General features: G+C 36.1%; 104 protein-coding genes, 2 tRNA genes and 1 riboswitch (2 of these 107 cut by a window edge). Of the genes, 58 read left to right on the top strand and 48 right to left on the bottom strand.

Annotated features, from left to right (window positions below; genetic code table 11):
• From A1704_RS14465 to A1704_RS14440, 6 genes are all read left to right on the top strand, one after another.
• On the top strand, positions 1–1,918 hold the 3' portion of the coding sequence (locus A1704_RS14465; RefSeq protein ID WP_062674535.1) for an RHS repeat protein. It extends 1,508 nt beyond the left edge of the window; the window shows 1,918 of its 3,426 coding nt (coding positions 1,509–3,426); its start codon lies beyond the left edge, outside the window; the stop codon is at positions 1,916–1,918.
• A gap of 7 nt (positions 1,919–1,925) precedes the next feature.
• Positions 1,926–5,390 (top strand): DUF6443 domain-containing protein, encoded by a 3,465-nt coding sequence (locus A1704_RS14460; protein ID WP_082798792.1) that lies wholly within the window; start codon positions 1,926–1,928, stop codon positions 5,388–5,390.
• 5 nt (positions 5,391–5,395) lie between these two features.
• Positions 5,396–5,749 (top strand): hypothetical protein, encoded by a 354-nt coding sequence (locus A1704_RS14455; protein ID WP_062674531.1) that lies wholly within the window; start codon positions 5,396–5,398, stop codon positions 5,747–5,749.
• Between the two features lie 597 nt (positions 5,750–6,346).
• Positions 6,347–6,649, top strand: a complete 303-nt coding sequence (locus A1704_RS14450) for an NTF2 fold immunity protein (RefSeq protein WP_062674529.1) — start codon at positions 6,347–6,349, stop codon at positions 6,647–6,649.
• Positions 6,639–6,947, top strand: a complete 309-nt coding sequence (locus A1704_RS24650) for a hypothetical protein (RefSeq protein WP_062674527.1) — start codon at positions 6,639–6,641, stop codon at positions 6,945–6,947. The genes A1704_RS14450 and A1704_RS24650 overlap by 11 nt, the downstream gene beginning before the upstream one ends.
• 15 nt (positions 6,948–6,962) lie before the next feature.
• On the top strand, positions 6,963–7,331 hold the full coding sequence (locus tag A1704_RS14440; protein WP_455580129.1) for an immunity protein Imm33 domain-containing protein: 369 nt from the start codon (positions 6,963–6,965) through the stop codon (positions 7,329–7,331).
• Between the two features lie 290 nt (positions 7,332–7,621).
• Here the strand turns inward: A1704_RS14440 and A1704_RS14435 are convergent, their stop codons facing one another.
• Positions 7,622–8,011: a hypothetical protein gene (locus A1704_RS14435; protein WP_034699917.1), complete on the bottom strand. Its 390-nt coding sequence runs from the start codon at positions 8,009–8,011 to the stop codon at positions 7,622–7,624.
• Between the two features lie 35 nt (positions 8,012–8,046).
• Here A1704_RS14435 and A1704_RS14430 point away from each other — a divergent pair, with 35 nt between their 5' ends.
• Positions 8,047–8,658: an NUDIX hydrolase gene (locus tag A1704_RS14430; protein ID WP_062674523.1), complete on the top strand. Its 612-nt coding sequence runs from the start codon at positions 8,047–8,049 to the stop codon at positions 8,656–8,658.
• Positions 8,659–8,816: 158 nt separating this feature from the next.
• Here A1704_RS14430 and A1704_RS14425 read toward each other — a convergent pair whose 3' ends face one another.
• Entirely contained in the window at positions 8,817–10,088 is a 1,272-nt protein-coding gene (locus tag A1704_RS14425) for a UDP-N-acetylmuramoyl-tripeptide--D-alanyl-D-alanine ligase (protein WP_062674521.1), read from the bottom strand.
• A 151-nt stretch (positions 10,089–10,239) separates the two neighbouring features.
• Entirely contained in the window at positions 10,240–11,841 is a 1,602-nt protein-coding gene (gene gldJ, locus A1704_RS14420; RefSeq protein ID WP_062674519.1) for a gliding motility lipoprotein GldJ, read from the bottom strand.
• A 164-nt stretch (positions 11,842–12,005) separates the two neighbouring features.
• On the opposite strand from gldJ, the gene porU reads away from it, so the two are divergent.
• Together porU and porV are read left to right on the top strand one after the other, a co-directional pair.
• On the top strand, positions 12,006–15,908 hold the full coding sequence (porU, locus tag A1704_RS14415; protein ID WP_062674517.1) for a type IX secretion system sortase PorU: 3,903 nt from the start codon (positions 12,006–12,008) through the stop codon (positions 15,906–15,908).
• Between the two features lie 60 nt (positions 15,909–15,968).
• Positions 15,969–17,132 (top strand): type IX secretion system outer membrane channel protein PorV, encoded by a 1,164-nt coding sequence (gene porV, locus A1704_RS14410; RefSeq protein WP_062674515.1) that lies wholly within the window; start codon positions 15,969–15,971, stop codon positions 17,130–17,132.
• A gap of 433 nt (positions 17,133–17,565) precedes the next feature.
• Here porV and blaCHM read toward each other — a convergent pair whose 3' ends face one another.
• Positions 17,566–18,327, bottom strand: coding sequence for a CHM family subclass B1 metallo-beta-lactamase (blaCHM, locus tag A1704_RS14405; protein ID WP_062674513.1), 762 nt, complete (start codon positions 18,325–18,327; stop codon positions 17,566–17,568).
• A 230-nt stretch (positions 18,328–18,557) separates the two neighbouring features.
• Between blaCHM and A1704_RS14400 the strand changes: the two genes are divergently transcribed.
• Positions 18,558–20,822, top strand: a complete 2,265-nt coding sequence (locus A1704_RS14400; RefSeq protein WP_062674511.1) for an FUSC family protein — start codon at positions 18,558–18,560, stop codon at positions 20,820–20,822.
• On the opposite strand, the gene A1704_RS14395 is transcribed toward A1704_RS14400, so the two are convergent.
• Both A1704_RS14395 and A1704_RS14390 read right to left on the bottom strand, forming a co-directional pair.
• Entirely contained in the window at positions 20,803–21,417 is a 615-nt protein-coding gene (locus A1704_RS14395; protein ID WP_034699899.1) for a 4'-phosphopantetheinyl transferase family protein, read from the bottom strand. The two genes, A1704_RS14400 and A1704_RS14395, sit on opposite strands and share 20 nt — an antisense overlap.
• 185 nt (positions 21,418–21,602) lie before the next feature.
• The gene (locus A1704_RS14390) at positions 21,603–22,121 is read right to left on the bottom strand and encodes a pyridoxamine 5'-phosphate oxidase family protein (protein WP_062674509.1); all 519 of its coding nucleotides are present in this window, start codon (positions 22,119–22,121) and stop codon (positions 21,603–21,605) included.
• A gap of 167 nt (positions 22,122–22,288) precedes the next feature.
• Between A1704_RS14390 and ahcY the strand changes: the two genes are divergently transcribed.
• From ahcY to A1704_RS14355, 7 genes are all read left to right on the top strand, one after another.
• On the top strand, positions 22,289–23,602 hold the full coding sequence (gene ahcY, locus A1704_RS14385; RefSeq protein ID WP_047433999.1) for an adenosylhomocysteinase: 1,314 nt from the start codon (positions 22,289–22,291) through the stop codon (positions 23,600–23,602).
• A 102-nt stretch (positions 23,603–23,704) separates the two neighbouring features.
• Entirely contained in the window at positions 23,705–24,502 is a 798-nt protein-coding gene (locus A1704_RS14380) for a hypothetical protein (protein WP_062674507.1), read from the top strand.
• 120 nt (positions 24,503–24,622) lie between these two features.
• Entirely contained in the window at positions 24,623–25,420 is a 798-nt protein-coding gene (locus A1704_RS14375) for a hypothetical protein (RefSeq protein WP_062674505.1), read from the top strand.
• A 362-nt stretch (positions 25,421–25,782) separates the two neighbouring features.
• Positions 25,783–26,175, top strand: a complete 393-nt coding sequence (gene yiaA / locus A1704_RS14370) for an inner membrane protein YiaA (RefSeq protein ID WP_034699887.1) — start codon at positions 25,783–25,785, stop codon at positions 26,173–26,175.
• A 139-nt stretch (positions 26,176–26,314) separates the two neighbouring features.
• Positions 26,315–27,637 (top strand): BspA family leucine-rich repeat surface protein, encoded by a 1,323-nt coding sequence (locus A1704_RS14365; RefSeq protein ID WP_062674503.1) that lies wholly within the window; start codon positions 26,315–26,317, stop codon positions 27,635–27,637.
• 21 nt (positions 27,638–27,658) lie between these two features.
• On the top strand, positions 27,659–29,218 hold the full coding sequence (locus tag A1704_RS14360; protein WP_082798791.1) for a BspA family leucine-rich repeat surface protein: 1,560 nt from the start codon (positions 27,659–27,661) through the stop codon (positions 29,216–29,218).
• Between the two features lie 15 nt (positions 29,219–29,233).
• Positions 29,234–30,793: a BspA family leucine-rich repeat surface protein gene (locus tag A1704_RS14355; RefSeq protein WP_062674499.1), complete on the top strand. Its 1,560-nt coding sequence runs from the start codon at positions 29,234–29,236 to the stop codon at positions 30,791–30,793.
• A 52-nt stretch (positions 30,794–30,845) separates the two neighbouring features.
• On the opposite strand, the gene purE is transcribed toward A1704_RS14355, so the two are convergent.
• Positions 30,846–31,349: a 5-(carboxyamino)imidazole ribonucleotide mutase gene (gene purE / locus A1704_RS14350; RefSeq protein WP_062674497.1), complete on the bottom strand. Its 504-nt coding sequence runs from the start codon at positions 31,347–31,349 to the stop codon at positions 30,846–30,848.
• 256 nt (positions 31,350–31,605) lie between these two features.
• On the opposite strand from purE, the gene A1704_RS14345 reads away from it, so the two are divergent.
• The 4 genes from A1704_RS14345 to A1704_RS14330 all read left to right on the top strand — a co-directional run bounded on the left by A1704_RS14345 (position 31,606) and on the right by A1704_RS14330 (position 36,412).
• Positions 31,606–32,514: a DMT family transporter gene (locus A1704_RS14345; protein ID WP_062674495.1), complete on the top strand. Its 909-nt coding sequence runs from the start codon at positions 31,606–31,608 to the stop codon at positions 32,512–32,514.
• Positions 32,515–32,655: 141 nt separating this feature from the next.
• Positions 32,656–33,222: a hypothetical protein gene (locus tag A1704_RS14340; RefSeq protein ID WP_062674493.1), complete on the top strand. Its 567-nt coding sequence runs from the start codon at positions 32,656–32,658 to the stop codon at positions 33,220–33,222.
• Between the two features lie 6 nt (positions 33,223–33,228).
• Positions 33,229–35,352, top strand: coding sequence for a cation:proton antiporter (locus A1704_RS14335; RefSeq protein ID WP_062674491.1), 2,124 nt, complete (start codon positions 33,229–33,231; stop codon positions 35,350–35,352).
• Between the two features lie 247 nt (positions 35,353–35,599).
• Positions 35,600–36,412, top strand: coding sequence for a hypothetical protein (locus A1704_RS14330; protein WP_062674489.1), 813 nt, complete (start codon positions 35,600–35,602; stop codon positions 36,410–36,412).
• A 124-nt stretch (positions 36,413–36,536) separates the two neighbouring features.
• Here A1704_RS14330 and A1704_RS14325 read toward each other — a convergent pair whose 3' ends face one another.
• Positions 36,537–37,649 (bottom strand): 5-(carboxyamino)imidazole ribonucleotide synthase, encoded by a 1,113-nt coding sequence (locus A1704_RS14325; RefSeq protein ID WP_062674487.1) that lies wholly within the window; start codon positions 37,647–37,649, stop codon positions 36,537–36,539.
• Between the two features lie 24 nt (positions 37,650–37,673).
• Complete coding sequence (locus A1704_RS14320) at positions 37,674–38,237, bottom strand: DUF1543 domain-containing protein (RefSeq protein ID WP_228432438.1); 564 nt, start codon at positions 38,235–38,237, stop codon at positions 37,674–37,676.
• 85 nt (positions 38,238–38,322) lie between these two features.
• Here A1704_RS14320 and A1704_RS14315 point away from each other — a divergent pair, with 85 nt between their 5' ends.
• Both A1704_RS14315 and A1704_RS14310 read left to right on the top strand, forming a co-directional pair.
• Positions 38,323–39,153, top strand: coding sequence for a sulfite exporter TauE/SafE family protein (locus A1704_RS14315; protein WP_062674485.1), 831 nt, complete (start codon positions 38,323–38,325; stop codon positions 39,151–39,153).
• Positions 39,153–39,536, top strand: a complete 384-nt coding sequence (locus A1704_RS14310; protein ID WP_034699869.1) for a DUF1634 domain-containing protein — start codon at positions 39,153–39,155, stop codon at positions 39,534–39,536. The genes A1704_RS14315 and A1704_RS14310 overlap by 1 nt, the downstream gene beginning before the upstream one ends.
• Before the next feature lie 3 nt (positions 39,537–39,539).
• Here A1704_RS14310 and gloA2 read toward each other — a convergent pair whose 3' ends face one another.
• Together gloA2 and A1704_RS14300 are read right to left on the bottom strand one after the other, a co-directional pair.
• A complete protein-coding gene (gloA2, locus tag A1704_RS14305) occupies positions 39,540–39,917 on the bottom strand; it encodes an SMU1112c/YaeR family gloxylase I-like metalloprotein (protein ID WP_062674483.1) in 378 nt (125 codons plus the stop codon).
• 33 nt (positions 39,918–39,950) lie between these two features.
• Positions 39,951–40,391, bottom strand: a complete 441-nt coding sequence (locus A1704_RS14300; protein WP_062674481.1) for a nuclear transport factor 2 family protein — start codon at positions 40,389–40,391, stop codon at positions 39,951–39,953.
• Positions 40,392–40,501: 110 nt separating this feature from the next.
• Between A1704_RS14300 and A1704_RS14295 the strand changes: the two genes are divergently transcribed.
• Positions 40,502–41,584 (top strand): endonuclease/exonuclease/phosphatase family protein, encoded by a 1,083-nt coding sequence (locus A1704_RS14295; RefSeq protein WP_062674479.1) that lies wholly within the window; start codon positions 40,502–40,504, stop codon positions 41,582–41,584.
• Between the two features lie 43 nt (positions 41,585–41,627).
• Here the strand turns inward: A1704_RS14295 and A1704_RS14290 are convergent, their stop codons facing one another.
• The 10 genes from A1704_RS14290 to A1704_RS14245 all read right to left on the bottom strand — a co-directional run bounded on the left by A1704_RS14290 (position 41,628) and on the right by A1704_RS14245 (position 51,540).
• The gene (locus A1704_RS14290; RefSeq protein ID WP_062674477.1) at positions 41,628–42,686 is read right to left on the bottom strand and encodes a diphosphomevalonate/mevalonate 3,5-bisphosphate decarboxylase family protein; all 1,059 of its coding nucleotides are present in this window, start codon (positions 42,684–42,686) and stop codon (positions 41,628–41,630) included.
• A gap of 126 nt (positions 42,687–42,812) precedes the next feature.
• A complete protein-coding gene (locus A1704_RS14285; RefSeq protein ID WP_062674475.1) occupies positions 42,813–44,579 on the bottom strand; it encodes an AMP-dependent synthetase/ligase in 1,767 nt (588 codons plus the stop codon).
• Positions 44,576–45,589 (bottom strand): NAD-dependent epimerase/dehydratase family protein, encoded by a 1,014-nt coding sequence (locus tag A1704_RS14280; RefSeq protein WP_062674473.1) that lies wholly within the window; start codon positions 45,587–45,589, stop codon positions 44,576–44,578. Before A1704_RS14280 ends, A1704_RS14285 begins: the two co-directional genes overlap by 4 nt.
• A 258-nt stretch (positions 45,590–45,847) precedes the next feature.
• Positions 45,848–46,852 carry an MvdD family ATP-grasp ribosomal peptide maturase gene (locus tag A1704_RS14275; RefSeq protein ID WP_062674471.1) on the bottom strand — a complete coding sequence of 335 codons (1,005 nt, stop codon included), beginning with the start codon at positions 46,850–46,852 and terminating at the stop codon, positions 45,848–45,850.
• Positions 46,815–47,801, bottom strand: a complete 987-nt coding sequence (locus tag A1704_RS14270; protein WP_062674469.1) for an MvdC family ATP-grasp ribosomal peptide maturase — start codon at positions 47,799–47,801, stop codon at positions 46,815–46,817. The genes A1704_RS14275 and A1704_RS14270 overlap by 38 nt, the downstream gene beginning before the upstream one ends.
• Positions 47,802–47,875: 74 nt before the next feature.
• Positions 47,876–48,100 carry a microviridin/marinostatin family tricyclic proteinase inhibitor gene (locus A1704_RS14265; protein WP_062674467.1) on the bottom strand — a complete coding sequence of 75 codons (225 nt, stop codon included), beginning with the start codon at positions 48,098–48,100 and terminating at the stop codon, positions 47,876–47,878.
• Positions 48,101–48,153: 53 nt separating this feature from the next.
• A complete protein-coding gene (locus A1704_RS14260; protein ID WP_062674464.1) occupies positions 48,154–48,393 on the bottom strand; it encodes a microviridin/marinostatin family tricyclic proteinase inhibitor in 240 nt (79 codons plus the stop codon).
• Positions 48,394–48,509: 116 nt separating this feature from the next.
• Complete coding sequence (locus A1704_RS14255) at positions 48,510–49,289, bottom strand: alpha/beta fold hydrolase (RefSeq protein ID WP_062674461.1); 780 nt, start codon at positions 49,287–49,289, stop codon at positions 48,510–48,512.
• A gap of 89 nt (positions 49,290–49,378) precedes the next feature.
• A complete protein-coding gene (locus tag A1704_RS14250) occupies positions 49,379–50,098 on the bottom strand; it encodes a pyridoxine 5'-phosphate synthase (RefSeq protein ID WP_062674459.1) in 720 nt (239 codons plus the stop codon).
• A gap of 173 nt (positions 50,099–50,271) precedes the next feature.
• A complete protein-coding gene (locus tag A1704_RS14245) occupies positions 50,272–51,540 on the bottom strand; it encodes a mechanosensitive ion channel family protein (protein ID WP_062674458.1) in 1,269 nt (422 codons plus the stop codon).
• 271 nt (positions 51,541–51,811) lie between these two features.
• On the opposite strand from A1704_RS14245, the gene A1704_RS14240 reads away from it, so the two are divergent.
• From A1704_RS14240 to A1704_RS14230, 3 genes are all read left to right on the top strand, one after another.
• Positions 51,812–52,996 (top strand): carboxypeptidase-like regulatory domain-containing protein, encoded by a 1,185-nt coding sequence (locus A1704_RS14240; RefSeq protein WP_062674457.1) that lies wholly within the window; start codon positions 51,812–51,814, stop codon positions 52,994–52,996.
• 79 nt (positions 52,997–53,075) lie between these two features.
• Complete coding sequence (locus A1704_RS14235) at positions 53,076–53,567, top strand: DUF456 domain-containing protein (RefSeq protein ID WP_062674452.1); 492 nt, start codon at positions 53,076–53,078, stop codon at positions 53,565–53,567.
• Between the two features lie 16 nt (positions 53,568–53,583).
• Complete coding sequence (locus tag A1704_RS14230; protein ID WP_062674450.1) at positions 53,584–54,093, top strand: hypothetical protein; 510 nt, start codon at positions 53,584–53,586, stop codon at positions 54,091–54,093.
• Here the strand turns inward: A1704_RS14230 and A1704_RS14225 are convergent.
• The 3 genes from A1704_RS14225 to A1704_RS14215 are packed head-to-tail and all read right to left on the bottom strand — an operon-like array spanning position 54,080 to position 56,337.
• Complete coding sequence (locus tag A1704_RS14225; protein WP_062674448.1) at positions 54,080–54,721, bottom strand: uracil-DNA glycosylase; 642 nt, start codon at positions 54,719–54,721, stop codon at positions 54,080–54,082. The two genes, A1704_RS14230 and A1704_RS14225, sit on opposite strands and share 14 nt — an antisense overlap.
• Positions 54,722–54,762: 41 nt before the next feature.
• Positions 54,763–55,767 carry an acyltransferase family protein gene (locus A1704_RS14220; protein WP_062674446.1) on the bottom strand — a complete coding sequence of 335 codons (1,005 nt, stop codon included), beginning with the start codon at positions 55,765–55,767 and terminating at the stop codon, positions 54,763–54,765.
• Positions 55,768–55,815: 48 nt separating this feature from the next.
• Positions 55,816–56,337 (bottom strand): GNAT family N-acetyltransferase, encoded by a 522-nt coding sequence (locus tag A1704_RS14215; protein WP_062674444.1) that lies wholly within the window; start codon positions 56,335–56,337, stop codon positions 55,816–55,818.
• 344 nt (positions 56,338–56,681) lie between these two features.
• On the opposite strand from A1704_RS14215, the gene A1704_RS14210 reads away from it, so the two are divergent.
• From A1704_RS14210 to A1704_RS14200, 4 genes are all read left to right on the top strand, one after another.
• Positions 56,682–58,829: an endonuclease MutS2 gene (locus A1704_RS14210; RefSeq protein ID WP_062674442.1), complete on the top strand. Its 2,148-nt coding sequence runs from the start codon at positions 56,682–56,684 to the stop codon at positions 58,827–58,829.
• Positions 58,830–59,085: 256 nt separating this feature from the next.
• On the top strand, positions 59,086–59,268 hold the full coding sequence (locus tag A1704_RS25125) for a bacteriocin-like protein (protein ID WP_423775171.1): 183 nt from the start codon (positions 59,086–59,088) through the stop codon (positions 59,266–59,268).
• Entirely contained in the window at positions 59,207–60,157 is a 951-nt protein-coding gene (locus A1704_RS14205; protein ID WP_062674441.1) for a hypothetical protein, read from the top strand. Before A1704_RS25125 ends, A1704_RS14205 begins: the two co-directional genes overlap by 62 nt.
• Complete coding sequence (locus tag A1704_RS14200) at positions 60,138–60,977, top strand: GLPGLI family protein (protein WP_131797512.1); 840 nt, start codon at positions 60,138–60,140, stop codon at positions 60,975–60,977. The genes A1704_RS14205 and A1704_RS14200 overlap by 20 nt, the downstream gene beginning before the upstream one ends.
• A gap of 99 nt (positions 60,978–61,076) precedes the next feature.
• Here the strand turns inward: A1704_RS14200 and A1704_RS14195 are convergent, their stop codons facing one another.
• Positions 61,077–62,165, bottom strand: a complete 1,089-nt coding sequence (locus tag A1704_RS14195) for a GEVED domain-containing protein (RefSeq protein ID WP_062674435.1) — start codon at positions 62,163–62,165, stop codon at positions 61,077–61,079.
• Positions 62,166–62,577: 412 nt separating this feature from the next.
• On the opposite strand from A1704_RS14195, the gene A1704_RS14185 reads away from it, so the two are divergent.
• The 4 genes from A1704_RS14185 to A1704_RS14170 all read left to right on the top strand — a co-directional run bounded on the left by A1704_RS14185 (position 62,578) and on the right by A1704_RS14170 (position 66,332).
• A complete protein-coding gene (locus A1704_RS14185; RefSeq protein WP_062674431.1) occupies positions 62,578–63,240 on the top strand; it encodes an ATP-binding cassette domain-containing protein in 663 nt (220 codons plus the stop codon).
• A 30-nt stretch (positions 63,241–63,270) separates the two neighbouring features.
• On the top strand, positions 63,271–64,071 hold the full coding sequence (locus tag A1704_RS14180) for a hypothetical protein (protein WP_062674429.1): 801 nt from the start codon (positions 63,271–63,273) through the stop codon (positions 64,069–64,071).
• A 34-nt stretch (positions 64,072–64,105) separates the two neighbouring features.
• Positions 64,106–64,285: riboswitch (cobalamin riboswitch) on the top strand.
• A 115-nt stretch (positions 64,286–64,400) separates the two neighbouring features.
• Positions 64,401–64,784, top strand: a complete 384-nt coding sequence (locus tag A1704_RS14175) for an acyl-CoA thioesterase (protein ID WP_034699813.1) — start codon at positions 64,401–64,403, stop codon at positions 64,782–64,784.
• Between the two features lie 174 nt (positions 64,785–64,958).
• Positions 64,959–66,332 (top strand): DUF4932 domain-containing protein, encoded by a 1,374-nt coding sequence (locus A1704_RS14170; protein WP_062674427.1) that lies wholly within the window; start codon positions 64,959–64,961, stop codon positions 66,330–66,332.
• A 62-nt stretch (positions 66,333–66,394) separates the two neighbouring features.
• Here the strand turns inward: A1704_RS14170 and A1704_RS14165 are convergent, their stop codons facing one another.
• The gene (locus tag A1704_RS14165; RefSeq protein ID WP_062674425.1) at positions 66,395–66,985 is read right to left on the bottom strand and encodes an HD domain-containing protein; all 591 of its coding nucleotides are present in this window, start codon (positions 66,983–66,985) and stop codon (positions 66,395–66,397) included.
• A 1-nt stretch (position 66,986) separates the two neighbouring features.
• Positions 66,987–67,688 carry an XAC2610-related protein gene (locus tag A1704_RS14160; RefSeq protein ID WP_062674423.1) on the bottom strand — a complete coding sequence of 234 codons (702 nt, stop codon included), beginning with the start codon at positions 67,686–67,688 and terminating at the stop codon, positions 66,987–66,989.
• A gap of 515 nt (positions 67,689–68,203) precedes the next feature.
• Here A1704_RS14160 and A1704_RS14155 point away from each other — a divergent pair.
• From A1704_RS14155 to A1704_RS14135, 5 genes are all read left to right on the top strand, one after another.
• On the top strand, positions 68,204–68,533 hold the full coding sequence (locus A1704_RS14155; RefSeq protein WP_002977573.1) for a PadR family transcriptional regulator: 330 nt from the start codon (positions 68,204–68,206) through the stop codon (positions 68,531–68,533).
• An 11-nt stretch (positions 68,534–68,544) separates the two neighbouring features.
• On the top strand, positions 68,545–70,266 hold the full coding sequence (locus tag A1704_RS14150; RefSeq protein WP_062674422.1) for a PspC domain-containing protein: 1,722 nt from the start codon (positions 68,545–68,547) through the stop codon (positions 70,264–70,266).
• Positions 70,267–70,581: 315 nt separating this feature from the next.
• Positions 70,582–71,178 (top strand): 1-acyl-sn-glycerol-3-phosphate acyltransferase, encoded by a 597-nt coding sequence (locus A1704_RS14145; RefSeq protein WP_062674420.1) that lies wholly within the window; start codon positions 70,582–70,584, stop codon positions 71,176–71,178.
• 83 nt (positions 71,179–71,261) lie between these two features.
• On the top strand, positions 71,262–71,690 hold the full coding sequence (locus A1704_RS14140) for a PaaI family thioesterase (RefSeq protein WP_002977570.1): 429 nt from the start codon (positions 71,262–71,264) through the stop codon (positions 71,688–71,690).
• Positions 71,691–71,849: 159 nt separating this feature from the next.
• Positions 71,850–72,818 (top strand): chorismate-binding protein, encoded by a 969-nt coding sequence (locus A1704_RS14135; protein ID WP_062674418.1) that lies wholly within the window; start codon positions 71,850–71,852, stop codon positions 72,816–72,818.
• 310 nt (positions 72,819–73,128) lie between these two features.
• Here A1704_RS14135 and A1704_RS14130 read toward each other — a convergent pair whose 3' ends face one another.
• The 11 genes from A1704_RS14130 to A1704_RS14080 form a co-directional block, all read right to left on the bottom strand.
• Positions 73,129–73,329 carry a hypothetical protein gene (locus A1704_RS14130; protein ID WP_047378522.1) on the bottom strand — a complete coding sequence of 67 codons (201 nt, stop codon included), beginning with the start codon at positions 73,327–73,329 and terminating at the stop codon, positions 73,129–73,131.
• Positions 73,330–73,334: 5 nt separating this feature from the next.
• On the bottom strand, positions 73,335–73,937 hold the full coding sequence (locus A1704_RS14125) for a MarC family protein (RefSeq protein ID WP_062674416.1): 603 nt from the start codon (positions 73,935–73,937) through the stop codon (positions 73,335–73,337).
• A 44-nt stretch (positions 73,938–73,981) separates the two neighbouring features.
• Entirely contained in the window at positions 73,982–75,721 is a 1,740-nt protein-coding gene (locus tag A1704_RS14120) for a BatD family protein (protein ID WP_062674414.1), read from the bottom strand.
• Positions 75,721–76,464 (bottom strand): tetratricopeptide repeat protein, encoded by a 744-nt coding sequence (locus tag A1704_RS14115; protein WP_062674412.1) that lies wholly within the window; start codon positions 76,462–76,464, stop codon positions 75,721–75,723. Before A1704_RS14115 ends, A1704_RS14120 begins: the two co-directional genes overlap by 1 nt.
• 99 nt (positions 76,465–76,563) lie before the next feature.
• Positions 76,564–77,571, bottom strand: a complete 1,008-nt coding sequence (locus A1704_RS14110; protein WP_062674410.1) for a vWA domain-containing protein — start codon at positions 77,569–77,571, stop codon at positions 76,564–76,566.
• Entirely contained in the window at positions 77,571–78,563 is a 993-nt protein-coding gene (locus A1704_RS14105; RefSeq protein WP_062674408.1) for a VWA domain-containing protein, read from the bottom strand. Before A1704_RS14105 ends, A1704_RS14110 begins: the two co-directional genes overlap by 1 nt.
• Entirely contained in the window at positions 78,556–79,452 is an 897-nt protein-coding gene (locus A1704_RS14100) for a BatD family protein (protein ID WP_062674406.1), read from the bottom strand. Before A1704_RS14100 ends, A1704_RS14105 begins: the two co-directional genes overlap by 8 nt.
• A 58-nt stretch (positions 79,453–79,510) precedes the next feature.
• Complete coding sequence (locus A1704_RS14095) at positions 79,511–80,374, bottom strand: DUF58 domain-containing protein (RefSeq protein WP_062674404.1); 864 nt, start codon at positions 80,372–80,374, stop codon at positions 79,511–79,513.
• 67 nt (positions 80,375–80,441) lie between these two features.
• Positions 80,442–80,900 (bottom strand): GNAT family N-acetyltransferase, encoded by a 459-nt coding sequence (locus tag A1704_RS14090; protein WP_062674402.1) that lies wholly within the window; start codon positions 80,898–80,900, stop codon positions 80,442–80,444.
• On the bottom strand, positions 80,900–81,904 hold the full coding sequence (locus A1704_RS14085; protein ID WP_034695238.1) for an AAA family ATPase: 1,005 nt from the start codon (positions 81,902–81,904) through the stop codon (positions 80,900–80,902). Before A1704_RS14085 ends, A1704_RS14090 begins: the two co-directional genes overlap by 1 nt.
• A gap of 272 nt (positions 81,905–82,176) precedes the next feature.
• On the bottom strand, positions 82,177–83,484 hold the full coding sequence (locus tag A1704_RS14080) for an Ig-like domain-containing protein (protein WP_062674400.1): 1,308 nt from the start codon (positions 83,482–83,484) through the stop codon (positions 82,177–82,179).
• A 235-nt stretch (positions 83,485–83,719) separates the two neighbouring features.
• Here A1704_RS14080 and A1704_RS14075 point away from each other — a divergent pair, with 235 nt between their 5' ends.
• The 8 genes from A1704_RS14075 to A1704_RS14040 all read left to right on the top strand — a co-directional run bounded on the left by A1704_RS14075 (position 83,720) and on the right by A1704_RS14040 (position 93,075).
• Complete coding sequence (locus A1704_RS14075; protein WP_065119632.1) at positions 83,720–85,054, top strand: peptide-N-glycosidase F-related protein; 1,335 nt, start codon at positions 83,720–83,722, stop codon at positions 85,052–85,054.
• 250 nt (positions 85,055–85,304) lie between these two features.
• Positions 85,305–85,778, top strand: coding sequence for a DinB family protein (locus A1704_RS14070; RefSeq protein ID WP_047434092.1), 474 nt, complete (start codon positions 85,305–85,307; stop codon positions 85,776–85,778).
• Between the two features lie 113 nt (positions 85,779–85,891).
• A complete protein-coding gene (gene rlmB / locus A1704_RS14065; protein ID WP_062674398.1) occupies positions 85,892–86,641 on the top strand; it encodes a 23S rRNA (guanosine(2251)-2'-O)-methyltransferase RlmB in 750 nt (249 codons plus the stop codon).
• Between the two features lie 2 nt (positions 86,642–86,643).
• Positions 86,644–87,762 (top strand): serine hydrolase domain-containing protein, encoded by a 1,119-nt coding sequence (locus A1704_RS14060; RefSeq protein ID WP_062674397.1) that lies wholly within the window; start codon positions 86,644–86,646, stop codon positions 87,760–87,762.
• 15 nt (positions 87,763–87,777) lie between these two features.
• The gene (locus A1704_RS14055; RefSeq protein ID WP_062674392.1) at positions 87,778–88,827 is read left to right on the top strand and encodes a DUF6263 family protein; all 1,050 of its coding nucleotides are present in this window, start codon (positions 87,778–87,780) and stop codon (positions 88,825–88,827) included.
• Positions 88,828–88,890: 63 nt separating this feature from the next.
• The gene (locus tag A1704_RS14050; RefSeq protein ID WP_062674391.1) at positions 88,891–89,121 is read left to right on the top strand and encodes a hypothetical protein; all 231 of its coding nucleotides are present in this window, start codon (positions 88,891–88,893) and stop codon (positions 89,119–89,121) included.
• A gap of 31 nt (positions 89,122–89,152) precedes the next feature.
• Positions 89,153–91,693: a YfhO family protein gene (locus tag A1704_RS14045; protein ID WP_062674386.1), complete on the top strand. Its 2,541-nt coding sequence runs from the start codon at positions 89,153–89,155 to the stop codon at positions 91,691–91,693.
• An 80-nt stretch (positions 91,694–91,773) separates the two neighbouring features.
• Entirely contained in the window at positions 91,774–93,075 is a 1,302-nt protein-coding gene (locus A1704_RS14040; RefSeq protein WP_062674384.1) for a glycosyltransferase family protein, read from the top strand.
• A 96-nt stretch (positions 93,076–93,171) separates the two neighbouring features.
• Here the strand turns inward: A1704_RS14040 and A1704_RS14035 are convergent, their stop codons facing one another.
• Positions 93,172–93,813, bottom strand: coding sequence for a hypothetical protein (locus tag A1704_RS14035; RefSeq protein ID WP_062674382.1), 642 nt, complete (start codon positions 93,811–93,813; stop codon positions 93,172–93,174).
• Positions 93,814–93,944: 131 nt separating this feature from the next.
• On the opposite strand from A1704_RS14035, the gene A1704_RS14030 reads away from it, so the two are divergent.
• The gene (locus A1704_RS14030) at positions 93,945–94,916 is read left to right on the top strand and encodes a YpdA family putative bacillithiol disulfide reductase (protein ID WP_062674380.1); all 972 of its coding nucleotides are present in this window, start codon (positions 93,945–93,947) and stop codon (positions 94,914–94,916) included.
• 77 nt (positions 94,917–94,993) lie between these two features.
• On the opposite strand, the gene A1704_RS14025 is transcribed toward A1704_RS14030, so the two are convergent.
• A complete protein-coding gene (locus tag A1704_RS14025; protein WP_082798794.1) occupies positions 94,994–96,175 on the bottom strand; it encodes an MFS transporter in 1,182 nt (393 codons plus the stop codon).
• Between the two features lie 297 nt (positions 96,176–96,472).
• Here A1704_RS14025 and A1704_RS14020 point away from each other — a divergent pair, with 297 nt between their 5' ends.
• The 3 genes from A1704_RS14020 (at position 96,473) to A1704_RS14010 (ending at position 100,277) form a co-directional block, all read left to right on the top strand.
• Entirely contained in the window at positions 96,473–97,351 is an 879-nt protein-coding gene (locus tag A1704_RS14020; protein ID WP_062674376.1) for an AraC family transcriptional regulator, read from the top strand.
• Positions 97,352–97,440: 89 nt separating this feature from the next.
• Positions 97,441–99,369, top strand: coding sequence for an oleate hydratase (locus A1704_RS14015; protein ID WP_062674374.1), 1,929 nt, complete (start codon positions 97,441–97,443; stop codon positions 99,367–99,369).
• An 11-nt stretch (positions 99,370–99,380) separates the two neighbouring features.
• Positions 99,381–100,277, top strand: a complete 897-nt coding sequence (locus A1704_RS14010) for a 3-hydroxyacyl-CoA dehydrogenase (RefSeq protein WP_062674810.1) — start codon at positions 99,381–99,383, stop codon at positions 100,275–100,277.
• 92 nt (positions 100,278–100,369) lie between these two features.
• Here A1704_RS14010 and A1704_RS14005 read toward each other — a convergent pair whose 3' ends face one another.
• The gene (locus A1704_RS14005) at positions 100,370–102,043 is read right to left on the bottom strand and encodes a glutamine--tRNA ligase/YqeY domain fusion protein (protein ID WP_062674372.1); all 1,674 of its coding nucleotides are present in this window, start codon (positions 102,041–102,043) and stop codon (positions 100,370–100,372) included.
• Positions 102,044–102,196: 153 nt separating this feature from the next.
• Between A1704_RS14005 and A1704_RS14000 the strand changes: the two genes are divergently transcribed.
• Positions 102,197–103,327 carry an alpha/beta hydrolase gene (locus A1704_RS14000; RefSeq protein WP_062674371.1) on the top strand — a complete coding sequence of 377 codons (1,131 nt, stop codon included), beginning with the start codon at positions 102,197–102,199 and terminating at the stop codon, positions 103,325–103,327.
• A gap of 447 nt (positions 103,328–103,774) precedes the next feature.
• A complete protein-coding gene (locus A1704_RS24505; protein ID WP_157885773.1) occupies positions 103,775–103,942 on the top strand; it encodes a bacteriocin-like protein in 168 nt (55 codons plus the stop codon).
• Positions 103,943–103,956: 14 nt separating this feature from the next.
• On the opposite strand, the gene A1704_RS13995 is transcribed toward A1704_RS24505, so the two are convergent.
• Together A1704_RS13995 and fbp are read right to left on the bottom strand one after the other, a co-directional pair.
• Positions 103,957–104,961, bottom strand: coding sequence for an o-succinylbenzoate synthase (locus tag A1704_RS13995; protein WP_062674369.1), 1,005 nt, complete (start codon positions 104,959–104,961; stop codon positions 103,957–103,959).
• On the bottom strand, positions 104,962–105,978 hold the full coding sequence (fbp, locus tag A1704_RS13990; RefSeq protein ID WP_034695188.1) for a class 1 fructose-bisphosphatase: 1,017 nt from the start codon (positions 105,976–105,978) through the stop codon (positions 104,962–104,964). It lies immediately after the preceding gene.
• Between the two features lie 323 nt (positions 105,979–106,301).
• Between fbp and A1704_RS13985 the strand changes: the two genes are divergently transcribed.
• The 3 genes from A1704_RS13985 (at position 106,302) to A1704_RS13975 (ending at position 109,586) form a co-directional block, all read left to right on the top strand.
• Positions 106,302–107,540, top strand: coding sequence for an aspartate kinase (locus A1704_RS13985; protein ID WP_062674367.1), 1,239 nt, complete (start codon positions 106,302–106,304; stop codon positions 107,538–107,540).
• 22 nt (positions 107,541–107,562) lie between these two features.
• Positions 107,563–109,404, top strand: coding sequence for a lysophospholipid acyltransferase family protein (locus A1704_RS13980; RefSeq protein ID WP_062674365.1), 1,842 nt, complete (start codon positions 107,563–107,565; stop codon positions 109,402–109,404).
• 109 nt (positions 109,405–109,513) lie between these two features.
• Positions 109,514–109,586, top strand: a tRNA-Phe gene (locus A1704_RS13975).
• A 1,018-nt stretch (positions 109,587–110,604) separates the two neighbouring features.
• Here A1704_RS13975 and tssD read toward each other — a convergent pair.
• Positions 110,605–111,009: a type VI secretion system tube protein TssD gene (tssD, locus tag A1704_RS13970; RefSeq protein ID WP_034695169.1), complete on the bottom strand. Its 405-nt coding sequence runs from the start codon at positions 111,007–111,009 to the stop codon at positions 110,605–110,607.
• A gap of 541 nt (positions 111,010–111,550) precedes the next feature.
• On the opposite strand from tssD, the gene A1704_RS13965 reads away from it, so the two are divergent.
• Positions 111,551–111,623: transfer RNA gene (locus A1704_RS13965), tRNA-Phe, on the top strand.
• A 117-nt stretch (positions 111,624–111,740) separates the two neighbouring features.
• Here the strand turns inward: A1704_RS13965 and A1704_RS13960 are convergent.
• The 4 genes in view from A1704_RS13960 to A1704_RS13945 are tightly spaced (at most 48 nt apart) and all read right to left on the bottom strand, a layout consistent with a single transcriptional unit that may run on beyond the window.
• Positions 111,741–112,793 carry an aldose epimerase family protein gene (locus A1704_RS13960; RefSeq protein WP_062674363.1) on the bottom strand — a complete coding sequence of 351 codons (1,053 nt, stop codon included), beginning with the start codon at positions 112,791–112,793 and terminating at the stop codon, positions 111,741–111,743.
• Between the two features lie 2 nt (positions 112,794–112,795).
• Positions 112,796–114,079, bottom strand: coding sequence for a galactokinase (locus A1704_RS13955; RefSeq protein WP_062674361.1), 1,284 nt, complete (start codon positions 114,077–114,079; stop codon positions 112,796–112,798).
• 48 nt (positions 114,080–114,127) lie between these two features.
• Positions 114,128–115,186 carry a UDP-glucose--hexose-1-phosphate uridylyltransferase gene (locus tag A1704_RS13950; RefSeq protein ID WP_062674359.1) on the bottom strand — a complete coding sequence of 353 codons (1,059 nt, stop codon included), beginning with the start codon at positions 115,184–115,186 and terminating at the stop codon, positions 114,128–114,130.
• Positions 115,187–115,205: 19 nt separating this feature from the next.
• Positions 115,206–115,343 carry the end of a beta-galactosidase gene (locus A1704_RS13945; RefSeq protein WP_062674356.1) on the bottom strand. It continues 1,746 nt past the right edge of the window, so 138 of the gene's 1,884 nt are visible here — the last part of the coding sequence; the start codon falls outside the window, past its right edge — the gene reads right to left on this strand; it ends in the stop codon at positions 115,206–115,208.

Here is a 115,343-nt window from a genome sequence, read left to right as displayed (position 1 = left end):
GAGTGCCCAGTTTAACAATACGTGTGATCCGGCTGAACAAATCACCGGAAAGCACAGAGCTATTGTTAGTCTCTTGAAACCCGATGGACAAGCCGTACCATTGTATTATAAAACTTCAACAGGGGTTGTTACCAATGCAGGTAATTCAGTTACTTTTCCTACCAATAATGGAGGAGGTATTTTTGCCCATGTCCAGAAAGATGAACCTTTAACCCTTAAGCTTTGGACACTATTTGTTTGTACCCGTTCCACAGCATCCGCAAGCTATACCAGTAAAGAGGCCGTTTATGGAGACAGAGAAGTGCCTATTGGAGGTTTAAGAATTGCTAAAATTGTAGATACCTCAGAAAATGGAGTGGCATCAACTAGAAAGTTTGTTTACCGGGATTTGAATGATCAATATACGGAAGCCGTGGTATTAAGAACTCCGGCATTTCAGGAGCAGCTTCTTTATACCAGAACTTGTAGTACAAATAATCCCAATCTGCCAAGTGGATCAGTTCCTACAGGAGTAGAAAGGTTTCCTTATACAATGGTAACATCTTCCAATATTAATCAGCTATTTGCTACCCATCCCAATGTATTTTATAAAACCGTGCAGGAAATTGTAGAAGGAAAATCAAATATTATCCATAATTACTCTATTAGTTCAGATGATTTTGGTAAAGTAATTCACGGAGATAATATCCGAAACTCCGTCTGGACAAACTTTGGGTGGAATAATGGGCGCGAACTTTTGACTAAGTATCTGGATGCCGGAGGTAATCTGGTACGCACTGTAGAGATGAATTATGAAGAGGATAACAGCAGAAAATATCAGGTGGATGGTTTTTCGATCAGAAAAAATTATGACAATCCTGTCACTAAAAATGAGACCAAACTCTGCACAGCAGAAGATGTGGTAAAAACCATTTCGTATAGTTACTGTACTGCCAGCCATTCTCATAAATACAATGCTGTAGATGGGTATAAAAACTGTCAGGCATCAGGGGCTCAAAATGTGACTCAAACGTATAATGATGTTTGTTTTGGTAAACCCGTAGGTCTGATTACCTATGAAGATAAACTGGATAATCTTGATATTGTACAATATAAAAATATCTCTCATTTCGAGTACCTGAAGTCTCAGAAAACAACAGATTATCTGAATGGAAATGCTATGAAAACAGAAACCCAGTATTTCTATGGCAATCCCAAACACCATCAACTGACAAGTGAGAAAACGATTTTCCCTGATCTGTCTTCTACGGACAAAACCTATCAGTATGCCCATGAGAAAAACAACCAGCTGATGATTGATAAAAACATGGTGGGGATTCCATTGGAAACGAAAGCACAACAAACGGTAAATAATATCACCAAAGTGACCTCCCGTGACGAAACGATTTATCCCACAGCTCTGCCTCATGCAGTTACCGGAAACTTAGTACTTCCATTATCTGAATACTCTTACGATACTCTGAGTCCTGCTACTTCCTCTAAGGATGTTATCTATGAAAAATATGATGACAAAGGAAATATTCTCCAATACAGGGAGAAAGACGGTACTCCGGTAAGTATTGTGTGGGGATACAACAAAACAAGACCCATTGCCAAAGTTGTAGGAGCATTGTATAGTCAGGTGGAAGGTTTGATCACTACTATGGTAGCGAAATCCAATGAAGATGCTGCTGATCCTACGAAAGAAGCTGAACTCTTACTGGCTCTTGATGCTTTTCAGCCTGTTGGAATGACCACCAAATATACTTACGACCCTTTAATAGGGGTAACCACTATTACTCCACCTTCGGGAGTTAGAGAACTTTATATCTATGACACAGCTAACCGATTGAAACAGGTTCAGGTAAGGGAAAGAGACAACGCAGGAACCTATAGCTATAAGGTGGTGAAAGAATTCAAGTATAATTATAAACAGTAAACACACCATGAAAAAAATACAACTTTTAGGTCTGCTGTTTACAGCGATGACGGCCTTTGCACAAAGTACAACAGAAAACTATATACACTCCAAAACCTGTTTAAATGGTGACTGCAGCAAGAAAACAGAAACAGTTACTTATTTTGACGGATTGGGAAGACCCAAACAGATCATTAGCGTAAAAGCCACCACTACCGGAAAAGATCTGGTGACGCCCATTACCTATGATGGGTTTGGAAGAAAGGATAAGGATATCCTTCCTGTCCCGGCTAATACCCTCAATTCAGCCATTCATACCGGAATTGTGAATGAAACAGCGGCTAATTCTTATTACGGTGTCACCAATGCGTATACAGAAAGAGACATTGAAAATTCTCCATTGGACAGGGTAAAACAAGTGGCCCAGCCGGGTGAACCATGGAAAATGGCAGCCGGACATACCCAAAAGTTTAAATATGAAGTAAACCAGGGCTCAGAAGTAAAGAAATTTATCACCAATACAACTACCAGTACAACAGGAACAGATAACCAAACGGTTTCTTCTGTATCCATAGTCCCAGGCAGTGAATTTTATGGGGCAGGAACATTATACAAAAATACGGTAACCGATGAGAATGGAACTCCGGTTATCCAGTTTCAGAACGGACGTGGTGAGACTGTTCTTGTACGTAGAACAGATGGAACCCAAAATATTGATACCTATTATGTGTACAATGAATACGGGCAAAAGGCATTTGTAATTCCCCCTCTGGCGGTAAAGAAAATTGAACAAAACAGCAATGTGGTTACCACGGATATTGTAAACAGTCTTTGTTATCAGTACCGATATGATGGATTGGACAGACAGGTGGAAAAAAGACTGCCCGGAAGAGACGATTGGGAATCGGTAGTGTATGATGCTGCCGACCGCCCCGTGCTTACCCAGGATGTGAACCTGAAAAATAAAGGACAGTGGCTGCTGACCAAATATGATGCTTTAGGCCGTATTGCTTATACGGGACTTGTTTCGGGTGGGGACAGAGCTTCAATGCAATCCCAGCTTGCCACACAGGTGGTAAGTGAAACACCTTCTGATACAGGATTCAGTAAAAATGGTATTATGGTATATTATACCAACAATTTCCTGTCAGCTTTTACTACGGTGCTAACGGTTAATTACTATGACTCTTATCCAAGGGATACCAAAGAGTTTCCTCCTGCAAAGATCCTTGAGCAGTACGTTATCAATGAGGACAGAGCTATTAACGGCGGCGTTTCTACAAAAGGTCTTCCCACAGCATCTTATGTAAAAAACATTGAGGACGATAACTGGACCAAAACCTATTTCTATTACAACACCAAAGGGGAAAAAGTAAGTGAAAAAAGCTGGAATCATTTAGGAGGCTATACCAAAAAGGAATTTAAGCTTGATTTTTCCGGCGCGGTAGATGAAAGCTATACCTACCACAAAAAAGGAAGTGCAGATACTGAAGTTTTTATCAAAGAGAGATTTGTATACGATGAACAGAAAAGACTGCTGAAGCACTATCATAAGGTGAACAGCCAGACAGAAGAACTTTTGGTAGAAAACACCTACAATGACCTGGGACAGCTTACTAATAAAAAGACAGGAAATACAACGGGTATCCCTTTACAGTCTATAGACCACACCTACAATATCCGTGGATGGCTTACGAAGGTAAACGAGCCAACGAACCTCAATGGGAAGCTCTTTGCCTATGAAATTAAATACCATAATCCTGTTTATTCTACAGTTTCTACAGGGAAATACAATGGAAATATTGCAGAAATAGATTGGTCAAGTGCGGATAATGGTACATTCAGAAGGTATAATTATCACTACGATGGATTAGACAGATTAAAAAATGGCATTTATTCTGAGCCTAATGCCGCGGTTCCGATGAATAATTTTTATAATGAAGCCCTTACCTATGATGTCAACGGGAATATCCAAAGTCTGAAAAGAAACAGGTTATTGCAGAATTTCGGAGCAGAGCAGATTGATGCCCTCACTTATACCTACAATGGAAACAGGCTTTCCACTGTAAGTGATGCTTCCGGAAATTATGCAGGTTATCCGGGCACTTGGGGAATTCCCTTTACATACGACAGTAATGGGAATATGACCAGCCATGAAGACAGAGGAATATTACAGATAGACTATAATTATCTGAATCTTCCTAACAATATAAAATTTAATAGAATATATAACACTCGTGACCTTGCGAGCATTTTTAATGTCAATACAAAGTATCTGTATAATGCTGCCGGAGCCAAACTGAGAAAAGTATATACCTATGGAACAGGCAGATCACAGCTGGAAACCATCGACAAAACAGATTATCTGGATGGATTTCAGTATACCAATGATATTTTAAGTTTTGTTCCTACTTCAGAAGGATATTATCATTTCGTTCAGAATAAGTATATTTACAATTACACAGATCATCAAGGAAACATCAGATTAGCGTATTACAAAGATGCTTCCGGAAATCTGAAAGTAGACAGAACCACCAATTACTATCCTTTTGGATTGGAGTTTGGGGGGGAATTAGAAACTACTAATTCTATATCTCCCACTTATGCCTATTCATATAATGGTAAAGAAAAACAAAGAGAAACCGGATGGGATGATTATGGAGCTAGGATGTATATGCCAGATCTGGGAAGATGGGGTGTTGTTGACCCGCTGGCGGAAATATCCCGTCGCTGGTCTACTTACGCTTACGCATATAACAATCCCATTAGATTCACTGACCCAGATGGTATGCAGAATAAGGATGTAATAATTTCAGGAGACCTCAAAGATAAAGCATTTGAACAGCTGCAAGCAAAAGTGGGAAATCTTAATCTGCAAATGGATTCAAAAGGAAAAGTTACTGGAAGTATTAAAAACGGTGCAACAGCAACAGCTGCTGAATTAAAATTGCTAGAAGCAACAAATGACTCTTCTGTTATGGTGAATTTAGATGCAACAAGTTCAAATAGTGTTGATAATACTCCGATTTTAGGGGGAGCTTTTGGAGGAAGTGAAATAGACAACAATGGAATTGTTCAAACAAATCAAATTATGAATCCAAATCAAGCAGAGATAATTGAAAATGCTACTGGACGGCCAAAAGGAGGAACAGTATTACATGAAATTCTTGAATCTTATATTGCAGGGAAAAATAATCCAGGTGCACCCGGCTTTGGAATTGGGGGAGATTTAAGTGAAAAGCCATACCTTAACGCACATAATGCAGCAAAACGATTAGATCCTACTCATAATAATTATAGTGTATCTCAATCCATAGATTCTGTGGATGTGACCATTGGGGGAACTAAATTTGGAACAGTAACAACTTATATTAATATTACAAAAACAAAACCGTTAATTAAAAGTAATGGGGAACCACATAAGAGAAAAACCGTGACAAGCGTCACTAAGGTTCCTGTTGCAACTGCAAAAGATATCAGATTAAGAAATTGAAAAAAATGAAAAATTTTATATTAATTCCTGTACTTATTTTAAATTCATTTCTTTATAGCCAACAAAAAGTTGAAATCAAAATAAAGAAAGTCATTGAATTTGAAAAATCGTATGTTTTTAAATTTTTAAATTTAAAAACGAGAAAAGTAGACTATTTTTTTTCTTACAAAAAAAACACTTGTGATAGTGGATCGAAAATTATTAAAGGCAAAAAATATACTATTGTAATGTCTGAATTTACTATTCCTCATCAAAATGATGGAAATAATTATTCAATTGAAATAGGTAATTTTACTTTACCTTCTAAGCATAAATTATATTATTCTGATAATGTCAATGGGTTGTATGTTTGTAAATGACAACAACATTAAGAAATGAATCTATTTATTGATACTTAGTTGAAAAAAGAGCTATTTTATAGATAAGTTCTAAAAATGATAGTAATAAATTAGGGTATTGATTGCAATACCTTAATTTATAAAAAGTAGTTGATTTTGATGAATTATTGGGGGAATAGTGGCTTAAAATCAATAGAAACTAGTAGGTAAAATTAATGGTAGATACCATTGATACATCGAAAGCAATTACTCTTCGCTCCGGCACGAATCCCTTCGTGTGGAACTTATACTACTAATTCAGTATTTATTATTTGTGATGTTGATATATGAATTCAGAATAATAAAGAGCTTCTTTTAAAAATATAAGATCATTAAAAACAAAAGTTTTTAGGAATTCAATCTGGTGCTCTGATCTATAGTTTTAAACTAAATTACACTAAAGGATTTGTGCGTTAGCAAGGGATTTGACAAGCTTATATTATCAAAATATTCTGTCTCCCAATTTTAGAGGTATTTGGTATCCCTTGGGCTATACTTAATTTGTCAAAAGAACTTATTACATAAACCATTGTTCAACTACAGTGGTTTTTTCCTATCTTTTGTTAAATAAATTATTCAATGAAATATTGTATTCTTATAGCATTAATTTCAGTAACAAGTTGTAAAAAGAGTAATACATATAAAGGAGAAAAGACTCTAACAGATAAAGAAATTGCCATTTCCATAGCTGAAAGGAAATGGAAGCAAGTTTATGGTAAATCAGCAATAAATAAACAAAAACCATTTGTTGCAGAAAAGAAAAATGACAGCATTTGGATTGTACAGGGAAATCTTCCATCACCACCGGGAATAGGTGGAGTTGCTTATGCCGAAGTAAATATAAAATCAAAAAAAGTGGTTAAATATACGCATGGAGAATAAAAGCAGTATTCTTTATCACTTTAGGAATATCACAATAAGGTCAGATGATAAGAATTTATGTACTGAAGGGCTTTATTTGATTATCGGGAAAGAATTGAAGTTACAGACAGACAATCAAAAAACTGAAGATTACTTAGAAGTACTCAAATATCTTATTAACTACTGTGTAGATACTAATCTTGTGATTATGGACAGTCAAAATATTGGCTATTATTCATGGCTTTTACAATTCAGGCTGGATGAATATAACTGCTATGATCTATATGAAGCAAACTCAGACGGTAGTGGCTTTAATTAAGGTTGTGATACGGCAATTTCAGTTGTTAGACAACAAAGTAAAATTTGTTGGGAACAAAATCTTATTCCTCTTTTTCCAAACTTCAATCAGTCAGTGGTTATATCAGATGGTGTTTATGAAGGAAAAGATATTGAAGGAATCAGATATGATTCGCGTCAGGGCGAAAGTGGCTGGTATCTTATCACAGACGACTATAATGATGATATTAAATCATTGAAGATGGTTCACTTTTATCATGTTGCTTTTGCCCGACCTGATATTTTACAATATCTGGCAATACCTTTCGGATACAGATTTATTATAAAAAACGGAAATGTTGAAATATGTAGAGATGAGGAAGAGGAATGCTCAAGCATGTTTCAAAAGGTTATTTTCCATTATTAAATGACATTGACAAAGAAAATTATAAATAAATAATTGACTAATCCTTTTAATTAATACTCAAGATTAGTGATTAATAACGGTGTTCTTATTGGGAACCCTTCGACAGGCTCAGGGTGACAGGTTGCAAACCATCCGTAATTTTTAAGCGTTGTCTGGCTGAGCCTGTCGAAGCCGTTATTATTGACAGAGATAGGTTAATAATTTAAAAAACAGGTATTTATTGGTTGCCTGTTTTATTTTCGCCAACTTTCCTGTAAAAATAAAAAAACCTTCAGAAATGAAGGTTTTAATTATTTATAAGCTTCGATTTTATCGGTAAGCGTATTGATAAAGTTCTGTAAAGGTTTTTCTACCATCATTTTGATGAACGGATTGAATTTTCCTTCAAATAACATCTGAACTTCAGTCTGGTTTTCACTGATTGGGTTCAGTGTAGCGGTTAATGAGAAGTCCAGACTTGAACTTGCAGATCTTAAAACAGCTTTCTGATCGTCTACTTCATCAATTTTTAATGCGATTTCAGGCATACCCTGTAATCCAAATTTAAATCCGTTATCTCTTGTTTCAAATTTCTGAAGACCGTCCGGCATAAAATCTTTATAGTTTTCAGGTGATTTCAACAACTCGGTAAGTTCTTTAGATGATTTATTGACAATAATCTTTCGTCCTTCTAAATTCATTTTTTATTTTTGTATTAAATTCTTAACTATTACAAATGTATAAAGTTTTTGTCAACGAAAAAAAATTATTACTATCTAAGCATCCTGAAGAACTTGAAAAAAAGCTTGGGTATGAAAATTATACCACTTTAGAAATCGCTTTGGATCTTCTGGAGAATACTTCTGTGCAGGAACTGAATGTGTATGGAGAGAATTTGGATGAAATCTGGCAGGAGTTTCAAAAGCTGTTCAGAATTATAGAGGCAGCTGGAGGTCTCGTTAATAATCCTGAAGGTAAGATTCTTTTCATCAGAAGACTCGGCAAATGGGACCTTCCTAAGGGTAAGATGGAAAAAGGAGAATCCAGAGAAGAGTCTGCAGTAAGGGAAATAGAAGAAGAAACAGGTTTGAGTGATGTTGAACTTGTACAATTCATCAATACTACTTACCATATCTATGTAGAAAGAAATGGAGAGAAAATCTTAAAATGTACGCATTGGTTTGAAATGAACTTTGACGGCGAAGATACTTCCAAACCGCAAATAGAAGAAGGTATCACCGAAGTTGCATGGAAAACGACCTCAGAAATTGAAAATGAAGTATTCCCAAGTACTTTTAAAAATATCAAACTGATCGTAAAAGAATTCTGGAATTTGAAGAAATCTTAAAAGCCGGAAGCTGGAAGAATGAAGCCGGAAGTTACTATCCGGCCAATTACTTCTTTAAGTGTTATTGATCAATGAAATTTTATAAAGCTGAAGAAATAAGAGAACGGTCTTCAATTTCCTTCATGAGCTCTCCTCCACCAGCGCCCAGCTTCCTTACTTTAAATAAAGTCGATCACTTTCTCCAGCGCAATTCCTCGGGATCCTTTCAACAATATGTTTTCCGACTGAATTATATTCTGTTTTAAATAGTCTGTTAATTCCGCTGTATTTTCAAAAGCAAGGCCTGAAGCATTCACTGCTTTAAAATGTTTTCCAACAGTAATAATCTCATTGAAATGAAGGTCCTGAGCTAATTTTAAGATGTTCTGATGCTCTTTCTCACTTTCATCACCCAATTCCAGCATATCACCGATAATAATGGTTTTACTGCCTTCAAAACTGATGAAATTATTCAGAGAAGCGGTCATAGAACTTGGATTGGCATTATACGTATCCAGAACCAAAGTCCTCCCCTCTTTTTTCACCACCTGAGATCTCATATTCGTTGGAGTGTAGAGTTCCAACGCATGTTTTATTTTTTCAAAGCTGATTCCAAAGTGAAGTCCTAAACTGGCAGCAGCACAAAGATTGGTAAAATTGTACTCTCCTGTCAGTTTTGAAACCGCTTTTACTCCCTGATAGATCAATCCTACAAAATGCTCTTCTGAAAAAGATTCAAAATGATAATTAGAGGTTTCTGCTCCAAAAGTAATTTTAGGAGAATAGTTTTCAGTTTTCTCTACCTGAATAGGATCGTTTTCATTAACAACAATAGTTCTGTTATTGTTTTTAAGATAATCATAGAGCTCAGACTTTCCTTTGATTACTCCCTCAAAGCCTCCGAATCCTTCCAGATGAGCTTTTCCAAAATTGGTAATATATCCGAAATCAGGTTGTGAAATAGTACACAGAAATTCAATTTCTTTCTGATGATTTGCCCCCATTTCAATTACGGCCATTTCATGTTCCGGTTTAATGGAAAGGATAGTCAGGGGAACTCCGATATGGTTATTCAGATTTCCAGCAGTATACTGAACATTAAATTTTTCAGATAGAACAGCGTGAATCAACTCTTTGGTAGTGGTCTTTCCATTACTTCCCGTAAGTCCTATAAAAGGAATAGCAAGCTTACTTCTATGATAGATTGCCAGCTGTTGTAAAAACTCAAGAGTAGATGGAACATAGAAAATATTTTTATCTCTGTTTTCAAATTCCGGAAGTTCAACAATCACTGCCAAAGCTCCGTCATCAATGGCTTTTTCCGCCAGCGTAGCTGCATTGAAATTCTCACCGGAAAAGGCAAAGAAAATATCATTCTCTGCTATTTTTCTACTGTCAATGGTTACTTTTGCCGCCTGCAAAAATAAAGGATAAAACTGTTCTATATTCATGTGGAAAATATATATCTTTTTTTAAATAGCATGCAATCGCCAAATCTATATAAGCGTTTTAAGCTTTTTAGTCCAAGCAATTTCACGAGTCAAAAATAAAAAAACCTTCCGAGAGTTCGGAAGGTTTTTTATAAGTATTTTTTGATAAATATTATCTTCTAGTTCTACTCTTATCGCTGGCTTTAGCATCCTGTGCAACACGGAATCCTACCCAACCATAAGCTCTGTTTTGATTTTTATATCTTCTTTGTCCCGGATCCAGCCAGTAAGCTGTATCCTGCCAAGAACCACCTTTTACCACTCTGACCTCGTTAGAAATTCCGGAAGTTCTTTCTTTAGTATCTTTCTGTAACTTCACTCTACCCGTTGCATCTACCACAAAGCTTTTCTTAGGAGCATTGTACATATCGAATCCTGCAGCAGAATCAGAAGCTCTGTAATATTCTAAAGAAGACTGTCTGTCACCATCTCTGTAGTTTCTGTAGTCAGCGATAGTTTGTCTTTCAAATTGTCCGGGAAGCCCTCTGTAAACTAATCTTCCGTCAGCTAAAGTATCGTATTTGATAGTACCTTCGTCGATCATTTTGTAAGTACCGTCACCGTTTCTTACAATCGCCTGAGGCATATTTCCTCTATAGTAGTTGAAATCGTTGTAATCTTCATCGATAATAGGTCTGTAAACGTCAGCCGTCCATTCAGAAACGTTTCCGTACATTCCATAGATTCCTAAATCGTTAGATGGATATTGTCTTACGTCAGAAGTCTGAGCAGATCCGTCATTCTTCCATCCAGCGATACCAGAATAGTCCCCTTTACCCATTTTGAAGTTTTCAAGGAACATTCCTCTATTTCTTCCTTTAGTACCTCTTAATCTTTCGATTTCAGGTTTTTTACCAAGATATTGGTTATATTCTCTGTTTTTAGCCATACCAAGAGCAGCATATTCCCATTCTACTTCGGTAGGAAGTCTGAACTTCTGTACCATTGCAGAATTTGGAGCTCTGTTAGCAGCCAGCAATCTCTGGTTGGTTGTTTTCATACCAGTTTTTTGCTGCATTCTTTTCTCATTGATGTATCCTTGCATTTCAGGATCATTCGCTTTGAATTTATCCATGTTGAAAGCAGTACCTCCCTGGTTATTGGATTCGTTGATATACAAATCTTTAGCAATAATACCAGCCTGCATTAAAGCTTTTTCGTTCGCTCTGTCTGACAGCCATTCACAGTATCTGTTTGCCTGAGTCCAGGAAACTCCTACTACCGGATAGTAATCAAATTCCGGAGAACGTAAATACGTTTCGTTATAATCGTTTCTTGCTAATTTGTTGTCCCATAATAAGGTATCCGGTAAAGCACCGTTATAGATCTCCTTAAAACTCGGGTCACTTGGTGGGAATACATACTTCAACCATGTAAGGTATTCGCGGTATTCGTAGTTAGTAATTTCAGTTTCACCGATAAAGAATGAACTTACCTGCATTCTGCGAGGTGTGTTATTCCAATCGTGCATAACATCATCTTTCACTAATCCCATTGTAAAAGTTCCACCTTCTACATATACCATCCCAGGCCAACCCTTCTGCTTCTGTTGCTTTCCTGCAAAAAACCAACCCTGTTTTTCGTTTGGTTTCCAACCTGTTTTGCTGACAAATTTTTTGGTACCGCCACCTTTGCTGGTTCCTGATCCGCCACAGCTGGTTAATGCAAGTGTAGAACTTAATGCTATTAATGAAAACAACTTTAGTTTTTTCATAGTCGATATAAATATTTTCAAAGTACAAAGAAAAAATAAATTATTCAATAAATCAAGTAAACATTTGATTTTTTTGAAAAACGTTAACAAATTAATTTTATTGTATCACAATTTAATTCTAAAATTTTCATTTATTTTGTAATTTAGCAATTTCAATAGTAAACATGAAACGAAAAATTACGATTTTATCTTTAATCGCTTTTGCATCAACACTTTACGCTCAAAGAAACACCATTGAATGGAATGGTTCTAAAATTCAGGATTTTGGTGACACAAAATTAAATCTTCCCAATTTTAAAAATGAAGGTTTTTCTTACAGCCAAAATAATGTTTTTATCGTAAGCAAGCAAAAAATTGGAGAAAAGCAATTAAAAATCTCAGACCTTGTTTGGGAAAACGTTTCTAACCAGGAATTGTTTGAACTGGATAAAGGCAGACTTCCTGATTATGATGTAGCAGATGTTTCCTATTATACTTTAGAGGGTGAAAGCTATGCCAGCATTAGTATTGCTTTATTTAAAAATGTAAAAGGACGCGTTCAGAGATTATCTTCATTTAATGTTTCAGAAGCTTCTTCTTTTATCAATACAACAGGAACTGTTAATAAAATAGGAACCACCGGTAATCCTTTATCAAGTGGAAATTTTTACAAGATAAAAGTAGATAAGTCCGGAATATTCAAAATCACTTCCCAGTTTCTAAAAGACAACGGAATCAATCCGAGTTCTGTAAATCCTAAAAATTTCAGAATTTATGGAAACGGGGGAATCATGCTTCCCGAATACAATCAGGATCCAAGATACGGAGCTTTACAGGAAAATTCCATTCAGGTAGTAGGTGAAGATGATGGAGTATGGAATGATAATGACTATGCGCTTTTCTATGCGCAGGGACCTGATGGGTATAACCTCTATGACACGGGCAATGGAAATGGTTTTAAAAGACACGATACCCGATTCAGTGAAAGAAGTAATAATGTCAAAAATATTTATGAAGATTTCTCCTATTATTATATCAACTTTGATAAAGGCGCGGGAAAAAGGGTTGCGACCGTAGACGGAAACCTTCCAGCCCAGCTGATCACAAGATATGACAGTTACCAGGTCATTAACAAGGATCAGAAAAATCTTTTAAAAGTAGGAAGAACATGGGTAGAGGATACTCCTTTTTCCAATGAAAAGACCATAACATTGACTACTAATTCACCCATACAGGCGAATGATGTAGTACGATACAGGACTCAGGTGGTGGCGTATAACTCCCAACAGAATACGGTTGATTTTAAAATCAACAATTTACATCCTCATCCGCTGCAAACTATTCCTACAGATACGCCAACCTATCAGTATACTTTTTATCCTGTAACGTATACCGGTACATTGACGAACCTTACCGGAAACCAGTTTACACTGGTTTATAATCCTGATATTTCCAAAAACCCAAATGGAACATTCTATTTTGATTATCTGGAAGTTCAGTATAAGGAAAACCTTACATTCAATGGTTCACAAATGAACTTCAGGGATTATTCAATTGTAAGTGGAAGCAATACAGACTACGGTTTCAGCATCACGAATGCAGCTAATGTAGAACAGGTATGGGATGTAACGGATATTACCAACGCTAACAGAAGAGTGAATAAAGCAGGAGGCGGTTCTTTCAACTTTGCCTACACTGCTGCTGATCAGAATTTCAATAATGAATTTGTAGCTTTCCGTGCGGATGCTGCTTACACTCCACAATTTGTAGGAAGAATTTCCAATCAGAATCTATCTGCAATACAAAATGTAGATTATCTTATCCTTACCGTACCCGAAATGATGGGGCAGGCACAGAGAATTGCCAGCTACCATCAAACCAAGAATAACTATAAGGTAGAAATTGTTGATATCAATAAAATCTACGAGGAATATGGCAGCGGAAGTAAAGACCTTACCGCGATAAGAGATTTCGTAAGCAAACTCAACACTCCTCTGGGGAGACTTCAATATGTATTTATTCTTGGGGATGCTTCATATGATTATAAAAACAGGGTTCCGAATAATTCAAACGTTGTTGCCAGCTACCAGAGTGAACAATCTTCAGATTACGTATCATCATTTGTGACGGATGATTATATCGTAATGACCAAGCCACAAACCACATTATTAATTGAAAACAATTTGCCGGATGTGCCTGTAGGTAGAATTCCAGCAGCCAATGTAAGTGAAGCAGGGGATATGATCAATAAGACACTGGCATATAACAATTCCCTTCAAGGGCAGTCATCTCCTTTCGGAGACTGGCGTATGCGACTTGACTTTGTAGTGGATGATAATGAGGAAGGAGGAGGTCCTTTTCATAATGTAATGAACAATTCACTGGTGAATATTTTTGAACAGCCAGGCCAGCTGGATCTTAAAGAATATAATGTTAAAAAATTATACATGGATGCTTTTACCGCTCAGAGTACATCCGGAGGGCGAAGATATCCGCAGGTAAATCAGGCCATTTCCAACGCTATAGGAAACAGTTTGTACCTGTTCTATTTCGGACATGGAGGTATCAATGGTTGGGCACAAGAAAGAGTGCTGACCAGCACAGAAGTTCAAAATGCCAACAATTTTTCCAATGTATACAGCAGATTCCCTTTTGTATCTACCATTACTTGTGAATTCACGTTATGGGATGAACCTTCCACCAACTCTGTAGGGGAACAGTTTATTAAAATGAAGCAGGGAGGCGTTTCTACCATGATTACTTCCAGCCGTGCTATTGGGGTAGATTATGGACGTGATTTTACCAATACATTCACTCAGAATATTTTTAAATTAACCAATGACGATTTTAATTCATTAGGGAACGCTCACTTAATTGCTAAAAAGCAAAAAGGGCCAAATAGCAACCATTTAAAAGTAAACTTCCTGGGTGATCCGGCTATGAAATTAAGCAGACCTCAAAGACTTTTGGTTATTGATAATATTGAAACTCCGGTTCCAGGATTGATCAGAGGTTTGGATTTTGTGAAAATTAAAGGACACATCAATAATCCGAACGGAACACTGAACAATACCTTCAACGGAAAAGTCAGCATCAATATTTTTGATAAGAGATTAAACAAAAAAACACTCAATAACAGTGGAATTTTAACTCCGGTTTTAGAATATACTGAAGAAGGAAGTGCGATTGTAAAATCTGCCGGAACTGCGGTAAACGGAGTATTCACTGCCGAATTCTATGTTCCTAAAGATATTAACTATGCTGTAGGACAAGGAAGAATACTAGCCTATGCTGACAACAAAGCAACAGATGTTTTCAACAACCAGGCTGTACAAGTAGGTGATATCAATCCTAATGGAATCAATGATAATCAACCTCCAAAAGTAAAACTGTATATGAACAACACCAACTTTGCAGATGGTGGAATTACCAATCAGAATCCTATGCTTCTTGCCTGTCTTACCGACGATACAGGAATCAACTCAACAGGATCCGGTGTGGGACATGATATAACAGTATATCTTGACGGACAGATTATCAATACTGTTGTTTTAAATGATTTTTATGCTCCGGGAGAAGGAAACGGATGTTTAAATCCTAGTCTTGCTGAATACCAGAAAGGAAATGTAACCTACCCTTTCAGAAATCTTGCAATAGGACAGCATCAATTAACATTTAAAGTTTGGGATATAAACAATAATTCTACAACTGCTACGTTAAATTTTGAAGTTAAAGATGAGTCCGATCAACACCTGACAATCAACCGTCCGTTGAACTGGCCAAATCCATTTACCAATAAAACGTATATTCAGTTTGAACACAACTGTGATGATATTCTGGATGTGAACGTGCAAATTTATACAATAACCGGAAGATTGGTAAGAACTTTATCGCAGCCAGTGGTTGCAGAACCGTTCCTACAGGGCTTTAGAACCCCTCGCCAGGCCATAGAATGGGACGGAAGAGATGATTTTGGAGCTACAGTAGCAAAAGGTACGTATATTTTTAAGATATTTGCAAAAAGTCAAAATCAAGAAAAATGCAAAGGAAGTGCTACAGCTGTAGAAAAAATGGTACTTTTGAAATAATTAAACAGAACAATAGATAATAATATTAATAAAAAACTGATAATATATAAAAGACAACATATGAATTTAACTACTAAACTGCTATTAGGATTTGGTTTGAGTGCTGGTTTTTTAGGCTATTCGCAAGATTTAGGTAAAGTAAACCCAGTTCTTACCGGAGCTCCTTTCTTAAGAATTGCACCTGATGCAAGATCGGGAGGTATGGGAGATCAGGGGGTGGTAACCTCTCCGGATGCATTTTCACAATTCTGGAATGCGGCTAAATACCCTTTCAGCAGGACAAGTTCTTCCGTAGGTCTTAACTATACGCCTTACATGGGAAAACTTACCAATGATGTATTCTTATTATATGCTTCGTTCCATAAGTTTTTAGGACAGGAAGAAAGATCTACAATCTCCGCTAGTATCTATTATTTCAATATGGGACAGGTAGACCTGACTCAATTGGTGGGTACAGAAATTGCTTCTATGGGTACATCAAAACCAAACGAATTCTCCATTGACGTTGCCTACGCTTTGAAACTTTCTGATTCATTCTCCGGAGCTGTTACCGGTAGATTTATCCGTTCAGACTTAGCCGGAGGATTCAACACAGATACAACACTTAAGGCTGCGAACAGTTTTGCAGTAGACGTTTCAGGATACTATACCTCTCCAAGATTCTCCAGTATTGGCGGATATGATGGTAAAATCAATGCAGGTTTAGCTATTCAGAACTTAGGTCCTAAACTGGATTATACAGGAAATGAAGAATCAAGATCTTATCTGCCTACTATGGCAAGATTAGGGGTTGGTTACGATATGTACCTGGATGATATGAACAGAGTTGGAATCTCTGTGGAAGGTTCAAAACTATTAGTTCCTGGATCTGAGTATGCAGGAATAGACCCGAATACAAGACAGCCTATCTACCAGATCCCGAATGTAGGACCAATGGCTGGTATCGGAAAATCTTTCAAAAATAAAAACAGTATCATGTATAGTGGTGCTCTGGAATATTCTTATGACAATGCATTTTCTGTTAGAGGAGGTTACTTCCATGAAAGTGAAGAGCAGGGAGCAAGACAGTTTGCAACTGCAGGGGTTGGGCTAAGATACCGTTCTTTCGGACTTGATCTTTCTTACCTGATCAATATGTCTAAGATCAACAGTGCTTTGGATAACACACTTCGTTTCGGTCTAACCTGGAACATCGGAGAAGAAACATCCAACAACGATCGTTAATAAAAGCAACAGCTCTATAAAAAAAGCCTCATACATTTTTGTATGGAGGCTTTTTTTATGTCAATCGTCAATGGTAAATTCGCTTCGCTTGTCAATTTTTTATATAAGGCAACCCTTCACTATTCACTTTGCGAAGCAAAAATTCACTTTTGATTGGTGAATAGTCAATTGTCAATCCGCTTCGCTTGTCAATTTTTTTTCTACTGCAACCATTCACCATTCACTTTGCAAAGTAAAAGTTCAATTTTGATTCGTGAATAGTCAATTGTCAATCCGCTCCGCTTGTCAATTTTTTTTATGCTGCAACCATTCACCATTCACTGTGCAAAGTAAAAGTTCAATTTTGATTCGTGAATAGTCAATCGTCAATCCGCTCCGCTTGTCAATTTTTTTATGCTGCAAGCATTCACCATTCACTTTGCAAAGCAAAGATTCACTTTTGACCTTTAAATAATGTAATCGTATAGTCAAGAAGTTTTCCATCACCGTAGTCGCCATGGCCGGGAACTACAATTTTCACATCCGGATATTCTTTTTTTACTTTTTCAACGGTATTGGACCAGGCAGAAACATTGGCATCACCCAAATATCCTTTACCTGCCTCCAGCTCTTTTAATAAACAGCCTCCAAATAAAATATTCTCGTTTGGAAAATATCCCACAGCATTATCTTTTGTATGCCCTTCACCAAAAAATTTTGCAATGACATCTTTATTCCCGACTTTTAAAATAACAGAATCATTAAAACTGTTTTCAGGAATAACAAAATTATTTTCTCTGGCCAGCTCAATTGTTTTCACATAGGAATAGGATGAAATATTGTGCTTATGAAAAATCATCAATCCTCCCAAACTGTCATCATGAAAATGGGTTGGAATAATGGCCTTAATTTTCGAATCAAGATTTTCATTAATCCATTGTATCAGCTCTTCCGAACTTTTATCATTGGTAGGTGTATCAAAAACAATAGTTTCGTTACGATCTTTTACAACCAATCCATTACAGGGTACATTCCCGAAATCATTGGTCTGTTTAAAGGAGGTATGAATAAAAGAATTCTCTGAAATCTGAGTAATGATCAGGGTTTTTGATTCATATATTTTCTTTGCTTTAAAACTGTTTTTGCTCTGTGTACTACAGCTTAACATGATCAAAGAAAACAAAATGACCAATATATTTTTACTGATGAAATTCATAAAATGATAATTTACGCTTGAGATAAGCTAAGATAGGAATTCGTGGAACAGGATTTGTTAGCTGTTGTGTTAAAAAATTACGAATTGTAAGTGGCGAATCATCCATATGTTTCATCTGTCAATTTATTTTAAATAATACTACATCTTAATTAAAAAAAATATAATATTTAAGTTAATAAAAGTCTCTTATTTATGGCGATTTTCTTAAATTCAATAGCTATTTTTGTAATATGAACTATTCGGCGGAACTAAAAAAATTTGTAACCAGTCAATATGTATATTCTGCGATCAGAATTACATTAGCTACTGTTCTGCCTTGTTTAGTCCTCGCCCACTTCGGGATTTTGAAAGAATACTTCCTTTTCCCTCTCGGAACCAGCTTTGTAGCTCTTACCGACCAGCCCGGTCCTTTTATCCGAAGAAGAAATGCCCTTACTTTTGCGATCTGCTGTTTTGTCTTTGTAGCACTTATTGCCAGTCTTGTGATGAATATTAAAGTACTGGTCATTCTGGAAGTCATTGTTTTCGGGATGTTTTTCTCCCTGATTGGCGTTTATGGCCAGAGATTGGCTGCAGTAGGCTCATTATCTTTGGTAGTACTGGCCATCTTTATTGACGGGCATCTTACAGGAAGCAATATCTTTAAAAGTCTGCTGATATTTGCTTCAGGCTGTATCTGGTTTCTGTTGATATTCCTTATTGTAACTACCATTCGTCCTTATAAACTGGCAAGCCAGATGATTGGCGAAAATTATCTTCAGCTGGCAGAGTTTTTAAAGATCAAAGCCAATTATTATCAGAAAAATCCGGATTTTAATAAGCTGACCACTCAGGTTATTGCCAAGCAGATTGAAATAAAAAACCTTCAGGAAGATACCAGAGAAACCGTTTTCAAAACAAGAACTATCGTCAATGAATCTACGACCACCAGCCGTCTATTAATGCTGATGTTCCTGAACTCGATGGACCTTCATGAAAAACTGATGACCTCTGAAAGTGACTATCAGAAACTGCAACAGAGTTTTGAAGAAAGTATGATCCTGGTGAATATCCATGATTATCTTAATCTTCTGGCTGAGGAGATCACCAATATCGGAATTGCTCTTCAAAGTGGTACCAGAGCAAAGCCAATGTTTAACCTGGAACAGGAATTAAAAAGCTTAAATTATAATTATTTCGAACTCAGAAATAAACAGCTTTCACCCGACAATCTTGAAAATTTCATGATCCTGCGTCAAATCCTGATGCGTATCTATGAAATTACGAAAGAAATTAATGAGATCTATAAAGTATTTTCACAGGATATCAAACTGGCGAAAAGTTTATCTACAGGGCTAGACCTTAAAAAATTCATGCCTAATGAACCTAAACTTAATGCCAAGGTTCTAAGAAATAATATTTCCTTATCATCTTCCCATTTCCGCCATGCTATTAGAATTACAACAGCTCTTCTATTGGGATACGTTTTCTCTATGTTCGATTTTCTGGGACTGGGACACACGTATTGGATATTAATTACCATTACAGCGATCTTAAAACCCGCTTATTCCATCACTAAACAGAGAAACCTTCTCCGTCTCTATGGAACCATTGCCGGAGCAAGTATTGCTTATGCCATTCTGTATTTTGTACATATTAACGGCGTTTTATTTGCTATTCTGCTCATTAGTATGATCATGTGTTTCAGCTTTTTGAAAGGACGGTATTTCTGGGCGGTATTATTCATGACGATTTATGTTTTCCTCAGCTTTAATTTTTTAAATCCGGGGAAAGTTAATATTATTTTTAAAGACAGAATCCTGGATACTGCTATTGCCGGAATCATTGCCTTTGCAGTGTCTTATATCGTATTGCCTGTTTGGGAACACACCCAAAATCTGGATCTGATGAAAAAGTCTGCCGCAGACAACCTTATTTATTTCCAGAGTGTGATTTCCAAATTCTTAGAGGGAAAGTTTGATCTTGAAGATTATAAGGTAAAGCGAAAAAATGCCATTATTTCACTGGCCAATCTTTCTGATAATTTCCAGAGAATGATTTCCGATCCTAAAAATCAACAGAAAAAGCTGGAAGTTGTACACCAGTTTGTAGCTACATCACATTTGATTACGGCCTATACCGCTTCTCTGTCTCAATATTCCAAAAGTAATGAGCAATATCCTGAAATAGATGCTGAAAGCTGGAGCAGAAAGATTGAGGCAGAAATGCTGCAGACCTCTACCCTTCTCAGCGGAAATGATATCAACGAAACGTTGAAAATGGAAAGCCGCCTTGAGCCAGAAGATTCTTCCATTGAAGATATGCTCCTGAAAAGAAAAACAGAGATTGAAGAAAATGAAATTGTGGACCGAAGAGATCCTGATAAAATTTCACATTTAACCGAGCTTAAAAATATCCACGATATCCTGGAGCTGATCTATGATGTCGCAAAGGAACAGAGAAAAGTGATCGAAAAATATAAAAATGAAACTGAGCCTACTCCTCCACAATCGTAAAGCAGTAGTCATCAAAAAACTCTACCCTCGCTTTGAACTCATCTGAAAACTCATCATCATATACCCGGCAGCTTATTTTATGAAGATGCTTCAGCTCAAAAGGCTTTACTTCATAATTCTTTTTTAAAGACCAGTATTTTGAATGATGGATTTTGTACATACTTTCCTTCACACTCCAAATAATGGTATAGAAAGTATCCGCTTTGTCTTCCGGAATAAATCCACGTTCATTTTCATAGGTGAATTTATCAATCACCCTTAAAATTTTAGGATTGAATTTCTCTACGTCAATTCCTATTTTATTTTTAGAAATAGCAATGGCTGCAAAGGGAAAAGAATGCGTAATGGAAATTTCCGCATCATTGGGAGAAAGAAAAGGTTCTCTTTCTTTATATAAAATTTTAGAATTAGGCTTTAATCCTTTCAGGAGCTTGCGAACCATCAGGACTTCCAGCAATTTTTTAGGATGATAATCTTTTACCTTCTCAGCATTTTCAGGCTCCAGAAGTTGGTTGATATCAAGTTCTTCACTTTCATCGTACTTCCAAACCAGAATTGTGGCATTATCATCTGAAAAATCTCTGTAGAGGGGCATTCTTTTTTTATTAGGCAAAAATAGTGAAAAGATGCGGAAGTTGAAAGGAACGGAAGATGGATGCCGGATGCTACCATTCGTGGTAAAAAAAATTTTCAGACCGAAAAATCTGTTGAGGAAAAAACAAACTCTTTGTTTCCTTAATCTTTATAACTTCCAGCATCATTCTTCCAGCTTCCAGCTAATTATTTAGACTGATGATTCGCATCATTTCTATGCTCTATAATTTCCAGATTGGCATCCACAAAATAAGCACTTCCAAATCCGTTGACATAAGATCCTTTTACAGGTTGAAGGGCAATTAAAATAAAATCTCCCATTTCGGAAATTACCTCTACAACTTTGCCGTGAGTTTCTCTAAGTTTCGCAACAACAGCATTCCATACTTCAGAATCTCTTTCAATCTGAGAAGTAGTTGCATCAATAGTAAGGCGTTCGCGGGCATAGATCTGTTTGGTGGCAGATTCATCTTCAATAAACATAATGGATGTCTTTCTTGCGTCTGCAAGGTTTTTAGTATGTTTTGCCATGAAAGATACCAGAATATAGAATGTCTGATCTACCTGTACAAAAGGTGCATAGCTTGAATTAGGATTTCCTTCGGCATCAATAGTAGCAAGAATTACACTTTTTGAAGCATTGATGAGTTCCTGTACTCTGGGAGCAACAGGTTTGACTCTCTTTTCTGTATGGGTTTGATTCATAATATATTTGTTTATCAGCTAAAATTAGTTATTTATATTAAGACTAAATAATATTAAACTATGTTTAATCTCATAAACCTGAACTTGCTCGGTTGTTTTTATATCTTAATTATAAATCGTAATTTTGCCTTTCGTTATCAATTGAATTTTAAAACTATTCATTACATATGAGTACTACAACACAATACGTTCCTTATAAAGTTAAGGATATCTCCCTTGCAGAATGGGGTAGAAAAGAAATTACCCTTGCAGAAGCAGAAATGCCAGGTCTGATGGCTATCCGTGAAGAATACGGACCGTCTCAGCCACTGAAAGGAGCAAGAATCGCAGGATGTCTTCACATGACCATCCAAACGGCTGTGCTTATCGAGACTCTTGTAGCTTTAGGAGCTGAAGTTACATGGTCATCTTGTAATATTTTCTCTACACAGGATCACGCTGCTGCTGCTATTGCTGCTGCTGGAATTCCAGTGTATGCGTGGAAAGGATTAAATGAAGAGGAATTTGACTGGTGTATTGAGCAGACTTTATTCTTTGGTGAAGACAGAAAGCCATTAAACATGATTTTGGATGATGGTGGAGACTTAACAAACATGGTTTTTGATAAATATCCTGAGTTCACAAAAGATATCAAAGGGCTTTCTGAAGAAACCACTACCGGTGTTCACAGACTTTACGAAAGAATGAAGAACGGAACTTTAGTAATGCCTGCCATCAATGTAAATGATTCGGTTACTAAATCTAAATTCGACAACAAATACGGATGTAAAGAATCTGCTGTAGATGCAGTAAGAAGAGCTACAGACGTAATGCTTGCTGGAAAAAGAGTGGTAGTTTGCGGATACGGAGACGTAGGTAAAGGTACTGCTGCTTCATTCAGAGGAGCCGGTTCTATCGTTACTGTTACTGAAATTGACCCGATCTGTGCACTTCAGGCTGCTATGGACGGTTACGAAGTAAAAAGATTAGACACTGTGGTAGACAATGCTGATATCATCATCACTACAACAGGTAACTTCAATATCGTAAGAGGAGAACATTTCCTTAAAATGAAAGATAAAGCGATCGTTTGTAACATCGGTCACTTCGATAATGAAATCGATATGGCATGGTTGAACAAAAACTACGGTCAGACTAAATCTGAAGTGAAGCCTCAGGTAGATATCTACACTATTGAAGGAAAAGAGGTAATCATCCTTGCAGAAGGTAGATTGGTTAACTTAGGATGTGCTACAGGCCACCCAAGTTTCGTAATGTCTAACTCTTTCTCAAACCAGACGTTGGCACAGATAGAGCTATGGAATAACTCTGCAGCTTACAAAAACGAAGTATATATGCTTCCTAAGCACCTGGATGAAAAAGTAGCTGCTTTACACCTTAAGAAATTAAGCGTAGAGCTTGAAACTCTTTCTCCTGAGCAGGCTGAGTATATCGGAGTAGACGTAAAAGGGCCATTCAAGCCTGAGTACTACAGATACTAGATCTTAACAAAACATGATATGATCCCACTATTTCTAAGATAGTGGGATTTTTTTATGGAGAGAAATAATCCATTCGTTATTTTTGTCCCCTAAAAAAATAACATGAAAAAATTCTTATTTCTGGGACTCATGAGTTCTGTGGTATTCTTTAACAGCTGCAGCAGTAATGATGATAATGAGGGAAACAATACCTCTGCTAAAGTATTGTTAAGCAAAGTCACAATAGTTTATTATGACAACCCATCGCAGCCGCAGACAAGCATACAAACTCTGGAATACAATAATCAGGGTGAGCTTATCAAAACAACATCAGCTTTAGGAACTTCCAAGTTCGAATATAGTAATGGAAAACCAACTAAAACCACATATTATAAACCAGATGGTACGGTAGACTATTACTCAGCATATAGTTACAATGGAGATCTGCTTACGACGGTTAAAGCCATTTATACTACTAATCCGGATTATAACAGAACCATTACTTATAATTATAATACCAACGGACAGGTAATTTCTTCATCTCTTTGCCAGTCACCAGCCTGTTCCAACCCCATCGTGGATACTTATACTTATGATGGAAACAATATTTCAACAGAAATTTCAGAAGGTGGAGGATCCAGCTACAGCACAAAAATTGTTTACTCATATGATGATAAACAGAACCCATACATCAATATCAACAAATATTTAAAAATTATGATGGGAAGAGCCTACGCTGTAAGTCAAAATAATTATCTGACGGAAAAAATCAGCTATAAAAGTAATGGAGTCTGGACACAAAATCAAACCCGAACTTCCACCATTCAATACAACAGCGCTGGTTATCCTACTGAGGTGATTTCAAAAGAAGCCAAAGGAAATCTTTCAGCGAAGTATACTTACGAATATATCACTCAATAATAAGGCTTTAACTCTTCAAAATTTGGAGAGTTTTTTTATCTGATATATTCGTCATCAATTAAGCCTGTTTTTATAAATAATGAATATATTTAATCCTTATTTAATAAAACTTTTAAATACATGAAAAACCAATTATTTATCGGGTTGATGAGCTCATTTTTATTCCTCAACTGCAGTAGCAATAATGACGAAAATAATGAACCCAATCCTTCTGATTCTCAAATATTATTAAGTAAAGTCACTACAGTTTATTATACAAGTCCCTCCGGACCGCACACCAGTATTACAAAATTAGATTATAACAGTCAGAAACAATTACTTAAAATTACATCAGAAACTACAACCTCCGTTCTGGAATATGACGGTGCCGGAAAACCTTCAAAAATTACTTACCATAAAGCAGATGGTACCGTAGCTTATTATAAAACGTTTACTTATAATGGTGATCAGCTTACGATGATTAAGAAAATAGATCCAGATACTCACTATAATACAACAATGACGTATACCAATGGTAAAGTTACTGGAACTTCTACTTGTGAGTCTTCCAGTTGTCCCATTCCGTCTACCATGTCATATACTTATAGTGGTGATAATGTTTCGGAAGAAATTTCGGTTAGTGATGGTATCGGCGGTCCACATACTAATAAAAAAGAATTTTCATATGATAATAAGGTAAATCCCTATTCTTTGATGGGCAAATATTTTAGAATGATTATGGGAGGAGCAGAGTTTTTAAGTCAAAATAATTACACCACAGTAAAAATAAGTGGCAAAGATGGCACTGGAAACTGGAGTCAAATTATGAATTTTACCTATCAGATAGAATATAATAGTAATCAACTGCCAACTCAGGTCATGGTAAAACTGGATAATAATGATTATGCAAAATATACTTACGAATATATCACTCAGTAAAACAAGGCTCTCCATTTTGGAGAGTTTTTTTATGAGCTGATTCCCGCTATCCACTCATACTCCTCGCCCCAACCTACCCCAGCCTCTTACCCACCAACTCTCCCTCTCATGCTCCGGGGTAAACGCTGCTATCGGGGCTAGGAGAAGATGATGAATTATAATTGATAAATGATGAGTGATGAATGATGAATAGATTTATATTATTCAATGGTAACGGGTTATATCCTGAGTTTAGACGAAGGGAGCCTGAAACATACACCTACTTCATCATTCTATCCAGTATTTTTCCCATATTTTCCCTTTGTCAGAGCTCTATTTATAAAAAATGAATATCTTAGCCCTCTTAAACAAAACATTAAACTATGAAAAAACAAAGAGTATCGAATGCATTTGTAGCTGCGTCGTGGGTAGCATTGGGAGCAGGAATGATTGGCTTTATTGTCGGTCTTGCAAGAGCAGAAATGCTGCTGAATGAGAAGGGATATTATTTCACCATCCTTCTTTATGGTTTATTCGCTGTGGTTTCTTTACAGAAAGCAGTACGTGACAGATTAGAAAACATTCAGGTAACAGATATTTATTATGGAATCTGCTGGTTTGCTACATTATCATCCATTGTATTACTGGCCATCGGACTTTGGAATGCCACCATCCTTCCAAGTGAAAAAGGTTTTTATGCCTTTGCCTTTCTACTGGCACTCTTCGGAGCTATTGCAGTTCAGAAAAACACCCGTGATAATATGCTTCAGGAATAAAGCAAACTCTCCAAAACGGAGAGTTTTTTATTTAAATAATTTCATTGAAATTTATAAATTACTATAAACTTTACATTTAAGTTAAAAATATATTAAGTTTTTTGCTATTTTAGCTGTGCTTATTTCACAAACTAATGACATGTACAAAAAACTAATAATTTCTGCTCTGTTTATAGCAGCATTTCAACTTTCAAAAGCACAAAATGAGTTTATAACGATCTGGAAAACGCAAAACTCACAACTCATTAAATTTCCCGGCAGAGGAACCAATTTCAAAGTATATTGGGAAGAAGTAGGATATCCTCAGCATAATGGCACAATGAGTAATGTAACTTCCACGACCGAATTCATAATCAACTTGGGTGTACCTTTTAATCCTGTATCATCTCAAGCAAGTTACAGAATTAAAATCAGTGACGGCACTGGAAGTTTTGATCAGGTAAGATTCTTCGACAATACATTAACTCCCACTTACAATGCTCCAGACCGCTCAAAAATAACCCAGATTGCCCAGTGGGGAAATATAAAATGGAAAAGTTTTGACAATGCTTTTGTATACTGCGACAACATGGATGTTACAGCTACTGATACACCGGACCTCAGCATGGCCACCAGTATGCGTCAGATGTTTTATTTGTGTATGTCACTCATCGGCAATCCTTCTTTTGATACCTGGAACACCTCTACCATCACAGATATGTATTATATGTTTGGTGACAATTATCTCTTCAACCAGCCACTGGGAAACTGGGATACTTCGAATGTTACGGATATGTCATATATGTTTGACTATACCGGATTCAACCAATCTTTGAGTAAGTGGAACACAGCGAAGGTGACCACCATGAGACATATGTTTCATGATTCTGGAAATTTTAACCAGGACCTTCAAAACTGGAATACCTCCAATGTTACTGATATGAGTGAAATGTTCTCTGGCACTGCTTTTAATCAAAATATCGGAAGATGGAATTTAAGTTCATTAACAACAGCCACCGGAATGTTTCTCAATTCTGCCATGAGCTGTGTGAATTATGATAAAACGCTTTTTGGATGGAGCCAGAGTTCATCAACACCCAGTAATATTAACTTATCCAGTGCTTCGCCATTAATCTATTCTCATGCCGATGCCGTAACTGCCAGAAATTATTTAATTAATTCTAAAGGCTGGATTATATCAGGTGATGCTTACAACGGACTCTGCAACCAGACACTTTCAACGTCTGAAAAGGAGATCAGTAATAAACCTGCTATTTACCCAAATCCTGCAAAGGATGTGATTTATCTTAAAAATATTCAGCATCCGGTAAGTTTTATCATCACCGATATGAGCGGAAGAACTGTCGCCAAAGACAATCTTGAACATGAAAAGATTGCTATCGGACTTTTGACTCCAGGAAATTATATTCTACAAATTTTGACAAAGGATACAATTCATTCACTTCCGTTCATCAAACAATAAACTAATCATAAAACGATAACCATGATTCTAAAGAAAATTCCAACACTCATTTTTCTTTTGTTACTATTTCTGGCAAAGGCACAAAATGAATTTATCACTATCTGGAAGCCGGCATCTACAGTATTACCAGCTGTAAATGTAGATGCTCCTTATCAGGCAACTACACAGCAAATATGGTTTCCCGGAATTGGTGATAATTATGATATTTACTGGGAGGAAGTAGGCTATCCGCAACACAATGGTTCTCTTCTCGATGTAACTTCCACAAAACAGGTCCTTATAGACTTCGGAACGTCAATCGCAGAAAAAAATGATGCCAAATACAGGGTAAAAGTTACAAATGGAAATGGAACTTTCAGGCAGATAAAATTCGGAACGCCTCAACTATTTCCTGGTCCTGAGCAAGTTTTTCCTATCTGGCAGATCAATGGAAGTTCAGATAAAATATTAGAAATAGAACAATGGGGTAATATTTCTTGGACCACCATGGAGAGCGCCTTCAGTCTGTGCAGGCTTATGCAGCTTACAGCAACAGATACTCCCAATCTTAATAATGTAGAGGATGCTTCTTTCATGTTTTATGGCACAACCAGCTTTACGGGCGCCAGCTCTATGCAAAACTGGGATACTTCGAAAATTAAGAATTTTAGTTTTATGCTTTCTCTTTTATTTGATGTGAATCCTTCTGCTACATTAATAGAACAGTTCAACTCACCTTATCTGGACAGCTGGAATATGTCTTCAGCCACCAACCTCAGCTATATGTTTGGAAACAGAACAGTTTTTAACCAGACTCTCAATAGCTGGGATGTCTCAAAGGTGACCGATATGAGCTGGATGTTTGGCCAGTGCTTAAGTTTCAATCAGCGACTGGATAACTGGGATACTTCAAGCCTTGAGGACATGCATTTTATGTTTCATATGATTCCTGTTTTCAATCAGCCATTAAACTGGAATACTTCCAAAGTGACCAATATGGCGCATATATTTCATGGCTGTACAACCTTTAATCAGCCTTTAGACCATTGGGATATGACAAAAGTGACCAGAATAGACCAGATCCTTAATTTTGCTTCAGGTTTCAATCAGTCATTAGGAAACTGGAACTTAGTTTCTCTTAACAATGGTAATGCTGCTTTAACAATGTCTGGTCTTAACTGTGAAAATTACAGCAAAACCCTTATGGGATGGGCAGACAATCCCAATACAGCCAACAATGTTTCATTAGGTTCTGTACAAGGATTAAAATATGCGTCCAATGTATCAGACAAAAGGGATATTCTCGTCAATAAAGGCTGGTCAATAGTAGGTGATGTGGTGGGAAGCTGTTTACTATCTTCATCGGATATAAAGCTAAATAAAAAAACTCTGCTTTACCCTAATCCTGCTGTAGATGATATTCATATTGAAGGATTAAGTGATATAAAAAATTACAAGATTTATGATGCGAGCGGAAGACTGGTAAAGGAAGGAAATCCCAATAATGATATCATCAATGTAAGTTTCTTACCTAAAGGGAATTATATGATACAACTGATCATGAAAGAAAAAACAATTTCTTCAAAATTCATTAAGAAATAACTATAAAACCTCAATATGGTATTGAAAAAATTTTCGACAGGACTTTTTATTTTCCTGTTGTGTATAGTAAAAGCCCAGAATGAGTTTATCACGATCTGGAAGCCTGCTTCTACGGTAATACAGCCTGTCACTGTAAGTGCTCCCTACCAGGCAAGTTCTCAGCAAATATGGTTTCCCGGAATTGGTGAAAACTATGATATTTATTGGGAAGAGGTAGACTATCCCCAGCACAACGGTTCTCTTACCAATATAACCTCTACAAAACAGGTTCTTATTGATTTTGGTACATCAATCGCAGAAAAGAATGATGCAAAATATAGGGTAAAAGTGAGTAACGGGAATGGAGTTTTTCAACACATAAAATTTGGAGATGTACAAGAGGTTCAGCTTCAGGATCAGATTTTCCCGGTGTGGCAGATCAACGGAAGTGCAGATAAGATACTGGAAATAGAACAATGGGGAAATATTGCATGGACAACGATGAACAGTGCTTTCAGCCAATGTAAACTTGTTCAGCTTACCGCTACAGATATCCCAAATCTTAGTAATGTTGAAGATGCTTCTTATATGTTTTATGGCGCAAAAACCTTTACAGGTGCAAGCTCCATGCAAAACTGGAATACTTCTAAGATTAAGAATTTCAGATTTATGTTTGCGATTATCTTTGACAGTATCAATAACTCACTTCCTGATCAGTTCAACCCTCCTTATTTTAATAGCTGGAATATGTCGTCAGCAACTGATCTCAGTTTTATGTTTGGAGGAAGAGGGATCTTTAATCAGACCTTAAACAACTGGAACGTTTCTAATGTCACTGATATGAAATGGATGTTTGCTCTTTGTCCAAACTATAATCAGCCTATGGATAACTGGGATACCTCAAGCCTTGAAGACATCCGTTTTATGTTCCATTTTGATTCCAGTTTCAATCAATCCTTAAATAATTGGAATACGTCTAAAATTACCAATATGGCCCATGCTATTCATGGCTGCACGGCCTATAGTCATTCCCTGGAAAACTGGGATATGACCAAGGTTACCAGAATAGACCAGATTCTTAAGGAAACGCCCAACTTTAATCATTCCCTTGCAAGCTGGAATCTTGCCAGCGTTAATAACGGAGCCCAGGCTTTGATGCAGACAGGAATAGATTGTGAAAATTTCAGTAAAACACTTGCAGCATGGGCAGATAATCCTGATACTGCCAATAATGTTGATTTAGATATTGTAACCCCTTTGACTTATGCTTCCAATGCCGCAGATAAAAGAAATATTCTCATCAGCAAAGGATGGACGATGTCGGGTGATACGGTAGGAAACTGTTTACTGTCCTCATCAGAAGTCAGGCTGAATAAAAAAATTTCACTATATCCCAATCCCGCTGTGGATGATATTCATATTGAAGGACTAAGTGACATTAAAAAGTACAGAATTTTTGATGCAAGTGGAAGGCTTGTACTGGAAGGAAATCCTAATAAAGAAATGATCAATGTAGGATCATTACCGAAAGGAAATTATATTTTACAGCTCATTTTGAAAGATCAGACCATCTCTTCAAAATTCATTAAAAAATAAAGTAAAAAGCCTCGCTGAAAAGTGAGGCTTTTATTTTGAGTTGAAAAATAATCTATTGGTCAAAATGATTAGGATGCTGGGCTTTGATATCATCTACCGTTCCCAGTACTTTATCTTTTAAAGAATCCTGATATTTCTGAAGTTTTGCAGCGACTTCTTCATTACCGCTTCCTAAAATTTTTGCAGCTAAAATCCCGGCATTCAAAGCTCCGTTCAAAGCTACGGTAGCTACCGGAATCCCACCGGGCATCTGAAGGATAGATAAAACAGAGTCCCATCCGTCTATAGAATTACTGGACAAAATAGGAACCCCGATTACCGGAAGTGTAGTACAACTCGCCACCATCCCCGGAAGATGTGCTGCTCCACCTGCTCCGGCTACAATGACCTTCAGCCCTCTTTCCTTAGCAGTTTTTGCATAATCGAACATTCTTTCCGGAGTTCTGTGCGCTGAAACTACTGTCAATTCATAAGGGATATCAAGGCTTTTAAGAAAATTTGCAGCCTGTTCCATAATCGGCAGATCACTCTGACTGCCCATAATAATTCCTACCATCTTCAATTTTATTAGATGTTCAAAGATAAAAAATAAAAATGTAAAGAGGAAAGAGTACAAAAAATCCGGGACACGATTTATGATTATAATTCCTAAAATAATTTAATCTTTCAATAGATCTTCCATTTAAAATGTAAAGAATTAATAAAGTTATTTTTGGCTCAAATTTTTCATCTGTACTCCTATAAATTACAGGATCTGTATCCATAAAAATCGCTGGAGAAATAGATATATTTGCTGTTACACCACATTAAAATTGAAAGATTATAAACTTACACTGGCTGTATGTACCGTTGCTATTGTCTGGGGTACTACGTTTTTATCAATAAGGGTTGCGGTAGAAACTATTCCTGCCTGGTTTGTCGCAGGAATACGTCAATTTCTTGCAGCGATTATCATGTTCCTTATTCTTACCTATAGAAAAGAATTCAAATGGATAGGCTGGACAAGCCTGAAATACCAGTTGATCTTCTCTTTATTAATGCTTGTGATTGCAAACGGAATGACTACAGTAGCGGAAGAGGAAGTTACCAGCAGCCTTACTTCACTGATAAGTGCCTGCTCTCCTATCCTGGTATTTTTCGGAAGTATGGCTTTAGGCCTGCAGAAATTCAGCTGGCGGGCTTTTACCGGAGTTATTCTGTGTTTCAGCGGCATTCTTTTTATTTTCTGGGATGGCATTAATGATCTGAAAAACCCGGATTATGCACTGGGAATATTATTTTTATTCATTGCCATTGCGGGATGGGCTTCAGGAACTATTTTCACCAAAAAACTGAACATTCAAAGCGGAAATATCTCACTTAATCTATTTTATCAGTTTGCCTTTGCAGGAATTATCCAGATAATTTTTGCCTTCCTTTTTTCAGAAGACTACAACTTCGGAAACTGGAGTCTGAAAAGTATTTCTGCGATGCTTTATTTATCCTGTTTTGGCTCTGTAGCGGCATTTTTTGCTTTTCATTATGCATTGACCAAAGTTTCTCCGGTTCAGGTATCCATCCTGGCCTATATTAATACGGTAATTTCCATTTTTTTAAGCTGGCTGATTCTTGATGAAAAAATTTCTGCCAAATTCATCATCGCTGCCATACTTATTATTGTTGGGGTCTTTGTGATCAATTACAATCCGGCCATGTTTAAAAAACAAAGAATCGAGTCGTAAATCAGAAAATAATATTCATTATTTCAACCCTAGATCCCGCTGTTTTTTAATGTATTAAATAGAATTAAAAGCAGATCCGTTATATGGGGATTTTCTATTTCCTTCATTTTTTCTTATATTGTATACTCCAACCGATACAATATGCTGAAAAACACATTTTTTTTATTGCTGGCTGCCTCTTTTCTATTGGTAAGCTGTGATTACAAAGAGAAGGAAAAGAACCTGACAGACAGGGAAAAACAACTTTTAGACAAAGAGAAATTATTCGCGAAGAAAGAATCCGAATATCAGTCACTTCTGAAAATGAGAGACAGTATTTTTTCCAAAAAAGATTCTGTAGTAATTGCTGCTGTATGGCCTACGGAAATTTCCGGCCCATGGAATGGTAAAGTAATCTGTACAGAATCCAACTGCAGCGAATATGCTGTAGGCGACCAGCGTACTGACATCTGGGAATTCGATAATGATTCTACCCAGCCCATTACCAAAATCATCAATAACAATAATCTGGTAAGGCTGTATACAGGCAAGTTTGAAAACAATGAAATCAGACTGTCTTTCAAAACCGATTCTACAGCCAAAAAGAATGTAGAAATGAGCGTTCTTCTTAATGATATTTCAGACAACAAGATCAAAGGAACCAGAACCATTACTTCTGATGGCTGTACCGCCAAGTTCTCTGTTGAATTAGTACGTTCCACAAAATAAACACATATGATTTTACTGAGTATACACAACCTGAGTCTTCCCATAGAAGATCCGGTACTGAAATTTCTGTTGGTACTGGTCATCATCCTTGCAGCACCATTGCTGCTTAATAAAATTAAAGTTCCCCACCTTTTGGGACTTATTATTGCCGGAGCGATTATTGGCCCGAACGGATTCAATGTATTGTCCAGAGACAGCAGTATTGTAGTAACCGGAACCACCGGACTTCTTTACATTATGTTTTTGGCCGGGCTTGAGATTGATATGGGCGACTTTAAAAAGAACAAATGGAAAAGTCTCACCTTTGGTATCTATACCTTTACAGTTCCTTTTGTATTAGGATATCTGGGTGGATATTACCTTCTTCACTTTTCAATGCTGACTTCCATTCTGTTTGCCAGTCTTTTTTCATCTCACACGCTTATCGCTTATCCATTGGTGAGTAAGTTGGGAATTGCGAAAAACAAGGCAGTTAATATCACCGTTGGAGGTACAATGATCACAGATATTCTTGCCTTATTGGTACTTGCAGTGATTGTGGGAATGTCTCAAGGTGATGTGGGAACAGAATTCTGGGTTAAATTATCGGTCTCTTTTGTCGTTTTTGCCCTTATTGTACTTATTGTATTCCCTATTATAGGACGATGGTTTTTCAAAAGAGTGGATGATAAAATTTCGCAGTATATTTTTGTACTGGTTATGATTTATCTGGCTGCTATGCTGGCTGAACTGGCTGGTGTAGAAGCTATCATCGGAGCATTCTTTGCCGGACTGGCGTTAAACAGACTTATCCCTCACACTTCTTCTTTGATGAACAGGGTTGAGTTTGTAGGAAATGCCATATTTATCCCGTTCTTTTTGATCAGTGTAGGAATGCTGATTGATTTTAAAGTTTTCTTTAAAAGCTGGGAAACACTTGAAGTTGCCGGAATTATGCTGGTTGCCTCTATCGGAGGGAAATACCTTTCCGCGGTCGCCACTCAGAAAACATTCAGACTAACCAAAGAGGAAGGAAAACTGATCTTCGGATTAAGCTCTGCTTCGGCAGCAGCAACACTGGCTTCCGTAATGGTTGGATATAACATCATCCTTTCTGAAACCGAAACCGGAGAACCTGTAAGATTATTAAACGAACACGTACTGAACGGAAGTATTCTCCTTATCCTGATTTCATGTACCATCTCTTCATTTATTTCCATGGCAAGCGCTCAGAAAATTGCTGAGAGTGATAACGAAGATACTGTTTCCGGAAATACCCATGAAGAAGAAAATATTCTCTTAGCCATCAACCACGAAGCCACTGTTGAGAGAATGGTGAATCTGGGAATTCTGATCAAAGCACATTCGAATACAGAAGATCTTTTTGCTTTGAATGTCATCAACGAAGACAAAAATGAATCTTCGGTAAAGAATGCGGAGAAACTTCTTCACCAGGCAGCAGATGCAGCCGCAGCGGCAGATGTAAAATTGCAGGCTTTAAAAAGATATGACAATGATGTCATCAACGGGGTCAATAATGTGATTAAAGAACAGAAAATTACAGATCTTATCATCGGATTGGAAGACGAAAAAGGATTCTCCCCTTCTTTTGTATATAATCTTTATAACGGTTATCTTCAGAATGATGATGTGAATGTACTGGTTTACCATGCTGCACAACCGCTTTCCACCATTAAGAAATATGCGGTGATGATTCCCGAGAATGCTCATCAGGAAGCGGGATTCTTCCATGCATTGCTGAGGGTATGGAACATTGCCAGAAATTCCGGAGCTACAGTTGTTTTTTATGCTCCTGAAAACATTATTGATATTCTTCAGAAAATCATAAAGAAAGCCAATATAGAAGCTGAATTCATTATCATGAGCACATGGCAGGATGGTGAAAGAACCGCTGCACAGCTGAAAGATGATGAAGCCTTGATTATTCTGATGGCCAAGCGCGGTATGAAGTCATATATTCCAAGAATGAGACTGATTCCGGAACTTCTGAACAGAAATCTGAAAGACAATAATTACCTTCTGATTTTCCCTTTCTCGGAGTATGACAAAAACAGCCCTGAAATACGTTCTGTAGGAAATCACGGGGATTTTGTGGAGATTGGAAATGTGATTCAGAAGATATTTAAATAAAAAGGCTGGAAGAAGGAAGAAGGGTGCGAGAAGTTTCTTCTCTGCGAATAATTAATTTTTCTTTATGATTAAACAATTAAATCTTCAATAGCTTCCGAGCTTTAGCCCGATGTGAACCATAGGAAAAAATTAGCTTTACCGAAACCTAAAATTAAGTTTCGGCTAAAGCCAATTGAGATGATAATTATTTTTAAACGGGCTAAAGCCCGTTCCTATTGAATTTTGTATTTTCGCAAAAAAATAACCTATGAAACAAATTATCGGATTTCTCTTCTTTTTCGTGTCCATCATTCTTTCTGCACAAAACCTTACTCTTTCGGATAAAGAACTGAAACAAAAACTGGATTCTATCAAAACTGAAGGAAATCTACTCTATTCTTACGAAAATGCGTCATGGCATGCAGGAGATCTTGTAGGCAGCAATAAAAGACTTGCTGAAAATACAGGAAGCTATATCACGTACCAGAAAAACGATACCATCAAAACCTCCTTTCTTAATAAAGCAGGTAATATGATTATTGCAGAACTGTCTTTCAAAAATAACCAGACAAAACCTGTCAAAGAAAATTTTAAAGAAAGGGGACTTAATGAAACTGAAAGTATTTTAAAAAATATCCGTTCTGCAATTATTCCACAGTTATCCGATCCAAAGTATTCGGTAACGGTACCACAGGGATATAGTCTTAATATGATTATTATTCCGTTTAATGAAAACTATAAGGTGTATTTGATACCTGGTACTGTCCAGTCTGGTATAATTCCTTTCGGAAATGATTATCTTTTTGTTTCGGATAAAAAAGGGAATATTATTTCCCATAAAAAATTTCACTCAAGACTTATTCCAACCTCTACAGCCTTAGAAAATGGAGGAACGGTAACTATGTCTACCCACAGCCATTTAGTAACCAATCCTTTTATTTCTGCAACGGACATTTGTACGTTTAAACTCTATGCACCGCTTACAACGCTGGAAGAATTTTCTGTTTTATCAACCGCTTTAGGAAGTTATATTAAATACAATTATAAAAAGGATAATATTGAGGTGGTTAAAAATCCTTAATCATGAAAGCATTACATTATCAATAGGATCGGGCTTTAGCCCGTTTCTATTGAATGAGTTCAAAAATAAAAGGGAGCTGTTTTTAAAGTTAAAACAGCTCCCTTTTATCTATCTTAAATCGATATTACTCAGCAATTACTCTTACCATTCCTTTTACCTGTACAAGCTTTTCCATAAGCTCTTCTCTGGAATCTGCAAGAACGTTGATATGTCCCATTTTTCTTCCCGGCTTGGTTTCAGTTTTTCCGTATAAGTGGATGTATGTTTCGGGAAGCTTAAGAACATCTTCCATTCCTTCATAGACTACTTTTCCGGAATATCCTTCTGCTCCTACAAGATTCAGCATTCCGCTGTAAGTGATGGCGTCAGTATCCGCTAATGGTAAATTTTTAACCACGCGGTACATTTGCTCAAATTGGGAATTAGTATTTCCTTCCTGACTCTGATGGCCTGAATTGTGAAGCCTTGGAGCAGTTTCATTTACCCATACTTTTCCTTCTTTATCAAGGAATAATTCGATGGCAAACAACCCCGGAGAGTTCACTGCAGCCAGAAATTTTTCAGTAATGGAATCAATCTGGTTCTGAACATCTTCCGTCAGCAGAACCGGACATACATTGAAATCCAATAGATTCAGTTTTGGATCGGCAACCATTTCCGTTACCGGGAAAATATTGGTTTCTCCTTTTTCGTTTCTTGCTACAATGACAGAAAGTTCTTTTTCAATATCAACAAGACTTTCAATGACAGAAGGTTCAGTCCATAGTTGCTGATAGTCTTCTTCCGTTTTGATCACCTGTACTCCTTTTCCATCATAGCCTCCGATATTCATCTTCTGAACAAACGGCAATGGCATGATGATTTTCTCATCACTGTTCCATACCACCTGAAATTCCGGGCTTGGAATATCATGAGCTTTATAAAATTCTTTCTGAAGGATTTTTTGCTGAATTGTTTTGATGATATTGGCATTAGGAACCACTTTTATTCCCTGCTTTTCAAGTTCTGCCAGTGCATCAGCATTTACGTGTTCTATTTCAATGGTTACAACATCTTTATCTTTTCCGAAATTCAAAACTGTTTCATAGTCATTGAAATTTCCCTGTGTAAAATACGAGATATTATGACATGGTGCATCAGAGGCCGGATCCAGAGTATAAAACTCATCATCATACTTCAGTGCACTTTGTATCAACATTCTTCCCAGCTGTCCGCCTCCCAGAATTCCTATTTTCATTTTTTATTTTTATTAGATTTACTCTTATTGAATTTTATCAATTTTTAAATAGCCTAACCCCATTGGGTTCTCCTGATTTTCTTCATCAGACTTTTGAAGAATGATAGCATATTTTTCTTTCATATACGCAGGAAGAATATCGCTCACATTGAAAATATCATCAATATCCACTCCATGCTTATCATCAATATGGCTTACTGCACCTTCAAATCCCATGGTCTGATAGAATTCGGTAGCTTTTGCTCTTTTCACAATCTCTCCCATAGACTGTCCTACCATTAAGTGCTGCTCATGAAATTCTTCAAAGAAACCTGGCTTATAACCTCCCAGATTCAGAAAAAACAACTGGTTTTCTGATGTCTTCTCTCCCTTTTCTACAATTTTCACCTTGTAACCGTCTGCAAATTTCACTTCCTGGTAACAATCCAGGTGAATTTTTCCTTCTGCTTCCTTCCAAAATTCTTTCATATCAGGAATCAGATCTTTCAGATTCTCCGCAATTCCGAAGAAAACATCGTGCTGCTCTATATTTCTGCCTTTGGGTGTTGCCCCGAGGATGACATAAAATAATTTCAATTCATTTTTCATGCATACAAAAATACGTTAAATTTATCTTTTTCAAATGTTTGGCAGACTACTACAATAATTTTATATTTGTAACATTATTTGTAGTATGTCAGAAATCATCATACTCTTCCTTGGCGCAATTTCCGCGGGTCTTTTAGGTTCACTTACGGGTTTAGGAGGGGGAGTTATCATCATTCCTTTATTAACGCTGGGTTTTGGCGTTCCAATGCATTATGCTATCGGTGCTTCACTCATCTCTGTGATCGGAACCTCTTCCGGTGCGGCTGTAGCTTTCGTAAAAGAAGGTTTTACCAATATGAGAATCGGGATGTTTCTCGAAATAGCAACCACCGCAGGCGCTATTATTGGAGCCCTTGTTTCAGGAATGCTTAACCCAAATACAATCGGAATTATTTTCGCAAGTATCCTTCTTTTAACCGTTATTTTAAATCTTAAGGGAAAACCGGATCACCAGGAACCTTTGGTGAAAGGAAGTCTTGAAGAGAAACTGAAACTGTACGGAACATTCCCTGATAAAGGTATTTTGAAAAGCTATTCTGCGAGAAATACAGTTCCCGGATTTTTGATGATGATGTTTGCAGGGGCCATGTCCGGGCTTTTAGGAATAGGTTCCGGTGCATTGAAAGTATTGGCGATGGACAATATGATGAAGCTTCCTTTCAAAGTATCTACCACTACCAGTAATTTCATGATCGGAGTAACGGCAGTGGCCAGTGCCCTGATCTATTTCCAGAGAGGTGAAATTATTCCTGTGATTGTAGCTCCTGTACTGATCGGAGTTGTGATCGGAAGTTTTATCGGTTCAAAAACACTGATGGTATCGAAGACCAAAAAATTAAAAGTATTTTTTGCCATTGTGATTACCATTCTTTCCATTTACATGATGTATAACGGTATCAACAAAAGCTTCAGATAATGAAAAAGAATTTTACAGATGTAGATCTGAACCGTTCGGTAGGAAATCTTCTGAGACTGGGTGTTATTCTGTCTGTTGCTACGTCATTGATCGGTTTTATCAAGTTATTTTTTGAAGGCTTTAAAATGCCCGAAAAATATACCAGCCTTGTCGTAGGTACTTCTTCTGAAAAGGTCTGGGGACATTTCTGGGACTCTCTATGTAAAGGAGAAGGTACAGCTATTATTCAGCTGGGTATTCTTTTGCTGATCTTCACTCCTCTTATGAGAATCGTTTTCGCTTTAATAGGTTATTTAAAAGAAAAAGACTACGTATATGTAGTCATTTCTTCTATTGTTTTAGCCATTATGGCGGTGAGTTTCTTTGCAGGTTACGCGCACTAATTTTTACATTTCATAAAACTCTAACGGCAGCTGGTCGGGATCCTGGGTAAAGAAAAATTCTTTTCCTGTGAATTCGTCTATGCGAATTTCTTCACAGTTTAATCCTTTTCTGATCAGTTCATTCCTCTTTTCCGTAACATTTTCTACCGAGAAAGCAAGATGCCTTAAACCACATGCTTCGGGACGTGACGGACGTTGGGGAGGATCGGGAAAGGAAAACAGTTCGATCACATAGTGGTCTCCTATAGCAAGATCAAGTTTATAAGACTGTCTTTCTTCGCGGTATACTTCACGGATGATATTCAGATCTAAAATTTCCGTATAAAACTTCTTTGAAACGGCATAATCTGAACAGATGATGGCAATATGGTGAATCTTCATTTTTATTTTAACCTGATTTTCAATTGAACTTTATTATTGTATTTCTTTACAGTTATCCTTTCTTCTCGTATCAATAATATACTGAATCTTCCATTCATTATTCTGTTTTACCAGCTGAAAACTGTTAGCCCCGCAGTGTGATAATTTTCCTTTTAAATAAAAAGAATACGGGGTAAAAACAGTTGCCAGATTGCCATCTGTATGAATGGCTTCTACTATAATTCTTTCATCCAGATCTCCTTTTGTAAATTTGGAAACCGAAGCAATGAAATCCGAAATACCATCACTTTTTACAGTACCGTCCTTGGTGATGGTTTGAAGTACTGCACTCTCTGCAAAAGCGGATTTTACCAACTCAGGATCTGCATTTTTCATACCAAGAAACAGGTTTCGGATAGGTTTTTCAATATCTGTATTCTGCTGGCCTAAGCATGAAATACTGATCAGAACAAGAAATGCCATTATTTTATTCATAGTATAGATTTAGATAATTAAAAATAGATAAAATAAAATTTAAATTGATTAATAAATTTTAAAATTCATTTTCCTTAAATTGTGGTCAAAATTATTTCAGAGCTTTTTATATGTGGATTATTTACCTGACTCTGGCCATAGTTCTTCTGGTCATGACAATACTGCCGAAAATTCAGCATTCCCACTGGATATTCAGAGTTCCTGAATTTGCCAAAATACAGGTCACCTACCTTATATTATGTACTTTTTTATTAGGCTTTTTCACAGATTCTACAGAATATTTCTGGTATTATCAGGGGCTTCTGCTGGTTATGTTTATTCATCACGGCCAAACACTGATCAGATACACCCATTTCTATCCTGTAAAAAAACACAGACAGCGTCACAGATCTTCTGATAAACTACATTTTATTTCTGCCAATGTATATCAGTTTAATAAAGAGTATGAGAAATTCATAGGGCTTGTTAAAAAACATAACCCTGATTTTTTCATGACCATGGAAAGCAACAGTGACTGGGAGAAAGCAATGAGACCTCTGGAAAAAGAATATTCCTACCAACACAAAGTAACTCTTGAAAATACCTATGGAATGCATTTTTATTCAAAAGTTGAGATTAAGGAAGCGAAAACCCATTATTTCGTTGCTGATGACATCCCGAGCATTGAGATCCATATGAAAACCGCTGATGGCTTTTCTTTTGTTTTCTTTGGGGTTCACCCGCCGCCGCCAAGTCCTACGGAAGAAGAAACATCAAAGGAAAGGGATGGCGATCTTTTAAGTACTGCCAAGCGCGTAAAAGACATCCAAAAACCGGTTATCGTGGTGGGAGACTTCAATAATGTGGCCTGGTCACGGTCATCTGTTCTTTTCAGAAAAACAAGTCATCTGATAGATCCGAGAATCGGATACTCTTTCGTTTCTACCTTTCATGCGAAATACCGTCTTTTAAGGTTTCCTATCGATCTGATGTTTCACAGTGAAGATATTTTTATTAAACAGCTGAAGACCTTGGAAAATTTTGGTTCAGACCACCTTCCGGTATACTGCGAGTTTTTCATAGATCATCACAACGATGAACAGGAAGAACTGATAGAAACAGCAACTGCTGAAGAGAAAGCTGAGGCTGAAATCATGATAGAGGAAGGAAAGAAAGAAGATGGAGAACGCGAAGCTGTTGTTACTGAAGATTAATAAAAAAAGTGGGCTTTAGCCCACTCCTATTGATTTTTTTAATTTAAAATTTCATCACATCTTTCACTACTCCATTCTTTTGAGTATGTTGTAATAATTCAGCTTCAATGAAGGTTTTAATCTGTTCTTCAGATCCGTTACTAGGGAACAGAAGGTGAACATTCGCTCCGGCATCCAGTGTAAAGAATAATGGAAGTCCTGTTTCTCTTCTGAAATCCCAGATTTTGTTGATGACTTCCAAAGTTCCTGTTTTCATCAGGATAAAAGCAGGATCACTCATCATCATCATGGCATGCAGGGTAAGTGCTTCATGTTCTACCAATTTGATAAAGCTTTCCATATCTCCTTTTTTCAGGATGTCTTTCATGGGAATAAAATTTTCCCTTGCTTCCTGAAATCTTCTTTCTGCATAAGGATTCGTCTTCATCAGACCATGACCTACTGTTGAAGAAACACTTTTCTGCCCTTCATGGATTAACAGAACCCAATCATTAAAATTCTTGAATACTTCATGAATTTCAGCATCAGGATACTGTACTCCGAACAAATCTGAACTTCCTTCTACCTCATCGGTTTCACCCCACACCACAAGTCCGTTATACAAGCTCCGGCATGCGCTTCCACTTCCCAATCTTGCCAGGAATGAAGCTTTTCTCAAAGATTCTTCCTCAGAAGTTTTTCCTGTAAATGAAGCATCCAGCGCCATCAGACATTTTGCAATCGCTCCAAATCCTGAAGCAGAACTTGCAATCCCGGAACTATGCGGGAATGTATTCTCTGTTCTGATGATATATTTTCCTTTCAGAATCCATGGAAGATACTGTTCTATATTTCTGAAATATTTTTCAATTTTTTCGGCAAACTTCACTTCTTCATTTCCAGCCAGAAAAGTCTGTACTGAAAAAGGCTCATTCGCAGTAAATTCCATTGAAGTATTGGTCTTACAATGGTTTAACGTGTAGCTGATGCTTGGGTTAGCAGGAATCTGATCAGCATATTTTCCCCAATATTTAATCAGGGCAATATTAGACGGACAGCTTTCCGAAACCGTTTGGGTATGAATGGTGAAATTTTCTTTTCCTATAAAATCCTGTGTTGTCATAGTTTACTTTAAGTCGTTATTTTGAATCACCCCAACAAAAATTCTTTGAATTTTTGCCACCCCTCTAAAAGAGGGGAATTTTCACGTCTTCAGTTGTAATTGATGTGAAAAAGGAGATTAAAATTTTTAATACATCTTCTCTATAATATCCGCATATTTTTTGATCACCACATTTCTTTTGACTTTCAGAGTGGGAGTAATTTCTCCTGTGTTGATGTCAAATTCAGCCGGCATTAGCGTGAATTTCTTCACTTTTTCATAATCTGCCAGGTGGCTCTGTAATTCTCTGATTTTTTCTTTGTAAAGATCGATTACTTTCTCATTTTTTACAGCGTCTTCCCATTTGGTAAAAGGAATATTATTTTTCTTAATATAATCCTGTAAAAATTCGAAATTAGGAACAATCAGTGCTGAAACAAACTGTCTTCCTTCCGCAATCAGCATAATCTGCTGGATAAAATTATTATTGGTCAGAAGGTTTTCAATCTGTTGCGGAGCAATATATTTTCCGTTGGAAGTTTTCATCAGGTCTTTAATTCTGTCTGTGATGATCAGGTTTCCTTTCTCATCAAACTTTCCTGCATCGCCGGTTTTGAACCATCCGTCTTCTGTGAATACTTTCTGAGTTTCTTCAGGTTTCTTGTAGTATCCTTTCATGATTCCGTTTCCTCTGGCCTGGATCTCATCATTTTCACCGATACGCATTTCTACTCCAGGAAGAGGCTTTCCACTGGTTCCATGCTCAAAGTGAGTTAAAGGAAAAAGGGTCAATGTTGCAGTAGTTTCCGTTAATCCGTATCCAACAGTTACGTGAATGCCCACCGATTCAAAGAAACGGGTAACTTCGGGTGATAATGAAGCTCCACCGCAAGGTAAAAACCATAATCTCCCTCCCATTTTATTTTTAATTTTACTGAAAACCAACATATCAGCTACAGATTCTTTGAATTTTAATCCAAAAGGAACCGGTCTTTCATTTCTTCTTAATTCTGCGGTTTCCCATCCGGTTTTAAGCGCCCAGTCAAAGATTTTCTTTTTCAGAGCTGAACCTTCTTCCGCTTTTTCAAGAACTCCGGCATATACTTTCTGGAAAAATCTTGGTACTGCACACATGGCGGTAGGTTTTACTTCTTCCAGTGCTTTGGCAACATTTTTCGGATCTTCAAGGAAATACACACGGGCACCACCGTATAAACAAAGTAAGCTCCAGCTTCTCTCAAAAACATGGCTTAAAGGTAAGAATGCCAGTGAAAGTTCTTCTTCAAAGTTTTTAAACTTAAAAAATTCAAAATGAGAATCGAATGCCTTGATGAAATTTCCATGGGTAAGCATTACTCCTTTTGGAATTCCGGTGGTTCCGGAAGTATAGATCAATGTGGCCGTATCATCATTTTCTTTCTTACAGATCTCCAGCTCCGGCGAAGCTTTTGCGATAAAATCTTCAAGATAAAAACTATTGAACTCTTTCTTAATCCACACTGCTTTTTTAGAAACAATAATGGTTTCAAGACTGTTTTCTTCTTTATGTAAAAACTCAAGGCAGGCATCGTACTGCATCTGGTTTCCTACCAAAACGGCTTTAGCACCGGAATCGCTGATGATATGTTCTGCCTGTTCAGCATTATTCGTGGAATAAACAGGTACTGTGACAGCACCGATAGCCAGAGAAGCCAAATCCATAATCATCCATTCTGATGAATTGTCTGAATAAATCGCCACTCTGTCATTCTCCTGAACACCGGATTCTTTTAAAGCATTGGCTGTTTTAAAAATAATTTCACTGAATTTTTTCCAGCTCAGCTCTTTCCAGGCATCTTTCTTTTTAAATCCGATGGCCGCTTTTATAGGATGTTTTTCTACATTTTTAAGGATAATTGCCTCTGCAAGATTCATTTCTTCAGCTTTTTGTCGTTAATATAATTATTCAGGTGAAAGTCTATACTTTCTTTTACGGGAATAAACTGATAGTTCAGTTTTTCTTTGACTTTGTGATTGGAAATGGTGTTGAATGAAGAGATGGCCTCAATATTTGATTTGGTCACCATCCTTAGTTTGGGAATCAGCCATCCGAAAAGGGTGTTGGCTATTCTTCCTATATTCAGCTGGGTTTGGGTAAGAATTTTTGCTTCTTTAAGCCCCAGACGTGATCTTACCTGTTTGGCAAGTTCAGCATATCTGTTGTTTTCAGCGACAATAATAAAACGTTCTCCGAAAAGGTTATTTTCCATTAATCCTATAGCCGTATTGGCTACGTCCCTTACGTCAACATACGCAGAACCTCCTGAAAAGGTAAAGCTATTGTCTTCAAAGGTTGAGAAAAGCTCACCGCTGCTTTGGTTCCAGTTTCCGCTTCCTACGATCATGCCGGGATTAATGATCACCACATTCAGTCCTTCTGCTGACGCTCTCCATGCCTCCATTTCGGATAAATGCTTAGAGATGGCGTAGGCAGAATGTTCCAGTTTTGGATTAAAGTCAGAATCTTCGTCCAGTTCTCCTTTTTCATTAAAGTTATCAAGAACGGCAACAGAACTTACGTGGAGAAATTTTTTAACCTCCGATCCTTCACAGGCAAACAATAGATTTTCTGTACCCTTGATATTGGTATGGTACATTTCTTTTTCATCTTTCGGATGAAAACTTACTTTGGCAGCACAGTGATACACCTCATCTACGCCTTGCAGTGCAGTTTTTAAAGAATCGAGATCATCAAAATCTACGTTTACCCATTCAATTTTATTGAAAAAATCGTCAGGATTCTCCGTATAAAAGCTGTATGAATGCTTTACTTCGTTTAAATTGCTGCCCGGCCGTTTGGAAGCACGTACACTTTTCCCTCTTTTAAGAAGTTCCAGTACAATTATTCTTCCCAGAATTCCGGTAGCACCCGTTACAAAAATCATTAATTATTTTACTTGATTGCTGACTAAAATATAACAATATTTTCTATCCGGCAATGCTTCCGGATCGGTAAAAATTATTTGGAAAAACCGTTTTTGCAAATTTGCGATTTTTAAAGCATAATTCAACTTAATTTAACCAATATTATCATTCTGAATACAACAAACTGAAAAATTATAACTCTATCAGATTATCCAACATAAAAGTCCTGAAAGAATTGACACCTTTCAGGACTTTTTATATTTAAAATTCTTTATTGCTTACGCCATTACCTCATTATTTCTTCTTGGCGCTTTGTCGCAGAGAACATCTGCAATGCTTTTGGAAATAAGGTTTCCATCTGTAAGATTATCCAGCCAGAAGAATTCTCCCGCAGCATTAATTTCGATGAAATAATAATCGTCTTCAGGAGAAACAATCATGTCTATTGCTCCGTAATCTACATTGTAAATATCCAGCAGTTCAAGCAGTTTTGCTTCCACATCTGTCGGAAGTTCTGTTCTGTTCCATTTATCAATCAGATTAACTCCGTCTTTTCTCCAGTCTATTTTGGCATCTTCAGACTGCTGGGAATCTATTTCGAATGCATACACATCTCTTCCCACAATGGTAATACGAAGTTCTTTTTTCTTCTGAATCATCTGCTGAAACTGCATTGGGCAATACAATAATGAATCCAGCTCTTCCAGTTTATCTTCGCCCACAACGTTCGTAAACACTACATTTTCTACTCCATCTTCATAAATGGCAAAACCGGTTTGCATTTTAGCCACCACATTTTGATGCTTTATAATAAATTTCCTTGCCTCATCAGGATTGTTGGTAAGACATGTTGCAGGAATGGTCATCCCTAATTTATCTGCAATTTTCAATTGTTCTTCCTTGCTGTCTAATCTTCTGTAAACACTTGGTTTTCCTAAAGAATAAGCATCCACAGATTCAAAGAAACCAAAAAGAGTATTTCTGATCTCTCCCATAGCTGCACCGTAAAATTTTGAGTCCATTTCTTCTTTTAATCCTTTTCCGATATTGTAGGCTCTTCTGTACCAGATAGCTGAAATATCGTCCAAACGATGTTTTGCCTCAGGCGTTTCCAGATAGCTTACCCATTCTCCATCCTGGAAAATAGTGGACAGTTTGTTTTGTAATGGATAAACGTCTACATCAAAGCGAATGACTTCATAATTATTTTTTTCAATGTATTCTGTTACTTTTTCAATGGAAAAGTTATCTGCGGTATGGGTAATTATTAAAATTTGATTCATAGAAATTAATTCTTTTGATAAGGTTGTCGGCAATTCTTTCTGCGATGGGAAATCCCAGCTCTTTCTGAAGCATTCCCCATTCTCCCTGAGGATTGACTTCAAGGAAGTAATACGCACCGTCTCTTCCTTTGATCATATCAATCGCTCCTATATAAAGTCCCATTTCTTTCATCATGGAAGTGAGATTGGCTTTAATGGTATCAGGTAATTCGTATTCTTCCCAGAAATATCCTTCACGGGCAACTCTCCAGTCTGCATTTTCACTGTTATTGATTTTTCCTGTAAAAAACTCACTGTCTACATACACGATTCGTAATTCATATTCTTTATCAATATAGGGTTGAAAAATCATCGGACAGTATGAAATATCTGAAAGGTGTTCCAGAGACTCGTCCTCAATAATGGTAGTGGAAATCATATTTTCCCCTGACATTGTTTTTGCGGTAACTCCGTGAAGCTTCGCTATGGCTTTTCCCTGGCAGTATTGATAGAAAAATGTCGTTATTTTTTCTTCATCATTGGAAAAAATGGTTTTGGGAATGGTTAAGTTATTTCTTTGTGCTATTTTCAGCTGCAATATCTTATTTCCATCTATTTTTTTTTCATTTTCATAAGGGTTGATCCAGGGAATATGTTCTAAAGCAGTCATCAGGTTATACCTAAGGCTGCCATATTCGTTGAGAAAGATTTTTTCATAATCCTGATCAAGCTCTTCGGGAGCGCTGATTCTCCAGGCTTTTCTGTGCCATACGCCTTTTATAGTGTCAGAATGGATGGTATTTCCTGATTCGTCAGTCAATTCAAATGAATCCTCATGAATACTGATTTTCTGAAGGTGGTTCAGGCGGTCAGAATTCAGTCTAAAATAAGGAATATTTTTGGAAGCCAGGTATTCGAAAAAGAGATCAATATTATAAAAATCCTGTGAATGGGTGATGCAGAGAATCATTTGCCGGTTTTATTAAAAAGGGAAACTTATTATTTAAGTTTCCCCTACTATTTTATTTAATATTCTTTCTGATCTTACAGTGGAAGAGTGATTGTATCATCATCACCGTCAGAAGGATATTTCAGCGTGTGCATCATATCGTCTTTTGGAGAAGTTACAGTATCTATTGCTGGCTTTGTGATCAAATCTCTTTCAGCAAGGGTGATATCACTTCCTCCTTTTACCGTTTCCGGATCTTTTACCTGTTTTTCCAAGAATGATGCGAAAAACGGCTTCTTCTTTGAGTTGTTGCTTTTCATAATGTTTTAGTTTTGGTTTGATATATAATTGAGCTTAAGCTTTAGTATATTTCTTATGCTTCTAAAACATCCTCATCACCGTCAGAAGGATATTTCATTGTTACATTGTCATTGTCAGGCTTTGTAACACTGTCTTCAAGTGCTGTAGTCGTGATATGATCTTTGATTACTGATGTAATCTGATCAGCAAGTACAGAAGTAATACCTCCTCCTTTTACTGTTTCAGGGTCTTTAACTTGTTTTTCTAAGAATGACGCAAAAAATGGCTTCTTTTTTGAATTTTTGTTTTCCATAAGTTAATATTTTTATTGTTTTTTGAAAATCCAAAGTACAAAAATTTCAACTCATGGAGAAATAATATATGTTTTTAATAAAATTTTAACACAATATTGAAAATCAAAGTATAAAATTAATTTAAACCAAGAAACTCCTTAACAACATTTGCAAAATCAACAGGATTTTCCGCTTGTACCCAATGTCCTGCATTCTTCACCGTCACTATTTTAGCTTTAGGGAATTGCTGCTTGATTCCGAATTCGTCCTGTGGCAGGATATAATTGGATTTTGCCCCTGCTATAAACAAAGTTTCTCCTTCAAAAACCCCAAATTTAATTGCATTGGAAACAAATTCAGTATATTTTTCAGATAATGTCTTAAGATTGAATCTCCAGCCCAGTTTTTTATTATCATCCCAATAAAGGTTTTTCGTCAGAAACTGTACAGTAGATCTTTCCGGAATATATTGATTCAGGACAGCTTCCACTTCATTTCTTGAAGTTACCGTATTGAAATCAACGGTTTCCAGTGCTTTGATAATTCCCTGATGATGCGGTGGATATGCTTTAGGTGAAATATCTACAACAATCAGTTTTTCAACACGTTCAGGGTATTTTATGGCAAACTGCATCACCGCTTTTCCTCCCAGAGAATGCCCTAAAACATGAGCTTTTTGAATTCTATAATGATCCATATAACGGGCAATATCATCTGCAAGGTCATCATGAGACATGCTGTCTGAATGAAAGCTTCTCCCATGGTTTCTAAGATCGATCAGGTGGACCGGAAGATATTCTCCCAGATCCTTTCCGAAGCTTCCCCAGTTGTCAAGCATTCCGAATAATCCGTGAAATACAAGAAGCGGCGTATTGGTCACATTTTCGCCGAATATTTTTGAGTTTAAAATTTCCATATTTTAGAAGTTAGATGTGAGAAATCAGAAGTTAGAAATCAAAAGAAAGTTGTACTAACTTCTAATTTCTAACTTCTGGTTTCTTATATTTACCATTTTGCAAGTCTCTTCAGATAAGCCTGAACTGTATTTTCCAATCCCATATAAAGAGCTTCTGAAACCAAAGCATGTCCGATAGATACTTCCAACAGATTCGGAATGGTATCTGCAAAATATTTCAGATTTTCTAAGCTCAAATCATGACCTGCATTGATTCCCAATCCGAAATTGGTAGCTTCAACCGCAGTATCATAATAAGGTTTTATGGCTTGTTCTTTATTAATAAGATAATTTTTTGCGTAAGCTTCTGTGTACAGCTCAATTCTATCTGCTCCTGTTTTTGCTGCATATTCTACAAGTTCCGGTAAAGGATCCAGGAAAACAGAAGTACGGATTCCAGCTTTTTTAAATTCTGCAATAATCTCTGTAAGGTAATCAAGATGTTTTTTTGTATCCCAGCCTGCATTGGAGGTAATGGCATCATCAGCATCCGGCACCAGCGTTACCTGCTCAGGTTTTACTTCCAATACCATATCAATAAAATCCTGATGAGGATTTCCTTCAATATTAAACTCAGTCGTAACCAACGGCTTCAGATCATAGACATCTTTTCTTGTGATATGCCTTTCATCAGGTCTTGGATGGATGGTAATTCCCTGCCCGCCAAATTCCTGAATTTTTACAGCAGCTTCTGTAACACTTGGGGTCTCACCTCCTCTTGCATTTCTTAACGTCGCAATTTTATTAATGTTTACGCTTAGTTTTGTCATTTTATTTTAGATGTTAGATATGAGATGTGAGAAGTTAGAGGCTTGGGGCTGGAGGCAAATCCAGGCATTGTACTTCTATTGGTGCTTCCACATTCATGATCATTTAAAAGTTTAATTTAAAGTTTTTTTGAAAAGGCTGAAACTTACAGTTTCCCTTCTCTGTTTTCCAGCTGTTACACTTTCACGCTTACCTGCATTACCTGAAGTTCAAATTCTTTTGAAGCTACTAATAAATGGTCAAAAATATCTGCCTGTATCTGCTCAAAACGTTCCCATTTGGAATCACTGGCAAAACAATATACTTCAAGGGGTAATCCTTGTGGGGTAATCTCCAGCTGACGAACCATTCTGGTTCCGTTTTTATCTATATCGGGATCATTTTCAATATATTTCTGTGCATAATATCTGAAAACACCAATATTGGTAAGCTGTCTTCCATTCACAATTTTATCTTTATGTTCCAAGCTTTCCTTTTCTTTTTTGATCTCTGAAGTTCTTTCTTCCAGATAATCCGAAATCAGGTTAATTTCCTTTAAACGCTCCACATCTTCATCAGTAAGAAACTTGAAAGAATTAATGTTAAAGTAAATTGATTTTTTTATTCTTCGGGTGTTTGACTCAGACATCACCTGCATATTCTTGATCTCGGTGGTCATCAGATCATAAGTGGGAATCGTTGAAACTGTTTTATCAAAATTGGTAATTTTGGTGGTTAAAAGGTTGATCTCTGTAATATTACCTTCGATGCTGTATTTGGGAATACTTACCCAATCCCCTACTTTCAGATTTTTGGAGGTTGCCACGTGAAGACCTGTTACAAACCCCAGGATAGTATCTCTGAAAACCAATACCAGAACAGCTGTAATAGCTCCCAGACTTCCTACAATTGTTGTTCCTTTGATTCCGAAAATCACACAAAGGCCTACTACAGTAAATATAAAAAGTCCTAAAATTTTTACAGTTTCTGAAATGGCATTGAGTGCCATTATTTTATAGAAATCCTGTTTGATACTAAAATAGTTTCTGAAAGCTGTCAGCGATCTGTAGAGCATTCCTGCTAATATCAATACTAATCCCAGATTGATACATCTTATGATAAAAATGGTGGTCTTCGGCAGTGCATTTTCCGGAAATATGGAACCCTGAATACCGTCCACAACAATCAAAGCTGCAAAATGCGCTACAGAATTGGTGATTTTCGACTGATAAATAGATTTTAAAATGGGAAACTTCTGTTCATTATGAAATAACCTGAATACAGAATTGATAATGAACTTAAAAACAAAATCAGTAATAAAAAACAGGACAAGAAGTAAACTCAGTTTTACAATAATATGAAAAACCCAATCCAGCCCGGAGGGTGATATCTGGGTAATATAAATGTAAAGCCGTTCGCTCAGCTCCTGTATAAAGTTTTTGGTTTCTTGTAACTGGTCATTCATTACAGCAAATTTATGAAATTAAGAATCATCATTTTACTATTCATAATCAATTTTCATCCCAAAAAGTATTATCCGGAAATTTGATATAAAAAAATCCGTGAACTCAGCTGTAAAATATCAAATCCTCTACAACCTTTAATTATAAATGAAAAATTAACTACAAATAACCTATTTAAGTAAAAAAATATTAAAATAAATTACAATTTAATTGTTTCAATATTAAAAATTTATTAAATTTGGTTAAAACTAAACCCATCAAAATCAATTAAATATGAGACAAAATTACTTGTTCATCGTACTATGCAGCCTTGTGCTCTTAGTAAACTGTAAAGGAGGTGATGACTCAGTGAATCCGGAAGATTCCAAAACTTTACCCACTGGAACTATAGAAGGTAAAGTATTTGCTAAAAACGGAACAAAACCCATTGGTGGTGCCACGGTGTTTACTATCGACAGCAAAAATCAGGTTTATCACACGTATTCCAATGCGGATGGTTCCTTCAGTCTGACTGCACCTGAAGGAAAAACAACTCTTCACATTCAGACCGGTAATGGCCTTAATTTCAGAACTGAAATTCCTGTTACCATTAACAAAAATGAAACAACTAGTGTTCCCAGCAAAGATTCCAAACTGAACCAGATTGCAAAAATAGCTTATGTAGAAGGCAGTTATGACGAAATAGAGGCTATTATTACAAATCTTGGGTACACCGCAACAGAAATCAGCTATCAGGATTTAAAAAACTTCAACACCATTTCTCAGTATGATATTATTTTCCTGAACTGCGGTTCACGTAATCTTGCACAGACGGGAACCAGCTCACCTGGTAACGACCTTTCCGTTTTCAGTAATCTCTCTACTTTTATCACAAACGGCGGAAGCATTTACAGCTCAGACTGGGCTGCTGCGTATCTGGTAGGCGGAAATCAAAATGCGCAATCCTGCGGTATAGCCGGAGGCTTTCTGGATTTTACGAAGATCTGTTTTAATATCAATGGAAATGCAAGTATGTATAACAACTGTACTGTTTCCAATACTGCTATGGCTTCAGCATTAGGGTTTAGTACATTAGATATCCAGTATGATATGTCTCTGTGGCAAAAAATCCAGTATTATGATCCTTTATTCTGGGAAGTATTGGTACAGAAAGATAACGAACCACTGATGATAAGAACCAATAAGTACGTGGATAAAACGGCTCCTAAAACCACTGTGGGAACGTCTTTAAACAATAATCACATGACGATCTGCCATCATACGGCAAATGGTAACACAGTTACCATTACCATTAATCAGAATGCATGGAATGCTCATCAGGCACATGGCGATTATATGGGATCATGTTCAGGAACGACAAGCAGTGGAAATATTTATTATACCACATTCCATAATCATGCAAGTGGAAATATCGGCAAAGCAGGACCGATTCTGGAATACGTAATCTTAAATTTGTAATAAAATTTTATAACTCAGTTCTCAAAGTGGCTTTTTATAAGGCCACTTTTTTTATATTGCATGTATATTTTTTAAAAGAATGGATACAACGATTATTAATATTTTCTGCCTTATTCTGTTATTTATAGGAATATTGGGAACTTTTCTTCCGGTATTACCTGGTCTTTTGCTCAGTATCTGTGGACTTTTGATCTATAAATTCGGGACGGATGCTGATCTTTCTATGATTTATATCTGGGCATTCGGAATTCTTACACTTGCTTCTGTAGTGTTAAGTTATGTAATTCCGGCAAAGACCAACAGAAAATATGGCGGTACCCGCTGGGGAAGCATTGGCTCTGTGATTGGAACTATTGTTGGGATATTTATTCCTATTCCGTTGGGATTTCTGATAGGAATGTTTGCAGGGGTATTTATTGGTGAGTTACTTCACGACAGTAAGGATATGAATAAAGCCTTACGATCAACCAAAGGAGCGCTGATTGGATTCATTTATGGAACCGGATTCAGTTTTGTGGTAGGAGTGGCAATGTTTTTGGTAGTATTACTTAATATGTTTAACGTCATTTAATTAAATATAAGAAACTATGTTCCATAAAATTGTCATACTCAGTCTGGGAATATTTGCATTAACAGGATGCGATGCCCAAAAGAAATCCAGAATTAATACAAAATCTACTGAAATGTCCACAGGTACAAAAACAACAAGTTCTGATCATCAGAAAGACGGTGTTATTTATCTGACTGAAGGAGAAAATAAGTTTTTACGAGAATATCAGATGAATGTGACATTCAAAGGAGTTTCTGAAGACAGCCGTTGTCCTGAAGGAGCTCAATGTATATGGGCTGGTGTTGCTCTTGCTCAGGTGGAAGTAATGGGAACTTCTACCCGACCGATGACCCTGAACCTTGCAAGCGCAGATTACCCGGCAAGAAATTATCATCAGTCGACAGAATTCAACGGATATACTATCACATTACAGGACATTGCTCCTCATCCAAAATCGCAGGATGGGACAAAAGCATTAGCCGGAAAATATAAAATCGGAATTACAATAAAAAAAGCAGATCAATCTGCTGATTCTACCAGGAAATAGGCTTCTTCCCTTTGGAAACAAGATATTCATTAATTTTTGAGAAAGGCTTGCTTCCAAAAAAACCTCTGTACACAGAAAAAGGTGAAGGATGTGCCGATTTAATAATAAAATGTTTAGCCGGATCTATGAGTTCGGCTTTTTTTTGTGCAAAAGCGCCCCATAAAACAAAAACAACATTCTCCTTTTTATCTGAAATTTCTTTAATGATAAAGTTGGTGAATTTTTCCCAGCCTAAATCTTTATGAGAATTGGGTGAATGCGCACGAACCGTTAAGGTAGCATTCAACAGTAAAACGCCTTGTCTTCCCCAATCATCAAGTTCTTTAGAAGTTCTTACCACTCCCAGATCATCTTTTAGCTCTATAAAAATATTTTTCAGGGATGGCGGTGCTGCAACCTGCTCAGAAACAGAGAAACACAATCCATTCGCCTGATAATCGTTATGATAAGGATCCTGGCCAATAATCACTACTTCCACATCATCAAAAGCTGTAAGTTCCAATGCTCTGAAAATCTGATTTTTGGGTGGAAAAACTTTGGTTGTTGCATATTCATTCTTCACTTTCTCCCAAAGGGTGGTAAAGTATTCCGTACTTTTTATCGGGGCTAAAATTTCTGTCCAGGTCATAGTGCAAAAATAATAATATTAAAATAAAATAAGAGCCTCCATTATACTTTAAATATCTTCACTTTTCTTTCAATCAGCATATACGAAAAATAGGACAGCAATAATGAAAAGGAGATTAATAACAGATTATTAAGATGATAAGAATTTACAATAATGAAATTCTGTTTCTTCACCATATAATGGATAATGTATAACGAATAGGAAATATTTCCTAAAAAATACACCGCTTTAGTTTCTAAAAATGCTTTCAGATAATTTGAGTTTCCTTCATAAAGATATTTGATCATCAATGCTGATAATAAAGGGATAAACAAGAGCCCTTTTTCCACAAAAAGCATAGACCCAAACAATAGGAGAATGATATAAAGGAACAGGTTTTCCTTCTTCGTTTTAAATGGTGGCAGAAGGGCAATTCCAATTCCAAGAAAATAGGAAGAAACCGTTCTTAGCAGAGAAACCAGTCCGTAAGGAAGATCAAGATATCTTGATGATTCCCCTACTTGCATTGGATGTTCAGAACCTATATATAAATGATCGGGAATATATGGAAGTGCAAACCTCAAAACCAGACTGGCAATAATTAAAATTTCGCTGCGTATTTTATAATGCAGAACAAGCCATAGCATAAAAGGAAATATCAGATAACAAACCCATTCTGTACTGAGTGACCAATAGACCACATTCAGCAGATAATCAGGATTAAAAAAACATTGTAATAAGCTTGCATTAATCAGAAATCCTGCTATAGAAGTTTTCATTAAAAACAAGGCAATAAAAACAACTGATATAATATAGACAGGATAAATTCTGTTAACTCTCTTTTTATAAAAAACCTCTATTGCTTTATAGTTCAGATTTTTAAATTTATCGGAGTAAGAAACTGTCAGTAAGAAAGCACTCAGCACAAAAAAGATATCAACCGCTACATACCCTTTTCCTACTATATCCTGAATGAATTCATTCCTAAAAAAACTAAAATGAAAAAACGCTACCCATAATGCAACAATCCCTCTAAGTCCCGTTAAAGATTTTATTTCATTTTTCATATGTAATTTCAATCGGTGATAAAGATAGAGAAAAACCTGTTAGATTTCTTACAGACGATCCCCCGATAGCCTTTTCAAACTAAAAATAATATTATCCGGAAAACCTTCATCTTTTTTTCCTTCCTGCAAAATAAAATGATGTTTTAAAAGAAGTCCTTTTGAATTTTCATTGAATGTACTGGTAATGGCCAAAATTTCCTGTAAATGGAGTTCGTTAAATCCATACTCTACAACCGCATTTAAAGCTTCAGACATAATTCCTTTTCTGTGGTACTCTGGCAACAGTTCATAGCCGACTTCTGCTGTCTTCCGGTCTTCAGAAAAATTCCAAAGACAAATGGTTCCGATAAGATGGGAATGATCTTTTAAAGAAATTCCCCAATAGACCGTTTGATTATTTTGAGTTCTTTGCTTAATTGTTAAAATAAACTGAAGCGCGTCATAGTTGGTCTTTGGTGAAACTCTTTTCACAAATTTATTGACTTCCGGATTGCCTCGGATTTTTAAAATGTCTTCTGTATTATTTTCATTGATTCCTTTTAAAATCAATCTTGATGTTTCTAGTTTCACATCTCAAATGTAATAAAAAGAATAGCATCAATTTATATAAATGCAAAGGTTATTGCATTCTATTACTCATTTTAAGTAAGCAAAGAAATACGACTAAATCGCTGATGAAGTGGAAGAATGGGCGAATCGCTTAGAAAGAATCAATGTATTGATTTCACTCTTTGCATCCTTAAAAGAGATAAGGTTTAGTAATAAAAAACTTTGCGTGTAAAAAAATTGATCTTTTTTGAAGTTTTAAAATTTTCGAGAAAAAAGCACCCCTATAATCATTAAACTCGCCGTTAATTTATTCTGTAAATCTCTCAGATATACGTAATAATCAAAATTCTCACTAAATTTGCATTGTGTATATAGATAAAGAAGATTTAGACGAATTAGAGTTTCCGCAATTGCTCGCGGAAATCTCCCCATTTGCGTATTCTCCGAAAACAAGAGAAAAAATTCTTCAACTTCGTCCGATGGAAATTGACGAGGCGGAACTTTCATTAAAAAAAACCTCAGAATATCTGTCGAGTTTTGAAAGTTCAAACGCGATTCCGTTTGATGAATATGAAGATATTGAAAGTGAGCTGAAATTGATGCTGATTGAGAACTACCGTCTGGAAAATGCTGCTTTCATCAAAATAAAAACCATCACGGAACAAATCGGAAGACTTCAGAAATTCTTCCCTACCATGCCGGAAACGTTTCCTACTTTGTTAGAAGAGGTTTCTGTACTGGAATTCAGAAAAGAGATTATTGAGAAGGTAGATAAGGTTTTTAACCGTTTTGGTGAAGTAAAAAATGAAGCTTCTCCAGCTCTGAAAGGGATAAGAACTGAAATTCAGCTGGCTAAAAAGGCGATTCAGGAAAACTTCAACCGTGCGCTTACCACGTATGGACAGAGTGACTTTCTGGATGATATCCGGGAAACGATTATTGACGACCAAAGGGTTCTGGCCGTAAAATCAGGATTCAAAAAAAGGGTTGCCGGAAGAACATTAGGAATTTCCAAAACAGGTTCCATCACGTATATTCAGCCGGACAGTGTGGTAAAGCACTATTTCAAACTGCGTGAAAATGAAGAGGAAGAGAAAAAAGAAATTGATAAAGTTCTCCGTAAACTTACTGCAGAACTGGCCGAATTTCAACCTCAGCTATGGAGATATCAGGTGTATATTTTTGACCTTGACCTTACGAGAGCTAAAGCGAAATTTGGTGAAGTGATCAACGGAGTTCTTCCGAAAATCAACCATCATAAAACGCTGAGACTAAAAGATGCTTACCATCCTCTTTTATGGTTAAGAAACAGAGTTGAAAACAAAACCATTCATCCTCAGACACTTACCTTAACAGAACATAACAGGATCATCTGTATTTCCGGTCCTAATGCCGGTGGAAAATCAATTACCCTGAAAACAGTCGGATTATTGCAGCTGATGATTCAGAGTGGCATCCTGGTTCCGGTTCATCCTAAGTCTGAAATGTTTTTCTTTGAGAAAATCATGACTGATATTGGGGACAACCAGTCCATTGAAAACCATTTATCTACCTATTCATCGAGGTTGAAGAAAATGTCCGGGATCATTCGTGAGGCTGATGCCAATACGCTTCTGCTTATTGATGAGTTCGGTACAGGTTCTGATCCGGAGCTTGGAGGTGCGCTTGCAGAAAGTTTCATGGAGTTTTTCTATGACAAAAAGAGTTTCGCCATCATTACGACGCACTATACCAATATTAAACTGGTAATAGAACAGCTTCCCAATGCCCAGAATGCAGCCATGCTTTTCAATGAAGAAACATTGGAACCGATGTATAAGCTGGAAGTGGGACAGGCAGGAAGTTCATTTACTTTTGAAGTTGCGGAAAAGAATAAGATTCCAAGATTCATTATCCATTCTGCGAAGAAAAAAGTAGAACATGATATTGTGAATCTTGACAAAACGATTGTAAAACTGCAACAGGAAAAATTTGAGGTAGAAAAACTGAAATCTGATCTTGCAGAAAGAAAAGAATCTGTAGAAGATAAACGTGATAATCTTCAGAAACTAAATGAGCAGCTTCAGCAGAAACTGTTCAATTTCCAGAAACTTTATGAGGAGGAACACCGAAAACTACAGTTCGGGAATAAGATTGAAACATTCATTGACAGCTATACCAAAGGAAAATCCAGAAAGGATGTGGTAAAAGATTTTGTAAAACTTCTTGAACAGGAGAAATTCAGAAAACTGGGCAGTGATAAGGATGAAACCAAACGCCTGCAGGTTGTTAAGAGAAAAATCACTCAACAGCTGAAAAAGGAAGAGGTTATTGAAAAAATTGCTGAGACCAATGAAAAACTGGAAGAAAAACGTAAAACCGACCGTGCTGTGTGGATGAAAATCGGACAGCGTGTTCGTATTACCGGAAGCACCAGTGTAGGAACCATTGAAAAAATTTCCAGAAATAAAGTGATCGTCAATTACGGAACTTTCAAGACCACGATTGATGCGGATGAACTTGAAAGAATTTAATGAATAAGAAATTAAATTAACGCAAATATAAAGAGAGCACCAGAAGGTACTCTCTTTTTTATATTATGCTTCATTTTTCTATTGCTATGCTTAAGGCTTTCCCTACATTTGAATATAAATGGGGAGCTTTGGAATGATAAACTGTATTCATATATAGTAAATATAAAAAAAATATTTCACGTTTAAAGGATTTTTTGTGACATTTTATGGAAAATTATAAAAACTAATTGCTACATTTACAAAAAATAAACTTACCATGAAAAATCTTAAAAAACTATCAAGAATTGAACTAAGAACTCTAAAAGGAGGTTTAGAACCTAATTGTCATTGTAGTCCGTCAGGATCTGGATTACCTCCAATAGACACTATTGCAGATAATGCAGAAGCTTGCTTTAATATTTGTAGATGCTATAGAAATGAGCCAACATGCATTCGTTAACATCAATCTGAATATGGAAAAATCATATTTAAGTAAGAGGATATCATATATCCTCTTATTTTATTTCTCCACTTTTGCCTCCCAAAAAGTATCCATAACAAATAATACAGGAGAAATCATCGTCATAAATAATAACCAAAAAGAAATTGTTATCAATGATCATGAAAAAAAAGAGCTTCCTGATATTACAGAGGGAATCTCAGTCAAAAATAATAATAGACTTGATAAATTTATTAATGTATTTCTTGAACCCAAAGAAAAGCTTAATATTATTATTACAAATGATAATAATATTATTTACAATGGTGATAAGGCCAATATCCATGAATACATTAATGAGAAACTGAATATTGAAACATTTGGAAAAATAAATATTTACCTAAATGCCATTAAGAAAAAAAATCTTGGAGAATTAAAAAGATCTTCAGAACTTATCTTGCTTAACATTATGAATAATATCAAGCAAGAAAGTATTATATCGGCGGATACTGAGAACAATTCTGTAAAGAAAATGAAAAATTATATCAAATACAATTGGCTTAACACCATTTTTTCGGCTGTCAACAGCACAGAAAATAAGAACTTTTCTCAGGAGGCCATTGACTATTATTATAAAAAATATATAAAAACTGATATTTTAAAATTCAGTTGTAATGATTATTATCATTATAAAATTATAGAGATCTTAGCAAAAAATAAAGATGTATTACGAATAGAGCTTCCAACCTATACTATCATTGAAACTACAAAAGATGACAATACTAATCAGTATTTATCCAAAAGTTGTCAAAAATTTTATTTCCTTAACAAGTTTCGCTATTTGGACTATATAAATAGTTCTGAAAAAGAATTTTATCAAAAAATATTAAGTGAAAAATTTAATGATTAATAAAAGTATTTTATCCAAAGTCGTTAGTATTATATTCCTTTTGGGATCTTTCTCTATTTATTTTGGACAAAATTATCAAATTATTTACGAAGTCAGGTTTAAACCTTTAAAACAAAGTGATTCATTTGCAAAAGAGTATATGGCCTTAAAAATAATTAATGGACAAAGTATTTTTTATAATCTGAATAAAGAAAAAATAGATTCCCTTGTTAAAGAAAATAATTTTAAAGATGTGGCATTCGTTACTAGTTCATTTCTGAGGTTTAAAATTTTTAAAGATTTATCAAAAAATCATTACATCATAGGAGGTAATTTTAACCAGTTTAATTACTGGTATAAGGAAAACAATATCAAGTATTACAATATCAAGAAGTTTGGAAAGTACAATGATTACATATCTTATGAAGCTTTTGCTAATTTTGGAAAGAGAGAATGGAAACTTTTATACACTCATGATATTCCAATCAACGATGGACCTTATGTTTTTTCAGGACTACCAGGTTTAGTCATTAAAGCTGAATCATTAGATAAGGATTATTGTTTTGAACTGATTGAAATTAAAAAGTTGAATGAGCAGTCAGAAATAACAAACAACAAAGAAAATATAAGAAAAGAAAAGCTAGTAAAGGACATCAATGATTTTATGAATGACCCTGCCGCTCATCACATTAACTTCAAAAATGATTTGGGAGATAGTTTTAATTATGAGTTTAAGGGGATTAAAGATAAAAATTATGAGGCAACAAATGAATATTTACAGAAAATAATCAATCAGTTTAATAACTATCCGGATAAGGATGTTCCTATAATAACATTCTAATTGAATAAAAAATCAATTTTGAATATTCAAAATACAATATTTTACTACACAATTCCTAGATTAAAAAAAGAGTATTTTTTCAAATACTCTATTCTATTTTTACTTCTTAATGAACTTTAATCGGGTTACTTTTTCTTTATCTTTCAACTGGATAAAATAAACTCCTTTTGATAAATGGTTAAGGTTTACATGGTGATTTGAAACTTTTCCTTCGTCAATTTTCTGTCCTGCAATATTATAAATTTCATAATCGGCGGCTTCTGAAATTCCTGAAATATTTAAGACATCAGAGGCAGGGTTAGGATAAATTTCAGGTTTTACAGACTTTCCTGATTCTTCCAATCCAAGGGTGAGATTGATTAAATCGACTCCATAATCTTCAACTTCCCCATAGGTAAATGTACTGCAGGCATCTAAAGGTATTGTTTGACTGGAAATAACTCTCATAGTAACGCCACATAGTGTCACTGCTGCCAAACTTGGAATCGTAAATACAGATACAGCCGGAGCAGCCTGAGTAACATTATTGGCCACCATCACTCTTTCGTTGGATTCAAAAATTCCGTTGGCATTAAGATCAATCCACGCCGTTACTGTTGTTGTGCCTAGAGTTCCCGTCCAGGTATTGGTTACTGAAAGCTTATTTCCTGTAGTTCCAATAAAAAACTTAACTCTACGGCTTAGGTCACTTCTGTAATCTATATAATTGGAAGGTCCGGAATCGCTTACCATTGGAGAGGTAACTCCTGTAGAATTTACGGTCACATTGGAAATATGCATCATCGTGGTATCTGTAGAAGCACTTGCACAATAATTAATGGTAGTGGTAAAAAATATAGGATCAGACCATAATCCCTGTGTTGTACACACTTTCACTACCTGTACTTCATACGTTGTACAAGGTTGCAAACCTGTAATTGTGAAAGAGTTTTGACCCGATACGGGTGTACCCGTCATCCAGAAAGTTGTTCCTGGTATTCTATATCTTATCATATTATCCGGACTATTAGGATCTGCAGTCCAGGTAACTGTTCCAGAAGTAAGTGTTATATTCGACATCTGAACTCCTGTTGGAGCATTGGTATCACAGTACAATAAAGATTGAGGTTCTTCTTCTATTTTGTGGGTTGCCTGAAGGCTTGAAATTCCCAATATAAAAGAGAATACAAAAAGTAGTTTTTTGGTCATGTTTATCAGTTTTAAAATTTCCTTGAAAAATAGGGTATTTTTTCAAATATAGCTTATACTTTCTCCATATAGCATTGTATTTTTTAATATTTTTGACAATAAAGTGTAAAACACACAGAAACTCTATGCTTTAATATATGTTCAAAAGTATTTCTACTCTCTGGATTTTTTATAAAAAAATAATAATTCCCACCTTGATATTTTCTTTATTAGCTTCTTGTTTATCCTCTTTCAATATTGAGAACTTTGGATTTAGTTTTCTTTTAATATCTCTTGTTCTTCATTATTTTATATATGAACTCCGGTTTAAAAATGAATATTACTTTTATGCCAATTTAGGGTTTTCCAGAGGTTTCCTTTGGGGATTCACGGTAGCTGTCTGTGTGATTGTCAAAATAATAACAGGAATTTTATGAGCAAGCTTCATATTGACAGCATAAGCAAGTCTTTTAAAGATAATAATATCCTTCGGGATATTTATTTAGGATGTGAAACCGGGCAGATTATTGGAATTCTGGGCAGAAATGGTGTTGGCAAATCAACATTATTAAAAATTATTTTTGGAACTGTCAGTAGTGATATCCAGTTTATAAGATACAATGACAAAGTTCTGAAAAGCATTTCTGATAGAAAAAACAGAATTGCTTACCTGCCACAGGATATTTTCTTACCGAAGTACAATACCATTAAAACCTTAATTCCTCTTTTTTGCAATAAAAAAAATACAGATCTGTTATTGACTTCAGATCTGATCCGTCCTTTTTTGTCGGAAAAACCTAAAGATCTTTCCAGAGGTGAGCAGAGAGTCATTGAAGCTTTAATGATAATTTATTCTGAAGCTGATTTTGTTTTACTGGACGAGCCCTTCCATAGCCTTTCTCCAAAAATTTCTGCAGCATTGAAAGCTGCAATCATTGAACAGTCTGCGTATAAGGGATTCATTATTTCTGATCATAATTATCAGGAAGTTCTTGATATTTCACACCAAATATTTCTTCTGCGTGAAGGCTATCTAAAACAAATACAAGATTTAAAAGAACTGCAGCGGTATAATTATCTTCCGAAAAGCATTTAATTTATATATTTGAGGGATCAAAAAATTTTCATGATGACTTTCATAAACAAAGCATTCTATTTATCCGCTTTCAGTATTTTATCTATTGCTTTTGTAAAAGGGCAGACTAAAGTTCCTTTTGGAGTTGTAAAAGCTGAAGAAGGATATGCCAACGTACGTGTACATAAAGACGATTACCGAAAAATTGTAGACAAGATCCGTATGCGTAAAGGAGATGTATTTGTTTATGTAAAACCTGCTCCCGGAGAAACAGAATGGATCTGGATCAAATATCCGGAGAAACAGGATGACGACAAACCTTTTGTACGGTATGAAACTCTGGATAAAGAAGGAATGGTAAATAAAGGGCGTATTGCTTATGTAGACCAGCTTCCTGCCTACACTCCATCTAAATCTAAAAACGGAAGATCTCTTATTTTTACTGACAATTCTGATCCTAAGGTTCCTACTGCCCAAAGAAGCAAAGTGGTGATTGATATTTATCCTTCCAATGCAGGATACCGTAAAAAGGAAAAAGATGCAGAAGGAAAAATTCTTACCATTGATAAAGTAAAACCATGGGGAATTGGAAATGACCTTCCTGAAGGAATGACTGAAATCAAATCCATCAGAGTACAGCAACCCGGAAGAGGATCTGTTTTTGTAAGAGAAGCCATCAAAAATATGTTCCAGCCTACCATGGATTTTGAAAACGTTGGAGTAACCTCACTTGACAACGATAATATTTTTCTTTATATGATAAACGGTTCAGGAGAAAACAGATACACTACTCTCTGGACGATTAAGAAAGGAAGAGTAATCAGCCAGATTATTTACCATAATCCGGAATAAATTCATTATTTTTGCATTCGAAAAGTTTTTACGCTTATTCATCACAGAAATTGGTTCTGCATCACTGCAGATTAAAAGGGAACCGTGTGAAAATCACGGACTGTCGCGCAACTGTAAGTAACTGAAGTCTTTATCAAAGATCCACTGTGCGAGGCATGGGAAGGAGATAAATGATGTTACAAGTCAGGAGACCTGCCTTTTTCTTAAACATGTAACTTTCGCGATTTGAAGTTGTATTGATCTGATGGATTGTTTCAGGAATTCTATAAGTTCCTGTTATTATTCTGTTGTTTCCAATCATTTCCTATCGCTTTAATTAATAATGATATATGACTACAGAAGAAAGAATTGAAGCATCCGAAACCAGAATCTTTAAAGCGGTTTTCCCTAACACAACCAATCACTATGATACCCTTTTTGGAGGTACAGCGATGCAGCTGATGGATGAGGTAGCTTTTATCACCGCAACCCGTTTTGCCAGAAAAAGAGTGGTAACGGTAAGCAGTGACAAGATCGATTTTAAAAAACCTATTCCTGCCGGAACCATCGTTGAGCTGATCGGGAAAGTTTCATACGTGGGAAAAACCAGTATGAAAGTAAACGTTGAAATTTACACCGAGCAGATGTATTCCTATGAAAGAGAAAAAGCAATTATTGGTGATTTTACTTTTGTAGCGATTGACGAATTCAAGAAACCAATCCAAATACTATAAACAATAAAGTTTCGGGCGGCCAGAGGCCGCCCGAAACTTTTCCATTCAACACAACATAGTATATCTCAACCAAAGAATGATTGGACTTCATTTGTTTTTTTATTTACTTTTAGCATGGCAAAAAAATTATTTTTACATTGCTGTCACTAAAAACTATAGAAGAACCGATATTTCATGAAAAAGATTATTGTAATCATTACCCTTATCCTATCCATTACATTAAGAGCACAAAAAGACGTTAAAATTGAACTTTCAGAAAGTTACGAATTAGGAAATATTATTCTGGCCCTCACTGAATATGGCAGAACAGATCCTTATGACGTACAGAAAATCCCACCGTATTATGATGAAATCATCACGTATTTTGAACCTGTAAAAGATCATCCTTTACTAAAAAAAGTAAATTATTCAAGAAAAGATTGGAAAAAATTCTTAGGCTTCCGAACTGATTTCTATGCATTTTCTTTTGATGAAAAAGGCTTACTTAAAAGAGATTTTCCTTTCAATTCCTTTGGTCCTAAAGAAGTAGATGAAAATCTGGAGCTCATCAATGATTTTGTAAAGAAATCAAATTACAGAACCTTTTATAAAAATCATCAGTCGTTTTACAATACTTTAATTGCCAATTACAAAGAGTATTATTACATCAATGATACTTATACTTTTTTGGATAAAATAGCAAAAAGACCAGCCAATGAAACAGATAAGAAATACATTATTGCCATATCTCCTTTGGTAGGCGGACAGAATTGCCACAGGGATATCAATAGCTCCTTAACTGTAGACTTTCCAAATATCGGAGAAGATCTTATCCTTGGAAATTTAAAAGGTAATCTCGCAAGAAGGATTCTTGATAATCACACCGTATTTTCAGAAATCGATCATGGGTATGTAAATCCTATTTCAGATCAGTACTCAAAGGAGATAACGGAAAGCTTCAACCTTACGAATTGGGATAAAAAATCAGGATACCCGGGAATAAATTCATTCAATGAATATATGACATGGGCAGTTTACGATTTGTTCATCAACGAAAAATTTCCAGAAGAAAAAACAGACAGTCTTTCGGCGATTTATCATAAAGTGAATATCCGACGCGGTTTTATTGCTCAGAATTTATTCTCGGAGAAGCTTATAGAGCTTTATAAAAAGGAAAAGAATCTGGAAAAATTATATATTCCATTATTAAAGTGGACGAAGAAAACAGGAAACAAAATTTCCCAGCCTTCCGTTGTCAATTCCAATAATAAAGACTTTGAGAAAACTGATCTCAATAATATTGTGGTACAATTCACAGAGCCTATGAAAAAAACAAAGACTCTTCAGCTCAAATTATATGAATACATTGATGGAAAAGAAACCCGCAATACCATCATTATCGTTAAAAATCCGGTCTGGTCTAAAGACGGGAAAGAAGTGAAATTCAGCCTGGATACTTCTTATAAAAATTTTGTACTGGGATTTTATGTACATAACAGTATGGCTGGATTTTATTCAAAGAAGGGAATTTTATTAAATCCCGACAATTACTTATTACTAGCCTCTTAAAACATTTCAGATGATCTATAAAAAGACCCTGCCCAATAAGCGGCAGGGTCTTCTTTTTTCAATTATTTCAGTACTTTTTCTGTTTCCAGACTTCTGTTCAGCAAAAACTCAAAAGCCTCTCCCATTTCATCCGATGCTCTGCTGATTGCATTTTCAAGCATATTTCGAATTTGTCTTTCTGTCACTCCAGCTTCAGTCCAGCTTTTTCCGGAAGTATGAGAATTTAAGATAAACGGCATGATTCTGTCAATTCCACATGCAAAGATAGCATCCGGAGTTTTCTCATCTTCAAACTCAAGCCATAAATTAAAGAATTCTGTACGTAAAGGTTCATCCAGAATTCCAAAGATTTTCTGAGCAGAAGCTTTCTCTCTTTCGAACTTTCCTACCATTGCCTTTTCATCAAAAATAAAAGTGTCTCCGGCTTCAATCTCCACAAGATCATGAATGGAAAGCATTCTTATCACTCTTAACAAATCAATATCTGCACGGTTTTTAGCATACGGATAAAGGATCTGAGCCAGAATAATAATCTGCCATGAATGTTCCGCTGTATTCTCTCTCCGGGAATCGTCTGCATTATAATTTCTTCGCTGTACATTTTTAAGTGCATCTACTGCCAGAATAAAATCGATCTCTTTCTGAATTTTCATCTTACTTCTTATTTCTGTTATATTGATCAGACGGATATACCTTTGTTTTGGTAATCCATTTATTATTTATCTTTTCTTTAGTGGTCACTTTTACACTACCTTCAATGCTCATATCCTCTTCTTTTTCAAAGACTTTATCAAGTCCTTTATTCGGAATTACAACATATTCTGATGTAAAAATATCACAGCAGCCGGACTTTCCGTAAGAAATTAGACGTTTACGCTTGGCATCAACATCAAAAATATCCAGACCGTTTGAACCCAGCTCTGTAAGTTCATCACTTTTTACAAACCCTAATCTTGTCTTGTTGAAGACATATACATCATAAGATGCCCCGCTATAATTTCCCATATTTCCGTTCCTTATGGCAACATCTTCCGTTCCATCGAAATTAAAGTCATCTATAATTACGGCACGCTGATCTTTTAAAAGGGGGATCAATTTCCCCTGGATCGGTTTTTGACCTTGTTCTGTATATAAAACCAGATCCTCTGAAACAAAAGTCTGTACTTTGCTGTTTTTATGATCAAACAATTCCACCGTTCCCTTTCCTCCGCATCTGTCATCATAACAATTTTCTACATGGATGACAGCATCATAACTTTTTGATACATTTTTAACCTCAAACTGATATTGCCCGAAACATAAGGGACCTAATAAAAGAAATGCCGATAAGTGCCAGTACTTATTAAAAATATTCATGGTAATAGTAAATGATTTAGGTGTTTTTATTGCTAACAAAAATACGAATCATAATAGCGATCTCAAAATCCCGGTCTCATTATCTGTCAGAATTACCCTTTCAATAAAAGTGTATTCATAGATAAGAAGCTGTTTCCCGCTATCCGCTCATACTCCTCGCTCCTGCCTAAAGCCATAGCTGCTGTGGGGTAACCGCTGCTATCGGGGCTATGACATGAGTAATCTGTAATGAGTAATGGGTAATAATTAATAAAAGATCATTTTTTCTATCAATTTTATTTAAAAATTAAAGATTTCTGAGCTATTTTCTGTTAAAATTCATTTTACGCAAAATTCAAGGCAAAATTTATTTAATTGATTTTCAATATTTTAAATAATTTATTTTGAAAATTTCACTACTTTGTATTGCATAATACCATTTTATTTACATATCTTTGTAATGTAAAATTAGAATAGGCTCAACTAGCTAGGGGCATTTTTCTAAAAATATAACTAATTAACAAAACTTATCAAAGATGAATACCGAAAATACCAAAGCGCAAATGCGAAAAGGAATTCTGGAATTCTGTATTCTAAGTCTCATCAATAACCGTGAAATGTATGTTTCTGATCTTATTGACGAACTGAAAAAAGGAAAACTGGATGTAGTGGAAGGGACCCTCTACCCTCTTCTTACAAGACTTAAAAACGGAGAGTTTCTCTCTTACAGATGGGAAGAATCTACAGGAGGACCACCCAGAAAATATTATCAGATCACAGAAAAAGGAAAACTTTTCCTGGATGAACTACTCAATACATGGAATGAACTGACAGCCTCAGTAAACCAAATCACCCAACAAAATTAAAAAACAAAGCTATGAACAAGACACTCTCAATAGGACTCGCAGGTTTTTCTTTTACCATAGAAGAACACGCATATATAAAGCTCAGCGATTACCTGAATGCACTGAGAAGCTCTCTGGATGCTTCTGAGGCTGATGAAGTAATGCATGACATAGAAATAAGAATGGTGGAGATTTTCAAAGATTCTTTAGGAAAACGTGAAGTGATTAACGATACCGATGTAGAAAAGGTAATCGCACAAATCGGAAGCCCTGAAAAAATCGAAGAACAGGAAGAAGCTTATTTTTCTGAAAAAACATCTGCCAGAAAAGAATATTCCGGATCCAATTATACCGATAAAAAACAACTGTTCCGTGATCCGGAAAAACAAAAAGTAGCAGGGGTTTGTGCAGGTTTAGCTCAATATGTAGGAATGGATATTACTACCATGAGAGCAATCTGGCTGGGAATCTTCATACTAGGAATTTTTACAGCAGCCATTTCCTCTTCTTTAATAGGTCTTTTATATGTAATCCTTTGGATCGTACTTCCAAAAGCTGAAACAGCAGCAGATTTCCTGAAAATGCAGGGAAAGCCTATGAACTTCGACAATCTTAAGAATGAGTCTAATAAATTGGTACAATTTGCCAATGAATCTACTCAGAGGGTCGGAGAAATCTACAACGAAAACAAACCTTATATCAACAATGCAAGCAGCGGAGTTTGGAATGTGTTCAAGTATATTGTAGGAGGTTTCTTTGTACTAATGGCTGTAAGCAGCATTATCGGAGTATTTGTATTATTTGCCCTTTTCGCAATGGATACAGACTTCCCCGGAGCTAATGAAATCAGATTCTACATGGACGATCAGGGACTTGATAAAGTACTGGCTGCGATGATGGTGATCGGAAGTTTAATCCCGGCAATCCTTTTCAGCTTATTGAGCATCAAGATCTTCTCTCCGAAAACAAAACTGAGAAATATCGGATGGGTTGTAGGTGGTTTATTCCTTCTTTTGATCGGACTTGGAACTTACTTCGGAATCAGTATGGCTAAAAAAGACATGATCTATAGAGGAAGCAAGGAAGATGTAGAAAATGTTGCCATCAACACCACTTCAGATACAGTGTATGTAGACGTAAAACAGATCAACATTCCTCAGAATTTCAAAGGGTATAACAATGATATTTATTCTGATAAAAGAACAGTGTATGAAGAAGATTATATTTCTGTAGATGTAACCAGAAAACCAGATATTAAAACACCTTATCTGATCATTAAAAAAGAAGGAAAAGGATATAACTTCCCAATCCAGATGACGGTTCCTGTAGAAATTGTAAACAACAAAGTATTACTTCCTAACTACATCAAATATCCGTACGAGCACAGATTCAGAGATTACAGCCTTGATTACGAACTTGTGGTTCCGCAAAAAGCAGTTGTTTTATCCATGAATAAAAATCGTATTCACATGGACGGAGATTTAGACGGAGACGGTATCAATGACGAAGACCAGGACAGAGATGAAGACCATAACAATGTCCGAATTGAAAAAAATAAAATAACGGTAAACGGTTCCAGTATCGAATACAACTCTGATGACAAAGACAGCATCATTGTAAACGGTAAAAAAGTTCCTAACAACCAGGCAAAGAAAGTTATTGATTCTGCAGTGTCTACTATCAAAAAATCAAATAAAGATATGGACATCAAAATCAAAGACGGAAAAAACGAAATTTCCATACAAACTAAATAATTAACTTCAGAGAGTGGTAGAAGGTGTGGGTGGATGGCAACCGTTTGAAATTCACACCCTTCTTCTCTCAGAAAAGTAAAAATAAAACCATATTTAGTTTCTTATGTGAAAAAAAAGTTTTAATTTCGTAAAGCTAAAATTTAATAACCAACCAATCAAAAACACAGCCTTATCATGATACAATTTGCAATGGAATTCGTAATGAAAATCGTAGATTTAATTAGCGGTTTGTTTTAAGAGCAATAATATTTCAATATATTTGTAAAGTATAACCAAAGTTTGGTTATACTTTTTTGTTTTTAATCCAAGAAATCTATGAAAAAGCTGTTAGGCAAAGCAATGTTAAAAGTATTAGGTTGGAAAGTCGTTCTTCAGGGCGATGTCAACAATCTGAACAGGTGTATCCTAGTGGTAGCACCACATACCCATAATATGGAGTACATTTTAGGAAATTTCGCCTATTGGTCTTTGGAAAAACCTTTAAAAATTATCATTAAAGATGCACACACCAAAGCATGGTATGGAAGTATTGTAAAAGGACTTGGAGGTATTGGTATCGACAGAAGCCAGAAAAACGATCTTGTAAATTTCGTAGCCAACCAGTTTTCCAAAGAAGATTTCAGTCTTGTGATTACTCCGGAAGGAACCAGAAGCTGGGTACCGAAATGGAGAAAAGGATTCTATCACATGGCTTTGGCAGCTAAAGTTCCTATTGTGCTGGCAGCAGGTGATTTTAAAAGAAAAATTGTTTACCTGGGCTACACTATACCTTATGAAAGAATAGCATCCGTATCTTTTTCAGAAATCATGCAGGAAATTCAGGACTATTATGTAAAAAATGATATTGTTCCTAAAGTACCGGAAAACTGGAATCCTAATATTATGGGAACTGAGTCAGAAACTAGAAGCTAGAAGCTAGAAGCTAGAAGCTAGAAGCTAGAAGCTAGAAGCTAGAAGCTAGAAGCAAAATTAATTACCATTTATCAATTATTAAAATGAAAGGTCAGACAAAAGAAGAAATATTAGCATTCATCAATAACTGGGGAGATGTAACTCTTGCCAAAACACTTGAAATCAAATTCATTGATATTGATCTCGAAAATGAAACCCTTACCGCAACCATGCCTGTTCTGCCAAGAACTCACCAACCTTTTGGAATCATGCACGGAGGAGCAAGCTGTGTTTTAGCTGAAACCTTAGGGTCAAGCCTGTCCAATATTTTTATCGATGGCGAAAAATATTACGGAGTAGGAACCAACATCAATTCTAACCATTTAAGAAGCAAAAAAGATGGTATTGTAACTGCTACAGCACGCTTTATCAGAAAAGGTAAGACCATGCACGTATCAGAAATTGAAATTCGTGATGAAAAAGGAGTTTTAATTAATCATACCACAATGACGAATAATATTATTCACAGGTAATACTTACTGCAACATAAAAAATAAGGAGCTTAAACTAAATTTAAGCTCTTTTTATTTTGACATCTTTTAGACTAGTAATACCTTTGCAAAAAGAAAAGTTACGCTGGGAATTTCCTATATTATTTCCGGCTGTTGGTTTCCAAAATTCCTTCATAGCTCATGATTTATTTCAAACTTCCCTTCGACGAAAGATTATTGTCTGCAGATGAAAAAAGTAGTAAAAATGCAGTTAACTTTTTTTCTTATAATGGCTTAGATCAGATTAGCTTCAGCGGAGATATTTCTGAAATACCCCCCAATGAAGTTGATCAAAAATTGATTACCAATGAAGTTTTGAATGATGATACCACAAATTATTACGCTGAAACCAAAGAAGAATACTGCCACACTTTACAGCAAGTAATTAAAGTCATCAAAGAAAACAATTTGCCAAAACTTGTTTATTCAAGAAGGAAAATATTTACAAATTTTCATACAGTCAATTATACAGAGAGTTTTAAAAACTTATGTAAATCATATCCCAATGCTTTCAGATATCTTTTTAATGATGGAAAAAATGCATGGATGGGAGCTTTCTCGGAAGTATTAGGGAAGTTTAATAAAACTACGCACGAATTTGAAACAATGGCCCTTGCCGGAACTCTTCCGGTATCTGAGGAGTGGTCCGAAAAAGAAATTGAAGAACAAAAGCCTGTTACCAATTATATTCAGAATATTCTGGCAAATTATTCTGACAATATAGATCAGTCAGAAACCTATGACCATATTTCCGGTAATATCAAACATTTACGAACAGATTTTAAAACCAGTATACAACCTGAAGATCTTGATAAAATTATTCAGGAGCTGCACCCTACTCCTGCAGTCTGTGGTATTCCAAAAGATTTTTGCAATGAGAATATCCGTAAATATGAAAAATTCCCCCGTGAATTTTATGCAGGTTATATCAAGGTTGAAACGGATGAGAGTATCCTGTATTTTGTCAATCTGCGTTGTGCAAGACTTTATAAAGACTCCGTACACGTTTTTGTAGGAGGCGGAATAACAGCTCAAAGTGATCCGGAAAAAGAATGGAGAGAAACAGAACTGAAGTCTGAGGCGATATTGAAAAACCTGATTGTTTCCTAATATTTTTAGATTTGCCCACAGATTCTACAGAAACCTGTATTATGCTAAGTAAACGCCTTTGAGAACAATTTATCGTCCTTCTGCGGACTTTGCCTTATATAGGTTTAGGCTAAAACCAATTGGTCTCTTTATCCTTTTTCCTGAACAGGCTAAAGCCCGTCCCTATTGAATAGTAAAAGCAGATATGGATATTTATACTAAACCTAATCCCTGATTCATGCTACCTTTTATCTGAAAGCTGCAATCTATAACCCCATTAAAAAACCTCCTTCAAAAAGAAAGAGGCTATATCTATATTGAAATATTCAATTTATTTCTTTAAACCGATTCTACTCCATGTATCCATTACGAAAAGCAGGATAAGACCTATTGCAGCAGCTCCCGCTGAGAATGCAAATCTAACGTTATCTTCATCTCCTAAGATATCTGTCGCCTGCCAGTTAATAGCATAAAGATTAATGGTGATGAATACAATGAACAGTACTAAAAATACTTTATAAAACTTCTTCATGACTCTTAAAAATTAATATAATTCTGCACCAACTGGGCAAAATTTGCGGTGAATAATTTAATTGAAATTGCCAAAAGGATAATTCCGAAAACTTTCTGAAGGATCATCAAAGTAGCATCCCCAATTTTCTTCTCCAGCCATTTCGCTGATTTCAGCACCAAATATACGAAAATTGTATTAAGAATAATTCCGCAGATAATATTAATATCATGAAATTCAGCTCTAAGAGATAGTGCAGTTGTTAATGTTCCAGCTCCGGCAACCAATGGAAATGCGATGGGTACAATGGATGCAGCCTTTGCTTCAGTGGTTTTATTAATTTCAATTCCTAAAATCATTTCCAGCGCTATGACAAAAATCACAAAAGCTCCGGCAATAGCAAAGGAATTTACATCCACTCCGATAAGCTTAAGAATCTTATTTCCTACGAACAGGAAAACAATCATAATAGCTCCGGCAGTAATGGCTGCCTTTCCAGCTTCAATCTGTCCGAACTTCTGCTGAAGGCTTACAATAATAGGAACTGAGCCAATGATATCGATCACGGCAAAAAGAACCATAAAGCTGGTAACAATCTCTTTAAAAGAAAAACCATCAAAAATTTCCATCTCTTTGTAATTAAAAATTTCGCAAAAATATGAAAATAAACTGATTATTTGCTAATTTGTGAATATAAATTAACAATAGTTTTCAAAAGTTCTTCCAAAGCTTCAGCAGATTTCACAGGATTGTATTTTTCCATCTGAACTTTCTGCTGCAGTTTACTGTATTCTTCTGCAACCGAAGAACCTTTGTGCTTTTCAAGAAAATCCTTAAACTCCGGGATAGACGCCTGAAAATACTGTCCTCTTACTTCTTCATCCAATTCTTCAAGAGTTGCAAAGAACTTTTCATACTCTCCGTTATCTTTAAGATTTTCCAGATATCCGAAATAATCATTGATATCAGTTTTCATCAATTCTCTGATCTCTTTTTCTGTTTCGGCCACTGAACCTAAAGGTTTTGACGGTATAGTTTCCCTAACTAATGTACGTTTTTTTTGCCAATTTTTAAATAACAGATATCCAACGAATAAGCTTATCAGAATAGCTATATTGGTCAAAAGAATATTCCAGTGGAATTTGTTTTTTTCTTTTACTTTGAATGAAGTGGTTTTTAATACGGGAGTATTTACCGTCTCCAGAAGATTATTGGTGTATTCGTTTACTTTTTCTACAGTAGAGCGTGCCTCAAGAATCTGATCGTGAGAAAATGCATTCAGATCCAGTGTTTTCTGTCCAAGATCTACATATTCTTTACTCGCAGGATCAAAGAAAGCGAATTGTTCTGTTTTAATTGAAATGACACCCGATTTTTTAGGAATAATCACATAATTAGCCAGGATCTCTCCTTTCATTCCTGAAGTTCCAGGAGCTACTTTAGAGGTAATTTTCGGGGCAAAAACTTCATAATCCGGAGAGGCGGCAATTTTAGGAAGTTCCATATCCGGTAAATTACCTTCACCTGAAACTTTTACTACCACATTCAGAGGTTTTTTCGCTTCCGGTTTTTCCTTGGAAGCATTATATACGTTGACATTAAAGTTCCCAACAGCATTTTTAAAACATTCAGGAGCTCCTTCAGGAAGCTTTCTTACGTTGATTTTAACTTTATTGGAAACAATTTTTGTTTTATTTGAATAGGTACTTACTGAAGCAGATACTCCGGGAACTTCCACATACCCTGCTTCATTCGGAAAAACCATAAACATAGCCAGAACCTGTGAAGGCATGTTGCCGTATCCTGAAGGATCTATCTCAGACTTATCAAAATTGATAGGATGTACATTGATATTATCCTGTTTCGGAAGATGAATATTTTTCACCTTTCTCAGATTATCCATATTTCTTGAATACACTCTCAGAACGGCTACCGTAGGCTGATCCTGATAGACATCCCGATCATCAATTTCCATATTCAGATAAACATCATTGGAGGTATTCGCTGCCAATGATCTTCTGTCGACAATATCACGGATATTAACATCAAAAGGTTCGGTTTTATAGATTCTGTTGTTTACGGTAACAAGAACGGAACCGATTTTTATTTTCCCTTTTTTCTTAGGCTCAAGGGCAATTCTGGAAACTTTCTGGGTAATTAAAGTATTGGTAGCAGGATCAATCACGGTATTGGTTACAGATCCACTTCCTATGATATTAAATTTTGAAAGATCCGGAAGCTGAAAACCTGTCTGCTGTACAAGATCACTTCCGTTAAGTTCAAGAACAATGGTCAGATTGATAATATCCTTACCTGCATACTCTGTTTTATCTGCATCCATAGATAGATTTACCTGTCCGTAAGTAATTACGGATGCAAGAGTAAGCAATATGTAAATCAATTTGTGCTGCATCACCAATCTTTCTCGTTGCTTTCAGGCATCGAATAAGAATTTTTGTTTAAAATTCTTCTGGCGGTTTCTTTTTCTTTTTCGTTTATTTTATCTAAGATCGCATTTTCAAGATTTTTGGGCATTCTGCCTTCATTATTTTGATTCTGCTTAGGATTGTCACCCTGGTCACTTTTGCCTTCGTTTTGCGGGCCGTTACCCTGATCCTGTTTTTTGTCTTTGTCGCCTTTCTGATCATCCCCTTTGTTCTGATCATTTCCGCCGCCACCTTTTCCTGAATTATTCTGTTCGTTTTTTTGCTGTTGTTTTTCTTTCTCTTTCAGTTTGGCAATCTCATAATTTTTTCGAGTTACCTCGCTGTGGGGATCCTGCTTCAAAGCTTTCTTATAATAGTCAGCAGCTTTTTCAGGCTGATTCATCTGCATGTAAGCATTCCCTAAATTATGAAGAGCAGCCGTTTTATCGGGAAGGGTTTGTGAAAGTTTTTCTGCTTTTTCAAACTCTGCTTTTGCCTCTTCGTATTTTTTACTTTTATACAACGCATTCCCCATATTGTAATGAGCGGTAAAATCTTTATCATTGGATTTTATCGCTTCCATATATTTGGAGGAGGCTCCATCATAATCTTTACCGTCAAATTTCTGATTGCCTTCATATACTAAATTCCTATAGCTTTCCTGCCCAAACATGAAGCCTGAGAATGAAATGGCAACAATAAACGATAAAAATATGATTTTAGTATTCATCACTTGCAAAATTATTCCTTTATATGTTAAGAAACAGAGTTTTATTTGTTAAAATTCGGTTAAAGTACTTGTAGAATTTCTTCTATAAATAAAGGAATTCTACACATTAAAATCTTTTTTAGGATTAAAAATATAAATTAAAAAGAAAAACAGAAGAGATACCGCAAGAAAATATTGATAATAATGATTGGCATTCTGCGATTTCACCATTGTCTCTGCACCTGCAGATTTTTTATTAACTGCATCTACAATTCTGTCCGGAGCTTCATTGATATTATTTCCATCAATATAAGTTCCGTCTGTAGATTCAGCCATTTTCTTTAATGCTTCGGTCTGTCTTTTCGAAATCACCGTACTACCGTTGGCATCGGTTTTATATCCCATTAATTGTCCGAACACATATTCCGGAACCGGAGCACCTTCATCTGTACCCACTCCTACGGAAGTAATGCTTATTCCTTCTTTATTAGCTAATCTGATGGCAGCGTTATCATTTCCTTCATTATCTTCACCATCACTCAGCAGAATCACTTTTCTGGATCCTTTGCTTACGTTTTTAAATTTTTCAGCAGCAGCCTGCATTCCTTTCAGAAAATCCGTTCCCTGAATCTGCATAGAACTGGTTTCAATACCGCTGATATAAGTTTCCGCAGAATTATAATCAGTTGTCAGAGGCATAATAGACATTCCATTCCCTGCAAAAATCACAATACCTACCTTATCATTATTCATTTTCTTCATGGTAGCCAGCATCAGATTTTTGGCTTCCGTCAGACGGCTTGGTTCTATATCCTCAGCATTCATAGAATTGGATACATCCAGCATAAAGATTACATTGTTCAGCTTCTGAGTACTTTTCACTTCTTCTGAACCGTTCAAAAGGTCAATGATAGAGAATATCAGAAATAATGTTCCCAATAAATATAATGCAGGAAAAAACTTTGTAAATCCTGATCTTTTTTCAAATAAATTCTCATGAAACTGGCTCGCAGCAAAAATTTCTCTCTTTTTATTTCTCCATTGTAGAAAACGGATCAAAAACGTAGCTAACAGCGGCAGAAGCAACAGTAAAAATAAATACCAATAATTTCCTAAAGACCAACTCATCAGCTTAAAATTTTATAAAACACCCATCTTAACAATGCATCCAACACCAACATAGCCAGTGCAATCCAAAGGAATATTTTGAAATATTCTTCATAATTGTACAGCTTGGAAACCTTCACATCAGATTTTTCCAGTTGGTTGATTTCATTGTATACTTCTTCCAGACTACTGTTTGAGGTAGCTCTGAAATATTTGCCTCCCGTAGTCTGTGCTATTTCTCTCAAGGTATTTTCATCAATGGTAACCTCTGTTTCGGTAAAGATAAGCTCTCCAAAAATGTCCTGCGATGTAGGCATCAGCGCATAACCATTGGTCCCGATTCCGATTGAATATACTTTTATATTATTATTCTTTGCAAGTTCAGCGGCAAGCTGTGGAGGAATCGCATTCTGAATATTGCTCACTCCATCCGTCATCAGGATGACCACTTTACTTTTGGCCTTGCTTTTAATCAAATGATTCACTGCTACAGAAAGGCCTTCCCCAATGGCTGTTCCAGGTTCAAGACCTGCAGAATTCAGATTTTTAATTTCATCAATAACCACCTGATGATCTGAGGTTACCGGAACTTTAGTAAAAGCTTCTGCAGCATATGCTACCACCCCTATCCTGTCATTCGGACGCTTCTGAACAAATTTTACGGCAATATCTTTTAGGGCAGTAATTCGGTCCGGGGTCAAATCCTTCGCCAGCATACTTAGAGAAACATCAATAGATAACATAATATCCACTCCCTTTGTATCATCTCTGTCCTGAGAAATGGTAAACGTTCTCGGCCTTGCCATAGCAATAATCAACGCAGAAAGAATGATATATTTTGATATTTTCAGTAAAAAAAGAACACCCTGAATACTCCCGCTGTGATCCATATTCTTTATGGTAGGAACTTTTATACCTTTTCTTTTACTTCTTCCAATATCTTTAATTAAAAGTGGAATAAACAGCAGAAAAAGCAGCAAAAACCATGGGCTGTAAAACTCAAAATTAAACATCCTTTCTTAAGTTTTCGAATTCTAAATCTTTGGATGATCTTTTCACAAAATCTCTGATATTGGCAAAATCTCTTTCCATTGTTTCCTGATCCGGGAAGGTTTTGGCAAATTTCACCAGGTCTCCCCTAAGGAAAACATCTTCTATTATTTTTTCGTTGTCCTGCGAGATTGTATTATTTTTTTTCATGACATCTATAAGATCATCAGTAAGAAGTACATCTGCCGGAAGGCGATATTGTTTTGTAATGAAGGTTCTGGAAATATCAATCAGTTCCACATAAAACGAACGGAAGTTTCCTCCTTCAATATATTTTTTCTTTTTAAGAGAATCAAGCTCTTTTAAGGTCTGATTGGTAGCCACTACAGGAGAGCTCTTTGATTTTCTTCCCCATTTTACAAACATAATAATGGCAATAACCAGTGCAATACCAGCCAATGCTGCAAGAATATAAAACTTATAAAGCTCCCAATAATCTTTGGGTTCAAGTTTCACCTGCTTATTATTCATGATGTCATTGATCTGATCTGCTTTTTGAGCCGTATTAATGACATCTATTTCGTAAGGGATTGTTTTAAGTATTTTATCTCCTACTTTGAATTCCAGTTCAGGAATGGTAAATTTTCCTTCTTCAAAAACAGCAAATTCGATCTTTCTTTCATAGGTGTTAGCCGTTTGCCCGATACTGTCTTTGGTTTCTTCAAAATGAAAAGGCAACAGCTCATTCTTAGCTGCTGAAGTAACCTGTTGCTCATTAAGATTGTCAATCTTTATGGTAAGATGATTGATTTCTCCCAGAGCAAGGGTTTTCTTTTCTACGTTAGAGGATAATATCTGTGAAAAAGCATTTGCACAGATCAGAAAAGATAATATTAAAAGTATTTTTCTCAATGTTAAAATAATAAAGGCAAAATGCCTTCTGTTTTTTAGTTACGAGCTAAGCCCGATGTTATTTTTTCTGAAAGTAATTATACAATAATTTTGAATAATCTGAGCCGGTACTGATATTCATAAGACTGGCAGAGCTGTTGGCAAAATCTTCTTCCAGAGCTCTCAGTTTTTGTTTTTGAGCTTCCGCAAAGGTATATCGCCATCTTGCACTGGAAGTATTGGCCCATATTTCTTTTCCGGTTTCCACATCAAGTAAACGGGCATAGCCTACATCAGGAATCTCATTATCTTTTTCATCATAAATCCTCATTCCCAGCAACTGATGTTTCTTTGAGGCCACTCTCAGCATTTTGGAATCATAGGCATCTTCAAAATCTGAAAACAAAAATACCAGAGATTTCCTTTTGAAAATCCCCATCATATATTCCATTGCCTTATCTATTTTAGATTCTGCCGGAACATAATCTGCAGTGAGAATATTACTGATAATGGAAAGAATGTGTTTTCTTCCTTTTTGAGGAGGAATGACTTTATATACTTTATCTGCAAACAGAATCAACCCTACTTTATCATTATTGCCAGCGGCTGAAAATCCTAAGCTGGCTGCAATTTCGGCTACATATTCTCTTTTCAGTTGAACCTTTGTTCCATAATCCATAGAAGCGGAAATGTCTACGAGAATCATCATTGTCAATTCCCTTTCTTCTTCCATTACTTTTACAAATGGCTCACGGAAACGTGCGGTTTTATTCCAGTCGATTCTTCTGATTTCATCTCCAAACTGATACGGTCGAACTTCCGAGAAAGTCATCCCCTGCCCTTTAAAGGCGCTGTGATATTGCCCCATTAAAGCAGCCTCCGTCTTTTTTCTGGTACGGATTTCAATCTGCTTTACTTTTTTTACAATATCTTTTATCTGCATAGACGAATTCAAAATTCAAGGTTTAACATTCAAAGTTTAATGTTGGTGTCGGGATCCGGGTTTTGGGTTAGTCTATAAACTCAATGGATACGTTCGACCACTCATTGTCAAACTTTGTATTATACTTTTTATAAAAATTGATGGCTGGTTCATTCCAGTTCAATACCTGAAATACCATTCCACTGTAATTATTGGTTTGACCATATTCCAGTGTTGCATCAAATAATTTTTTTCCAATCTGCTTTCCTCTTAGCTTTTCAGTTACTACAAGATCTTCAAGATACAGCCTTCTTCCTTTCCAGGTTGAATACCTGTCATAATACAGGGATATTCCAACTATTTCTCCTTCATATTCTGCCACGAAAGCTCCCCATACAGGAGAAGTTCCGAAACCATCCTGAATAAAATCATCCAAAGTCACTGTTACTTCATGCAGTGCTTTTTCATATTCCGCTAGTTCTTTAATTAAATCAAGCATGGAAGAACAGTCTTCCAGAACAGCTTTTCTTACAACTACATCACTCATTATGGTGCCTGGATTTTTGCTAAAATTCTATTGATAATTTCCTCAGTTGTGATTTCTTCTGCTTCTGCTTCAAAGGTCAATCCCATCCTGTGTCTCAATACATCTTTTGCCAATGCTTTTACATCTTCCGGAATGACAAATGCTCTTCCTTTTAAGAAAGCGTAAGCTCTTGAGGCGATAGCAAGATTAATGGATGCTCTTGGAGAAGCTCCGAAACTGATATAATTTTTAAGTTCAGAAAGCCCATAGTTTTCCGGATAACGTGTTGCAAACACCATATCCAGGATATATTTTTCAATTTTTTCGTCGAGATAGATCTGGTTGATCAGTTCTTTTGCATCTACAATATCCTGAAGGGAGATTACAGGCTTCACCGTTGGCTGGTGTGAGGTTGAAACCATTCTCATCACCTGTCTTTCATCTTCAAAAGCAGGATAATCTATGGTACACTTCAGCATAAAACGGTCGCTTTGTGCTTCAGGAAGCAGGTAAGTTCCTTCCTGGTCAATAGGGTTTTGTGTCGCCAGTACCAGGAACGGTTTTGGAAGCTTCATGGTTTCGTCTCCAATCGTCACCTGTTTTTCCTGCATGACCTCCAGAAGCGCTGACTGTACTTTTGCCGGCGCACGGTTGATCTCATCTGCCAAAACAAAGTTCGCAAATACAGGTCCTTTTTTTATAGAGAAATCATTGTCTTTGATATTATAAATCATGGTTCCCACTACATCTGCAGGAAGTAAATCCGGAGTAAACTGAATCCTTGAGAAATCTCCATGAACAGCATCAGCCAGTGTTTTTATCGCTAAGGTTTTAGCCAGACCGGGAACTCCTTCAAGAAGAACGTGTCCATTTCCCAAAAGCCCTACCAAAAGACGGTCTACCATGTATTCCTGTCCAATAATAACTTTGTTGATTTCCTGTCTCAGAAGAGAAAATAAGTAGTTTTTTTCTTTTACTTTTTCCGTCAATTGGCGGATATCTTCAGCTTGATATATCTCTGACATAGCTTGATTTAAAATAAGTGGTAAATTTCTGATAAATACTTGCATTAATCAACATAATAAATGCCATTTTTGAGTTAAAGTTTGTTAAAAATTCCGGCATTGACGAGATATTTAATGCTATAATGTTGAATTTCTTATCTATAAACAAATCCAGAAATTCAAATTCCCTTCATAAAACCATCCCGTTTTTTCTTCTCATTATCCATAAAAAAATGTCACAAAATCACTTTTGCAACATTTTTATTTTTAATCAGAAACTTGATTATTTAATTTTAAAGCTTGTTTATTGTAATGGTGAATATATTTTCAGGAGCATCAGTAGTATCTTCATACGCTCCGACATTTACAAAATATTCTGTTCCTGACACTGTGGTAATCGTAAGGGTTTCCGCAGCACCTCCGCCACCATTGTCTACAGTTCCTGTACATGACAAATTACTACAGCTGCCACTATATACACCTATCTGCGGATCATAGCTGCTGCCTGAAGGCATAGTCACTTTAATAGTATACTGACTGCCATCACCAGTCAGTTTAAACCATGTCCCATCGTTCATTCCTGTATCTCCATTACTTGTACATACGCTTATATTTCCGGCATTATTAGTGGTCGATACAGCATCATTCTGAGTATAAGAATAGGGAAATACCAATGCCTGCAATGCTCCAGTACATGCATCGTTTACAGGTATTGGAGGAACAGTCTTAAAAACAAGTTCAGAACATCCTGAGGATTCTGTATTCCCCGACACTGATGTTACTTTTAAATAATAAGTTGTTCCGGCTGTAAGCGCTGTGGAAGGGGTAAAGCTACTTCCTGAAACTGTTTGCTGATTAATAATATCAGAGCTTCCTGAACTCGTTCCTAACGAAACTTTGTAGGATGTAGCCCCTGAAGCCGGAAGCCAGCTGAAATTGGGAGTTAAAGAAATATTCTGACTATTATTTACCGGATAAACGACAAAAGGACATGCCGGTCCGGTACTTGGTATAAGGCCTGAAATGGTAACTGACGATTTATAATCCGCCCTGATTCCTCCGGGAGGAGATGCAATATCCACTACTGCACGATCTCCTTTATAAAACAACGTTGAGTAAGGGATATGTGAATAAACATGAAAAGCTTCATCAAAATTATTGATATCGATATTCGGAGAATTCTCTTTTGCTGCAACAACCAGGTTATCAACATTATTATAAGTAAATGGTGTTGTAAAAACAACTTCAACTTTATTATTATTCTTGCTTACGGCTCCTGTGAACACCTGAGTCAACTGTGCTGCAGGAATCCAATCTGTACCGGAAGCAAAGGCAGTTTTTGACGTATGTCCGAGATATAACGTCCAGTTTGAAGATTCAGTAATTGTAGAGGAAGGATCCACATAAAATGTAAGCCCTGTAATATTGCCTGCAGCATTGGCGTTAATTTCCTGCTTAGGATATATCTGCTGTACATAAGAATAGGAAAAAAAACTGCTTACAGGAGCAACACCAACATTTGGACTCCCAATATTGATATTGATTTGGGCGTTAATCACCACCACTACAAAAAACAAACCTAAAAGTAAAAATCTTTTCATTATTAATAACATTAATATGGTATACCATGCTAATTTAATAATAAATACTATGATTATAGCAATAAAAAAAATATTTCATTATTTAATTCAACGCAAAAAAAAATTTAAACAAAAATACATCCGATATTAAAAACAATACACATTTAATAACAAAACAATAACAAGACATAAAAATAAAATAAATTAAAAGTAATTTCAATACATATTTCATATATTTACACTAAACATCAATAACATGTATAAAAAGCTATTCTTTTCCAGTTTTTTGATTACCCATCTCGTTTTCGCCCAAACGACAATGACCAATATAATTTCAGATGCAGTATACTACGATGGCTATGCTACTATGGTATCCAACCCTGTACCTGCCGGTTTGACAAGGCTGACGAATGCCAGGTATACCAGAAAACTTACTGATGTAGAACTAGATGCTTTTAAAGCTAAAATTGCTATGCGTGTAACCATTGCTCCTTTATGTGACAATTATGACCGTCTTGGAGAAGTCTTCTTAGCAATGGTTCCTAAAAATCAAGCTACTTATACAATCAATGACACTAATGTCAAAAGAATTGAAATAGGCAGATATATTACTCCTTTCATGAATAAAAACAGGACTCCTTCTGAAGTTCCTTACACTTATGATGTCAGCAATTTATACAGCATATTCCATGACACAACATTGCGCAGCATGTATGATCTCTATATGGAACTGGATGTTTTCGGGGTTCCCTATGCAGCACAAACGCAGGTTTCAGGCTGTGCAAACAGAATTGATGTTTTTTCAGGAACTCTTACCTTTTTCTCAACGGATACAGGAGCCACTCCTACAGACACCAACAGCATTGTACCTATATTAAGTTATAACACCCTTAACAACTATAACAACACTGATGTTACCGGGGAAACCGTTAGAATTGTCACTTTTAATCTTCCAGCCCCTGTTACCAATGCCCGCTTCTTCGTAATATCAACTCCTCATGGCGCTAACAGTGGTGGTGAAGAATATATCAGAAGACAAAATTACACCTATATAGATGACGTACAAGTACTCACCTATACTCCCGGAGGCATTTCATGTGAACCGTACCGTGTATACAATACTCAAGGAAACGGAATCTATGGTTCTACTCCTAAAACTTTTGCTGACTGGACTTCATGGAATAACTGGTGTCCCGGAAATTCTGTTCCCATCAGAGAATTTACATTACCCAACTTAACTGCAGGTAATCATACTTTGAAACACACAATTCCAACTGCAGTTTTCAACCAACAGCAGGGATATGTCATGCTATCCGTTTATATGCAGGGGAAAAGCAATACAGCTTTGAATATAAAAGAGATCAAAACAGTAGATGTGAATATTTACCCCAACCCTACTGCTGACTTTGTGAATGTAAAATCAAAAGTAGAGGTCAGCTCAATAAGCCTTTTCAATATGGAAGGAAGAAAACTTTCCGAAACTTATAAAGAGAACAGAATAGATCTTTCCTCATACAGCACAGGAGTTTATTTTTTACATATTGTTTTAAAAGACGGAACTGCCTTTAAACACAAAATCATAAAAAAGTAACTTTAACACATCTTTTAAAAACAAAATAACAAAACCCTCTCTGAAACTCCACTCAAGAGGGTTTTTCTATTGATCATCATGTAAAATTAACTGTAAAAAACATTCTGACATCAATAAAAACTACTCAAAAGATGAACCTTACTTCACTCTTTTTCAAAATAGTTAAAAAATTTTAACTTTAATCCTCTAGTCAAAAAAATTGTCATTTCCAGTTTATTAAACTATTTTTGGTGATTAAAAATTTTGCAAAATGAATTATCATTTTCAAGCACACAGACAGGTAAGAAAGAACCTTTTAGATATCCTTCAGAACACATCTCATGAAGATCTGATCCTGATTCCGGATGGTTTCAACAACAATATTTACTGGAATATTGCACATACTGTTGCTACACAACAGCTACTGCACTATTACCTGAGCGGAAATCCTTTCCGTATTGACAAGTATTGGATTGAAACCTACAAAAAAGGAACTTTACCCAACTTAAATGTTCAGAAATCAGAAGTGGAAGATTTAGAATTTTTACTTACTGAAACTTCAAAGATTTTAATGAAGGATTATGACAGTGATTTCTTCTCAGATTACACTCCCTACACCACAAGTTTCGGCATGGATCTGAAAAGCATTCAGGATGCTATTATCTTCAACAATATGCATGAAAGCCTTCATTACGGGTATGTGATGGCACAGAAAAGAGCAATTTTAGGAGAGAAAGGGAGATAGTGAATCTTGCTACGCAAGTCAATGGTCAGAAGTGAATAGGCATCCAACCAATTGACTTACAAAGTAAAATTCAAGATTGACCATTCACTCTATAACTATATAATACATTTTCAATGAAAGACGATTTTATTTTCGGGCTACGTCCCGTGATTGAAGCAATTGAAGCGGGAAAAACGATTGACAAGATCTTTGTGCAGAATGCACTTCAGGGTCCTATTTATGCTGAATTAAAAGCCATTTTAGCGAAAAATAAAATCCGTCCCAATTATGTTCCGGTTGAAAAACTGAACCGTTTTACAAGAAAAAACCACCAGGGTGTGGTAGCTTTTATTTCGGATGTACCGTTTCATAAAGTGGAGGATATTGTTCCACAATTATTCGAACAGGGAAAAACACCTTTCCTTTTAATTCTGGACAGACTTACCGATGTAAGAAACTTTGGAGCCATCTGCAGAACAGCGGAATGCGTAGGAATAGATGCAGTTATTATTCCTGAAAAAGGAGCTGCTCCTATCAATTCCGATGCGATAAAAACTTCTGCCGGAGCGATCTATAATATCAAAATATGTAAGGAAAACAATCTTGCCCACACGGTAGACTTCCTTCAGCAAAGCGGAATTTCTGTATATGCAGCCAGTGAAAAAGCTCAGAAACTTATCTATGATGTTAATATGACAGAGCCATGTGCTATCGTGATGGGAAATGAGGAAACCGGAATTTCTAAAGAAGTACTGCATCATGCTGATGAAAAAATAAAACTTCCTATTGAAGGAAAAACTCAGTCCCTGAATGTTTCTGTAGCATGTGGAGCGATTTTGTATGAAGCGGTAAGACAGAAAATGTCCGTGATACCTAATCCATAACCATGAAAATACAATCACTTTTACCTTTATTTTTTGTCCCGTTGGCTTTTAATGCCCAGACAAAAAAAACAGCAACAGACAACCGTCTTGCCACTGATCTTGATAAGATGGTTCAGAAAGAAGCTGTTGCTTATATGCAGGATCCTGCACGTGTAGGAATTTCAATAGGCATTTTTAAAGATGGTAAAAGTTATTTCTATAATTATGGGACAACGGAAATAGGGAAATCAGAGCTTCCAACCTCGCAAAGTCCATATGAGATTGCATCCATCACAAAGACCTTTACCGGAACACTTCTGGCTCATGCTTTAGTAGATGGTAAAATCAAAATGGATGATGATATCCGGAAATATATAGGAAATTATCCTAATCTTGAATTTGAAAAGCACCCGATAACAATCGGTAATCTAACCAATCATTCATCAGGATTGCCTCAGTTTTTACCGGATCAGTCTGAAACGTTCAAAAAACCGATGGACTCTGTTGCCCTGGCATTGTCGGATTTTTATAAAAACTATTCAAAAAAGAATTTTTATGAGGATCTTCATCAGGCTAAAGTGGATTTTGTACCCGGAACAGAATATAAATATTCCAATGTAGGAACACAGATTGCCGGGGATATCCTTGAAAAAGTATATCATACAAGCTATGAAAACCTGCTTTCAGAGTATATCACAAAGCCTCTGAAAATGAATCATACTATTATTGGTACGAATTCTGCACAGCTATTGACTCGTTATAACGAAAAAGGAAAGATAATGCCCAGAAATTTCACAACCATTTTTGCTCCTGCAGGAGGAATCATTTCTACTACGGGAGATCTTGTGAAATACATGCAGTATCATCTGGATGAGAACAATAAATATGTGAAAGCATCCCATACTCCTTTTGTAAAAAGTGAAGGAGATGCTATTGGATTATATTGGAGATTGCACACCTATGAAGATGGAACTCAAACCGTTTATCATACAGGAGGTACATTTGGTTTTTCAAGTGTTCTTCAGATATATCCATCAAAAAACATGGGAGTCGTAGTACTTTCCAATGAATCGGATGGAGAATCCCAGGGGAAACTGCATGATATTGCAGATAATATATTAAGAAACAGTAGTAAAAAATAAAGTTAAAAAAATCGAATGAAGAATATTGCAGCGCTTGCGCTTATATCATCAATAGCCCTTGTGTCTTGTAAAAAAGAAACGGCAAAAATAACAAAAGTAGATCCTAAAACCGGAAAGACAGTAACTGTAGAAGTTCCTGCTGATTCTGTAGCGAAAGTTGCAGAAAACCCGGCTATCAAAGATTCTGCGGGAGTTATCACCCAAACTTTTAAGCTTGAAAAAGGAAAAACATATCCTCTTACCACTTATCAGAGAGATGTAAAAACAATGACAGATCCTCAAGGGAAATCTATCACTGCAACAAGCGAATCTACGGATGAAATGAATTTTGTAGTGGATGATATCAAAGGAAATGTATATGAGATGACTCTTAATCTTGTAGCAAAGAGAAGCTCTCAATCTGCACAGGGAAAAACGGTAGTAGTAGACACCAAACTTCCACTTCCAAAAGAAGATGATCTAAAAATGATCTGGAACGTCAACAAAGCGCTTACCGGAAACAAACTTCAGATGAAGATGGATACAAAAGGGAATGTAATTTCTATTACAGGATTTGATGCTGTTTACACAAAAGTAGGTAACGCAGTTGGTACACTTATCAAAGATGCCAATGAAAAAGCAAGCGTAGTAGCAAGTCTTAAGCAGTCATTCAACGAAAAAGTACTGAAAGATCAGTTCCATAAAAACCTGATGATTATTCCTAAAAAAGGAGTTAAAATCGGAGAAAAATGGTCAACTTCTGAAAATGCTGACGCCAGCGGAGCTGTTAAAGTAACCTCCAATTATGTAATGAAAAGCTTAGGAAACGGAGCTGCAGAAATTGCAGTAACCGGAGGTATTCCCAAGAAAACAGAAAAGAAAACTCAGGGACCTATCACACACAGCCTGAGCAGTGAGCTTGTTCAGAACGGAACCATTAAGTTTGACGAAAGCACAGGCTGGATAACCAACCAGAATATCAACGTAAAAACAACTCAGATAGAAACCATTTCAGATGGAAAACAGTCTCAGTCTATGAAGAGCGTTTCCAATTCTTCGGTAATGGTCAACCCATCTGCTAAATAACTTGAATAAACATTCAGGGTTTAAAGTTTGCATGTTAAACCCTGAACTTTAAACAAAAAAATTATGAAGTACATTCTTGAGTTAGTACTCTCTGCCATTATTATTTTCTTTGTCTGGAATATTCTGAAAAGAATTTTCTTTAAGACATTCTATAGTTACCGTTTTAATAACAATAATCAAAACAACGGGCAGCAGGACATCAACAACTCGAATAAGAATAACAAAAAGAACCTTAAGTGGGATGCAGAAACGGTAGACTACGAAGAGGTGAAAGAGAGTAATGACAAAAGGTAAAAATTCCAAGAAATAAAAGATAATAACCAGCATGGCAAAAAATAAAAACTTAATTTATATTGCAGTTTCATTAGTAGTATTTATAGTTTTAGCATTTTTATATTCCACTCCTGTATTTTCAGGAAAACAGCTTTTCCAGCATGATATTGTACAGTACAGAGGAGGAGCAAAAGAACTGCTTGACTACAGAGCCAATACCGGAAATGAAACCTATTGGAGTGACTCCATGTTTGGGGGAATGCCGACTTATCAGATGGGAAGCCAGTTTAAAGGTGATATCATCAAAAAAATAGACAGCAATCTGAATTTCCTGCCAAGGCCGGTTAATTATCTCTTCCTGCTATTTGCAGGTTTTTTCCTTTTGGGAATGGTAGTGGTCAGAAATTGGAAATATGCTCTTTTAGGAGCCACTTTCTTCGGGCTTTCAACCTATTTTTATATTATTATTGCAGCCGGACATAATGGTAAAGTCAATACCATTGAGTATTTTGCCCCGTTGCTAGCCGGAATTTTACTGGTGTATATCAGGAAACAATACATCTGGGGGTTCATTGTCACTACCCTTTTTATGGGTCTTCAAATTGCTGCAAACCACCCACAAATGACCTATTATCTGTTCATTGCGTTAGGATTCTTATTCCTTTCTGAACTGATCAGAGCCATCCAGAAAAAGACACCGATGAAGCACTTCCTTATTTCATCAGGGATTATCGCAGCAGCATGTGTTATTGGAGTAGGAATGAATTCACAAAGAATCATGGCCAATTCTGAATATGTAAAAGAAACAGTTCGTGGAAAGCAGATTTTAAATAACGACAGCCATACTTCGGGAAAATCCGGAATGGACAAAGAGAGTATGCTGATGTGGAGCTATGGGCAGCTGGAAACTTTAAACCTTTTCATTCCAAGATTAATGGGTGGAGGAAGCCAGGAACCTGAAGGAAAAGAAATCATGAACAGAGTTCAGGAACTGGTTCAGGAAAATGTAGGTTCACAGGCTGAAATGGATAGAATTTCCAAAGGTTTCAGCGGAGTAACTTACTGGGGAGACCAGCCGGGAACATCAGGACCTGCTTATCAGGGAGCTATCGTATGTTTCCTTGCCTTATTAGGATTCTTTTTTGCTTCAAAAAAATACCGTTACTGGATTTTGGGAGCTTCCATCCTGACCATTTTACTGGCTTGGGGAAGTAACTTTATGCCATTATCGGATTTCTTTATCGATTATGTACCGTTCTATAATAAATTCAGAGCTCCTTCTTCAATCTTAGTGGTAGTAGAGTTATTATTCCCATTAATTGCCATTTTGGGATTATACAGATTCTTTACAGATGAAAAGTTGACTGAAGAATATAAGCAGAAAATTCTGATGTATGTAGGAGGTGGAACGTTAGGATTTTTATTGATTCTTTTAATCTTTGGAAAATCATTGTTAGGTTTTGCTACAGAAAACGAGAAAACCTACTTCCCTCCTTTCCTGCTTGATTATCTTGTAGATGAAAGATATAAACTATTCAGAATAGATGCCATAAAAGCATTCATTTATGTAGCGATTACTGCGGCAGCTCTATTCTTAACTTTAAAGAAAAAGCTTAATCAGAATATTGCTTTGGTAGTGATTGGGCTTGTAAGTTTATTTGACCTTTGGACGGTAAACAAGCGTTACTTAAACGATGAAAACTATGTAGATAAAATCTTTGCTGAAAATCCTTTCCAGACAGAAAGTTCAGACCTGTTGGCTGAAAAAGTACAGGGAAATCCAAACCTGGAATCTATTTTATCCAATGTTAACATCAACAAAACATTGGAAACTATTGCTGAGAAAGACAAAACACACTACAGAATTTACAACCAGACATTAGGAGTTACCAGCGAAACCAATACCTCTTATTTTAAGGCTTCCATCGGCGGTTATCACGCTGTAAAATTAAGAAGATATGACGATGTACTGAATGAATACATCAATAGTATTGACAGTGTAAAAACACCTAATGTATTAAATTTACTGAATGCTAAATACATGGTTTTCGGAGGTCCTGAGCAGCCGCAGGTTGTTCCTAATCCTAAAGCTAATGGCAATGCATGGTTTGTAAGCGATTTAAAATTTGTAGATACTCCTAATCAGGAAATAAAAGCGATCGGGACTATTGACAACAAAAAAACGGCTGTCATTGCTTCATCTGACAAATCATATTTTGATAACAAACCTGTTCAGGCAGATTCTACGGCATTTATCACTCTTACGAAATATCAGCCTAACGAACTTGAATTTAAATCTCAGTCGAAAACACCTCAATTGGCTGTATTCTCTGAAGTTTATTATCCTCATGGATGGAAAGTGTTAGTAGACGAGAAAGAAGTTCCTTATATCAAAGCAGATTATTTGCTTCGTGCCGTACATGTTCCGGCAGGAAACCACCATATCAGAATGGTTTTTGAACCTGAAGTGATTGAAAAAGGAAAATGGCTTTCTCTTCTTTCGTTCGGATTATTTATCCTGTTGGCTGCATTTGGACTTTTCTGGATGAATAAGAACAAGAAAAAAGAGATTGTAGCTGAACAGAATGCTTAAACAATATAAATAGTGTTGCGCAATGAGATTCTTCACTGCGCTACGCTTGGTTCAGAATGACAAAGACCATTAAGTAAAAAATGGAACAGAAGAAAATATTGATTATCACCTATTACTGGCCTCCTGCGGGAGGTCCTGGTGTTCAAAGATGGCTGAAGTTTGCAAAATATCTACCTGATTTTGGTTGGAAACCTATCATCTATACTCCGGAAAATCCAAGCTATCCATTGCTGGACGAAACACTGATGAAAGATGTTCCGGAAAATATCGAGATGGTAAGAACCAAAATCTGGGAACCTTATCAGCTTGCTGAAAAACTGAATAAGAGCAATAAAAAATTCAAAGCCGGACAATTTGATGTAGGCAAAAACCAAAGTTGGAAATCTAAACTTTCAATTTGGGTAAGAGGTAATTTTTTCATTCCTGATGCCAGAGTTTTTTGGGTAAAACCATCCGTTACATTTCTGGAAAAATACCTGAAAGAAAATAAAATAGACACCATCGTTACTTCCGGTCCGCCACACTCTCTGCATTTGATTGGTTTAGGGCTAAAAAATAAAATACCGGATCTGAAATGGGTTGCTGATTTCCGTGATCCATGGACAGAGATTTCTTACTACAAACATCTGAAATTAACTAAAAGTTCGGATAAAAAACACCGCCAGCTGGAAAATGCTGTATTTAAGAATGCAGACATCACTTTGGCTACAAGTTATACTGATGCTGAAAACTTCAGAAAGGCCGGAGCTAATGCATTTTGTATTACGAATGGATTTGATGAAAGCGATTCAAGCAAAAAAGCAGGTGAAAATAAAAATTCACAAATTGAAAAAGCATTTACGCTAAGCTATATCGGAGTTTTGGAACAGCTGAGAAACCCTGAAAATCTTTGGAAAGCACTCGACGAACTGGTGAAAGAAAATGCTGAATTTACGGCTGATTTTAAGTTGAAATTTGTAGGACGAATAGATGATAAAATCCTCCACTCCATTGAAAATTCAAGTCTGAAAAATCATATTCTGAATCTTGGATATCTTGCCCATGGGAAAGCTGTTGAAGAAATGCAAAACTCGGATATGCTTCTTATTACCAATTTCCCGAACGAAGCTTCAAAAGGAATTATCCCTGGAAAAATATTTGAATATCTGGCTTCAGGAAAGCAGATTCTATCTTTCGGTCCGGACAAAGCAGATGTCGCAAAAATTCTGGAAGAAACGCAGGCAGGAAAGCATTTCAGTTATCAGGATACAGAAAACATTAAAAAGTTTATTCTTGAAAAATATGAACTGTGGAAAAATGACAGCCTTATTGAAAACCCCCAGCATATTGAACAATTTTCAAGAAAAAATCTTACTCAGCAACTGACTGAAGTTTTGAAATAAAAAAGAAAGGAAGTTAGAGGCTGGAAGTTTATTCCAGTCGCTAACTTCTAACTTCTAACTTCTAACTTCTAACTTCTAACTTCTAACTTCTAACTTCTATATTGTCCACTGGTCATTCACAACAGCAATCAGGTAATATTTACCCTGAAATTCTTCAAATACAAAACGAACAGTTTTCCAATCCATTTCACCGGATTTTTCAGTTCCTTTGATATAGTTTTCCGTAAAATCAGCTTTTGGATAAATTTCCTTTAAATTATTCAGGGAATTACCTCCACCGATAAATTTATTCAGTGAATATTGTGATGTTGTAAAATCTTTAGAAAACACCCATTTTCCTAGATAATCATTGATCGTTGCTTTGTAAGGATCACCTGAGCCGTCCTGTGCTCCCCAGGTAAACAAGGTTTTGGTAGGCTGATATTTTTCAAAATCTGCTTTAGAAAAATGTTTATCTTCCTTCAGATTAACAAAAGCGTACATTGAAAAACGAACTCCTTTTTCGGGATGAATCAAAGAGGTAAAAGTAGTATAATCTTTTGTTTTTAGTGCTTTCAAAACCTCATCATTAGTCTGCTTTAAAACGGCTTCTTTATCAGCATGAGTCTGAACAATACCTGCACTGTCTGTTTTATTTTGTGCGATAGAATCTATTTCACTGGGAACAGGTTTTCCGGCTTCTTTTTTGCAGGCTACAATCATACTCAGAGCGAAAACCGCGATCAATAATTTTTTCATATTTTACATTTTGAAATTGGTAAAAAACACCAAAACTGATGCCAAGTGGTAAATGATGTAAAGAGATAAAGACTATGAGAGTTGATGGGTTCGGGCTTCTCATTTTAAAAATTACATCGTACATTTGTTAGATGGAAATGTTGGATATTCTGATTATCGGAGCCGGACCAATCGGTTTAAACTGCGCCCTTGAAGCTCAAAAAAACAATCTTAGTCATGTAATCATAGAAAAAGGAACCATTGTCAATTCACTGTACAATTATCCTTTGTACATGCGTTTTTTCTCCACTGCTGAAAAGCTGGAAATTGATGAGATTCCCTTTATTTCTACTGCTCCAAAGCCGGGGAGGCAGGAAGCTCTGGAATACTATCAGGGCATTGCAAGACAAAAAAGCCTGAATATTAACCTGTATGAAAAAGTTCTGAGCGTTTCAAAGAAGGATGAGATATTTGAGATCAAAACCACCAAAGCAAATTATCAGGCTAAAAATGTAGTCATCGCTACGGGGTTTTATGATATTCCTAACCTGATGAATATTCCCGGTGAAGACCTTCCTAAAGTTAAGCATTATTATACGGAACCTTACCCTTACGCAAAGCAGAAAATTGTGGTGGTAGGCTCCAGTAATTCTGCTGTAGATGCAGCCCTGGAAACCTACAGAAAAGGAGCTGAAGTGACTATGATTGTCCGTCATGCCGAGATTTCAAAAAGTGTAAAATATTGGGTAAAACCCGATATTGAAAACAGAATTGCAGAGGGCAGCATTAAAGCTCATTTTAATGCAGAAATGATCGAGATTAAAGAAAATTCTGTTGTTTTTAAAGATGAGAACGGAGCTATTCATGAAATTGACAATGATTTTGTACTGGCCATGACAGGCTATCTTCCTGATTTTGATTTTCTGAAAAATTCAGGAATAGAACTTAACGGGGACTGCCTGAATCCATTTTACAATCCTGAAACTATGGAAACTAATATTTCCAACCTTTACCTTGCAGGAGTTGTATGCGGAGGAAAAGATACTCATCTATGGTTTATTGAAAATTCAAGGATTCATGCGAATATGATCATCAATTCGATTCTTTCCAGATTTTCATCGTAAATGATTACAGATATTAAAAAAAGGTTTCGGGCAATTTCTGCGAAATTGCCCGAAACCTTTTTATTTAATCAAAAGCGTTATATCATCTCTTTTTCTACCTTATTTTTATCCTTAAGCATCCATGGAACGATAAAATAAAAACCAATAGCGATAACTGCCGCCAGAACTCCTGTTCCGATCCATAATGCATTGAAACCTAATTTTTCTGCTATCAGTGTTCCTATATAAGGTGTTACAATAAACGCAATGGAGAATGACATTCCGTTCAGTCCCATGTAAGCGCCTTTATTGTTCTCTCCCGAACGTAATGCCGTAATCGTTGACATAAAAGGAAGTGTCCAAATTTCTCCCACGCAAAGCAATGTCATAGAAAGCACAAGGGTAATCAGACTGTAATCGAAAGCCAGCATGGCATAGGAAATCCCACACAGGAAAGTCCCGAACAGCATTGTAAAGGCTAAAGTAAAATACTTCTCAGCAATCTGTACCAGCCCCATTTCAAGCAGAACTATCAGAAAACCACTGTATCCCAGAATATATCCGATATTCTGCTGACTTAGATGAGCTGTATCCTTATAAAATATCGTCAGGGTACTGAACAGCTGGAAGAAACATATGGAAAACAGCATACAGAATATACAATAAATAAGGAATTTACTGTCGCGGTAGGGTGAACTTTCTTTTTTAATAATAATAGCTTCTTTTACCTTTTTTGCTTTCAGTTTAGCTAATCGTGCCCGGTTTTTAAAGAACCAGATATACATCAATCCTGCCAGCAAAGCAGCTAATGCATTGCTGAAAAACAGAAATTCATAAGAAATAGCCGACAAAATACCACCCAGTGCAGGACCAATAGAAAACCCAAGATTAACGGCCATACGATTGAGCGAGAAAGCACGGGTAATATTTTCAGGTTTTGCATATTTGGTAATCGCCACCGAGTTTGCGGGACGGAACGTTTCACTTACAATACTTTGGGCTAAAATAATTCCTGCCAATCCGGCTTCTGTTGTAAAAAGCGGAATCAAGCAGAATAAAGGAACGCTGAGCAGCAAACTCAGACTCTGCACCCTGTACTCTCCTATTTTATCCGTAATCATACCTCCAAGCCATGATCCGATAACCGAACCTATTCCAAAAAAACTCAGTACAATTCCGGAATTTTCAATACTGAAATGCAAATGATTCGTCATATAAACTCCCAGAAACGGAAGTACCATAGAACCAGCCCTGTTGATGAGCATTACCAACGCCAGCATCCAACTCTCCTGCGAGAGTCCTTTGAAAGAACTCGTATATACGTTAATTAATCTCACAATAATATTTTGGGGAAATTTGACAGTGCAAAATTAGATAAAAATAACCCAAAAGTCTTTGTTTAAACCCTATTTTTATCAATAACCTTCAACAGACAATCAACTTTAATCTGAAAAAACAGTTTTATCTGCTACATAAAAACAATAAACTTTTATAAAAATCGTAAATTGCAGTAAAAACAGATGCTTTTATACTGAATTCAGTTAGAAACATAATAAAATTTTAACCAATACTGAAGAATGATAACCTACGAAAATTTACATGATACGCTATCTTTTTACAGTATTGACTGCTGCCAATCCTATTACATTTCTTCCGGAAAACCCATTTTTGAATTTCCAAAAGCTCCTTTCAGAATGGATTATTATGCACTATGTATCTGTACTGCCGGAGAAATCAATATTGAAATAGACCGTCAGAAATACAAAGTAGATGCTGACAGCTTTCTTATTGCAGCACCTTCTACCATTGTGAAATTTGGAAAAACCAGTGATGATTTTACGATGAAACTGCTGTTCTTCGACAAGAACTTTCTGATTAAAAATATTTCCAATCCTTTTATCATTGAGAAAATGAATCTTTTCTCCAAAGGCTCATACAGTATTGTAAAAACTACGGTAACCAATTCTTCACTTCTGCAAAATCTTCTGGATTACCTCGATAAAAAATCGAAAAAGCAGGGAAAATTTACAGAGGAGATTATCCGTACCATTATTTTCAATCTTCTGCTGGAGACTGCTGAGATTATGGAACAGGAAAATGCTGCAAATCCGGAAAAAGAAGAAGGAAAAAAAGATCTTTATCTGAAATTCAGTAAACTGATCAGAGAAAACATAACCAGAGAACGAATGGTTCAGTTTTATGCGGATCAACTTCATGTTTCCAATAAATACCTCATCGAAATCATTAAGAAGTCAAGCGGAAAAACACCTCATGAAGTGATTGATGAAGCATTACTGAAGGAAGCGTATGTCATGCTTGGAAACCCTGAGATCACCATATCGGAGATCGCCTTTGAGCTTCAGTTTAACTCAGCATCAGCTTTCGGCCGTTTTTTCAAAAAACATACGGCACTTTCCCCTTCGGAGTACAGAACTAAAGAAAATATTCAGTCATGAGAATTTGGGGATAATAATTCTGAACTTGGGGATATATATCGCTTTCTGAATAGAGGTACCTTTATACTGTTAATTAAAAACAATAAAAGATGAGTACGATCAATTCAAAATTCGATAAAGTTTTAAATGCCTCTGAGCAGTTTGGAAATGTAAACCACGAACCGGATTCAAGCAAAGAAGTTCAGATTAACACTCCTGAAAAGACGATGCCTTTTTCCGACCAGATCGGAAACTACCAGCGTAATAAAGGCATCCCTTTACAATCTTACGAAAACAGTAAAATCTATATTGTTGGAAGCGGAATTGCCGGCATGTCGGCAGCGTATTATTTTATCCGTGATGGCCGTGTACCCGGCAAAAATATTATTTTCCTCGACCAGCTGAATGTGGAAGGCGGATCTTTGGATGGAGCCGGTAACGCAAAAGACGGTTACATCATCCGTGGAGGTAGAGAAATGGATATGACTTATGAAAATCTATGGGATATGTTCCAGGATATTCCGGCTTTGGAACTGCCTGCTCCTTATAGTGTATTGGATGAATACCGTCTTGTTAATGACAACGACCCGAATTACTCTAAAGCAAGATTGATCCACAACCAAGGACAGATTAAAGATTTCAGCAAATTCGGACTTGAGAAAAAAGATCAGCTGGCGATTGTAAAACTCCTGCTTAAGAAAAAAGAAGAACTGGATGATCTTACGATTGAAGATTATTTTTCTCAATCTTTCCTCAACAGTAATTTCTGGTTCTTCTGGCGTTCTATGTTTGCCTTCGAAAACTGGCACAGCTTACTGGAACTGAAACTGTATATGCACAGATTCCTTCACGCCATTGACGGAATGAAAGACTTCTCATGTCTTGTATTCCCCAAATATAACCAGTACGACACGTATGTAACTCCATTAAAAAACTTCCTGGTGGAAAAAGGGGTGCAGATCCAGTTTAATACTTTGGTAAAAGATCTTGATATTCATATTAATACGGAAGGAAAAACTGTAGAAGGAATTATCACTGAACAAAATGGCGAAGAAGTAAGAATACCGGTTGGTAAAGACGACTACGTTATTGTAACTACCGGATCTATGACAGAAAGTACGTTCTACGGTGACAACAATACCGTTCCTGAGGTTACGATAGACAACAGCAGTGCAGGACAAAGTGCAGGATGGAAGCTTTGGAAAAATCTTGCTGCAAAATCTGAAGTATTCGGGAAACCTGAAAAATTCTGTAGCCACATTGAAAAATCTTCATGGGAGTCTGCTACCTTAACCTGCCGTCCTTCTGCTTTCACAGAGAAACTGAAAGAACTGTGTGTAAATGATCCTTATTCAGGAAGAACAGCCACAGGAGGTATTATTACCATTACAGATTCTAATTGGGTAATGAGCTTTACCTGCAACAGGCAACCGCACTTCCCTACTCAGCCGGATGACATCCTTGTAGTTTGGGTATATGCTTTACTGATGGATAAAGAAGGTAATTATATCAAAAAAACAATGCCTCAGTGTACCGGGAACGAGATTCTGTCCGAGCTTTGCTACCACCTTGGAATAACAGATCAGCTGGATAATGTCACAGAAAATACCATTGTACGTACCGCATTCATGCCTTATATCACGTCTATGTTTATGCCTAGAGCGATGGGAGACCGTCCGAGAGTGGTTCCTGAAGGATGTACCAACTTAGGTCTTGTAGGACAGTTTGTAGAAACCAATAATGATGTTGTCTTCACCATGGAAAGCTCTGTAAGAACTGCGAGAATAGCTGTTTACAATCTTCTTAACCTTAATAAACAAGTGCCGGATATCAATCCGTTACAATATGACATCCGACATTTACTAAAAGCTACCCAGGCTTTGAATGACTATAAACCTTTCTTAGGAGAAGGGATTTTAAGAAAAATATTAAAAGGAACTTATTTTGAACATATTCTGGTAAACCGTCCGGAAGAAAAAGAAGAACATGAATCTTTCTTAACCAGATTTCAGGAATGGGTAAAAGGAGTAAAAGACTAAAAATAAATCTCATGGATTTTAAAAATATAACGATAGCGGGAAGCGGCGTATTAGGATATCAGATCGCTTTCCAGACGGCCTATCACGGTTTCAACGTTACCGTATATGATATCAATGATGAAGTATTGGAAAAAGCCAAAGGTAAATTCACCGCTTTAAGTGAAGCTTACAAAAAAGATCTGGGCGCAACGAAGGAACAACTTGATGCCACATTTAAAAATATCAATTATTCATCAGACCTTGCTGAAGCAGTTAAAGATGCCGATCTTCTGATAGAAGCAGTTCCAGAAGATCCAGCAATTAAAACAGAATTCTACCATAAGCTGGCTAAGGTTGCCCCGGAAAAAACAGTATTTGCAACGAATTCTTCTACTCTTCTTCCAAGTCAGTTTGCTGAGGATACAGGAAGACCGGAGAAATTTGTAGCCCTCCATTTTGCCAATGAAATCTGGAAGCACAATACCGGAGAGGTAATGCGGCATCCGGGAACTTCTCAGGAGGTATTTGATTCTGTAATCAGATTTGCGAAAGCGATTGGAATGGTAGCACTGCCTATCCAGAAGGAACAACCCGGGTATATTGTCAATTCATTATTGGTTCCGCTGCTTGGCGCTGCAGTCAATCTCTGGGTTGATGAAGTATCAGATATAGAAACCATTGATAAGACATGGATGGTAGCTACAGGAGCACCTGCAGGGCCATTTGGTATTCTGGATATTGTAGGAATTACGACGGCTTATAATATCAATAAGATGGAAGCTGAAGAAACTCAGGATCCGTTAAAGATAAAAGCTGTAGAAAAATTAAAAAAAGAATATATTGATAAAGGAAAACTGGGAGTATTGACCGGGGAGGGATTTTATAAATATCCGAATCCCGCCTATCAGGACAAGGATTTTCTGAAGTAGAATCCTACACTTCAAGATTTTAAGCTATTAAATAATAAAAGCAGGACTTGTATGAAGTCCTGCTTTTTGTTTTTATGATCTATTCCTTAAAATTATTCAGGTTTATAAGAATCTTTCAATGTTACTGTTCTGTTAAATACCAATGTATCATCTGTAGAATCCTGATCTTTCGTAAAATATCCGATTCTCTGAAACTGTAATGGTTCTCCCACAGCAACTTCTTTCAGGCTCGGTTCAGCAAATCCTTTCACTGTAGTTACAGACTCAGGATTGATGAAGTTTAAGAAATCTACATCTTTTTCCGCATCAGGCTGTTCCACTGTAAACAGTTGGTTGTAGATTCTTACTTCTACAGGAATAGCATGTTTTGCAGATACCCAATGTAAAGTTCCTTTTACTTTTCTTAAACTTTCCTCTGTTCCGCTTCCTGACTTACTCTTCTCATCATACGTAGCGTAGATCGTTGTAATCTCACCATTTTCATCCTTCTCCACTCTTTCGGCTTTGATGATGTAAGCAGACTTCAAACGAACTTCTCCTCCTAATTTAAGTCTGAAGAATTTATTGTTAGCTTCTTCTTTGAAATCTTCACGTTCAATATAGATTTCTCTTGAAAATGGTACTTCTCTTGTTCCTGCATTTTCCTGTTCAGGATTATTCTCAGTTTCTAACCATTCTTCCTTATCTTCCGGATAGTTTTCAATCACTAATTTCACTGGATCTACTACTGCCATTACACGCTTGGCAACCTTATTCAGGTCTTCACGCACGCAGAAATCCAGTAACTGAATTTCGATAAGGTTTTCTCTTTTCGCTACCCCTACTTTTTCAATAAAGTTTCTGATAGAAGTAGGAGTAAATCCTTTTCTTCTCATCCCTGAAATAGTAGGCATTCTAGGATCATCCCATCCGGTTACTACTCCTTCAGCTACCAATCTTTGCAGCTTTCTTTTGGAAGTAATCATATAGGAAACATTCATCCTTGCAAATTCTCTCTGCTTGTTTTTAACATTTCCTTCTTCATAAACCTGATCTAAATACCAGTTATACAAAGGTCTGTGATTTTCAAACTCCAAAGAACAAAGTGAATGTGAAACCTGTTCTATATAATCGGATTCACCATGAGCCCAGTCGTACATCGGATAAATTTTCCAGGCTGTACCGGTTCTGTGGTGAGGTTTATTCAAAATTCTGTACATCACAGGGTCACGCATATTCATGTTGGGTGAAACCATGTCAATTTTTGCACGAAGAGACATTGAACCACTTTCAAATTCTCCGTTTTTCATCCTTTCGAATAAATCTAAAGACTCTTCAACAGGACGATTTCTGTATGGGGATTCAATTCCCGGCTCTGCAGGATTTTTTCTTTGCTCAGTAATCACTTCAGACGGCTGCTCATCTACGTAAGCTTTTCCTTCTTTAATTAACCGAACTGCCCAATCATAAAGCTGCTGGAAGTAATCGGATGCATACAAAACTTTATCCCATTTGAAACCTAACCATTCTACATCTTTCATAATAGAATCTACGAATTCCTGTTCTTCTTTCTCAGGGTTCGTATCGTCGAAACGAAGGTTTACCGGAGCATTGTATTTTTCACCAAGCCCAAAGTTGATGCAGATGGCTTTTGTATGCCCTACATGCAGATAACCATTGGGTTCAGGTGGAAAACGGAAACGGATCTGATCTCTTCTTAAACCGTTTGCCAGATCATCTTCTATAATTTGCTCAATAAAATTGAGTGATTTTTTTTCTTCTTCCATTAAAGTAGCTTTTATTTTTTTTGCAAAAAAAGTTTCACAAAGTTACGGAAAAATAAGCTTTTGTAAAAGTGGTAATTTAAATGCCTTACCTGTTGTATTTCAATATTTTTCACTAATTTCGGAAAGCTAATACCATTTTAACCATTAACCGTTATGGCCGTTTATATCTTAAGCAACCGGAAAATTATCCGGCATAAAGGTGAAAGAGTAGACTCTTTTTCCAATGAAGAATACTCGATTCCCAATTTCAGGATCGCCAAATGCAATTTTGACAATTATAAGGACTCTACTGCACAGGCCAAAAAGAAAAAAGACTATACCAACAGAAACATTTTAGATTACAAACTTTTTTCTGAGCCTGAAAAACAGGGGTATGAAGAGGTTTTAGACGTTCTGTTGAGCGAAAAAGGAATTAAAAACTCCCCTCTTAAAGCCAATAATCTTGGTGGCACCCAAAGAATGTTTTATGAATTGTACAAAAACATGTCTTCTACAAAAGACAGAAGCGATGTCATGATATTCATCCATGGTTATTTATATGATTTTGATGATGAGTTAAAAGCCATACTTGATCTGAAAAAAATATTTATTGATAATCCATCCTCTCCTGTTGAGCATATTTTATTTGTAAGCTGGCCCGCCTCCAGCAGTATAATCCCATTGAGTTATTTTGATGATAAAGCTTCCAGCATCAATTCGGGAACATCTTTGATGAGATTGTTCTATTTCTATACTCAGTTTTTAAAAGATATTTTTTCCAACCGGGATCTTGCTCCCTGCAATCAAAGAATACATCTTGTGGCTCACTCTATGGGAAACAGAGTGCTTCAAAGTATGTTATACAGCCTTAAAAGGGAAAATATCCTTCGTGTTATCGACCAGGTCATCCTGTTAAATGCTGACGTGAGCTATAAAGTATTTGAAGATGCTGAGGATTCATTTAATAAGCTGCCCTTACTGGCTAACAGGATTTCTATTTACTTAAACAGACAGGATATTATTCTGGCGGCTTCTCAGTTCACGAAAAATATTCTCACTCCAAGGCTGGGTAAAAATGGTCCGAGCGGTATTGATCAATATAAAGATATTGTGTCTGTCATCGACTGTACCTTTGTAAAAGATGATCTTCTCAATAGTCTTAAATATGAAGTAGGAAATCATTGGGGATATCTTTCAAGCTCGCAGGTACAGCATGATATTTTCCAAAATTTATATGGAATTGACAGAAATCTTATTTCCAACAGATCCAAAGATAGTGAAAACATTTTCACAATTTTTTCTTAACAAATAATTAAAATAATCTCCAAAAAATGAATTATAAGTTAAAAATCAGCTAAGAAATATCAGTATGGCACAATGATTGCTAATTCATTTATTAGGGAATTACAATTTTTAATTATGGGACAGATTAAAAAAAGGTTTTCTGATATATTAAACTATATAAAGAAAGCCATTTTCGTAAAAGATGTGATTTAATTGAGTAACAACCTCTAAATCAACAAAATATTCGATCTATAACTGCCAGGTCCTCCTACAGACCGGATTAAAAAAAATTCAAATATTCTGAACAGGAAGGGATTGCAGGTAAAAAACTGAAACCAACCAAATTCATATTCAACACTATCTAAATATTTCAGGGAAATTGTTAAATAATATTAAATAATTCCCCACATGTTGTATAATTCAAAATAGTTATCGACATTTACTTACCAATCAAATAAAATCAATAACATGAAAAATCTAAAGAAAATCAAAAGAGGAGAATTAAAAAAAATCAAAGGAGGAAGACCACCTCTTGGATGCAACAGTTGGAATCCGGTTGCCATGTGCTGCAGATCATGGGCTCCTGACTATTGTGGACAAACTACCTGTCCGGATTCACCTCCACCATTATGCTAATTAATTTTTAACAGTTATATTTTGAACCACAGCAGCTCATTTCTGAGTTCTAAATCGGATTCAAAATTATTGACAAATAAAGCTCCAGTGCCTAAACCTTGAGGCATTGGATTTTTTTTGGTAAATGTATACTGAGCAATGGCGTTCAAGCCGATATTACTTTCCAAAGCTGAAGTAATCCACCAACCTATATTCTGATTTTCTGCCAGAGAAATCCATTCATCTGAACCAGAAAATCCTCCTACTAAGGCAGGTTTCAGAATAATATATTGAGGATTTATCCTTTCTAAAAGTTGTTTCTTTTTTTCAGGATCAATAATTCCGATCAGTTCTTCATCCAATGCAATCGGAGTAGGTGTTCTTGCACATAGCTCAGCCATATCATCCCAATTTCCAGCCTTGATAGGCTGTTCAATGGAATGAATATGAAGATCAGCAAGTTGTTGTAAAACAGTAACCGCTTCCTCTTTACTGAATCCCCCATTGGCATCCACACGAAGTTCCAGTTGTTCTTTGGAGAACTTTTCTCTTAATTTCTGAAGAATAACATGCTCAGATTTCCAGTCGACACCAATTTTTAATTTGATACAGTGAAAGCCTTTTTCCAGTTTTTCCTGAATCTGTTCTTCCATATACGCTGCGTCGCCCATCCATATCAGACCGTTGATGGTAATGGCAGACTTTCCTTCGGTAAATTCACTTGGAAAATATAGACTGCCTCCATATCTTAAATTCTGAATGGCCTGCTCATATCCAAACCAGATGGAAGGAAATTCTTTCAGTTCTCCTTTCAAAAAGTCGGTATCCTGATTGATATTCTCACAAAGCCACTTCAGTTTTTCTTCATAATCGGGTCTGTCATCAAAACTCAGTCCTCTGAAGATAGCGCATTCCCCTACTCCTTTTCTTCCATCTTCGGAAATGGTCAGAATAAAAGTCTCTTTATCAAGCAAAACGCCGCGAGATGTTCCACTCGGGCGTTTAAATTGTAATAAATATTGTAAGTATGTTGCTTCCATTTATTTCACGCTGTCGATACGCATAAATTCTTCAGCTTTTTCTACCATTTCAATACTTCCGCAGAAGAAAGGAATTCTTTGGTGAAGTTCTGTAGGCTCTATTTCAAGAATTCTTCTGAATCCATCAGTTGCTTTTGCTCCTGCCTGCTCTGCCAGAAAGGCCATTGGATTACATTCGTATAAAAGTCTTAATTTACCATTCGGAGCTTGTGAATAAGAAGGATAAATATAAATACCTCCTTTCAGCATGTTTCTGTGGAAGTCTGCTACCAAAGAACCGATATATCTTGAAGTATATGGGCGGTCTCCTTCTTCCATCTGGCAGTATTTAAGGTAGTTTTTTACTCCCTGAGGAAATTTGATATAGTTACCTTCGTTAATAGAATAGATTTTACCCGTTTTTGGGAAAGTCATGTTAGGATGAGAAAGATAATATGTTCCTAAAGATGGATCTAATGTAAATCCGTTTACTCCATTTCCTGTTGTGTAAACAATCATGGTAGATGAACCGTAAATAACATATCCTGCAGCAATCTGGTTGATTCCTTTCTGTAAAAAGTCTTCCAACTGTACCGGTGTTCCAGGTTCTGTAACTCTCCTGTAGATCGAGAAAATAGTTCCTACGGAAACATTTACGTCAATATTGGAAGATCCGTCCAAAGGATCAATTAATACAACATATTTACTCAAATGTCCGTTTTCACCACATTTAATATCAATAAAGTCGTCATTTTCTTCAGAAGCAATACCACAAACAACCTCTCTCTGAGACAAAGCCGTAATAAAAATTTCGTTAGCGATAACGTCTAATTTCTGCTGCTCTTCTCCCTGAACGTTTTGGTTTCCTGCAGCCCCTGTAATATCTACGATTCCGGCTTTATTTACTTCTCTGTTTACCACTTTCGAAGCCAATCTTATTGCACTTAGAAGACGAGAGAATTCACCTGTAGAATACTGAAAATCGTCCTGTTTATCTATAAGAAATTCTCCTAAAGTCTGTAATGGTTGATTTGACATATTTTTCTTTTTACGTTTTGCCCAAATTTCGGAAAATTTATTGCATTAAGAAAATTTAATTAAAAAAGAGATTAAGTACTGTATTTCAACACAATACAAATAAAACATAACATAACACCTGGTCATTATTAAAAATTACACCTCCAAATTTGTTTGCTAAGACCCACAAAAAAATAAATTATTTCATTATTTGTTGATTTTAAGGAAATCTTAATTCTATCTCTGCGCCAGGCTATTTCATATCTCGTTGTAAATTTATAATTTTGACGTCCGTAAAAAACTCATGTAATTTTTTATCTAACAATTTTATTTTTAACAATTTAATGAAAATTTTCAAGTTTGGTGGAGCATCCGTAAAAGATGCTGACAGTGTAAAAAATGTGTCCATGGTTCTAAAAAGCCAGGGATTTGCCAAATGCTTGCTGGTAATTTCAGCAATGGGCAAGACTACAAATGAGTTGGAAAAAGTTGTAGAACTTTATTTCAAAAAAGATAACTATCAAACTGAGATCGAAAAGATAAAACGAAAACACATGGAGATTGCGGAAGGACTTTTTCCTGAAAATCATGCGGTTTTTGCTGAAATTAATCTCTTCTTTGATGATATTGATTCTTTTTTAAGAAGAAATAAATCTCCTAACTACAACTTCGTATACGATCAGGTGGTAAGTTGCGGAGAAATGATCTCTACTAAAATTGTGAGTGAGTATCTGAATGAAATTCAATTTACGAATCAGTGGCTGGATGCCAGAGATTATGTAAAAACGGATAATTCTTACAGAGAAGGCACGGTAGACTGGGCAAGAACAGAAGAGTTTATTTCCCATCTAAATCCTGAAATCTGCTATGTAACACAAGGATTTATTGGATCTGACGACAATAATTTTACGGTAACGTTAGGAAGAGAGGGTTCTGACTACTCTGCTGCTATTTTTGCATACTGCTTAAATGCAGAAGCAATGACGATCTGGAAAGATGTACCGGGAGTAATGACCGGAGATCCGAGAAAATTCAACGATGTAACTCTTCTTTCCAACATTTCTTATGAAGAAGCAATTGAAATGGCTTATTATGGAGCAAGTGTTATTCACCCAAAAACATTACAGCCGCTACAGCAAAAAAACATTCCTTTTTATGTAAAATCTTTCTTAGACCCTACCAAAGAAGGAACAAAAGTAGGTGCTTCCGACAAAAACCAACAGGAAGAATCTTATATTCTGAAAGAAAACCAGGATCTTTTGAAAATCTCTACCAGAGACTTCTCTTTTATTGCAGAAGATCATATGAGCCTGATTTTTGGATACTTGTCTAAGTACAAAATTAAAGTTTCCCTGATGCAGAATTCTGCAATCTCTCTGGCACTGTGCCTTGAGGATAAATTTAATCATATTGATGAGCTCAACGAAGAGCTTCAAAAAATTTTTAAAACCGAAGCAATTAAAAATGTATCTTTATTCACAGTAAGAAATGCGAAGAAGGATCACATTGATAAATTTTACCATGAAAAAAATGTATTATTGGAACAAATCTCCAAGAATACTCTTCAAATGGTAACACAATAATATTAATTGCGACTAAACACACATGAGTTTAATTTCGAAAAACGATCTGATCAAAGCTTCCGGCTTAAATAAAATTGGGTTTCTCAAGAACCCGGTAGCATCTGCTGTGATGAGCATTGCTAAAATAAACGAAGTAAATAAATTATACGATAAATTAAAAGACAAGGAAGGCAAAGACTTTTTCGACTCATTTGTGAGAGAAAGAAACCTAAGCTATGTAGCTTTTGAAGAGGATCTGGCAAAGATTCCGAAAACGGGACCGTTTATTCTCGTTTCCAATCACCCGCTGGGTGCTATTGACGGTATTCTGATGTGCAAGGTCCTGACAGAGGTTCGTCCGGATTTCAAAGTAATGGGGAATTTCCTTTTGGAAAAGATCAAACCTATGGAACCGTATGTAATCGCTGTAAATCCTTTTGAAAACAGAAAAGAAGCGTACAGCAGCTCTTCAGGAATGCGAGAAACCCTCAAGCATTTGCAAAACGGAGGCTGTGTAGGTATATTCCCGGCAGGAGAAGTTTCTAATAAAAACAATCCTTATGGAGAAATTTTAGATAAGGAATGGGAAAAAACGGCACTTAAGCTGATCAGAATGGCTAAAGTGCCGGTAGTTCCTATGTATTTCCATGCTAAGAACAGCCGACTTTTTTATCAGGTGGCTAAGCTTCACCCGAATTTACAGACACTGATGCTTCCAGCAGAAATGATGAATGACAGGGAAAAACCTATCAGAATCAGAATCGGACGTCCTATTACCGTAAAGGCAATGGATGATATGGAAACGATTGAGGAATTGGGAGAGTTTCTGAAACGTAAGGTGTATATGATGAAATCTTACTATGAAAAGAGAAAATCTCTTGCTCAAAGCATCAATCTTCAGAATTTATCGGTAAAGTTTCCTTTATTGAAGGAAGAAAACATTGTTCAGAATATCATTGATGAAACTCCTCTGGAAGACATTATTAAAGATGTTGATAAACTGAGAGGAACTGATAAAATGCTTTTCAGTAACGGAAATTATGAGATCTACTTTACGACTTACGAAGAAATCCCTTCTATTATGAGGGAAATCGGACGTCAGAGAGAGCTTACTTTCCGTGCAGTAGGTGAGGGAAGTAATCTTCCATTTGACCTTGATGAGTATGACAAACATTACCACCATCTTTTCCTATGGGATAACGGTGAGAAAAAACTGGCTGGTGCTTACAGAATGGCATTGGGTAGAGAGGTAATGAAAAAATACGGCATCAAAGGCTTCTATACAAGCTCTTTATTTGAGTTTGAACAGGACATTCATCCTTTCTTCAAAAAAGTGATTGAAATGGGTCGTGCTTACATCTGCCAGGAATATCAGCAGAAACCTCTTCCACTCTTCCTTTTATGGAGAGGGATTGTGCATGTATGTCTGAGAAATCCTGATCATAAATTCCTTATGGGTGGCGTGAGTATTTCGAACAAGTTCTCTGAGTTCTCAAAATCGCTGATGATTGAGTTTATGCGTTCCAATTATTTTGATTCCGCAGTAGCTCAGTATATCACTCCAAGGAATGAATATAAAGTAAAGCTTCGTGACAGAGATAAAAACATTTTCTTTGAGGAAATGGAGTCTGATTTGAATAAGCTGGACAAGATTATTGATGATCTTGAACCTGAATTGAGACTTCCTGTTCTGATCAAAAAATACATCAAACAAAATGCTAAAGTAATTGCTTTCAACGTTGACCCTAACTTCAATGATGCCATTGACGGATTGATGTACATCCGAATCAGTGATCTTCCGGAAAACACGATCAAACCGGTATTGGAGGAGATGAGCGAGCAAATCAGAAAGGAGCAGGAAAATAATCCAGCTGATAATCAGTAAGTTTTTAACTTTATTCAAAAAAAGTACGATGAATACTTGCTTTGTATACTAAAACTTACTACTTTTGCATCACTTTAAAACAACGAAGTAAGTCAAACAAAAATATAATGGTTTCTTAGCTCAGTTGGTAGAGCAATGGATTGAAAATCCATGTGTCCCTGGTTCGATTCCTGGAGAAACCACTTTAGAACCTCTGATTAGTCAGAGGTTTTTTTGTTTTTCTATTTATTCCGATTCATGTCCCATAATTCCCTGAACTCGTACCAAACTAGCTTTTAAATCAGACAGCCCATAATTCTAGATTCCCAGCCACCCTATTCCTATGATTTTTTATTGAACAAAAAATCATAGGTATTTACAAGATAAGCTACCATTTTTTTTAAATAAAAGCACAGTTAGATTTAAATGTGCTTTATATATTATTTTTTAGGATGCTGTTTTCTCCATTCTGTAATATTCATAGGTTGGTTATCTGGACCGCAGGTAGCGTTATACTCACATTCTTCAACAACATATTCATCGTGGTCTGCATTGTCCCACTATTCTTTAAATTTAGGAAGGTTAAAATAATTATTTTTCTGTAAAATATTTACTTCCTCCTGATCTAAAAGAAACGTAACCTCCCCATCAATTTTAGAGTTTTCTCCGTATCCTTAAACAAATCTTTTGTCATACTGAGCCTTCCATTTTAGTATGACTGCTGCTGTTATACCACAAAAACTTAGGATTGGCATGAACAGCATTCAGTTCTACCTGAACATCTGTCGCATTACTTCCATAGACAAGAGAGATCGGTTTTCAGAAGTCGGAAGTTTGCCAAAATGAAGTACTTCACCATAATAGTAAAACTATTCTCCGTAAGCTTCGGCTGTTCTTGCAATTGAGCTTTCCCAAGAGAATCATGGGCCAGAATAAGTTCATAATTGTGATGGCGTCTCGCACTATGCTGTAGGCGGAAATGCTTGAAGTGTTTGATTATTTTGCCTTCAATCACAATATCCAGTTTTACCACACGGTTGATCCGGGAATATGATTCCCAGAAATCTTATCGGAATTTGAGGCATTTTTATTCCTAGTGATTAGGTGTTTTTTCAGAACTTTATTTGGAATAAACAGTCGTTCTATAAGGTTAAAAAAGGCAGAACAGTGTCCCTTGAAACGGGTGTACTATTCTGCCTGATATTTAAATTCTGAATATGCTTAAGAAGGCCATGCTCCGAAGTACGAAGAATTCCCCAGATCTATCTGCTCTGCACTTACCACAAAACTAATATACATACTGTTGTCATCCACAGCGTCGAAATCTACTTCATGCTGAATTACATAACCATTGTTCCACTTTAATGTTGTTAGTGTTCCTTCTTCGTGAGATTTGTTGAAAGTAATCTCTCCTACTGTAGGCTTATACTTTCCGTTCAGTAAACTTTCCAGGATGTCTGATTTATCCGTAGCTTCCACCGTAATTTTGATAAGAGCATTGGAAGGATCTGATGCTACACGTCCTGATACATCTGTAGCTCTTGATACGCTATAATTAAGTTTTAATAGCTTTTGTCCTTCTCCGTTGTTGAATTTTAAAATTCCTCTTGAGTTTCTTTCTGCCATGATTATAAATTTTAATGGTTAATGTATTGTGATTGTTTGCTTTCTATATCACCAAATATAGATGTATTTATAAAAAGCAAATAGTGTTTATTATTAAATTTAAAAAAATGTAGTAATAGTACGACTAACACTTGTTAGGTGAATTAAGTATTATAAATCAAGTGTTTGCTGTTTTTCACAATTAAAAATCGGATTATTTTATGGCCTGTTTAACATTGTTTAAAGAAGCAACAATTTAACTCCAAAAATAGTCCAGCAGAAAAAATCTTCTCCTCCATTCTTTGTAAGTACAATATTTTTGGAAAAAATCGCTAGATATCAGGTCTGAAAATCTTTTAATAAGGCTCTTTGAGAATTATATTCAAAAAACAGAAAAAAAATAAAACATACCAAAAGACTGATGAACAATACATTAAAGCTATAATCCAGTTATACCAGCATATTTATTCAAAAAAATTAACCGAAAAACTTGTACGGTATTATAAAATGTTATACTTTTGCATCACTTTAAAACAACGAAGTAATAAACGAAAACATAAATGGTTTCTTAGCTCAGTTGGTAGAGCAATGGATTGAAAATCCATGTGTCCCTGGTTCGATTCCTGGAGAAACCACTTCAAAACCTCTAATTTATTTTAGAGGTTTTTTGTTTTTTATATGGAACTTCTTTTCAGCGGTCTCTAAAGTTGAGCCACATCAAAAATTAATCAATTGTTAAGTCTAATTGGATATTAATAAACTGAAAATTTGTATATAGTTGAATGTTTATATACATTTTTAGGAGTTAGTATAGGTGATGGAAAATGAGATTGATTAATAGCGTCGGGAAAATTTTGCGTTTCTAAACAAAAAGCTTCTCTTTCCTGGTAGATGTGATCTTCTTTTCCTTTTATATTTTTTATCCAATTGGCAGTATATAACTGCAAACCCGGCATAGTGGTAAAGACTTCCATTTTTCTACCGGACCGTGGCTCTATAACAGTAGCTACTAAATCTAAACGATGAATAGGGTGCTTTAAAACAAAATTATGATCATATCCATTTCCAATCTTAAGTTGATCATGATCCGTATTAATTCTGTCTCCAATACCTGTTAAGGAGGTAAAATCAAACGGAGTATTTTTTACTGTTAAAATCTCGCCTGTAGGTTCAAGATTTTTTGTAAGAGGAGTGTAAAAATCAGCCTCAATCTGCAATTGATGGTTATTTATTGTCCCACTACCCTCTCCTGCTAAATTAAAATAAGAATGGTTTACCAGATTGAGTATGGTTTCCTGGTCTGTTGTCCCTGAATAATCTAACCTTAATTCATTATTTTCATTAATGGAATAAGTTACCGTTACAGATAGTGTACCAGGGTAGCCCTCTTCCCCGTCAGGAGAAGTGTATTGAAAAGTCACTTCCGAGGCAGAAGATTCTTTAACATCCCATAATTTTTTATCAAAACCCTTCAGACCACCATGTAAATGATTATCTTCATTATTAACTGTTAATGAGTATTCTTTTCTGTTTAACATGAATTTTCCTTTCCTGATACGATTAGCGCATCTCCCACAAATGGCACCTTGATAAAATTCATTATTGTCTATGTATTCTTGTGCTGTTTCATACCCCTGTACCACATCTGCCTGTTTTCCGTCTTTATCTTTCACATTAATGCTCACTATAATTGCCCCATAATTTGTCACCTGTACAATCATTCCATTTTGATTGTTAAGAGTAAATAACCGGACTTTTTGTTGGTTGTGAACTGTATTAAAAGTCACTTCATTGATGACACCCATTTTTAAAAGTCTAATTTAACAACTCCTTTTTGCCTGATGAATAAGGGATGACAGGAACCTGCTCCAAATAAATGATTTAAAGTTGTGGTATATTTATCAAGTAAATTTTCAGGGACAAAGGCCTGTATTGTTCCTGCAAACCCTCCACCATGCACACGCCAGGCTCCGGCACCTTTTAGTACCAATTCGCTGTAAGCTAGTCCCAATGACACGGCTTGTTCACGTATATTATTTGCTACATAAACATTTTGATTGTACATATACGAACTATGCCCCGAGTCTATGACCAATTGCAAAAATTTTTTAAAATCATTATTCTCTAATGCAGTCACTTCGTCTACTACCCGGTCATTTTCACATTCAAAATGAATGGCTCTTAAAATAGCCCGGTCTCCTACTTTCTTACGGATAGAAGGGGCGATATCCATCACTTTTTCCAGAGTGGTTTCTCTCAGCACACTACATCCTAAATGGGCGGCAACGTCTTTCATTTCTTTAGGTAAAACAGCGTATTCATCATTCAAATTAGTGTGATCGCCCTGAGTATCTGTGATCACTAAAGAAAAACCAGTAGATTCAAAATCAAAATTTACTTTTTTAACAACAGGATTGATTACGTCTGCAAAGTCGATGATTACCAATCCTCCCACTGAACAAGCTACCTGATCCATTAATCCACAAGGTTTTCCAAAGAAAACATTTTCTGCATATTGTCCAATACGGGCATTTAGTATAGGATCTATGTTACCATCATTAAATAAATGACTTACAATTGCGCCAATTAAAACCTCAAATGATGCTGATGAACTTAATCCGGAACCTTTAGGAACGCATCCATCAATTACAGCATCAAATCCTCCTATTTTATATCCCAATTCATTTAATCGGGCATTAATTCCACGAACAAGGGCATTAGAGGTTAAAAATTCGTTCTGATTGGGAATAAGGTGGTTCAAATCTACTTCAAATGACTGATAACCTGAAGATTCAATCCGGATCACATTGGAGTTATTTTTAGCAGCAACGGCTATATTATCTAAGTTTATGGCACTCGCTAATACGCGACCATGATTATGATCTGTGTGGTTACCTCCAATTTCGGTTCGCCCCGGTGAACTAAAAACAGAAACCTCTTTTTCTCCAAAAATTTCTTTAAAACGAGATAATGTTTTGGTATACCGGATTGCCTGCTGATGTAATAATTCTGAGTTTTGTCCGTACAACTCTCTAAATTGAGGAATATCACCTTCACTAATTAAAGAATCAATATATTTATTATTTGACATGTATTGGTATCTGATTTATAAAACAGTCTATTTTTATGAAGAGCTATTCTATTTATTTTTATAATGAATTGTTGAGCTTTTTTTAAGAATCTCAGCACTTTGTTCGGGAGTAATATCTCTTTGGGCTTCTGCTAACATTTCGTATCCTACCATGAATTTTTTCACACTAGCTGAACGAAGCAAAGGAGGATAAAAATGCATATGAAAATGCCATTCTTCATGTGATTCCAAGTCTGTAGGTGCCTGATGTATTCCTGCAGAATAAGGGAAAGAAATTGAGAAAATATTATCGTATTTCGTGGTCAGATCTTTCAATATCTGAGCAAATAAAGCCTGGTCCTCATGTGAAAAATCCGATAGACTATTTAAAGGTATCTTACTAATGATCATTGTTTCATAGGGCCAGGTTGCCCAAAATGGAACCAGAGCCACAAAACCTTTATTTTCTAAAATAATTCGCTCCTTACTTTCAATTTCTTTTTGAAGATAATCATACAAAAGAGTTGTTCCATGTTTATCATAATAGCTTTTCAAATTTTGCTGTGTTCTGACCACTTGAGAAGGAATGGATGCCTGTGCCCAAATCTGACCATGAGGATGAGGATTACTACAACCCATCACTGCCCCTTTGTTTTCAAAAATCTGAACATAATTAATATAATCCAGTTTCCCCAGACTCTGATATTCTTCTTTCCAGACGGACACCACCTTTGTAATTGCTTCTACAGACATTTCAGGAAGAGTCAATGAATGGTCATGTGAAAAGCAGATGACCCGGTTAATTCCTCTTTCAGGTTTCATTTTAAATAACTCATCCTCTTCATCATCCGCTTTATCTGTGGTTACTTCTTCTTTCAATAAAGCTCCAAAATCATTATCGAATACATATACACCTTCATAATGGGGGTTTTGGGTCTCATTAGCTCTTGAATTTCCGGGACATAAATAACATTTTGGATCATATTGATTTTGAATGCTTGTTAAGGGCTTTTCCTCTTGTCCCTGCCATGGGCGTTTAGCCCTTTGAGGTGATACCAAAACCCATTCATCCAATAAAGGATTATATCTTCTATGTGGATGATTTTTGCTATTAAATGAATTACTCATACTGAGTTTATTATTTATATCAGTTTGACCCGTTTTCAGGGTTTAATTTGTCCAAAATAGGTTCGGATAATGTGTTTAATTCTTTTTGAAGTTTATTATTTTTCTGTTCAAAAATAACAATCTCATTATTCCCCTTTTTTAAGTAACATCCCGGTAA

It is taken from the genome of Chryseobacterium cucumeris (assembly GCF_001593385.1).
Classification (GTDB): domain Bacteria; phylum Bacteroidota; class Bacteroidia; order Flavobacteriales; family Weeksellaceae; genus Chryseobacterium; species Chryseobacterium cucumeris.
This window is presented reverse-complemented; position numbering and strand designations above follow the sequence as displayed.

Bases quoted from the DNA above. Each gene is read 5' to 3' on its own strand.
- A1704_RS14460 (WP_082798792.1), top strand. From the start codon at position 1,926: ATGAAAAAAATACAACTTTTAGGTCTGCTGTTTACAGCGATGACGGCC.
- A1704_RS14455 (WP_062674531.1), top strand. From the start codon at position 5,396: ATGAAAAATTTTATATTAATTCCTGTACTTATTTTAAATTCATTTCTT.
- A1704_RS14450 (WP_062674529.1), top strand. From the start codon at position 6,347: ATGAAATATTGTATTCTTATAGCATTAATTTCAGTAACAAGTTGTAAA.
- A1704_RS24650 (WP_062674527.1), top strand. From the start codon at position 6,639: ATGGAGAATAAAAGCAGTATTCTTTATCACTTTAGGAATATCACAATA.
- A1704_RS14435 (WP_034699917.1), bottom strand. From the start codon at position 8,011: ATGAATTTAGAAGGACGAAAGATTATTGTCAATAAATCATCTAAAGAA.
- A1704_RS14430 (WP_062674523.1), top strand. From the start codon at position 8,047: ATGTATAAAGTTTTTGTCAACGAAAAAAAATTATTACTATCTAAGCAT.
- A1704_RS14425 (WP_062674521.1), bottom strand. From the start codon at position 10,088: ATGAATATAGAACAGTTTTATCCTTTATTTTTGCAGGCGGCAAAAGTA.
- gldJ (WP_062674519.1), bottom strand. From the start codon at position 11,841: ATGAAAAAACTAAAGTTGTTTTCATTAATAGCATTAAGTTCTACACTT.
- porU (WP_062674517.1), top strand. From the start codon at position 12,006: ATGAAACGAAAAATTACGATTTTATCTTTAATCGCTTTTGCATCAACA.
- porV (WP_062674515.1), top strand. From the start codon at position 15,969: ATGAATTTAACTACTAAACTGCTATTAGGATTTGGTTTGAGTGCTGGT.
- blaCHM (WP_062674513.1), bottom strand. From the start codon at position 18,327: ATGAATTTCATCAGTAAAAATATATTGGTCATTTTGTTTTCTTTGATC.
- A1704_RS14400 (WP_062674511.1), top strand. From the start codon at position 18,558: ATGAACTATTCGGCGGAACTAAAAAAATTTGTAACCAGTCAATATGTA.
- A1704_RS14395 (WP_034699899.1), bottom strand. From the start codon at position 21,417: ATGCCCCTCTACAGAGATTTTTCAGATGATAATGCCACAATTCTGGTT.
- A1704_RS14390 (WP_062674509.1), bottom strand. From the start codon at position 22,121: ATGAATCAAACCCATACAGAAAAGAGAGTCAAACCTGTTGCTCCCAGA.
- ahcY (WP_047433999.1), top strand. From the start codon at position 22,289: ATGAGTACTACAACACAATACGTTCCTTATAAAGTTAAGGATATCTCC.
- A1704_RS14380 (WP_062674507.1), top strand. From the start codon at position 23,705: ATGAAAAAATTCTTATTTCTGGGACTCATGAGTTCTGTGGTATTCTTT.
- A1704_RS14375 (WP_062674505.1), top strand. From the start codon at position 24,623: ATGAAAAACCAATTATTTATCGGGTTGATGAGCTCATTTTTATTCCTC.
- yiaA (WP_034699887.1), top strand. From the start codon at position 25,783: ATGAAAAAACAAAGAGTATCGAATGCATTTGTAGCTGCGTCGTGGGTA.
- A1704_RS14365 (WP_062674503.1), top strand. From the start codon at position 26,315: ATGTACAAAAAACTAATAATTTCTGCTCTGTTTATAGCAGCATTTCAA.
- A1704_RS14360 (WP_082798791.1), top strand. From the start codon at position 27,659: ATGATTCTAAAGAAAATTCCAACACTCATTTTTCTTTTGTTACTATTT.
- A1704_RS14355 (WP_062674499.1), top strand. From the start codon at position 29,234: ATGGTATTGAAAAAATTTTCGACAGGACTTTTTATTTTCCTGTTGTGT.
- purE (WP_062674497.1), bottom strand. From the start codon at position 31,349: ATGGTAGGAATTATTATGGGCAGTCAGAGTGATCTGCCGATTATGGAA.
- A1704_RS14340 (WP_062674493.1), top strand. From the start codon at position 32,656: ATGCTGAAAAACACATTTTTTTTATTGCTGGCTGCCTCTTTTCTATTG.
- A1704_RS14335 (WP_062674491.1), top strand. From the start codon at position 33,229: ATGATTTTACTGAGTATACACAACCTGAGTCTTCCCATAGAAGATCCG.
- A1704_RS14330 (WP_062674489.1), top strand. From the start codon at position 35,600: ATGAAACAAATTATCGGATTTCTCTTCTTTTTCGTGTCCATCATTCTT.
- A1704_RS14325 (WP_062674487.1), bottom strand. From the start codon at position 37,649: ATGAAAATAGGAATTCTGGGAGGCGGACAGCTGGGAAGAATGTTGATA.
- A1704_RS14320 (WP_228432438.1), bottom strand. From the start codon at position 38,237: ATGAAAAATGAATTGAAATTATTTTATGTCATCCTCGGGGCAACACCC.
- A1704_RS14315 (WP_062674485.1), top strand. From the start codon at position 38,323: ATGTCAGAAATCATCATACTCTTCCTTGGCGCAATTTCCGCGGGTCTT.
- A1704_RS14310 (WP_034699869.1), top strand. From the start codon at position 39,153: ATGAAAAAGAATTTTACAGATGTAGATCTGAACCGTTCGGTAGGAAAT.
- gloA2 (WP_062674483.1), bottom strand. From the start codon at position 39,917: ATGAAGATTCACCATATTGCCATCATCTGTTCAGATTATGCCGTTTCA.
- A1704_RS14300 (WP_062674481.1), bottom strand. From the start codon at position 40,391: ATGAATAAAATAATGGCATTTCTTGTTCTGATCAGTATTTCATGCTTA.
- A1704_RS14295 (WP_062674479.1), top strand. From the start codon at position 40,502: ATGTGGATTATTTACCTGACTCTGGCCATAGTTCTTCTGGTCATGACA.
- A1704_RS14290 (WP_062674477.1), bottom strand. From the start codon at position 42,686: ATGACAACACAGGATTTTATAGGAAAAGAAAATTTCACCATTCATACC.
- A1704_RS14285 (WP_062674475.1), bottom strand. From the start codon at position 44,579: ATGAATCTTGCAGAGGCAATTATCCTTAAAAATGTAGAAAAACATCCT.
- A1704_RS14280 (WP_062674473.1), bottom strand. From the start codon at position 45,589: ATGATTTTTGTAACGGGTGCTACCGGAATTCTGGGAAGAATAATTGTA.
- A1704_RS14275 (WP_062674471.1), bottom strand. From the start codon at position 46,852: ATGAATCAAATTTTAATAATTACCCATACCGCAGATAACTTTTCCATT.
- A1704_RS14270 (WP_062674469.1), bottom strand. From the start codon at position 47,801: ATGATTCTCTGCATCACCCATTCACAGGATTTTTATAATATTGATCTC.
- A1704_RS14265 (WP_062674467.1), bottom strand. From the start codon at position 48,100: ATGAAAAGCAACAACTCAAAGAAGAAGCCGTTTTTCGCATCATTCTTG.
- A1704_RS14260 (WP_062674464.1), bottom strand. From the start codon at position 48,393: ATGGAAAACAAAAATTCAAAAAAGAAGCCATTTTTTGCGTCATTCTTA.
- A1704_RS14255 (WP_062674461.1), bottom strand. From the start codon at position 49,289: ATGGAAATTTTAAACTCAAAAATATTCGGCGAAAATGTGACCAATACG.
- A1704_RS14250 (WP_062674459.1), bottom strand. From the start codon at position 50,098: ATGACAAAACTAAGCGTAAACATTAATAAAATTGCGACGTTAAGAAAT.
- A1704_RS14245 (WP_062674458.1), bottom strand. From the start codon at position 51,540: ATGAATGACCAGTTACAAGAAACCAAAAACTTTATACAGGAGCTGAGC.
- A1704_RS14240 (WP_062674457.1), top strand. From the start codon at position 51,812: ATGAGACAAAATTACTTGTTCATCGTACTATGCAGCCTTGTGCTCTTA.
- A1704_RS14235 (WP_062674452.1), top strand. From the start codon at position 53,076: ATGGATACAACGATTATTAATATTTTCTGCCTTATTCTGTTATTTATA.
- A1704_RS14230 (WP_062674450.1), top strand. From the start codon at position 53,584: ATGTTCCATAAAATTGTCATACTCAGTCTGGGAATATTTGCATTAACA.
- A1704_RS14225 (WP_062674448.1), bottom strand. From the start codon at position 54,721: ATGACCTGGACAGAAATTTTAGCCCCGATAAAAAGTACGGAATACTTT.
- A1704_RS14220 (WP_062674446.1), bottom strand. From the start codon at position 55,767: ATGAAAAATGAAATAAAATCTTTAACGGGACTTAGAGGGATTGTTGCA.
- A1704_RS25125 (WP_423775171.1), top strand. From the start codon at position 59,086: ATGAAAAATCTTAAAAAACTATCAAGAATTGAACTAAGAACTCTAAAA.
- A1704_RS14205 (WP_062674441.1), top strand. From the start codon at position 59,207: ATGCAGAAGCTTGCTTTAATATTTGTAGATGCTATAGAAATGAGCCAA.
- A1704_RS14195 (WP_062674435.1), bottom strand. From the start codon at position 62,165: ATGACCAAAAAACTACTTTTTGTATTCTCTTTTATATTGGGAATTTCA.
- A1704_RS14185 (WP_062674431.1), top strand. From the start codon at position 62,578: ATGAGCAAGCTTCATATTGACAGCATAAGCAAGTCTTTTAAAGATAAT.
- A1704_RS14180 (WP_062674429.1), top strand. From the start codon at position 63,271: ATGATGACTTTCATAAACAAAGCATTCTATTTATCCGCTTTCAGTATT.
- A1704_RS14175 (WP_034699813.1), top strand. From the start codon at position 64,401: ATGACTACAGAAGAAAGAATTGAAGCATCCGAAACCAGAATCTTTAAA.
- A1704_RS14170 (WP_062674427.1), top strand. From the start codon at position 64,959: ATGAAAAAGATTATTGTAATCATTACCCTTATCCTATCCATTACATTA.
- A1704_RS14165 (WP_062674425.1), bottom strand. From the start codon at position 66,985: ATGAAAATTCAGAAAGAGATCGATTTTATTCTGGCAGTAGATGCACTT.
- A1704_RS14160 (WP_062674423.1), bottom strand. From the start codon at position 67,688: ATGAATATTTTTAATAAGTACTGGCACTTATCGGCATTTCTTTTATTA.
- A1704_RS14155 (WP_002977573.1), top strand. From the start codon at position 68,204: ATGAATACCGAAAATACCAAAGCGCAAATGCGAAAAGGAATTCTGGAA.
- A1704_RS14150 (WP_062674422.1), top strand. From the start codon at position 68,545: ATGAACAAGACACTCTCAATAGGACTCGCAGGTTTTTCTTTTACCATA.
- A1704_RS14145 (WP_062674420.1), top strand. From the start codon at position 70,582: ATGAAAAAGCTGTTAGGCAAAGCAATGTTAAAAGTATTAGGTTGGAAA.
- A1704_RS14140 (WP_002977570.1), top strand. From the start codon at position 71,262: ATGAAAGGTCAGACAAAAGAAGAAATATTAGCATTCATCAATAACTGG.
- A1704_RS14135 (WP_062674418.1), top strand. From the start codon at position 71,850: ATGATTTATTTCAAACTTCCCTTCGACGAAAGATTATTGTCTGCAGAT.
- A1704_RS14130 (WP_047378522.1), bottom strand. From the start codon at position 73,329: ATGAAGAAGTTTTATAAAGTATTTTTAGTACTGTTCATTGTATTCATC.
- A1704_RS14125 (WP_062674416.1), bottom strand. From the start codon at position 73,937: ATGGAAATTTTTGATGGTTTTTCTTTTAAAGAGATTGTTACCAGCTTT.
- A1704_RS14120 (WP_062674414.1), bottom strand. From the start codon at position 75,721: ATGCAGCACAAATTGATTTACATATTGCTTACTCTTGCATCCGTAATT.
- A1704_RS14115 (WP_062674412.1), bottom strand. From the start codon at position 76,464: ATGAATACTAAAATCATATTTTTATCGTTTATTGTTGCCATTTCATTC.
- A1704_RS14110 (WP_062674410.1), bottom strand. From the start codon at position 77,571: ATGAGTTGGTCTTTAGGAAATTATTGGTATTTATTTTTACTGTTGCTT.
- A1704_RS14105 (WP_062674408.1), bottom strand. From the start codon at position 78,563: ATGTTTAATTTTGAGTTTTACAGCCCATGGTTTTTGCTGCTTTTTCTG.
- A1704_RS14095 (WP_062674404.1), bottom strand. From the start codon at position 80,374: ATGCAGATAAAAGATATTGTAAAAAAAGTAAAGCAGATTGAAATCCGT.
- A1704_RS14090 (WP_062674402.1), bottom strand. From the start codon at position 80,900: ATGAGTGATGTAGTTGTAAGAAAAGCTGTTCTGGAAGACTGTTCTTCC.
- A1704_RS14085 (WP_034695238.1), bottom strand. From the start codon at position 81,904: ATGTCAGAGATATATCAAGCTGAAGATATCCGCCAATTGACGGAAAAA.
- A1704_RS14080 (WP_062674400.1), bottom strand. From the start codon at position 83,484: ATGAAAAGATTTTTACTTTTAGGTTTGTTTTTTGTAGTGGTGGTGATT.
- A1704_RS14075 (WP_065119632.1), top strand. From the start codon at position 83,720: ATGTATAAAAAGCTATTCTTTTCCAGTTTTTTGATTACCCATCTCGTT.
- A1704_RS14070 (WP_047434092.1), top strand. From the start codon at position 85,305: ATGAATTATCATTTTCAAGCACACAGACAGGTAAGAAAGAACCTTTTA.
- rlmB (WP_062674398.1), top strand. From the start codon at position 85,892: ATGAAAGACGATTTTATTTTCGGGCTACGTCCCGTGATTGAAGCAATT.
- A1704_RS14060 (WP_062674397.1), top strand. From the start codon at position 86,644: ATGAAAATACAATCACTTTTACCTTTATTTTTTGTCCCGTTGGCTTTT.
- A1704_RS14055 (WP_062674392.1), top strand. From the start codon at position 87,778: ATGAAGAATATTGCAGCGCTTGCGCTTATATCATCAATAGCCCTTGTG.
- A1704_RS14050 (WP_062674391.1), top strand. From the start codon at position 88,891: ATGAAGTACATTCTTGAGTTAGTACTCTCTGCCATTATTATTTTCTTT.
- A1704_RS14045 (WP_062674386.1), top strand. From the start codon at position 89,153: ATGGCAAAAAATAAAAACTTAATTTATATTGCAGTTTCATTAGTAGTA.
- A1704_RS14040 (WP_062674384.1), top strand. From the start codon at position 91,774: ATGGAACAGAAGAAAATATTGATTATCACCTATTACTGGCCTCCTGCG.
- A1704_RS14035 (WP_062674382.1), bottom strand. From the start codon at position 93,813: ATGAAAAAATTATTGATCGCGGTTTTCGCTCTGAGTATGATTGTAGCC.
- A1704_RS14030 (WP_062674380.1), top strand. From the start codon at position 93,945: ATGGAAATGTTGGATATTCTGATTATCGGAGCCGGACCAATCGGTTTA.
- A1704_RS14025 (WP_082798794.1), bottom strand. From the start codon at position 96,175: ATGCTGGCGTTGGTAATGCTCATCAACAGGGCTGGTTCTATGGTACTT.
- A1704_RS14020 (WP_062674376.1), top strand. From the start codon at position 96,473: ATGATAACCTACGAAAATTTACATGATACGCTATCTTTTTACAGTATT.
- A1704_RS14015 (WP_062674374.1), top strand. From the start codon at position 97,441: ATGAGTACGATCAATTCAAAATTCGATAAAGTTTTAAATGCCTCTGAG.
- A1704_RS14010 (WP_062674810.1), top strand. From the start codon at position 99,381: ATGGATTTTAAAAATATAACGATAGCGGGAAGCGGCGTATTAGGATAT.
- A1704_RS14005 (WP_062674372.1), bottom strand. From the start codon at position 102,043: ATGGAAGAAGAAAAAAAATCACTCAATTTTATTGAGCAAATTATAGAA.
- A1704_RS14000 (WP_062674371.1), top strand. From the start codon at position 102,197: ATGGCCGTTTATATCTTAAGCAACCGGAAAATTATCCGGCATAAAGGT.
- A1704_RS24505 (WP_157885773.1), top strand. From the start codon at position 103,775: ATGAAAAATCTAAAGAAAATCAAAAGAGGAGAATTAAAAAAAATCAAA.
- A1704_RS13995 (WP_062674369.1), bottom strand. From the start codon at position 104,961: ATGGAAGCAACATACTTACAATATTTATTACAATTTAAACGCCCGAGT.
- fbp (WP_034695188.1), bottom strand. From the start codon at position 105,978: ATGTCAAATCAACCATTACAGACTTTAGGAGAATTTCTTATAGATAAA.
- A1704_RS13985 (WP_062674367.1), top strand. From the start codon at position 106,302: ATGAAAATTTTCAAGTTTGGTGGAGCATCCGTAAAAGATGCTGACAGT.
- A1704_RS13980 (WP_062674365.1), top strand. From the start codon at position 107,563: ATGAGTTTAATTTCGAAAAACGATCTGATCAAAGCTTCCGGCTTAAAT.
- tssD (WP_034695169.1), bottom strand. From the start codon at position 111,009: ATGGCAGAAAGAAACTCAAGAGGAATTTTAAAATTCAACAACGGAGAA.
- A1704_RS13960 (WP_062674363.1), bottom strand. From the start codon at position 112,793: ATGGGTGTCATCAATGAAGTGACTTTTAATACAGTTCACAACCAACAA.
- A1704_RS13955 (WP_062674361.1), bottom strand. From the start codon at position 114,079: ATGTCAAATAATAAATATATTGATTCTTTAATTAGTGAAGGTGATATT.
- A1704_RS13950 (WP_062674359.1), bottom strand. From the start codon at position 115,186: ATGAGTAATTCATTTAATAGCAAAAATCATCCACATAGAAGATATAAT.